Source organism: Pseudomonas sp. A2 (genome assembly GCF_023100865.1).
Lineage (GTDB): Bacteria > Pseudomonadota > Gammaproteobacteria > Pseudomonadales > Pseudomonadaceae > Aquipseudomonas > Aquipseudomonas asiatica.
Window position 1 is genome coordinate 5,300,462 of sequence record NZ_CP039127.1, and the last position, 114,417, is coordinate 5,414,878.

107 protein-coding genes, 2 tRNA genes and 1 other RNA gene (2 of these 110 only partly in view) are annotated in these 114,417 nt (G+C 63.0%); 44 read left to right on the forward strand and 66 right to left on the reverse strand.

Going from position 1 to position 114,417, the window contains the following annotated elements; translation table 11 throughout:
- The 15 genes from pnp to rlmE form a co-directional block, all read right to left on the reverse strand.
- Window positions 1–981 carry the start of a polyribonucleotide nucleotidyltransferase gene (gene pnp / locus E5221_RS24530; protein ID WP_013974283.1) on the reverse strand. Its footprint begins 1,125 nt before the window's first position, so 981 of the gene's 2,106 nt are visible here — the first part of the coding sequence; the start codon lies at window positions 979–981; the stop codon falls past the left edge of the window.
- Between the two features lie 250 nt (window positions 982–1,231).
- Window positions 1,232–1,501, reverse strand: a complete 270-nt coding sequence (gene rpsO, locus E5221_RS24535) for a 30S ribosomal protein S15 (protein WP_003249971.1) — start codon at window positions 1,499–1,501, stop codon at window positions 1,232–1,234.
- A gap of 147 nt (window positions 1,502–1,648) precedes the next feature.
- Window positions 1,649–2,566, reverse strand: a complete 918-nt coding sequence (gene truB, locus E5221_RS24540) for a tRNA pseudouridine(55) synthase TruB (protein ID WP_013974284.1) — start codon at window positions 2,564–2,566, stop codon at window positions 1,649–1,651.
- Between the two features lie 3 nt (window positions 2,567–2,569).
- Window positions 2,570–2,968 carry a 30S ribosome-binding factor RbfA gene (rbfA, locus tag E5221_RS24545; RefSeq protein WP_003258061.1) on the reverse strand — a complete coding sequence of 133 codons (399 nt, stop codon included), beginning with the start codon at window positions 2,966–2,968 and terminating at the stop codon, window positions 2,570–2,572.
- A gap of 115 nt (window positions 2,969–3,083) precedes the next feature.
- Window positions 3,084–5,624, reverse strand: a complete 2,541-nt coding sequence (gene infB / locus E5221_RS24550) for a translation initiation factor IF-2 (protein WP_024087764.1) — start codon at window positions 5,622–5,624, stop codon at window positions 3,084–3,086.
- Window positions 5,625–5,651: 27 nt separating this feature from the next.
- The gene (gene nusA / locus E5221_RS24555; RefSeq protein WP_003258062.1) at window positions 5,652–7,133 is read right to left on the reverse strand and encodes a transcription termination factor NusA; all 1,482 of its coding nucleotides are present in this window, start codon (window positions 7,131–7,133) and stop codon (window positions 5,652–5,654) included.
- Between the two features lie 59 nt (window positions 7,134–7,192).
- Complete coding sequence (rimP, locus tag E5221_RS24560) at window positions 7,193–7,651, reverse strand: ribosome maturation factor RimP (RefSeq protein WP_003249960.1); 459 nt, start codon at window positions 7,649–7,651, stop codon at window positions 7,193–7,195.
- Between the two features lie 129 nt (window positions 7,652–7,780).
- Window positions 7,781–7,857, reverse strand: a tRNA-Met gene (locus E5221_RS24565).
- 100 nt (window positions 7,858–7,957) lie between these two features.
- Window positions 7,958–8,043, reverse strand: a tRNA-Leu gene (locus E5221_RS24570).
- Window positions 8,044–8,064: 21 nt separating this feature from the next.
- Window positions 8,065–8,463, reverse strand: coding sequence for a preprotein translocase subunit SecG (secG, locus tag E5221_RS24575; protein ID WP_015271857.1), 399 nt, complete (start codon window positions 8,461–8,463; stop codon window positions 8,065–8,067).
- A 4-nt stretch (window positions 8,464–8,467) separates the two neighbouring features.
- The gene (tpiA, locus tag E5221_RS24580) at window positions 8,468–9,223 is read right to left on the reverse strand and encodes a triose-phosphate isomerase (RefSeq protein WP_015271858.1); all 756 of its coding nucleotides are present in this window, start codon (window positions 9,221–9,223) and stop codon (window positions 8,468–8,470) included.
- A gap of 65 nt (window positions 9,224–9,288) precedes the next feature.
- Complete coding sequence (glmM, locus tag E5221_RS24585) at window positions 9,289–10,629, reverse strand: phosphoglucosamine mutase (protein WP_061551381.1); 1,341 nt, start codon at window positions 10,627–10,629, stop codon at window positions 9,289–9,291.
- A gap of 16 nt (window positions 10,630–10,645) precedes the next feature.
- A complete protein-coding gene (folP, locus tag E5221_RS24590) occupies window positions 10,646–11,497 on the reverse strand; it encodes a dihydropteroate synthase (RefSeq protein ID WP_247846576.1) in 852 nt (283 codons plus the stop codon).
- A gap of 8 nt (window positions 11,498–11,505) precedes the next feature.
- Window positions 11,506–13,410 (reverse strand): ATP-dependent zinc metalloprotease FtsH, encoded by a 1,905-nt coding sequence (ftsH, locus tag E5221_RS24595; protein WP_015271861.1) that lies wholly within the window; start codon window positions 13,408–13,410, stop codon window positions 11,506–11,508.
- A 203-nt stretch (window positions 13,411–13,613) separates the two neighbouring features.
- Window positions 13,614–14,240 carry a 23S rRNA (uridine(2552)-2'-O)-methyltransferase RlmE gene (rlmE, locus tag E5221_RS24600; protein WP_024087766.1) on the reverse strand — a complete coding sequence of 209 codons (627 nt, stop codon included), beginning with the start codon at window positions 14,238–14,240 and terminating at the stop codon, window positions 13,614–13,616.
- 102 nt (window positions 14,241–14,342) lie between these two features.
- Here rlmE and yhbY point away from each other — a divergent pair, with 102 nt between their 5' ends.
- On the forward strand, window positions 14,343–14,651 hold the full coding sequence (yhbY, locus tag E5221_RS24605) for a ribosome assembly RNA-binding protein YhbY (protein ID WP_003249945.1): 309 nt from the start codon (window positions 14,343–14,345) through the stop codon (window positions 14,649–14,651).
- 141 nt (window positions 14,652–14,792) lie between these two features.
- Here the strand turns inward: yhbY and E5221_RS24610 are convergent, their stop codons facing one another.
- From E5221_RS24610 to grpE, 8 genes are all read right to left on the reverse strand, one after another.
- Window positions 14,793–15,233 carry a hypothetical protein gene (locus E5221_RS24610; protein WP_052261053.1) on the reverse strand — a complete coding sequence of 147 codons (441 nt, stop codon included), beginning with the start codon at window positions 15,231–15,233 and terminating at the stop codon, window positions 14,793–14,795.
- Window positions 15,211–15,693 (reverse strand): transcription elongation factor GreA, encoded by a 483-nt coding sequence (gene greA, locus E5221_RS24615; protein WP_003258067.1) that lies wholly within the window; start codon window positions 15,691–15,693, stop codon window positions 15,211–15,213. The genes E5221_RS24610 and greA overlap by 23 nt, the downstream gene beginning before the upstream one ends.
- The gene (gene carB / locus E5221_RS24620) at window positions 15,690–18,911 is read right to left on the reverse strand and encodes a carbamoyl-phosphate synthase large subunit (protein WP_061551379.1); all 3,222 of its coding nucleotides are present in this window, start codon (window positions 18,909–18,911) and stop codon (window positions 15,690–15,692) included. Before carB ends, greA begins: the two co-directional genes overlap by 4 nt.
- A gap of 105 nt (window positions 18,912–19,016) precedes the next feature.
- Window positions 19,017–20,153: a glutamine-hydrolyzing carbamoyl-phosphate synthase small subunit gene (gene carA, locus E5221_RS24625; protein ID WP_013974294.1), complete on the reverse strand. Its 1,137-nt coding sequence runs from the start codon at window positions 20,151–20,153 to the stop codon at window positions 19,017–19,019.
- A 327-nt stretch (window positions 20,154–20,480) separates the two neighbouring features.
- Entirely contained in the window at window positions 20,481–21,287 is an 807-nt protein-coding gene (gene dapB, locus E5221_RS24630; RefSeq protein WP_015271866.1) for a 4-hydroxy-tetrahydrodipicolinate reductase, read from the reverse strand.
- 13 nt (window positions 21,288–21,300) lie between these two features.
- Complete coding sequence (dnaJ, locus tag E5221_RS24635) at window positions 21,301–22,422, reverse strand: molecular chaperone DnaJ (protein ID WP_061551378.1); 1,122 nt, start codon at window positions 22,420–22,422, stop codon at window positions 21,301–21,303.
- 197 nt (window positions 22,423–22,619) lie between these two features.
- Complete coding sequence (gene dnaK, locus E5221_RS24640; RefSeq protein ID WP_182328936.1) at window positions 22,620–24,545, reverse strand: molecular chaperone DnaK; 1,926 nt, start codon at window positions 24,543–24,545, stop codon at window positions 22,620–22,622.
- Window positions 24,546–24,646: 101 nt separating this feature from the next.
- The gene (gene grpE / locus E5221_RS24645) at window positions 24,647–25,204 is read right to left on the reverse strand and encodes a nucleotide exchange factor GrpE (protein ID WP_003258073.1); all 558 of its coding nucleotides are present in this window, start codon (window positions 25,202–25,204) and stop codon (window positions 24,647–24,649) included.
- Window positions 25,205–25,395: 191 nt separating this feature from the next.
- On the opposite strand from grpE, the gene recN reads away from it, so the two are divergent.
- On the forward strand, window positions 25,396–27,069 hold the full coding sequence (recN, locus tag E5221_RS24650; protein ID WP_061551376.1) for a DNA repair protein RecN: 1,674 nt from the start codon (window positions 25,396–25,398) through the stop codon (window positions 27,067–27,069).
- 191 nt (window positions 27,070–27,260) lie between these two features.
- Here the strand turns inward: recN and fur are convergent, their stop codons facing one another.
- Window positions 27,261–27,665 (reverse strand): ferric iron uptake transcriptional regulator, encoded by a 405-nt coding sequence (gene fur, locus E5221_RS24655; RefSeq protein ID WP_015271870.1) that lies wholly within the window; start codon window positions 27,663–27,665, stop codon window positions 27,261–27,263.
- Between the two features lie 97 nt (window positions 27,666–27,762).
- On the opposite strand from fur, the gene bamE reads away from it, so the two are divergent.
- Window positions 27,763–28,296, forward strand: a complete 534-nt coding sequence (bamE, locus tag E5221_RS24660; protein ID WP_025340711.1) for an outer membrane protein assembly factor BamE — start codon at window positions 27,763–27,765, stop codon at window positions 28,294–28,296.
- Between the two features lie 61 nt (window positions 28,297–28,357).
- Here bamE and E5221_RS24665 read toward each other — a convergent pair whose 3' ends face one another.
- The gene (locus E5221_RS24665) at window positions 28,358–28,792 is read right to left on the reverse strand and encodes a type II toxin-antitoxin system RatA family toxin (RefSeq protein ID WP_003258078.1); all 435 of its coding nucleotides are present in this window, start codon (window positions 28,790–28,792) and stop codon (window positions 28,358–28,360) included.
- A 162-nt stretch (window positions 28,793–28,954) separates the two neighbouring features.
- Between E5221_RS24665 and smpB the strand changes: the two genes are divergently transcribed.
- Window positions 28,955–29,437: an SsrA-binding protein SmpB gene (gene smpB, locus E5221_RS24670; RefSeq protein ID WP_013974300.1), complete on the forward strand. Its 483-nt coding sequence runs from the start codon at window positions 28,955–28,957 to the stop codon at window positions 29,435–29,437.
- 135 nt (window positions 29,438–29,572) lie between these two features.
- Here smpB and E5221_RS24675 read toward each other — a convergent pair whose 3' ends face one another.
- Window positions 29,573–30,340: an FCD domain-containing protein gene (locus tag E5221_RS24675; protein ID WP_013974301.1), complete on the reverse strand. Its 768-nt coding sequence runs from the start codon at window positions 30,338–30,340 to the stop codon at window positions 29,573–29,575.
- Window positions 30,341–30,596: 256 nt separating this feature from the next.
- Between E5221_RS24675 and E5221_RS24680 the strand changes: the two genes are divergently transcribed.
- The 5 genes from E5221_RS24680 (at window position 30,597) to ssrA (ending at window position 37,440) form a co-directional block, all read left to right on the forward strand.
- On the forward strand, window positions 30,597–32,267 hold the full coding sequence (locus tag E5221_RS24680; protein ID WP_015271872.1) for a lactate permease LctP family transporter: 1,671 nt from the start codon (window positions 30,597–30,599) through the stop codon (window positions 32,265–32,267).
- A 63-nt stretch (window positions 32,268–32,330) separates the two neighbouring features.
- Complete coding sequence (gene lldD / locus E5221_RS24685; protein ID WP_025340713.1) at window positions 32,331–33,476, forward strand: FMN-dependent L-lactate dehydrogenase LldD; 1,146 nt, start codon at window positions 32,331–32,333, stop codon at window positions 33,474–33,476.
- Window positions 33,477–33,551: 75 nt separating this feature from the next.
- Entirely contained in the window at window positions 33,552–36,362 is a 2,811-nt protein-coding gene (locus E5221_RS24690) for an FAD-binding and (Fe-S)-binding domain-containing protein (protein WP_247846577.1), read from the forward strand.
- Between the two features lie 287 nt (window positions 36,363–36,649).
- A complete protein-coding gene (locus E5221_RS24695) occupies window positions 36,650–36,946 on the forward strand; it encodes a hypothetical protein (RefSeq protein WP_013974305.1) in 297 nt (98 codons plus the stop codon).
- A gap of 99 nt (window positions 36,947–37,045) precedes the next feature.
- Window positions 37,046–37,440, forward strand: a transfer-messenger RNA (tmRNA) gene (gene ssrA / locus E5221_RS24700).
- Window positions 37,441–37,670: 230 nt separating this feature from the next.
- Here ssrA and E5221_RS24705 read toward each other — a convergent pair.
- Window positions 37,671–39,209 (reverse strand): MFS transporter, encoded by a 1,539-nt coding sequence (locus tag E5221_RS24705; protein WP_182328931.1) that lies wholly within the window; start codon window positions 39,207–39,209, stop codon window positions 37,671–37,673.
- A gap of 271 nt (window positions 39,210–39,480) precedes the next feature.
- Between E5221_RS24705 and E5221_RS24710 the strand changes: the two genes are divergently transcribed.
- Window positions 39,481–40,344: a LysR family transcriptional regulator gene (locus E5221_RS24710; protein WP_061551847.1), complete on the forward strand. Its 864-nt coding sequence runs from the start codon at window positions 39,481–39,483 to the stop codon at window positions 40,342–40,344.
- 57 nt (window positions 40,345–40,401) lie between these two features.
- Here the strand turns inward: E5221_RS24710 and gabP are convergent, their stop codons facing one another.
- The 3 genes from gabP to E5221_RS24725 all read right to left on the reverse strand — a co-directional run bounded on the left by gabP (window position 40,402) and on the right by E5221_RS24725 (window position 44,929).
- Entirely contained in the window at window positions 40,402–41,793 is a 1,392-nt protein-coding gene (gabP, locus tag E5221_RS24715; protein ID WP_003258117.1) for a GABA permease, read from the reverse strand.
- Window positions 41,794–42,210: 417 nt separating this feature from the next.
- Window positions 42,211–43,557 carry a glucarate dehydratase gene (gene gudD, locus E5221_RS24720; protein WP_247846578.1) on the reverse strand — a complete coding sequence of 449 codons (1,347 nt, stop codon included), beginning with the start codon at window positions 43,555–43,557 and terminating at the stop codon, window positions 42,211–42,213.
- 19 nt (window positions 43,558–43,576) lie between these two features.
- Window positions 43,577–44,929: an MFS transporter gene (locus E5221_RS24725; protein ID WP_247846579.1), complete on the reverse strand. Its 1,353-nt coding sequence runs from the start codon at window positions 44,927–44,929 to the stop codon at window positions 43,577–43,579.
- Window positions 44,930–45,190: 261 nt separating this feature from the next.
- Here E5221_RS24725 and E5221_RS24730 point away from each other — a divergent pair, with 261 nt between their 5' ends.
- Complete coding sequence (locus E5221_RS24730) at window positions 45,191–45,892, forward strand: FadR/GntR family transcriptional regulator (protein WP_061551844.1); 702 nt, start codon at window positions 45,191–45,193, stop codon at window positions 45,890–45,892.
- A gap of 24 nt (window positions 45,893–45,916) precedes the next feature.
- Here the strand turns inward: E5221_RS24730 and E5221_RS24735 are convergent, their stop codons facing one another.
- From E5221_RS24735 to E5221_RS24750, 4 genes are all read right to left on the reverse strand, one after another.
- A complete protein-coding gene (locus E5221_RS24735) occupies window positions 45,917–46,927 on the reverse strand; it encodes an NAD(P)-dependent alcohol dehydrogenase (RefSeq protein ID WP_247846580.1) in 1,011 nt (336 codons plus the stop codon).
- 158 nt (window positions 46,928–47,085) lie between these two features.
- Window positions 47,086–47,676, reverse strand: a complete 591-nt coding sequence (locus E5221_RS24740) for an HAD family hydrolase (RefSeq protein WP_013974314.1) — start codon at window positions 47,674–47,676, stop codon at window positions 47,086–47,088.
- Window positions 47,673–48,542, reverse strand: coding sequence for an acyl-CoA thioesterase II (tesB, locus tag E5221_RS24745; RefSeq protein WP_015271912.1), 870 nt, complete (start codon window positions 48,540–48,542; stop codon window positions 47,673–47,675). The genes E5221_RS24740 and tesB overlap by 4 nt, the downstream gene beginning before the upstream one ends.
- A 147-nt stretch (window positions 48,543–48,689) precedes the next feature.
- The gene (locus E5221_RS24750) at window positions 48,690–49,259 is read right to left on the reverse strand and encodes a GNAT family N-acetyltransferase (protein ID WP_013974316.1); all 570 of its coding nucleotides are present in this window, start codon (window positions 49,257–49,259) and stop codon (window positions 48,690–48,692) included.
- Between the two features lie 179 nt (window positions 49,260–49,438).
- Between E5221_RS24750 and E5221_RS24755 the strand changes: the two genes are divergently transcribed.
- The 3 genes from E5221_RS24755 to E5221_RS24765 all read left to right on the forward strand — a co-directional run bounded on the left by E5221_RS24755 (window position 49,439) and on the right by E5221_RS24765 (window position 52,613).
- A complete protein-coding gene (locus E5221_RS24755; RefSeq protein ID WP_247847764.1) occupies window positions 49,439–50,125 on the forward strand; it encodes a histidine phosphatase family protein in 687 nt (228 codons plus the stop codon).
- A 183-nt stretch (window positions 50,126–50,308) separates the two neighbouring features.
- The gene (locus E5221_RS24760; RefSeq protein WP_015271914.1) at window positions 50,309–51,223 is read left to right on the forward strand and encodes a histone deacetylase; all 915 of its coding nucleotides are present in this window, start codon (window positions 50,309–50,311) and stop codon (window positions 51,221–51,223) included.
- Between the two features lie 148 nt (window positions 51,224–51,371).
- Window positions 51,372–52,613, forward strand: coding sequence for a TIGR03862 family flavoprotein (locus tag E5221_RS24765; protein ID WP_247846581.1), 1,242 nt, complete (start codon window positions 51,372–51,374; stop codon window positions 52,611–52,613).
- Between the two features lie 116 nt (window positions 52,614–52,729).
- Here the strand turns inward: E5221_RS24765 and E5221_RS24770 are convergent, their stop codons facing one another.
- The 5 genes from E5221_RS24770 to E5221_RS28855 form a co-directional block, all read right to left on the reverse strand.
- The gene (locus tag E5221_RS24770; protein WP_013974320.1) at window positions 52,730–54,061 is read right to left on the reverse strand and encodes a DEAD/DEAH box helicase; all 1,332 of its coding nucleotides are present in this window, start codon (window positions 54,059–54,061) and stop codon (window positions 52,730–52,732) included.
- Window positions 54,062–54,116: 55 nt separating this feature from the next.
- A complete protein-coding gene (yedA, locus tag E5221_RS24775) occupies window positions 54,117–55,037 on the reverse strand; it encodes a drug/metabolite exporter YedA (RefSeq protein ID WP_247846582.1) in 921 nt (306 codons plus the stop codon).
- Between the two features lie 391 nt (window positions 55,038–55,428).
- A complete protein-coding gene (locus E5221_RS24780) occupies window positions 55,429–56,034 on the reverse strand; it encodes a 3'-5' exonuclease (RefSeq protein WP_247846583.1) in 606 nt (201 codons plus the stop codon).
- Window positions 56,035–56,042: 8 nt separating this feature from the next.
- Window positions 56,043–56,522 carry an NYN domain-containing protein gene (locus tag E5221_RS24785; protein WP_004576858.1) on the reverse strand — a complete coding sequence of 160 codons (480 nt, stop codon included), beginning with the start codon at window positions 56,520–56,522 and terminating at the stop codon, window positions 56,043–56,045.
- A 162-nt stretch (window positions 56,523–56,684) separates the two neighbouring features.
- The gene (locus tag E5221_RS28855; protein ID WP_256207045.1) at window positions 56,685–56,813 is read right to left on the reverse strand and encodes a hypothetical protein; all 129 of its coding nucleotides are present in this window, start codon (window positions 56,811–56,813) and stop codon (window positions 56,685–56,687) included.
- Between the two features lie 73 nt (window positions 56,814–56,886).
- Here E5221_RS28855 and E5221_RS24790 point away from each other — a divergent pair, with 73 nt between their 5' ends.
- Entirely contained in the window at window positions 56,887–57,417 is a 531-nt protein-coding gene (locus E5221_RS24790; RefSeq protein WP_247846584.1) for a hypothetical protein, read from the forward strand.
- 186 nt (window positions 57,418–57,603) lie between these two features.
- Here E5221_RS24790 and E5221_RS24795 read toward each other — a convergent pair whose 3' ends face one another.
- Entirely contained in the window at window positions 57,604–58,359 is a 756-nt protein-coding gene (locus E5221_RS24795; protein ID WP_247846585.1) for a DUF2076 domain-containing protein, read from the reverse strand.
- A gap of 166 nt (window positions 58,360–58,525) precedes the next feature.
- On the opposite strand from E5221_RS24795, the gene E5221_RS24800 reads away from it, so the two are divergent.
- Complete coding sequence (locus E5221_RS24800) at window positions 58,526–59,182, forward strand: YciC family protein (RefSeq protein ID WP_247846586.1); 657 nt, start codon at window positions 58,526–58,528, stop codon at window positions 59,180–59,182.
- Between the two features lie 87 nt (window positions 59,183–59,269).
- Window positions 59,270–59,764, forward strand: a complete 495-nt coding sequence (locus E5221_RS24805; protein ID WP_247846587.1) for a hypothetical protein — start codon at window positions 59,270–59,272, stop codon at window positions 59,762–59,764.
- 151 nt (window positions 59,765–59,915) lie between these two features.
- On the opposite strand, the gene hrpB is transcribed toward E5221_RS24805, so the two are convergent.
- Window positions 59,916–62,444 carry an ATP-dependent helicase HrpB gene (hrpB, locus tag E5221_RS24810; RefSeq protein WP_247846588.1) on the reverse strand — a complete coding sequence of 843 codons (2,529 nt, stop codon included), beginning with the start codon at window positions 62,442–62,444 and terminating at the stop codon, window positions 59,916–59,918.
- A gap of 116 nt (window positions 62,445–62,560) precedes the next feature.
- Here hrpB and E5221_RS24815 point away from each other — a divergent pair, with 116 nt between their 5' ends.
- Window positions 62,561–62,980 (forward strand): hypothetical protein, encoded by a 420-nt coding sequence (locus E5221_RS24815; RefSeq protein WP_013974328.1) that lies wholly within the window; start codon window positions 62,561–62,563, stop codon window positions 62,978–62,980.
- A 22-nt stretch (window positions 62,981–63,002) separates the two neighbouring features.
- Window positions 63,003–63,875, forward strand: coding sequence for a cation diffusion facilitator family transporter (locus E5221_RS24820; protein WP_282189718.1), 873 nt, complete (start codon window positions 63,003–63,005; stop codon window positions 63,873–63,875).
- A 77-nt stretch (window positions 63,876–63,952) separates the two neighbouring features.
- Here the strand turns inward: E5221_RS24820 and E5221_RS24825 are convergent, their stop codons facing one another.
- Entirely contained in the window at window positions 63,953–64,738 is a 786-nt protein-coding gene (locus E5221_RS24825) for a DUF6515 family protein (protein WP_061550653.1), read from the reverse strand.
- A 394-nt stretch (window positions 64,739–65,132) separates the two neighbouring features.
- Between E5221_RS24825 and E5221_RS24830 the strand changes: the two genes are divergently transcribed.
- Both E5221_RS24830 and E5221_RS24835 read left to right on the forward strand, forming a co-directional pair.
- Window positions 65,133–65,609 (forward strand): Lrp/AsnC family transcriptional regulator, encoded by a 477-nt coding sequence (locus tag E5221_RS24830; RefSeq protein ID WP_003249795.1) that lies wholly within the window; start codon window positions 65,133–65,135, stop codon window positions 65,607–65,609.
- Window positions 65,610–65,663: 54 nt separating this feature from the next.
- Window positions 65,664–65,867, forward strand: coding sequence for a DUF2788 domain-containing protein (locus tag E5221_RS24835; RefSeq protein WP_013974331.1), 204 nt, complete (start codon window positions 65,664–65,666; stop codon window positions 65,865–65,867).
- Between the two features lie 112 nt (window positions 65,868–65,979).
- Here the strand turns inward: E5221_RS24835 and E5221_RS24840 are convergent, their stop codons facing one another.
- The 3 genes from E5221_RS24840 to E5221_RS24850 all read right to left on the reverse strand — a co-directional run bounded on the left by E5221_RS24840 (window position 65,980) and on the right by E5221_RS24850 (window position 69,950).
- Window positions 65,980–66,612 (reverse strand): pseudouridine synthase, encoded by a 633-nt coding sequence (locus tag E5221_RS24840; RefSeq protein ID WP_247846589.1) that lies wholly within the window; start codon window positions 66,610–66,612, stop codon window positions 65,980–65,982.
- A gap of 6 nt (window positions 66,613–66,618) precedes the next feature.
- Entirely contained in the window at window positions 66,619–68,082 is a 1,464-nt protein-coding gene (gene amn / locus E5221_RS24845; protein WP_015271928.1) for an AMP nucleosidase, read from the reverse strand.
- Window positions 68,083–68,297: 215 nt separating this feature from the next.
- The gene (locus E5221_RS24850) at window positions 68,298–69,950 is read right to left on the reverse strand and encodes an acyl-CoA dehydrogenase family protein (protein ID WP_054573600.1); all 1,653 of its coding nucleotides are present in this window, start codon (window positions 69,948–69,950) and stop codon (window positions 68,298–68,300) included.
- Between the two features lie 254 nt (window positions 69,951–70,204).
- Here E5221_RS24850 and E5221_RS24855 point away from each other — a divergent pair, with 254 nt between their 5' ends.
- Window positions 70,205–71,611: a PAAR domain-containing protein gene (locus E5221_RS24855; protein WP_247846590.1), complete on the forward strand. Its 1,407-nt coding sequence runs from the start codon at window positions 70,205–70,207 to the stop codon at window positions 71,609–71,611.
- A gap of 591 nt (window positions 71,612–72,202) precedes the next feature.
- Here the strand turns inward: E5221_RS24855 and E5221_RS24860 are convergent.
- Window positions 72,203–72,463 (reverse strand): DUF3077 domain-containing protein, encoded by a 261-nt coding sequence (locus E5221_RS24860; RefSeq protein ID WP_003257593.1) that lies wholly within the window; start codon window positions 72,461–72,463, stop codon window positions 72,203–72,205.
- A gap of 488 nt (window positions 72,464–72,951) precedes the next feature.
- Window positions 72,952–74,940, reverse strand: coding sequence for a hybrid sensor histidine kinase/response regulator (locus tag E5221_RS24865; protein ID WP_247846591.1), 1,989 nt, complete (start codon window positions 74,938–74,940; stop codon window positions 72,952–72,954).
- A gap of 265 nt (window positions 74,941–75,205) precedes the next feature.
- On the opposite strand from E5221_RS24865, the gene E5221_RS24870 reads away from it, so the two are divergent.
- The 4 genes from E5221_RS24870 (at window position 75,206) to E5221_RS24885 (ending at window position 78,742) form a co-directional block, all read left to right on the forward strand.
- A complete protein-coding gene (locus E5221_RS24870) occupies window positions 75,206–76,003 on the forward strand; it encodes a hydroxymethylpyrimidine/phosphomethylpyrimidine kinase (RefSeq protein ID WP_061550648.1) in 798 nt (265 codons plus the stop codon).
- A 13-nt stretch (window positions 76,004–76,016) separates the two neighbouring features.
- Window positions 76,017–76,640, forward strand: a complete 624-nt coding sequence (gene thiE, locus E5221_RS24875; protein ID WP_247846592.1) for a thiamine phosphate synthase — start codon at window positions 76,017–76,019, stop codon at window positions 76,638–76,640.
- A gap of 16 nt (window positions 76,641–76,656) precedes the next feature.
- Window positions 76,657–77,940, forward strand: coding sequence for a glutamate-1-semialdehyde 2,1-aminomutase (gene hemL / locus E5221_RS24880; protein ID WP_013974339.1), 1,284 nt, complete (start codon window positions 76,657–76,659; stop codon window positions 77,938–77,940).
- A 256-nt stretch (window positions 77,941–78,196) separates the two neighbouring features.
- Window positions 78,197–78,742 carry a sel1 repeat family protein gene (locus tag E5221_RS24885; protein ID WP_003257587.1) on the forward strand — a complete coding sequence of 182 codons (546 nt, stop codon included), beginning with the start codon at window positions 78,197–78,199 and terminating at the stop codon, window positions 78,740–78,742.
- Between the two features lie 3 nt (window positions 78,743–78,745).
- Here the strand turns inward: E5221_RS24885 and E5221_RS24890 are convergent, their stop codons facing one another.
- Complete coding sequence (locus tag E5221_RS24890; RefSeq protein WP_039613561.1) at window positions 78,746–79,072, reverse strand: DUF1820 family protein; 327 nt, start codon at window positions 79,070–79,072, stop codon at window positions 78,746–78,748.
- Between the two features lie 276 nt (window positions 79,073–79,348).
- On the opposite strand from E5221_RS24890, the gene E5221_RS24895 reads away from it, so the two are divergent.
- From E5221_RS24895 to lnt, 4 genes are read left to right on the forward strand one after another with little or no spacing between them, the layout of a single operon-like run.
- On the forward strand, window positions 79,349–80,347 hold the full coding sequence (locus E5221_RS24895; RefSeq protein WP_039613560.1) for a PhoH family protein: 999 nt from the start codon (window positions 79,349–79,351) through the stop codon (window positions 80,345–80,347).
- Window positions 80,340–80,813: an rRNA maturation RNase YbeY gene (gene ybeY / locus E5221_RS24900; RefSeq protein WP_013974343.1), complete on the forward strand. Its 474-nt coding sequence runs from the start codon at window positions 80,340–80,342 to the stop codon at window positions 80,811–80,813. Before E5221_RS24895 ends, ybeY begins: the two co-directional genes overlap by 8 nt.
- Window positions 80,814–80,838: 25 nt before the next feature.
- Window positions 80,839–81,678, forward strand: coding sequence for an HlyC/CorC family transporter (locus E5221_RS24905; RefSeq protein ID WP_003257584.1), 840 nt, complete (start codon window positions 80,839–80,841; stop codon window positions 81,676–81,678).
- Between the two features lie 8 nt (window positions 81,679–81,686).
- Entirely contained in the window at window positions 81,687–83,204 is a 1,518-nt protein-coding gene (lnt, locus tag E5221_RS24910) for an apolipoprotein N-acyltransferase (protein ID WP_247846593.1), read from the forward strand.
- A gap of 155 nt (window positions 83,205–83,359) precedes the next feature.
- Here the strand turns inward: lnt and E5221_RS24915 are convergent, their stop codons facing one another.
- Window positions 83,360–84,121, reverse strand: coding sequence for a YdcF family protein (locus E5221_RS24915; protein ID WP_247846594.1), 762 nt, complete (start codon window positions 84,119–84,121; stop codon window positions 83,360–83,362).
- A 135-nt stretch (window positions 84,122–84,256) separates the two neighbouring features.
- Window positions 84,257–84,571: a hypothetical protein gene (locus E5221_RS24920; protein ID WP_003257582.1), complete on the reverse strand. Its 315-nt coding sequence runs from the start codon at window positions 84,569–84,571 to the stop codon at window positions 84,257–84,259.
- A 227-nt stretch (window positions 84,572–84,798) separates the two neighbouring features.
- On the opposite strand from E5221_RS24920, the gene leuS reads away from it, so the two are divergent.
- The 5 genes from leuS (at window position 84,799) to E5221_RS24945 (ending at window position 90,924) form a co-directional block, all read left to right on the forward strand.
- Complete coding sequence (leuS, locus tag E5221_RS24925; RefSeq protein WP_182328918.1) at window positions 84,799–87,405, forward strand: leucine--tRNA ligase; 2,607 nt, start codon at window positions 84,799–84,801, stop codon at window positions 87,403–87,405.
- Window positions 87,406–87,465: 60 nt separating this feature from the next.
- Window positions 87,466–88,071 carry an LPS assembly lipoprotein LptE gene (gene lptE / locus E5221_RS24930; protein WP_189121383.1) on the forward strand — a complete coding sequence of 202 codons (606 nt, stop codon included), beginning with the start codon at window positions 87,466–87,468 and terminating at the stop codon, window positions 88,069–88,071.
- Window positions 88,072–88,110: 39 nt separating this feature from the next.
- Window positions 88,111–89,148, forward strand: coding sequence for a DNA polymerase III subunit delta (holA, locus tag E5221_RS24935; protein ID WP_039613557.1), 1,038 nt, complete (start codon window positions 88,111–88,113; stop codon window positions 89,146–89,148).
- Between the two features lie 237 nt (window positions 89,149–89,385).
- Complete coding sequence (gene arfA / locus E5221_RS24940; RefSeq protein WP_247846595.1) at window positions 89,386–89,550, forward strand: alternative ribosome rescue factor ArfA; 165 nt, start codon at window positions 89,386–89,388, stop codon at window positions 89,548–89,550.
- A gap of 60 nt (window positions 89,551–89,610) precedes the next feature.
- Window positions 89,611–90,924, forward strand: coding sequence for a lytic murein transglycosylase (locus tag E5221_RS24945; RefSeq protein WP_013974349.1), 1,314 nt, complete (start codon window positions 89,611–89,613; stop codon window positions 90,922–90,924).
- A 121-nt stretch (window positions 90,925–91,045) separates the two neighbouring features.
- Here E5221_RS24945 and E5221_RS24950 read toward each other — a convergent pair whose 3' ends face one another.
- The 13 genes from E5221_RS24950 to E5221_RS25010 form a co-directional block, all read right to left on the reverse strand.
- Window positions 91,046–91,984: an LD-carboxypeptidase gene (locus tag E5221_RS24950; protein ID WP_247846596.1), complete on the reverse strand. Its 939-nt coding sequence runs from the start codon at window positions 91,982–91,984 to the stop codon at window positions 91,046–91,048.
- Between the two features lie 87 nt (window positions 91,985–92,071).
- Entirely contained in the window at window positions 92,072–93,088 is a 1,017-nt protein-coding gene (gene lipA / locus E5221_RS24955; RefSeq protein WP_003257574.1) for a lipoyl synthase, read from the reverse strand.
- Between the two features lie 2 nt (window positions 93,089–93,090).
- Window positions 93,091–93,738 (reverse strand): lipoyl(octanoyl) transferase LipB, encoded by a 648-nt coding sequence (gene lipB / locus E5221_RS24960; RefSeq protein WP_013974352.1) that lies wholly within the window; start codon window positions 93,736–93,738, stop codon window positions 93,091–93,093.
- Window positions 93,738–94,013, reverse strand: a complete 276-nt coding sequence (locus E5221_RS24965; protein WP_003249736.1) for a DUF493 domain-containing protein — start codon at window positions 94,011–94,013, stop codon at window positions 93,738–93,740. Before E5221_RS24965 ends, lipB begins: the two co-directional genes overlap by 1 nt.
- Before the next feature lie 73 nt (window positions 94,014–94,086).
- The gene (locus E5221_RS24970; protein ID WP_013974353.1) at window positions 94,087–95,247 is read right to left on the reverse strand and encodes a D-alanyl-D-alanine carboxypeptidase family protein; all 1,161 of its coding nucleotides are present in this window, start codon (window positions 95,245–95,247) and stop codon (window positions 94,087–94,089) included.
- A gap of 269 nt (window positions 95,248–95,516) precedes the next feature.
- Window positions 95,517–96,518, reverse strand: coding sequence for a septal ring lytic transglycosylase RlpA family protein (locus E5221_RS24975; RefSeq protein WP_013974354.1), 1,002 nt, complete (start codon window positions 96,516–96,518; stop codon window positions 95,517–95,519).
- Entirely contained in the window at window positions 96,518–97,528 is a 1,011-nt protein-coding gene (gene mltB, locus E5221_RS24980; protein WP_039613594.1) for a lytic murein transglycosylase B, read from the reverse strand. The genes E5221_RS24975 and mltB overlap by 1 nt, the downstream gene beginning before the upstream one ends.
- Before the next feature lie 17 nt (window positions 97,529–97,545).
- Window positions 97,546–98,649, reverse strand: coding sequence for a rod shape-determining protein RodA (gene rodA, locus E5221_RS24985; RefSeq protein ID WP_015271941.1), 1,104 nt, complete (start codon window positions 98,647–98,649; stop codon window positions 97,546–97,548).
- Between the two features lie 38 nt (window positions 98,650–98,687).
- On the reverse strand, window positions 98,688–100,577 hold the full coding sequence (gene mrdA / locus E5221_RS24990) for a penicillin-binding protein 2 (protein WP_015271942.1): 1,890 nt from the start codon (window positions 100,575–100,577) through the stop codon (window positions 98,688–98,690).
- A 16-nt stretch (window positions 100,578–100,593) separates the two neighbouring features.
- Complete coding sequence (gene rlmH, locus E5221_RS24995; protein WP_003249722.1) at window positions 100,594–101,061, reverse strand: 23S rRNA (pseudouridine(1915)-N(3))-methyltransferase RlmH; 468 nt, start codon at window positions 101,059–101,061, stop codon at window positions 100,594–100,596.
- A gap of 10 nt (window positions 101,062–101,071) precedes the next feature.
- Window positions 101,072–101,491: a ribosome silencing factor gene (rsfS, locus tag E5221_RS25000; protein WP_013974359.1), complete on the reverse strand. Its 420-nt coding sequence runs from the start codon at window positions 101,489–101,491 to the stop codon at window positions 101,072–101,074.
- Window positions 101,492–101,534: 43 nt separating this feature from the next.
- Window positions 101,535–102,194 (reverse strand): nicotinate-nucleotide adenylyltransferase, encoded by a 660-nt coding sequence (gene nadD, locus E5221_RS25005; RefSeq protein WP_039613553.1) that lies wholly within the window; start codon window positions 102,192–102,194, stop codon window positions 101,535–101,537.
- A 1-nt stretch (window position 102,195) separates the two neighbouring features.
- A complete protein-coding gene (locus tag E5221_RS25010) occupies window positions 102,196–103,467 on the reverse strand; it encodes a glutamate-5-semialdehyde dehydrogenase (protein ID WP_247846597.1) in 1,272 nt (423 codons plus the stop codon).
- A 330-nt stretch (window positions 103,468–103,797) separates the two neighbouring features.
- Between E5221_RS25010 and E5221_RS25015 the strand changes: the two genes are divergently transcribed.
- Both E5221_RS25015 and E5221_RS25020 read left to right on the forward strand, forming a co-directional pair.
- Window positions 103,798–104,466, forward strand: a complete 669-nt coding sequence (locus tag E5221_RS25015) for a DNA-3-methyladenine glycosylase (RefSeq protein WP_015271945.1) — start codon at window positions 103,798–103,800, stop codon at window positions 104,464–104,466.
- A 3-nt stretch (window positions 104,467–104,469) separates the two neighbouring features.
- Window positions 104,470–105,786, forward strand: coding sequence for a bifunctional DedA family/phosphatase PAP2 family protein (locus E5221_RS25020; RefSeq protein WP_182328912.1), 1,317 nt, complete (start codon window positions 104,470–104,472; stop codon window positions 105,784–105,786).
- 111 nt (window positions 105,787–105,897) lie between these two features.
- Here E5221_RS25020 and E5221_RS25025 read toward each other — a convergent pair whose 3' ends face one another.
- Genes E5221_RS25025 through E5221_RS25035 form a run of 3 tightly spaced genes read right to left on the reverse strand, consistent with a single transcriptional unit; the run spans window position 105,898 to window position 107,573 of the window.
- Complete coding sequence (locus E5221_RS25025) at window positions 105,898–106,488, reverse strand: LON peptidase substrate-binding domain-containing protein (RefSeq protein WP_039613550.1); 591 nt, start codon at window positions 106,486–106,488, stop codon at window positions 105,898–105,900.
- Window positions 106,489–106,497: 9 nt separating this feature from the next.
- Window positions 106,498–107,214 (reverse strand): LrgB family protein, encoded by a 717-nt coding sequence (locus E5221_RS25030; protein ID WP_247846598.1) that lies wholly within the window; start codon window positions 107,212–107,214, stop codon window positions 106,498–106,500.
- On the reverse strand, window positions 107,211–107,573 hold the full coding sequence (locus E5221_RS25035) for a CidA/LrgA family protein (RefSeq protein ID WP_247846599.1): 363 nt from the start codon (window positions 107,571–107,573) through the stop codon (window positions 107,211–107,213). Before E5221_RS25035 ends, E5221_RS25030 begins: the two co-directional genes overlap by 4 nt.
- 143 nt (window positions 107,574–107,716) lie before the next feature.
- Between E5221_RS25035 and E5221_RS25040 the strand changes: the two genes are divergently transcribed.
- The 7 genes from E5221_RS25040 to purD all read left to right on the forward strand — a co-directional run.
- Window positions 107,717–108,172 carry a MaoC family dehydratase gene (locus E5221_RS25040; RefSeq protein WP_039613549.1) on the forward strand — a complete coding sequence of 152 codons (456 nt, stop codon included), beginning with the start codon at window positions 107,717–107,719 and terminating at the stop codon, window positions 108,170–108,172.
- Window positions 108,173–108,370: 198 nt separating this feature from the next.
- On the forward strand, window positions 108,371–109,249 hold the full coding sequence (gene prmA / locus E5221_RS25045) for a 50S ribosomal protein L11 methyltransferase (protein ID WP_112253633.1): 879 nt from the start codon (window positions 108,371–108,373) through the stop codon (window positions 109,247–109,249).
- A gap of 42 nt (window positions 109,250–109,291) precedes the next feature.
- Window positions 109,292–110,647: a DUF3426 domain-containing protein gene (locus E5221_RS25050; RefSeq protein ID WP_061550641.1), complete on the forward strand. Its 1,356-nt coding sequence runs from the start codon at window positions 109,292–109,294 to the stop codon at window positions 110,645–110,647.
- 254 nt (window positions 110,648–110,901) lie between these two features.
- Complete coding sequence (gene dusB, locus E5221_RS25055; protein ID WP_247846600.1) at window positions 110,902–111,915, forward strand: tRNA dihydrouridine synthase DusB; 1,014 nt, start codon at window positions 110,902–110,904, stop codon at window positions 111,913–111,915.
- Window positions 111,912–112,232 (forward strand): DNA-binding transcriptional regulator Fis, encoded by a 321-nt coding sequence (gene fis, locus E5221_RS25060; protein ID WP_012274390.1) that lies wholly within the window; start codon window positions 111,912–111,914, stop codon window positions 112,230–112,232. The genes dusB and fis overlap by 4 nt, the downstream gene beginning before the upstream one ends.
- 81 nt (window positions 112,233–112,313) lie before the next feature.
- The gene (purH, locus tag E5221_RS25065) at window positions 112,314–113,921 is read left to right on the forward strand and encodes a bifunctional phosphoribosylaminoimidazolecarboxamide formyltransferase/IMP cyclohydrolase (protein WP_061550639.1); all 1,608 of its coding nucleotides are present in this window, start codon (window positions 112,314–112,316) and stop codon (window positions 113,919–113,921) included.
- A 135-nt stretch (window positions 113,922–114,056) separates the two neighbouring features.
- A protein-coding gene (purD, locus tag E5221_RS25070) for a phosphoribosylamine--glycine ligase (protein ID WP_075046492.1) crosses the window boundary here: on the forward strand, window positions 114,057–114,417 show its beginning. The gene runs 935 nt beyond the window's last position; the window shows 361 of its 1,296 coding nt (coding positions 1–361); the start codon lies at window positions 114,057–114,059; its stop codon lies off the right edge, out of view.

Consider the following 114,417-nt stretch of genomic DNA (forward strand, 5'->3'; position numbering starts at 1 on the left):
CGGGCGCACGGTGCGGGTGTCACGACCGTCGATACGCGGTTTGCCGTTGACGATGTTCTCACGGACGGTGCGGTATTCCAGCTCGCCGAAGATTTCCTTGATGGCGCCGGCGGACGGGCCGGTCTCTTCGTTGCTCAGACGGGCAACAGCCTCGTCGCGCAGCTGGCCCAGGCGATTGTAGCGGTCAGCCTTCTGGGTGATGGTGTAGGCCTGCGAAACGGCTTCGCCGAACTCGGCGCGTACCAGGTTCATCAGCTCGACGTTGGCCGGGGCTGGCTGCCAGTCCCAGGTCGGCTTGCCGGCTTCGGCAGCCAGTTCCTTGACGGCCTGGATCACGGCCTGGAATTCGTCGTGGGCGAACAGCACGGCGCCCAGCATCTGGTCTTCGGTCAGCTCTTTGGCTTCCGACTCAACCATCAGTACAGCCGATTCGGTACCGGCAACGACCATGTCCAGGCTCGAGGCAGCCAGTTGCTCGTAGGTCGGGTTCAGCAGGTAGCCGGTGCTTTCGTGGAAGGCAACGCGAGCGGCGCCGATCGGGCCTTCGAAAGGAATGCCGGAGATGGCCAGGGCGGCCGAGGTACCGATCATCGCAGCGATGTCCGGGTCGGTCTTCTTGCTGGTGGAAACCACGGTGCAGACAACCTGCACTTCGTTCATGAAGCCTTCCGGGAACAGCGGACGGATCGGACGGTCGATCAGGCGCGAGGTCAGGGTCTCTTTCTCGGAAGGACGGCCTTCACGCTTGAAGAAGCCACCCGGGATCTTGCCGGCGGCGTAGGTCTTTTCCTGGTAGTGGACCGACAGCGGGAAGAAGCCCTTGCCTGGATCGGCCTGTTTGGCACCGACCACGGTCACCAGCACGGTGACGTCGTTGTCGACGGTAACCAGCACGGCGCCGGTTGCCTGACGGGCAATACGGCCCGTTTCGAGAGTAACGGTCGACTGACCGAACTGGAATGTCTTGATTACCGGGTTCACGGTTTCCTACCTTTTTTCAGTGGCTCTGGGGGAACTGGTTTCTTGCGAATTCTTGGGCAGAACGGGGAATCGGCCCCATTGACCGTCCAGATACAACACGAGGCTGGGAGCCTGGCACCAAGCGGAAAATCCGCTCAGCATTGCCAGGCTGCCAACCTCGGAGATACGCGTGGCGTGTCCAACGGCAGCACTGCAAAACAGCCCTGCCGAAGCCTGCGACACGCCATGCACACCACTGGCCAGGCCGCTATTAGCGACGCAGACCCAGGCGACCGATCAGGGCGCTGTAACGAGTGGTGTCTTTGCCCTTCAGGTAGTCCAGCAGCTTACGACGCTGGTTGACCATACGGATCAGACCACGACGGGAGTGGTGGTCTTTATCGTTGGCCTTGAAGTGGCCTTGCAGCTTGTTGATGTTGGCGGTCAGCAGAGCAACCTGCACTTCCGGGCTACCGGTATCGCCGGCGGCTTGCTGGTATTCGGCAACGATCTGAGCTTTTTCTTCAACGCTGAGGGCCATTTGGCTTCTCCTGATAACGGATCCCGCATGCGGGGTCCAATAGGCCAGGGACAAATCCCTGTATTAATAAAAAAGGTGTGACCGTGCCTACTGACAGCCACCCTTGGTGCCGTGGGGCCTGGCAATTGCCCGACCCCGCGGTTTCGGTCATTCCGACCGAATCAGCCGACGCGGCGCAATGCGCCCGTCTTCGCTCACTTCACCGATACCGATGAAGCGCGCATTGTGATCCTGTACCCGGACCATGCCAAATTGCGGCGCGTCCGGCGCGCGTACCGCCTGCCCATGCAGCCAGTAAAACGCACTGTGCTCGGACAGGCACACCAGTGGCCAGTCCTGCAGGCCGCTGTCCGAAGGCATCAGGAAGCGGTCGAGCGCTTCGTTGCCACCTTCGGCGTGGGCCTGTTCGAGTTCCTCGAGGGTGACCGTCTGTGCCAGCGCGAAAGGCCCGGCCTGGGTCCTGCGCAGCTCGGCGACATAGGCGCCACAGCCAAGGGCCTCACCGATATCCTCCACCAGGGTGCGGATATAGGTGCCTTTGCTGCATCCTACGCTCAGCCGTGCACGGGTGCCTTCGCACTCGAGCAACTCCAAGCGGCCAATAGTAACAGAACGCGCCTCGCGCTCCACTACCTCTCCTGCACGTGCCAGCTTGTAAAGCGGCTGGCCATCACGCTTGAGCGCCGAGTACATCGGCGGTATCTGGCTGATCTGGCCACGAAAACGCGGCAGCAGGGCCTCGATGTCGGCGCGACCAACGGTCACCTCACGGGTCTGCAGCACTTCACCTTCGGCATCGCCGGTGTTGGTAGTCTGCCCCATCTGCATGACCGTTTCGTAGCCCTTGTCGGAATCGAGCAGGTACTGCGAAAACTTGGTCGCTTCGCCAAAGCACAGCGGCAGCACGCCGGTTGCCAGCGGATCGAGGCTGCCGGTGTGACCGGCCTTTTCCGCGTTGAGCAGCCAGCGCACCTTTTGCAGGGCGGCGTTGGAGGTGAAGCCCAGCGGCTTGTCGAGCAGGATGATGCCGCTGACGTTGCGGCGGATACGTTTGACCTGGGCCACCGCTTACTCCTCGGCGTCCAGCTTGTCGGCATCCTTGTGCAGACGGTCTTCGGCGACCGCGCGCTCGATCAGTGCCGACAGGTGGGCACCTCGGCTGACGCTTTCGTCGAAGTGGAAGTGCAGTTGCGGCACGCTGCGCAGTTGCATCACACGGCCCAGGTGCAGGCGCAGGAAGCTCGCGGCGCTGGTCAGGGCCTTGAGGGTCTGCGGTACGGCGTCGGCGCCGTCCTGGCCCATCACGGTGATGAACACCTTGGCGTGGCCAAGATCACGGCTGACATCGACGGCAGTGATGGTCACCAGGCCGACGCGCGGGTCTTTGACTTCACGGCGGATCAGCTCCGACAGCTCGCGCTGCATCTGGTCGCCGATGCGTTGGGTACGGCTATATTCTTTTGCCATTCTTGCTACCTGTAACTTAAAGCGGCAAACGCCCGGTCAGGCTGAAGCCTGACCGGGCGCTACCTACTGAGGCACTGCCCACCGCCCTGCGGCGGGGCTGGCGCCCTGCTCACCCTTAAAGGGTACGAGCAACCTGGACTTTCTCGAAGACTTCGATCTTGTCGCCGACCTTGACGTCGTTGTAGCTCTTCACGCCAATACCGCACTCCATGCCGTTACGTACTTCGGAGGCGTCGTCCTTGAAGCGACGCAGCGACTCCAGTTCGCCTTCGAAGATCACAACGTCTTCGCGCAGTACGCGGATCGGACGGTTGCGGTACACGGTACCCTCGATGACCATACAGCCAGCGATGGCGCCGAACTTCGGCGAACGGAACACGTCACGTACTTCGGCGACACCCAGGATGTTCTCGCGAACATCGCTGCCGAGCATGCCGGTCAGGGCCTTCTTGACGTCTTCGATGATGTCGTAGATCACGTTGTAGTAACGCATATCCAGACCTTCCTGCTCGACGATCTTGCGCGCGCCGGCATCGGCACGCACGTTGAAGCCGAACAGTACTGCATTCGAAGCCAGCGCCAGGTTGGCGTCGCTTTCGGTGATACCACCGACGCCGCCACCGATCACGCGCACCTGAACTTCGTCGTTGCCCAGGCCCGACAGCGAACCCTGCAGTGCTTCCAGGGAACCACGCACGTCGGTCTTGAGGACGATGTTGAGGGTCTTCTTCTCTTCCTGACCCATGGTCTCGAAGATGTTTTCCAGCTTGCCGGCGTGAGCACGGGCCAGCTTGACCTCGCGGTACTTGCCTTGACGGAACAGGGCAACTTCACGAGCCTTCTTCTCGTCGGCAACCACGGACAGCTCGTCACCGGCTTCCGGGGTACCGTCCAGGCCGAGGATTTCGACCGGGATCGAAGGGCCGGCTTCCTTAACAGGCTTGCCGTTCTCGTCGAGCATGGCGCGCACGCGGCCATAGTTGGAACCGCACAGGACCATGTCGCCCTGACGCAGGGTACCGTCCTGAACCAGGATGGTCGCCACCGGGCCACGGCCCTTGTCCAGGCGAGATTCGACAACCACACCACGACCTGGAGCGGTCGGGGTAGCGGTCAGTTCCAGGATCTCGGCCTGCAGCAGTACAGCCTCGAGCAGTTCGTCGACGCCGGTACCCATCTTGGCCGAAACCTTGACGAACGGAGTATCACCACCCCAGTCCTCGGAGGTCACGCCTTCGACAGCAAGCTCGTTGCGGATGCGATCGATATCGGCACCCGGCTTGTCGATCTTGTTCACTGCAACCACCAGCGGAACGCCAGCTGCCTTGGCATGCTGAACGGCTTCGCGGGTTTGCGGCATCACGCCGTCGTCCGCCGCCACCACCAGGATGACGATGTCGGTAGCCTTGGCACCACGGGCACGCATCGCGGTGAACGCAGCGTGGCCTGGGGTATCGAGGAAGGTGACCATGCCGCGGTCGGTTTCCACGTGGTAGGCACCGATGTGCTGGGTAATACCACCGGCTTCGCCAGCGGCAACCTTGGCACGACGGATGTAGTCGAGCAGCGAGGTCTTACCGTGGTCAACGTGACCCATGACGGTAACGACCGGCGCACGCGATTCGACTTCACCTTCGAACTTCAGCGATTCGGCCAGGGAGTCTTCCAGGGCGGTATCGCTGACCAGGGTCACTTTGTGGCCCAGTTCTTCGGCGACCAGCTGAGCGGTTTCCTGGTCGAGCACCTGGTTGATGGTGACCGGGGTACCCAGCTTGAACATGAACTTGACCACTTCAGCGGCCTTGACCGACATCTGTTGGGCCAGTTCCGAGACGGTGATGGTCTCGCCGATGGTCACGTCACGGATGACTGGACCGGTCGGGTTCTGGAAGCCGTGCTGGTTGCGCTTCTTCAGCTTGCTCTTGCCACCGCGGCCACGGCGTACGCCATCGCTCTCTTCATCGGTGGTGCGCGGTGCGGCACGAGGAGTCGGAGCCTTTTCCTTCTCCTTGACCTTGACCTTGATCGACACGCGCGGGGCCTCGCCACGACGCTCGCCACCACGACGGTCTTCGTCACGGGTGCGGCCTTCGTTGCGACGGGCTTCGTCCTTCTTGCGCTCGGCAGCACGGGCTGCGGCGTCTTCGGACGCCGGGGCGTCGGCAACTACCGGGGCCGGGGCAGCGGCAGGTGCCGCCTCCGGCTTGGCGGCAGGCGCAGGGGCTGCAGCAGCGGTTTCGGCGGCCTGACGGCGAGCCTGCTCTTCGTTGCGCTGGCGAACTTCGGCCTCGACCTTCTCGCGAGCGGCGTTTTCAGCCGCGCGGCGCTCTTCCAGCTCACGCTTCTGCTCAGCCTGGATTTCTTCCGGGCTGCGCTGCACGAATACTTTCTTCTTGCGTACTTCTACGCTGATGCTCTTGCTACCGGCGACACGCAGGGTGCTGGTGGTTTTGCGCTGCAAGGTAATCTTGCGCGGCTCTTCCGCCTTGCTCTTGTGGCTGCTCTTCAAATGAGTCAGCAATGTCTGCTTCTCATTGTCGGTCACTACCTGACCGGCGTCGGTGTGCGGCAGACCTGCCTCACGCATCTGCTGCAGCAGGCGCTCTACCGGTGCCTCGACCTCTTGGGCCAGTTCTTTCACCGTGACTTGCGTCATGCACTTCTCTCCTCAGGCCGCGCCTAATTACTCGAACCAGTGGGCTCGGGCGGCCATGATCAACTTGCCGGCACGCTCTTCGTCGATGCCGTCGATGTCGAGCAGATCGTCGATCGACTGCTCGGCCAGGTCTTCGCGGTTAACCACGCCGCGCACCGCCAGTTCCGCCGCCAGGTCCTTGTCCATACCCTCGAGGGAGAGCAGGTCGTCAGCCGGATGGGCGTCTGCCAGTTTTTCTTCGGTAGCGATGGCCTTGGTCAACAAACGGTCCTTGGCTCGAGCGCGGAGCTCGTTGACGATATCTTCGTCAAAGCCATCGATGTTGAGCATTTCTTCCAACGGTACGTAGGCAATTTCTTCGAGGCTGGTGAAGCCTTCGTCGACCAGCACTTGGGCCAGCTCCTCGTCAACTTCCAGTTCATCGATGAAATTGCGCAGGATGTCACCGGTTTCGGCCTGCTGCTTGGCCTGGATGTCCTTCTCGGTCATCACGTTCAGGGTCCAGCCGGTCAACTGACTGGCCAGGCGAACGTTCTGACCGCCACGACCAATGGCCTGGGCCAGGTTGTCCTCGGCAACGGCGATGTCCATGGCATGGGCATCTTCATCAACGATGATCGCCGCGACTTCAGCCGGCGACATGGCGTTGATGACGAACTGCGCCGGGTTATCGTCCCACAGGACGATATCCACACGCTCACCACCCAACTCCCCGGATACGGCCTGGACGCGCGAACCACGCATGCCGATACAGGCGCCTTGCGGGTCGATGCGCTTGTCCTTGGAGCGGACGGCGATCTTGGCTCGCGAACCCGGATCACGGGATGCAGCCATGACTTCGATGAGGCCCTCGGCAATTTCCGGCACTTCGATGCGGAAAAGCTCGATCAGCATCTGTGGCGCGGTGCGCGACAGGATCAGCTGTGGGCCACGGTTCTCGGTGCGAATTTCCTTGAGCAGCGCACGCAGGCGCACGCCAACACGGAAGGTCTCGCGCGGAATGATGTCTTCGCGGGCCAGCAGGGCCTCGGCGTTGTTGCCCAGGTCAACGATGACGTTGTCGCGGGTAACCTTTTTGACGGTACCGGAGATGATCTCGCCAACGCGCTCGCGGTAGGCATCGACCACCTGGGCACGCTCGGCCTCACGGACCTTCTGCACGATGACCTGCTTGGCGGTCTGGGCGGCAATACGACCGAATTCGATGGACTCGATCTTCTCTTCGATCACGTCACCAACCTTGGCTTCAGGGTGGGTTTCGTGAATCTTGCTCAACCAGGTCTCGATCGCCGGATCATCAAGATCGGCTTCGTCGACCACGGTCCAGCGACGGAAGGTCTCGTAGCTACCGGTGTGGCGGTTGATTTCCACACGCAGGTCGACTTCGTCTTCAAAACGTTTTTTGGTTGCAGTGGCCAGTGCCACTTCCAGCGCTTCGAAAATGACGCCGGGCGGTACACCTTTTTCGTTGGATACCGATTCAACAACCAGCAGTACTTCTTTGCTCATCGTACGCCTCGCCTTGCGCAAGCCATTGGGCCCGGATAGTCCGCCGGGCCCGGCACGTCTCAGTCAAAACTGGGAATAATATTGGCCTTGTCGATCGAGTCGATCGGCAACAGGAATTCTTGATTGTCCACCTGGACCACCACATCCTGCTCCTCCACACCGCGGAGAAGGCCCTGGAAGTTACGACGACCCTCGAAGGGTGAGCGCAGCTTGATCTTCACTTGTTCGCCGGCATGCGAGGCAAACTGTTCCAGAGTGAACAGTGGGCGATCCATGCCTGGAGAAGACACCTCGAGGGTGTATTCACTGCTGATCGGATCTTCCACATCGAGAATTGCGCTGGCCTGACGGCTGACCGCTTCGCAGTCGTCCACCAGGATGCCGCCTTCCTTGTCGATGTAGATGCGCAGTACCGAATGCTTACCCTGGGAAACGTATTCGATCCCCCAGCATTGATAGCCCAGACCCTCGACAACCGGGGCCAACAAGGCCTGCAACTGTTCTAGCTTGCTCGACACCTGAACCCCCTCGTGCATGCTGTGCAAATAAAAAATGGGCGAAGCGCCCATCCCTGAAAGCGCCGTTGGACAACGACGCCGAAACTGTTCGGTTAGCAAAAAGCCCCTGAAAAGGGGCTCCGCTGAAGCTGGTTGCGGGGGCTGGATTTGAACCAACGACCTTCGGGTTATGAGCCCGACGAGCTACCAAGCTGCTCCACCCCGCGACAAAGCTGGGGCAAAAGTATAAGACCGAACCCTCTTGAGGGTCAAATCCGAACCTTCACCTGCAAGAAAGCCCGCTAAAGCGGGCTCTCAAGCTTTAATTGGTACCGAGAAGGGGACTCGAACCCCTACACCCTATGGGCACAACCACCTCAAGGTTGCGTGTCTACCAATTCCACCACCTCGGCAATACTACTACTTGAAACCCGTTACTTCTGCTCTTGTGCCGGAGGAGGTACATCACCCGTGTTAGGAGTGGTTTCGCTCTTCTGCTGCTGGAGCACCGGTACATCATCATTAACTGCCGGTTTCTGCGGCTCTTTCACTTCTAGCACTGCTGGATCTGGAAGACCTGCTTGGCTAAGCTGGTGAGCTTGTTGCTTCGCGAAGTATCCTAACCCAAGTGCTGTCAAAAAGAAAGTGGCAGCGAGTATAGCAGTTAATTTACTCAGAAACGTTGCAGAACCCTGGCTCCCGAACACGGTATTTGAAGCACCCGCGCCGAAAGATGCACCTGCTTCCGCACCTTTACCCTGTTGCAACAGAACCAGCACTACAAGCGACAGCGCTGCCAACAGATGAAAAACAACGATGACTGTTTCCAGCATTTGTTCAGTTTCCTGCGGCGCGACAAATTGCACCGAATTCGTCTGCGTTCAGGGAAGCTCCACCAATGAGCCCCCCATCGATATCCGGCATGCCGAACAGTTCGGCCGCATTGGCCGCCTTCACGCTGCCGCCGTAGAGCAACTGCACCTTCGCAGCCACTTCAGCATCTTTTGCCGCCAACTGGCTACGGATGGCTGCGTGCACATCCTGGGCCTGCTGTGGCGTGGCCGTAAGGCCGGTACCGATGGCCCATACAGGCTCATAGGCAATTACTGCATTGGCAAAAGCCTTAACACCGAATGCCTCGATGATACTGCTTAGTTGACGCCCGACAACTTCGAGCGTTTTGCCAGCCTCGCGCTCTTCAAGGGTTTCCCCGATACAAAGCACTGGCTTCAAACCTTTGGCCTGGGCCGCTGCAAACTTGCGATTGAGCACTTCGTCGGTTTCACCAATGACCTGGCGACGCTCCGAATGACCAATCAACACCAACTTGCAGCCTGCTTCAACCAGCTGTTCCGGAGCAACTTCTCCGGTCAGCGCACCCTGTTCGGGTTGTACTGCAGAATTCTGTGCGCCGACAGTAATTTCCTTACCTGCCAGGCCATCGATCACTTGATTGATGAACAAGGCCGGTGGAAACACAACGACTTCCACTCCGCTCGGCAAGGCCAGATTTCTCAAGCCTTCGGTCAGCTCAGCGACGCTAGCGCGGGTACCGTGCATCTTCCAGTTACCAGCTACCATAGGGCGACGCATGCTTTACCTCGTCGGTCAAAGTGGGCGCAGATAGTACCCAACCCTATCTGCGCTGGCAAGCGCCTTCAGACACAAACTTCGCCGACCAGTTTGGCCAACGCTTCTGCGTGCGCACGCACCTGGCTTTCGTCCTCGCCCTCGACCATCACCCGCACCAACGGCTCGGTACCGGATTTTCGCAGCAGCACGCGGCCGCGACCTGCCAAGGCCTCGGTCACCTTGGCACTGGCCTCCTTGACCGCCGGGTGCTCCAGCGGGTCGACCTTGCTGGCGCCATAGCGCACGTTGATAAGCACCTGCGGGCACTTGCGCAGGGCCTGACGAGCCTGCGCCAGGGTTTCGCCACGACGCTTGAGTGCCATCAATACCTGCAGCGCTGCGATGATCGCATCACCGGTGGTGGTGTGGTTGCAGCACACGACGTGCCCGGAGTTTTCGCCACCGACCAGCCACTCACGCTCCAGCAGCTCTGCCATGACGTAACGGTCACCGACCTTCGCCCGCACGAACGGAATATCCAGTTCCTTCAGCGCAAGCTCCAGGCCCAGGTTGCTCATCAGCGTGCCCACCACCCCGCCCTGCAGCTTGCCACGCTCCTGCAGGTCGCGGGCGATGATGAACAGCAGTTCGTCACCATCAACGATGGCACCGGTGTGGTCGACCATCAGCACGCGGTCGCCATCACCGTCGAAGGCGATGCCCAGGTCGGCATGACCGACCAGCACGGCAGCCTGCAGCGATTCGATGTGAGTCGAGCCACAGCCTTCGTTGATGTTCAGGCCGTCTGGCTGGGCATGCAGCACGGTCACTTCGGCACCCAGCTCGCGGAAAACGCTTGGCGCGACCTTGTAGGTGGCACCGTGGGCGCAATCGACAACCAGCTTGAGGCCGTCGAAGCTGGTGCTGGTCGGCACACTGCTCTTGCAGAACTCGATGTAGCGGCCGGCTGCATCGTTGATGCGCGACACCTTGCCCAGCTTGCCCGACTCGACAACGGTCATCGGCTGGTCGAGCAATTCCTCGATCATCAACTCGACTTCGTCCGGCAGCTTGGTCCCTTGGCCCGAGAAGAACTTGATGCCATTGTCATCGTGCGGGTTGTGCGAGGCGCTGATGACGATGCCGGCTTCGGCGTGGAAGGTACGCGTCAGGTAGGCGATGGCCGGCGTAGGCATCGGCCCGAGCAGCATCACATCGGCACCTGCCGCGGACAGGCCGGCTTCGAGTGCGGACTCGAACATGTAGCCGGAGATACGCGTGTCCTTGCCAACCAGCACTCGGCAGTGGCCTTGCTTGCGGAAGGCCATGCCGGCCGCCCAGCCAAGCTTCAGCATGAAGTCAGGCGTGATCGGGTATTCGCCGACGCGGCCACGAATGCCGTCGGTACCAAAGTATTTTCTGCTCATAGGGACTCCAATGTTCTTATTCGGCGTTTTGCACCGCAGCGATCATGCGCACCACATCAACGGTTTCGGCCACGTCATGGACACGAAGGATGCTCGCCCCCTTGGTCATGGCCAACGCCGCCAGCGCAAGGCTGCCATACAACCGCTCGCCGACCGGACGTTCCAGCGTCAGGCCGATCATGCTCTTGCGCGAAACACCCACCAGCAGCGGGCGCCCAAGGCGATAGAGCGCTTCCATGTGCTTGAACAGGCTCAGATTGTGCGCCAGTGTCTTGGCGAAACCGAAGCCCGGATCAAGGATGATTCTGTTTGCGTCGATGCCCGCCGCGACGCAGGCGACCATTCGCTGTTCAAGGTAGCGCGTAACGTCGGCGGTCACATCTTCGTAATGCGGGTCGTCCTGCATGTTACCCGGCTCGCCACGCATGTGCATGAGGCATACCGGCAGGCCGGTATCCGCAGCAGCATCCAGGGCGCCATCGCGCTCCAGGGCTCGCACGTCGTTGATCAGCCCAGCACCGAGGCGCGCCGATTCACGCATCACCGCTGGGGTGGAGGTATCGACCGAGATGACCACATCGAGGCGGCTGTTGATCGCCTCGACCATGGGGGCTACCCGCTCCAGCTCCTCGGTTACCGATACCGCGCGCGCGCCCGGCCGCGTGGACTCGCCGCCGATGTCGATCAGCGTGGCGCCTGCGGCAACCATAGCTTCGGCATGACGCAACGCCTCGTCGCGCTGGTTGAAGCGCCCGCCATCGGAGAAGGAATCAGGGGTGATATTGAGAATACCCATGACATGGGTACGCGACAAATCAAGAACCCGGTTGCCGCAAGGCAACCGGGTCGGGTACTGCACTGAGCTCATAGATGCCCTTAGTGTTGAGCCGCTGGACCGCCGATCGGCGATTCCGGGCGATCACCTTGGGCAGCTGGTTTGCCCGAAGCCGAGTCATCATCCCAGTCGCGCGGTTCGCGGGGGGTACGGCCAGCCATGATATCGTCAATCTGCTCGGCGTCGATGGTCTCGTACTTCATCAGCGCTTCGGCCATGGCATCGAGCTTGTCACGGTTGTCGGTGAGCAGCTGCTTGGCCGTGGCGTAGCACTGGTCGATGATGCTGCGCACTTCCGAGTCGATCAGCTTGGCGGTTTCGCCGGAAACGCTGGCGTGCTGGCTCGCAGCACTGCGCCCCAGGAACACCTCGCCTTCTTCCTCGGCGTACATCAGCGGCCCGAGTTTTTCGGAAAGGCCCCACTTGGTCACCATGTTGCGGGCGATCTGGCTGGCACGCATGATGTCGTTGGACGCACCGGTAGTGACGCCGTCGAAGCCCAAGGTCATTTCCTCGGCGATACGGCCGCCGTACAGCGAGCAGATCTGGCTGATCAGTGCGCGCTTGGACAGGCTGTAGCGGTCTTCTTCCGGCAGGAACATGGTCACGCCCAGGGCACGGCCACGCGGAATGATCGAAACCTTGTAGACCGGATCGTGCTCAGGCACCAGGCGACCGACAATGGCGTGGCCAGCCTCGTGGTAGGCGGTGTTCTGCTTTTCTTTCTCGGACATGACCATGGTCTTGCGCTCGGCGCCCATCATGATCTTGTCCTTGGCCAGTTCGAACTCTTTCATTTCGACCAGGCGCTTGTTGGCGCGCGCGGCAAACAGCGAGGCCTCGTTGACCAGGTTGGCCAGGTCCGCACCGGAGAAGCCAGGGGTACCACGGGCAATGACCGCCGGGTTGACGTTCTCGCCGACCGGCACCTTGCGCATGTGCACCTTGAGGATCTGTTCACGACCACGAATGTCCGGCAGGCCCACCACCACCTGACGGTCGAAGCGGCCGGGGCGCAGCAGCGCCGGGTCGAGCACGTCCGGACGGTTGGTAGCGGCGATGACGATGATGCCATCGTTCATCTCGAAGCCGTCCATCTCCACCAGCAACTGGTTGAGGGTTTGCTCACGTTCGTCGTGACCGCCACCCATGCCAGCGCCACGGTGGCGACCAACGGCGTCGATCTCGTCGATGAAGATGATGCAGGGGGCGTGCTTCTTGGCCTGTTCGAACATGTCGCGCACACGGCTGGCACCGACACCGACGAACATTTCCACGAAGTCCGAACCGGAAATGGTGAAGAAAGGCACCTTCGCCTCGCCGGCGATGGCCTTGGCTAGCAAGGTCTTACCGGTACCGGGCGGGCCGACCATCAGCACGCCACGCGGGATACGGCCGCCCAGGCGCTGGAACTTGCCCGGGTCGCGCAGGAACTCGACCAGCTCGCCGACTTCTTCCTTGGCTTCGTCGCAACCTGCAACGTCGGCCAGGGTGGTCTTGACCTGGTCTTCGGACAGCAGGCGCGCCTTGCTCTTGCCGAAGCTCATCGGCCCGCCCTTGCCCCCCGCTCCGCCCTGCATCTGGCGCATGAAGAACATGAACACGGCGATGATCACCAGGATCGGGAAGCTCGCTACCAGCAGTTGTGTCCAGATGCTCTGCTGCTCAGGCTGCTTGCCTTCGATGATGACGTGATTGTCGACCAGGTCGCCAATCAGGCCGTTGTCGGTAATGGCCGGACGCACGGTCTTGAAATTGTCGCCATCAGCGCGCTTGCCGGTGATGATGTAGCCGTCGACGGTCACACGCTCGACCTTGCCATCCTTGACCTGCTGGATGAAGTCGGAATAGTTGAGGGTCTGCGGCTCGTTAGGGCTGGAGAAGTTGTTCATCACTGTCACCAGGACAGCTGCGATGATCAACCACAGGATCAGATTCTTTGCCATGTCGTTCAATTCGCTACCCTCTGAGGTCGGCGCACGACGCAGCCGTTCCTCGCATGATATTCATCGCCCTAACTTACTACATTACCTACGCAGCCGCAGGCACCGTCTGTAACCCTTTGTGAAAGCTAGACTACACGAAGTTCGGACGATCCTGACGCGGCGGCCGATTGGAAATAACTATCGGCCACCACGCTTCACGCCTTTCATGCCCCTTTGAAACCCCTGGCCAGCAGGTACTGCTCGCGGGAACGGTCACGCGACGACGACGGCTTGCGCATCTGTACCTTGTCGAACTTGCTGCGCACGTCCTTGAGGTACACGTCAAAACCTTCGCCCTGGAAAATCTTGATCAGGAAATCGCCGCCGGGCTTTAGCACGCGGGTTGCCAGATCGAGGGCCAGCTCGCAGAGGAACATGGCACGCGGCATGTCCACCGCAGGCGTACCACTCATATTGGGGGCCATGTCTGAAATCACAAGGTCTACGTGCGAATCGCCGACGGCCTCGAGAATGCGCTGCAGCACTTCATCCTGGGTGAAATCGCCCTGGATGAAGGTCACATCGGGGATCGAGTCCATCTCCAGGATGTCGGACGCGATCAGGCGGCCCTGGCCACCAATCAGACGACTGGTCACCTGCGACCAGCCACCAGGAGCAGCGCCGAGATCGATCACGCTCATACCCGGGCGGATCAGCCGGTCCTTTTCCTGGATCTCCAGCAGTTTGTAGCTCGCACGCGAGCGGTAGCCGTCCTTTTGTGCCTGTTTCACAAAAGGATCGTTGAAATGCTCTCGCAGCCAGTTTGCGCTGCTTTTGGAACGTTGTACCACGGGGCACCTCGATGATATGCGTCGTGATTGACTGGGCGGAGCCGGTGGCCCTCGGGTAAAATGCCGGTCAATTTTACAGAATCAGACGGAAAGGGTCAGATTATGCCGCTCAATAACGAGCAGAAGAAGCAATACAAGTCCATTGGTCATGACCTGAAGCCGGTCCTGATCGTCGCTGGCAACGGTTTGAATGAAGGCGTCATCGCCGAACTGGAGCGCGCCTTGGTCGACCATGAGCTGATCAAGGTCGAAATTCGCTCGGAAGACCGCGAAGAGCGCGCCGAGACCATTGCCGAACTGTGCAAGGCCGGTCGTGCCGAACTGGTGCAGACCATCGGCAAGAAAGCGCTGATCTACCGCAAGAACCCACAGCCGAACAAGCAACTGTCCAATATCCACCGTTACAAGTAACGGCAAAGGGGCTGCTGCGCAGCCCATCGCCGGCAAGCCAGCTCCCACAGGTACGGCGCATGGCCTGAATTCGATGCGGTCGGTGTGGGCGCCGGCTTGCCGGCGATGGGCCGCTAAGCGGCTCCAGCGATCTCGAGCCGCTTAGCGGCGCACTTTGACCGGAACCGGCTGGGCCACCAGCACGATGCCGGAAAAGCCCAGCACCAGGAAACAGAGCAGCTGCCAACGCTCGCCAACGGAAATACCGTAGCGCAAGGTGTAATACCCCACGCAGGCACCGAAGCCGAGCAGCAGCATCTGGCCGCGGAACTGCCGCCACCAGGCCGACAGGCCGTCCACCCTTGCCAGCACCGCCAGCTGGGTCAACAAGCCAAGCAGCGCCACGCCGATCAACCAGCGGTCGATCTGCCCGGCGACATCCTGCACCAGCAGCGGCGCCAGGCCACTGACCTTGAGCGCGGGCACCAACCCCACGTGAAACACCCACAAGCCGCCGACCCAGAAAACCTGGGCCAGTTGCCAGAGGATCCCCTCGAGGGATGGCGCCCGCAGGCGCCGGTCAGATGTGCTTGACTTCGACAATCTCGTACTCGACCGTACCGTTCGGCGTCTTGACGACAACGGTATCCCCTTCTTCCTTGCCAATGATGGCGCGGGCGATCGGCGCACTGTTCGACAGTTTGCCCTTCTTCACGTCGGCCTCATCCTCGCCAACGATCTGGTAGGTCACCTGGTCACCGGTTTCGGTGTTTTCCAGGTCCACGGTGGTGCCGAAGATGACCTTGCCGGTGTGGGCAATGGTAGTCACATCGATCACCACCGAGTTCTGCAGACGACCTTCGATATCGCGGATACGCGCCTCGACCATGCCCTGCTCTTCACGAGCAGCGTGGTATTCGGCATTTTCCTTCAGGTCACCCAGTTCGCGCGCTTCACCAATGGCCTGGCTCAGGCGCGGGCGCTCGGTCTTGCTCAGGAAGAGCAGCTCCTCTTCCAGGGCGCGAGCGCCCTGGACGGTCATCGGGTATTTGGTAATGCTCATGCTTTCAGTCCTGCATGCAGATCCTGCAGGCGGCGAACGGTCTTTTCCGGACCAAATTTCAGCGCCTCGCAGATGGCTTCACCGGCCGCAATGGTGGTGGTGCAGTAAATTTTGTGCTGCAGCGCATTGCGACGAATCGAGTAGGAATCGGCGATCGACTGACGGCCTTCGGTGGTGTTGATGATCAGCGACACTTCGTCGTTCTTGATCATGTCGACCACGTGCGGGCGACCTTCGGTCACCTTGTTCACACGGCGCACTTTCAGGCCAGCCGCTTCGATAACCTTGGCAGTACCGGCAGTTGCAACCACTTCGAAGCCCAGGGCGATCAGGTCGCGGGCAACGCCAGCCACTTGCGGCTTGTCGTCGTCGCGCACGCTGATGAATGCGGTACCGCCGGTCGGCAGTACTTCGCTGGCACCCATCTGGGCCTTGGCGAAGGCTTCACCGAAGCTGTCACCGACACCCATGACTTCACCGGTCGATTTCATCTCAGGGCCGAGGATCGGGTCAACCCCCGGGAACTTGGCGAACGGGAAGACGGCTTCCTTGACGCTGTAGAAGTTCGGGATGATTTCCTGGGTGAAGCCCAGCTCTTTCAGGGTTTTGCCGGCCATGACGCGGGCCGCGATCATCGCCAGGGAGGTGCCGATGCACTTGGAGACGAACGGCACGGTACGCGAAGCGCGCGGGTTGACTTCGATCACGTAGATCTTGTCGCCCTGCAGGGCCAGCTGCACGTTCATCAGGCCGACCACGCCCAGCTCCAGGGCCATTTTCTTGACCTGTACGCGGACTTCGTCCTGCACTTCCTTGCTCAGCGAGTACGGTGGCAGGGAGCATGCCGAGTCGCCGGAGTGAACGCCGGCCTGCTCGATGTGCTGCATGATGGCGCCGATCACCACATCGGTGCCGTCGCACACCGCATCCACGTCCATCTCGATGGCGCAGTTGAGGAAGTGGTCGAGCAGTACCGGGCTGTCGTTGGACACCTGCACAGCTTCGCGCAGGTAGCGCTTGAGCTCGTCCAGCTCGTAGACGATTTCCATGGCACGGCCGCCCAGTACGTAGGACGGGCGCACTACCAGCGGATAGCCGATGCCACCAGCAGCGCTGATGGCTTCTTCTTCGCTGCGCACGGTGGCGTTTGGCGGCTGCAGCAGGTTCAGGCGCTGAACCATCTGCTGGAAGCGCTCGCGGTCTTCAGCGCGGTCGATGGCATCCGGGCTGGTACCGATGATCGGTACGCCAGCTTCTTCCAGGGCGCGGGCCAGTTTCAGCGGGGTCTGGCCACCGTAGTGGACGATCACGCCTTTCGGCTTCTCGACGCGGCACACTTCCAGCACGTCTTCCAGGGTCAGCGGCTCGAAGTACAGGCGGTCGGAAGTGTCGTAGTCGGTGGAGACGGTTTCCGGGTTGCAGTTGACCATGATGGTCTCGTAACCGTCTTCACGCAGCGCCAGTGCGGCGTGTACGCAGCAGTAGTCGAACTCGATACCCTGGCCGATACGGTTAGGGCCGCCACCCAGGATCATGATCTTGTCGCGGGTCGACGGGTTGGCCTCGCACTCTTCCTCATAGGTGGAGTACAGGTAGGCGGTGTCGGTAGCGAATTCGGCAGCGCAGGTGTCGACGCGCTTGTACACCGGGAACACTTCCAGCTTGTGGCGGTGACGGCGCAGGTTCTTGTCGGTAATACCCAACAGCTTGGCCAAGCGCTGGTCAGAGAAGCCCTTGCGCTTGAGGCGCAGCATGTAGTCCTTGTCGATCGACGACAGGGCCAGGGTCTTGACCTTCTCTTCTTCCTTGATCAGGTCTTCCATCTGCACCAGGAACCACATGTCGATGCCGGTCAGGTCGAAGATCTGCTCGCAGGTCATGCCGGCACGCATGGCGTCGGCCACGTACCAGATACGCTCGGCGCCCGGTACGGTCAGCTCGCGCTTGAGGATGCTGCTGGCTTCAGGGTTGGCCAGGTCGATTTTCGGGTCGAGGCCGCAGGCGCCGACTTCCAGGCCGCGCAGGGCTTTCTGCAGAGACTCCTGGAAGGTACGACCGATGGCCATGACTTCACCCACGGACTTCATCTGGGTGGTCAGGCGGGCGTCGGCTTTCGGGAATTTCTCGAAGGCGAAACGCGGCAGCTTGGTGACGACGTAGTCGATCGACGGCTCGAAGGACGCCGGGGTGCGGCCGCCGGTGATGTCGTTCTGCAGTTCGTCGAGGGTGTAGCCGACAGCCAGCTTGGCAGCGATCTTGGCGATCGGGAAGCCGGTGGCCTTGGAGGCCAGCGCCGAGGAACGTGAAACGCGCGGGTTCATCTCGATCACGACCATGCGGCCTGTGTTCGGGCAGATACCGAACTGAACGTTGGAACCGCCGGTTTCAACACCGATTTCACGCAGCACCGCCAGGGAGGCGTTGCGCATGATCTGGTATTCCTTGTCGGTCAGGGTCTGTGCCGGGGCGACAGTGATCGAGTCACCGGTGTGCACGCCCATCGGGTCGAAGTTCTCGATCGAGCAGACGATGATGCAGTTGTCCTTCTTGTCGCGGACAACCTCCATCTCGTATTCCTTCCAGCCGATCAGCGATTCGTCGATCAGCAGTTCCTTGGTCGGCGACAGGTCCAGGCCACGGGCGCAGATTTCTTCGAATTCTTCACGGTTGTAGGCGATACCGCCACCGGTGCCGCCCATGGTGAACGACGGACGGATGATGCACGGGAAGCCCAGGCGCTCGAGGACGGCGTTGGCTTCTTCCATGCTGTGGGCGATACCGGAGCGCGGGCACTCCAGGCCGATGTCTTTCATGGCCTTGTCGAAGCGCGAGCGGTCTTCGGCCTTGTCGATGGTGTCGGCATTGGCACCGATCATTTCCACGCCGAACTTTTCCAGAACGCCGTGGCGCTCCAGGTCCAGGGCGCAGTTCAGTGCAGTCTGGCCACCCATGGTCGGCAGCAGTGCGTCCGGGCGCTCTTTCTCGATGATCTTGGCCACCGACTGCCACTTGATCGGCTCGATGTAGGTGGCGTCGGCCATGGCCGGGTCGGTCATGATGGTGGCTGGGTTGGAGTTCACCAGGATGACGCGGAAACCTTCCTCGCGCAGGGCTTTACAGGCCTGGGCGCCGGAGTAGTCGAATTCGCAGGCCTGGCCGATCACGATCGGGCCAGCGCCGAGAATCAGGATGCTTTTGATGTCTGTACGTTTTGGCATGGTTGTCACTCAAATCCGGAGTCAGTCGGCAAGCCGCTTTGAACAATCTGGGTCAGGCGCTTCCGGGCGCGGCGCAAGCCGGCCCGGGGCCTTGAAGCAGGATGCTCAGCGGCGCTTGGCCATGGCATCGATGAAACGATCGAACAGTGGCGCGACGTCGGTCGGGCCTGGGCTCGCTTCAGGGTGGCCCTGGAAGCTGAACGCGCTCTTGTCGGTACGCTCGATACCCTGCAGGGTGCCGTCGAACAGCGACTTGTGGATGGCGCGGACGTTACCCGGCAGGGTGGCCTCGTCAACGGCAAAGCCGTGGTTCTGGCTGGTGATCATGACCACACCGGTGTCCAGATCCTGGACCGGGTGGTTGGCACCGTGGTGGCCATGGCCCATTTTCACGGTCTTGGCGCCAGAAGCCAGGGCCAGCAGCTGGTGGCCCAGGCAGATACCGAATACCGGGATCTCGGTCTCGAGGATTTCCTTGATCGCCTGGATGGCGTAGTCGCAAGGCTCGGGGTCACCAGGGCCGTTGGACAGGAAAACGCCGTCCGGGTTGAGTGCCAGCACTTCGCTGGCCGGAGTCTGGGCCGGCACCACGGTCACGCGGCAGCCACGGGCAACCAGCATGCGCAGGATGTTCAGCTTGACGCCGTAGTCGAAGGCGACCACGTGGTAAGGCAGGTCAGCGGCTTCGATGGTCGGATGGCTGTCGGTCTTCAGTTCCCACACGCTGGAGCGCCACTCGTAGCGTTCCTTGGTGGAAACGACCTTGGCCAAGTCCATGCCCTTCAGGCCCGGGAAGGCGCGGGCAGCGGCGATGGCGGCTTCTTCGCTGATGTTGTCACCGGCGAGGATGCAACCGTTCTGAGCGCCCTTTTCACGCAGGATTCGGGTCAGGCGACGGGTGTCGATGCCGGCGATGGCGACGACGTTGTTGGCCTTGAGGTACTCAGGCAGCGACTGGGTGTTACGCCAGTTGCTGGCCAGCAGCGGCAGGTCACGAATGACCAGGCCAGCGGACCAGACGCGGTTCGACTCGGCGTCTTCCGGGGTAGTACCGGTATTGCCGATGTGCGGGTAGGTCAGGGTAACGATTTGCTGCGCATAGGAAGGGTCTGTAAGGATTTCCTGGTAGCCGGTCATAGCGGTGTTGAATACCACCTCACCAACGGTCTGACCGTCGGCACCGATAGCTTCACCGCGGAAAATACTGCCGTCGGCAAGGGCGAGTATGGCTGGCTTTGTCAAGAAGACCTCCCGTAAATCAAGCATGAAAGGGCGATCGCAGGTTGCAAAAAAGCGGAGTGACGTATGGACACGTCACCCCGCTTTCATGTGCTGAATTCAATTCGCTGCGCGCTTTTAGTGGACACACTAAAGCTGTAGCTTACAGAAAAGTGCGTTTTCGGTCTACCGTGGATGTGTCTCTAAAACACATCAATGCGACAGGCTGACATCTGTGCCAGCTTCTTCGCGGGTAAACCCGCTCCTACAGGGATAGCGCCATGCCTGAGGGCAACGCTGTACCTGTAGGAGCGGGTTTACCCGCGAAGAAGCCAACACAGTTCAAACTGCTTAACGCAGCTCGAGCACATCCTGCATGTCGTACAGGCCAGGCTCGCGCCCGTCCAGCCACAGCGCCGCACGCACGGCGCCCTTGGCAAAGGTCATGCGGCTGGAAGCCTTGTGGGTAATCTCGACGCGCTCGCCTTCAGCGGCGAACAGCACTGTATGGTCACCCACCACATCACCGGCACGCACGGTGGCGAAGCCGATGGTCTGACGCTCACGTGCACCGGTCTGCCCTTCACGGCCATACACGGCCACTTCCTGCAGGTTGCGACCCAGCGCCTGGGCAACGACTTCACCCATGCGCAGCGCGGTGCCCGACGGCGCATCGACCTTGTGCCGGTGGTGCGCCTCGAGGATTTCGATATCCACATCGTCACCCAGCACGCGCGCTGCGGTATCCAGCAGCTTAAGGCACAGGTTGACGCCGACACTGAAGTTGGCGGCAAAAACGATCGGGATTTCCTTGCCGGCCTCGGCCAGCAGCTGCTTCTCTTCCGGCGTGAAGCCAGTAGTACCAATGACCATGGCCTTGCCCGCCTTGCGGCAGAACGCCAGGTTCTTCAGGGTCACCGAAGGGTGAGTGAAATCGATCAGCACGTCGAACTCGTCGACCACCTTGGACAGGTCGTCGGAAATCGGCACACCAATACGGCCCAGGGCCGCCAGCTCACCAGCATCAGCCCCTACCAGCGAGCTGTCCGGGCGGTCGATCGCCGCCGTCAGGCCCGCCTGGGGAGCCTGTTGCTGCACGGCTTCGACGAGGGTCTTGCCCATCCGCCCTGCCGCGCCCATCACTGCAATACGTCGCATAGCCATTTCCTTGTCAGAGATCGCCGAAGAAGCGCTTCACGCCATCGAACCAGCCACTGGCCTTGGGCGAGTGGGAGCTATCGCCTTCCAGCGAATCACGCAGCTCTTCGAGCAACTCGCGCTGGCGGCGGCTGAGGTTGACCGGGGTTTCCACCGCCACGCGGCACAGCAGGTCACCCGCACCACCACCGCGCACCGGGGCAACACCCTTGCCGCGCAGGCGGAACTGCTTGCCGGTCTGGGTACCTTCCGGGATCTTCAGCTTCACCCGCCCATCGAGGGTCGGCACTTCCAGCTCGCCACCCAAGGCGGCATCGGTGTAGCTGATCGGTACTTCGCAGTACAGATGCTTGCCATCTCGCTGGAAGATCTCGTGCTCACGCACGTTGATCACCACATACAGGTCGCCGGTCGGGCCACCATGGGTACCGGCCTCGCCCTCGCCCGACAGACGGATGCGGTCGCCGGTATCGACACCTGCCGGCACCTTGACCGACAGCGTCTTGTATTCCTCGACACGGCCTTCGCCGTGGCACGAGGTGCAGGGGTCGGTAATGATCTTGCCCTGACCATGGCAGCGCGGGCAGGTCTGCTGTACCGAGAAGAAGCCCTGCTGCATGCGAACCTGGCCGATACCGCCACAAGTCGGGCAGGTAGATGGGGTCGAGCCCTTCTTGGCACCGGAGCCGTCGCACGGCTGGCAGTTGACCAGGGTGGGCACACGGATGCTGACCGTGGTGCCACGTACCGCTTCTTCCAGGTTCAGTTCCAGGGTGTAGCGCAGGTCGCTGCCGCGCTGGGCGCCGCCACGCGAGCCGCCACGGCCGCCCCCGAAGAAGTCGCTGAACACATCACCGAAGATGTCGGAGAAGTTGGCACCACCGAACCCGGCGCCACCACCCATGCTCGGGTCGACACCCGCATGACCGTACTGGTCGAACGCAGCACGCTTGCTGGCGTCAGACAGCACTTCGTAGGCCTCGTTGGCCTCCTTGAACTTGTCTTCCGACTCTTTGTCGCCCGGGTTGCGGTCCGGATGGTACTTCATCGCCAGGCGACGGTAAGCCTTCTTGAGGTCTGATTCGCTGGCGCCGCGCTCGACACCCAATACCTCATAATAATCACGCTTGGACATAGGTCATTTGCACCTTGTTGGGCGTCTGGCATCTACGCCGCGCCATCAGCACCCGCCCTTTGCCCACCAGGGCCACCGACAGATGCTGTAAAAATTCTCGAATTCCAGATACGCCAACGCGGGAGCAAGCCCCCGCGCGGCGACATCCTACCAGCTCACCACCAAACGGCGGCGAACTGGCCGACAACATGCAGGGATTACTGCTTGTTGTTGTCTTTCACTTCTTCGAACTCAGCGTCAACCACGTCATCGTGCTTGGCTTCCGGCTCGGCCTGCTGCGCGCCGCCCTGAGGCTGTTCGGCCGACTGCTCGGCGTACATCTTCTGGGCAACCGGCGCCGAAACCTTCGACAGCTCTTCGACCTTGGCGTCGATGGCAGCCTTGTCGTCGCCTTTGACAGCGGCTTCCAGGGCAACAACGGCAGCCTCGATGGCGGCTTTCTCTTCAGCGGTAACCTTGTCACCAGCGTCAGCGACCATCTTGCGGGTCGAGTGAACCAGCGCGTCACCCTGGTTACGGGCAGCAGCCAATTCTTCGAACTTGCGGTCCTCCTCGGCGTTGGCCTCGGCGTCACGCACCATGCGCTCGATTTCTTCGTCCGACAGGCCGGAGTTGGCCTTGATCACGATCGACTGCGACTTGCCGGTAGCCTTGTCCTTGGCACTGACGTGCAGGATGCCGTTGGCGTCGATGTCGAAGGTTACTTCGATCTGTGGAACGCCACGTGGAGCCGGCGGAATGTCAGCCAGGTCGAACTTGCCCAGCGACTTGTTCTGTGCAGCCTGCTTGCGCTCACCCTGCAGCACGTGAATGGTCACGGCACCCTGGTTGTCGTCGGCAGTCGAGAACACCTGCGACTTCTTGGTCGGGATGGTGGTGTTCTTCTCGATCAGCGAAGTCATCACGCCACCCATGGTTTCGATACCAAGGGTCAGCGGGCTGACGTCCAGCAGCAGTACGTCTTTGACGTCACCAGCCAGCACCGCGCCCTGGATGGCAGCACCCATGGCCACGGCTTCGTCCGGGTTGACGTCCTTGCGCGCTTCTTTGCCGAAGAAGTCGGCAACGGCTTTCTGTACCAGTGGCATACGGGTCTGGCCACCGACCAGGATCACATCATCGATCTTGCTGGCATCGATGCCGGCGTCTTTCAGAGCGATGCGGCAAGGCTCGATGGTACGGGTGACCAGGTCTTCGACCAGCGACTCCAGCTTGGCGCGGGAGATTTTCACGTTCAGGTGCTTCGGACCGGTAGCGTCTGCAGTGATGTACGGCAGGTTGACGTCGGTCGACTGAGCGGAGGACAGCTCGATCTTGGCCTTTTCAGCGGCTTCTTTCAGACGCTGCAGCGCCAGCGGATCGTTCTTCAGGTCCATGCCGGACTCTTTCTTGAACTCATCGACGAGGTAGTCGATCAGGCGCATGTCGAAGTCTTCGCCACCCAGGAAGGTGTCACCGTTGGTAGCCAGTACTTCGAACTGGTGCTCACCATCGACTTCGGCAATCTCGATGACCGAAACGTCGAAGGTACCACCACCCAGGTCATAAACGATGACGGTGTGGTCGCCCTTGGCCTTGTCCATGCCGTAAGCCAGTGCAGCGGCAGTCGGCTCGTTGATGATGCGTTTTACATCCAGGCCAGCGATGCGACCGGCATCCTTGGTGGCCTGACGCTGACTGTCATTGAAGTAGGCCGGAACGGTGATGACCGCTTCGGTAACTGGCTCGCCGAGGTAGTCTTCGGCGGTTTTCTTCATTTTCTTCAGGACTTCGGCGCTGATCTGCGGCGGAGCCATGTCCTTGCCACTGGCCTGCACCCAGGCGTCACCATTGCTGGCCTTGACGATCTTGTAAGGCACCAGCTTGATGTCTTTCTGTACAACATCTTCTTCGAAGCGGCGGCCGATCAGGCGCTTCACTGCGAACAGAGTGTTGTGCGGGTTGGTGACCGCCTGACGCTTGGCCGACTGACCAACCAGGATTTCGCCATCATTGGCGTAGGCCACGATCGAAGGGGTGGTACGCGCACCTTCGGCGTTTTCGATGACCTTGACGTTACCGTTTTCCAGAACAGAGACGCACGAGTTGGTGGTCCCCAGGTCGATACCGATGATTTTACCCATGTTAACTCTCCCGAAACTTGAATTTGGTAGCAGCGACTACTTTGGCCAACTGCGGTAATACTTGAAGGCTTGACACCTAGATGGGGATGCCCGGATGGATTTCAAGCCTTTTCATTGATCGAGGGTTGCGCCGCGCTTGGCGCCTTGCTGACCACCACCATGGCGGGGCGCAGCAGGCGACCGTTGAGCAGATAGCCCTTCTGGAACACGTTCAGCACGCTGTTCGGCTCTACTTCGGCGTTTTCCTGCATGGCCATGGCCTGGTGGTGCTCTGGGTTGAACGGCTGGCCGTGCGGGTCGACTGCTTCGAGGTTGTAGCGCTTGAGAGTGTCCTGGAACATCTTCAGGGTCAGCTCGACACCCTCGCGGATCTGCTTGACGTGCTCATCGTCGGCACTGGAGTGCGCCAGGGCCAGCTCCAGGCTGTCGATCACCGGCAGCAGGTCGCCCGAGAACTTCTCGAGGGCAAACTTGTGTGCTTTCTCGACATCCTGCTCGGCACGACGACGAGCGTTCTGCACGTCGGCAACGGCGCGCAGCGCCTGGTCCTTGGCGGCGGCCAGCTGCTCCTCGAGTTCCAGGACGCGGGCATCGGCAGCATTACCTGCACCGGTCTCTTCGACGTTAAGGTCTTTCTCGTTCAGCTGTTCGTCAGCCATGGGGTCTCTCCTGCGCAATTTTGTGGACTGCGAGCCAGGCTCGCCATTGATGTCGGCTATATGGGGCCGGAAAAACCAGCTTCAAGGGGCAAGGTCGTTTTCCCGGCTGCAACAGAATCTGCCAAGGGGCATTGGCAGGCCTGAAAAAAGTACTGTATAAATAACCAGACCTGACTTTCGGGAGCCGCCCCATGCTGGTGCACCTGTCCATTCACAACTACGCCATCGTCGAGCACCTCGACCTCGAGATCGCCCGAGGCATGTCCGTCATCACCGGTGAGACCGGTGCAGGCAAATCGATCATGCTCGATGCCCTCGGTCTGGCCCTGGGCGACCGGGCCGACAGTGGCGTGGTGCGCCCCGGCACGGACAAGGCAGACATCCTCGCCACCTTCGACCTGGTGGACATCCCCGAGGCGCATGCCTGGCTGGCCGAGCGTGACCTGGACAACGACGGCCTGTGCATCCTGCGCCGGGTGATCACCGCCGAAGGCCGCAGCCGCGGCTACATCAATGGCACCCCCTGCCCGCTCGGCGACCTCAAGGCACTGGGCGAGCTGCTGATCGATATCCACAGCCAGCACGAGCACCAGTCACTACTCAAGACCGACACCCATCGCCGCCTGCTCGACGAGTACGCCGGCGCCGTCGACCTGGCCCGTCAGGTACAGCTGGCGGCCAAGCGCTGGAACCAGACCCGCCTGGAGCTGGAGCGCCTGTCCAACTCCGGCGATGAGCAGCGCGCCCGCCATCAGCTGCTGAGCTACCAGCTGGAGGAACTGGACAACCTCGGCCTGGGTGAATACGAACTGGAGCAGTTGGAGCAGGAACACAAGAACCTGACCAGCGCCGAAGCCTTGTTCGGCATCTGCCGCCAAGTCATCGACCAGTGCAGCGAAAGCGATTCGGGCAACGTGCTCAGCGCCCTCACCTCCAGCCTCAACCGCCTGGGTGCCGCCCCCAACTCGCCAAAGGCACTGGGCGAAGCGGCCAACCTGATCGCCAGCGCGCAGATTCAGGTCGAGGAAGCCGTGGGCGAGCTCAATCGTTTCCTCGACAACTTCGACGCCGACCCCATGCGCCTGCAGGCATTGGAAGAACGCCTCGACACTATCTATACGCTGGCACGCAAACACCGAGTGCACCCAACCGAACTGCCCCACCTGCAGCAGCAACTGATGGAAGAGCTGGAGGGCCTGAACGCCAGTGACGAGTCGATCGAGCGATTGGGTGAAGAACTGGCCGCTTTCGCCCAGCATTATAAAGAGAAGGCGCTGGAGCTCAGCGCGCTGCGCCAGCAGGCCGCCCAGCAGTTGGCGGTGGCCGTCGAGCAGGAGATCCAGCGCCTGGGCATGCCTGGCGGGCGCTTCTGTATCGCACTTACACCCAATGAAGGAGCAGACCTTTCGCCCCATGGCCTGGAGCAGATCGAGCTACTGGTCAGCGCCAACCCTGGCCAACCGCTCAAGGGCCTGGCCAAGGTGGCCTCAGGCGGTGAACTGTCCCGCATCAGCCTGGCGATCCAGGTGATTACCGCGCAGACCTCGCGCATTCCCACCCTGGTGTTCGACGAAGTCGACGTCGGTATCGGCGGGCCTACTGCCGAAATCGTCGGCCAATTGCTGCGCCGCTTGGGCGAGCGAGGCCAGGTGCTGACCGTAACCCACCTGCCGCAAGTAGCAGCACAAGGTCATCACCACCTGTTCGTACACAAGGTGCGCAATAGCGACACTACCCACACCGCCGTGGCCAATCTGGGCAAGCGCGAGCGGGTCGAGGAAGTGGCGAGGATGCTGGGCGGCATAGACCTGACCAAGGAATCCCTGGCGCATGCGCGCAAGATGGTTGTAAGCGGCAAGGCCTGAACCCTTCTTTTTCAGGCCCATTCGCGGGTAAACCCGCTCCCACAGGATATTCACCGGGCCTGAGCCTGCGCAGTACCTGTGGGAGCGGGTTTACCCGCGAAGAGGCCGGCACAAACGACACCGCTCTCTACCTCAGAAAGCACAAAGGCGACCCGAAGGTCGCCTTTGCCATTCATAACGATAAGAAATCGTTACTTCTTTTTACGTACGTACAGGACCAGATTGTGATCCACCAGCTCGTAGCCATGCTCGGCCACGATTTCGCGCTGGCGTTTCTCGATCTCGGCATCCATGAACTCGATGACTTCACTGGTCTCCACGTTGACCATATGGTCGTGATGACCGCCATCGGCCAGTTCGAACACCGCATGACCGCCGTCGAAGTTGTGGCGAACCACCAGACCCGCCGCTTCGAACTGGGTCAGTACGCGGTAGACGGTGGCCAGGCCCACGTCCTCGCCAGCCTCCATCAGCGCCTTGTAGACATCCTCGGCGCTCATGTGACGCTGCTCGGTGGAGTCGAGCATCTGAAGGATCTTGACTCGAGGCAGGGTCACCTTGAGACCGGCTTTGCGCAATTCGCTATTTTCAACCATGGTCAGCTTTCTCGCCGATGCTGCTTCGCAGCTTCTCTTAATACGGGTATGATCGGGGTTTACGTTGTCCAGCCAAGATAGTGGAAGTCGCCCACCGATGCAAAACACCAAGCTCTTGCTAACCAGCCTCACCCTAGTGGGACTGCTCGCACTCGCCGGTTGCTCGTTTCCCGGGGTTTACAAAATCGACATCCAGCAGGGCAATGTCGTTACGCAAGACATGATAGACCAATTGCGCCCCGGAATGACCCGCCGGCAAGTAAGGTTTATCATGGGTAACCCGCTAATCCAGGACACCTTCAACACCAACCGTTGGGATTACCTGTACAGCCTGCAGCCAGGCGGCGGCAAACGCCAGCAGGAACGCATGAGCGTGTTCTTCAACGAAAGCGACCAGTTGGTGAGCCTGTCCGGCGACTTCATGCCAGGCGTCAGCCGCGACCAGGAAATCCTCGGTGGCAGCAGCGACACCACGGTCAGCCCGGCCAACCAGCCAGAGCAGCCAACCGTGCAGCCTGAAGAAAAACCGGCCAAGCCAGGTTCGGTGGAAGAATCCATCCAGCGCGAAATCGACACCATCGAGACCACCCCGGTCCCGACTCCAGCGCCGCTGGAAACCTCGCCTCAATAAGCGGCGAGCAGATACAAAAAAGCCCGGACTTGGTCCGGGCTTTTTGTTGCCGCTGTTTCAGTCAGGCATTCAGTTGCTTGGCACGCTGGCAAAAGGCATCCACCAGCGTATTTGCCGCCTGGTTGAACAGCGGCCCCAAAGTCGCGCGCACCAGCGGGCCAGCATAGTCGAACGAAAGGTCCAGGCTGATCTTGCAGGCCTTTTCACCCAGCGGCTTGAACACCCAAAGGCCATGTAACTGGGTGAACGGCCCTTCCTCCAGGTTCATCTCGATAGACTGCCCCGGCACCAGTACATTGCGCGTGACGAAGTGCTGGCTCATGCCGCCCTTGGCCACTTCGAGCTTGGCACGCATGTGCGTGTCGCTGGCTTCGATCACCGTCGAGGCCGAGCACCAAGGCAGAAACTGCGGGTAGCTGGCCACATCGTTGACCAGATCGTAGAGCGCCTGGGCGGGATACGGCAGCAGGGCGGAGCGTTGAATATGGGTAGTCATCCAGGCATCACTTCCAAGGCTGGGTGGCGGCGCTTCGCAGCGTGCCGAAAACAGGTTCTGTCGCAAAGACAGGGGCTGTATTGTCCGGTATTCATTGCAGTGGCTCAAGCACACCGAAATCCCATAGCCGACGACGCGGCGACTGCCTATAATGCCGCCCCTATGGCTAAACAAAAGAAACATCCGACCGGGACCATCGCGCAGAACAAGAAGGCGCGACACGATTACTTCATCGAACACAAGTTCGAGGCCGGGCTGGTCCTGTCCGGCTGGGAAGTAAAAAGCCTGCGAGCCGGCAAGGCGCACCTGACTGACAGCTACGTGCTGCTGAAGGACGGTGAGGCCTGGCTGTTCGGCAGCCACATCACCCCGCTGACCACGGCCAGCACCCACGTCATAGCCGACCCCATCCGCACTCGCAAGCTGCTGCTGAACAAGCGCGAGCTCGAGCGCCTGGAAGCGGCCGTGGCGCAAAAAGGCTACACCTGCGTGGCCCTGGCGCTGTACTGGAGCAAGCACCTGATCAAGTGCGAAATCGCACTGGGCAAGGGCAAGAAGGAATTCGACAAGCGCGACACCATGCGCGAGCGCGATTCCAACCGCGAGCTGCAGCGGGCTGTGCGGAACAAGGGCAAGGAAGAGTAATACCTCTTCTTCAGCCTGCTCCGGCCTCTTCGCGGGTAAACCCGCTCCCACAGGATTAACACTGAGTTCAGATTCGGTGCGGTCTCTGTGGGAGCGGGTTTACCCGCGAAGAGGCCAGCACTGCCAGTACAAATCTCAACGCCCGCTACGCCGCTCCGCCCGCGCCACTCGCTGCGCTTCTTCATGCGCCTCTTCCAGCACCTCCTGCACATACAGAATGTGCCGGCTGGACACTTCCCGCGCATCCTCCGCCCTGCCCTCGACTATCGCCAGGTACAGCTCCCGGTGCTGGCTGATCAGCATGTCCCGGGTCTCGGTCCGTTGCTGGTACATGCCGCCGATGTTGGTCACCACGTTGCGCTTGAGCAGGTCGAACAAGCCCCGAATGGTGTGCAGCAACACGGCATTATGGCTGGCCTCGGCAATCGCCAGGTGGAAGCGCGCATCGGCCGCGCCTTCCTCCGCCCGGGTCACTTCGTCGGCCCTGGCATAGCAGTCCTGCAGCGCATCGAAGGCCGCCTTGAGGCGCGCCCGGTCGGGCTGGGTGGCGCGCTGGGCCGCGTAGTAGGCGCAGGACGCCTCCAGGGTATGGCGGAATTCGAGCAGGTCACGCTGCGCCTCGGCACTGTGCTCAAGCAGTTGCAGCAATGGGTCGCTGAAAGTGGACCCCAGAGACTCGGCGACAAAATTGCCCCCACCCTGGCGGCTGACCAGCAGCCCCTTGGCCACCAGCTTCTGGATCGCCTCACGCAGTGATGGGCGGGACACGCCGAACTGCTCGGCAAGGACGCGCTCGGCCGGCAGCCGCTGACCAGACGTCAGCGTACCTTCCAGAATCATCCCTTCCAACCGATCGACGATGTCGTCGGACAGGCGCCGTTGGCGGACCTGATCAAAAACCATCACATGCTCTCCACAAACCCCCGGCAGATTTCAGGGGGCGCCTATTCTCGCCGATCCGGGCCTTGCAAACACCCACCAGGCGACGATTTTCCCCGCCCATCAGATGCCCACTCATCGGCACACGACCAAAGTTTTGCACGGGACAAATTGACACACCCACGAAGACGCTTTTAACCTAGCGCCCAGCCATTGTAAATTGGTCTTACCAATTATCCAATGCCAGTGCCTGACCAACAACAATTAGGGGCCACCCCATATGCAAACCTGGCAACAAATCTATAGTCCGCTTGGTAGTCTTGGCCTGTCCGCACTGGCGGCGGTCATTCCCATCGTCTTCTTCTTCCTCGCCCTCGCCGTATTCCGCCTCAAAGGCCACGTGGCCGGCAGCATCACCCTCGCATTGTCGATCCTGGTGGCGATCTTCGCCTTCCAGATGCCTGTCGACATGGCATTCGCCGCTGCGGGTTATGGCTTCCTCTACGGCCTCTGGCCGATTGCCTGGATCATCGTTGCCGCGGTGTTCCTGTACAAACTCACGGTCAAGAGCGGCCAGTTCGAAGTGATCCGCAGCTCGGTGCTGTCGATTACCGATGACCAGCGCCTGCAAGTGCTGCTGATCGGCTTCTGCTTCGGTGCCTTCCTGGAAGGAGCGGCAGGCTTTGGCGCACCGGTGGCAATCACTGCCGCGCTGCTGGTGGGCCTGGGCTTCAACCCGCTGTACGCCGCCGGCCTGTGCCTGATCGCCAACACCGCGCCAGTGGCCTTCGGCGCCCTGGGCATCCCGATCATCGTGGCCGGCCAGGTCACCGGCATCGACGCCTTCCACATCGGCGCCATGACCGGTCGCCAGCTGCCGCTGCTGTCGCTGTTCGTGCCGTTCTGGCTGGTATTCATGATGGACGGCCTGCGTGGCGTGAAGGAAACCTGGCCTGCCGCCCTGGTCGCCGGCCTGAGCTTCGCCGTCACCCAGTACTTCACCTCGAACTTCATCGGCCCGGAGCTGCCGGACATCACCTCGGCCCTTGCCAGCCTGATCGCCCTGACCCTGTTCCTGAAAGTCTGGCAGCCCAAGCGTTCGTTCGCCGAAGCCAAAGGCAGCGTCGGCGCCGCCGTGGTTCAGCCAAGCGGCAGCCAGCCAAGCCCCTACAGCTTTGGCGAGATCTTCAAAGCCTGGTCGCCGTTCCTGATCCTCACCGTGCTGGTCACCATCTGGACCCTGAAACCGTTCAAGGCGGCCTTCGCCCCGGGCGGCGCGATGTACAACTTCGTGTTCAACTTCGCCATCCCGCACCTCGACCAACTGGTGATCAAGACCGCACCGATCGTCGCTGCGCCAACCGCCATGCCAGCGGTGTTCAAGCTCGACCCAATCTCTGCCACCGGCACCGCGATCTTCCTCTCGGCGCTGATCTCCATGGCCGTGCTGAAGATCAACTTCAAAACTGGTCTGACCACTTTCAAGGAAACCTTCTGGGAGCTGCGCTGGCCAATCCTGTCGATCGGCATGGTGCTGGCCTTCGCCTTCGTCACCAACTACTCGGGCATGTCCTCGACCATGGCCCTGGTGCTGGCCGGTACCGGTGCCGCGTTCCCGTTCTTCTCGCCGTTCCTCGGCTGGCTGGGGGTGTTCCTGACCGGTTCCGACACCTCGTCCAACGCCCTGTTCAGCTCGCTGCAGGCCACCACTGCGCACCAGATCGGGGTCAACGACACTCTGCTGGTAGCGGCCAACACCAGCGGCGGCGTGACCGGCAAGATGATCTCGCCGCAGTCGATCGCCGTGGCCTGCGCCGCCACCGGCCTGGTTGGCAAGGAGTCCGACCTGTTCCGCTTCACCGTCAAGCACAGCCTGTTCTTCGCCACCATCGTCGGCCTGATCACCCTGATCCAGGCCTACTGGCTGACCGGCATGCTGGTTCATCACTAAAGTGAAAGGGGCCGGGCGCCATCGCGCGCCCGGCAATCCCCACACGCAACGCTGCGAGAATCCATGATCATTTCCGCCTCTACCGACTATCGCGCCGCGGCCCAACGCAAGCTGCCTCCCTTCCTGTTCCACTATGCCGACGGCGGCGCCTACGCCGAGCACACCCTGCGCCACAACGTCTCGGACCTGGCCAGCATTGCCCTGCGTCAGCGCGTGCTGAAGAACATGTCCGAGCTCAGCCTTCAGACCAGACTGTTCGACGAAACCCTGAGCATGCCGGTGGCCCTGGCCCCGGTCGGCCTCACCGGCATGTACGCCCGCCGTGGTGAAGTGCAGGCGGCGCGCGCGGCGGCTGCCCACGGTATTCCGTTCACCATGTCCACCGTGTCGGTGTGCCCGATCGAAGAAGTGGCCCCGGCCATCGACCGGCCGATGTGGTTCCAGCTGTACGTGCTCAAGGACCGCGGCTTCATGCGCAACGCCCTGGAGCGGGCCAAGGCCGCCGGGGTAAAGACCCTGGTGTTCACCGTCGACATGCCGACACCCGGCGCCCGTTACCGCGACGCCCACTCTGGCATGAGCGGCAAGAACGGTCCGCTGCGCCGTGTGCTGCAGGCCATGACCCACCCCGAGTGGGCATGGGATGTCGGCGTGATGGGGCGCCCGCACGACCTGGGCAACATTTCCACCTACCGTGGCAACCCCACCGGCCTTGCCGACTACATTGGCTGGCTGGCCAACAACTTCGACCCTTCGATCTCCTGGAAAGACCTGGAGTGGATCCGCGAGTTCTGGGACGGCCCGATGATCATCAAGGGCATCCTCGATGCCGATGACGCCCGCGATGCGGTCAGGTTCGGTGCCGACGGCATCGTCGTGTCCAACCACGGCGGCCGCCAGCTCGACGGCGTGCTGTCCAGCGCCCGTGCCCTGCCGGCAATTGCCGATGCGGTCAAAGGTGACCTGAAGATCCTCGCCGACTCCGGCATCCGTAGCGGCCTCGACGTGGTGCGCATGATCGCTCTGGGCGCCGATACCGTACTGATCGGCCGCGCCTTCCTCTACGCCCTTGCCGTGCACGGCCAGGCCGGGGTGAAGAACCTGCTGGAGCTGTTCGAGAAGGAAATGCGCGTAGCGATGGTGCTGACCGGCGCCAAGTCGATCAGCGAAATCACCCGCGACTCGCTGGTACGCGAACTGGGCGCCTGAACGCCCGCAAGAACGACCGCCTGATTGACCCGGGGCATGTGGCGCACAGACGCCACAGCCCCGCGAGGAGACTGCATGAGCCTGCCCGCCGCGTTCCTGCGTGATGCCGAGCGCCTGATCCCCGCCGAACGCCGCTTCGACGACCCCACCTCCACCCTGGCCTTCGGCACCGACGCCAGCTTCTACCGGCTGATCCCCAAGCTGGTGGTGCGCGTCGAGTCCGAAGACGAAGTGGTCGGCCTGATCAAACTGGCCCAGCGCGAGCGGGTACCGGTCACCTTCCGCGCCGCCGGCACCAGCCTGTCCGGCCAGGCCATCAGCGACTCGGTGCTGATCGTGCTGGGCGATAACTGGAACGGCCGTGAAATCCGCGGCCAAGGCGAGCAGATCCGCCTGCAACCCGGCGTCATCGGCGCCCAGGCCAATGCCTGGCTGGCCCCCTTCGGGCGCAAGATCGGCCCCGACCCGGCCTCGATCAACGCTTGCAAGATCGGCGGCATCGTCGCCAACAACGCCAGCGGCATGTGCTGCGGCACCGCGCAGAACACCTACCACACCCTGGCCGGCCTGCGCCTGGTGCTGGCCGACGGCACGCGCCTGGACAGCGAAGACCCGGCCAGCGTCGCCGCGTTCGAGGCCAGCCACGCCGACCTGCTGGAAGCACTGGCCCGCCTGGGCCGCGAGACCCGCGCCAACACTGCACTCGCCGAGCGCATCCGGCACAAATACCGGCTGAAGAACACCACCGGCCTGTCGCTGAACGCACTGGTGGACTACGACCAACCGCTGGATATCCTGCAGCACCTGCTGGTCGGTTCCGAAGGCACCTTGGGCTTCATCAGTGCCGTCACCTACGACACCGTGCCCGACCACCCGCACAAGGCCAGCGCGCTGCTGGTGTTCCCCAGCGTGGAAAGCTGCTGCCGCGCGGTGACCATACTCAAGCGCCAGCCGGTCTCGGCCGTGGAGCTGCTCGACCGCCGCAGCCTGCGCTCGGTGCAGAACATGCCCGGCATGCCGCTGTGGGTAAAAGGCCTGTCGGACAATGCCTGCGCCCTGCTGATCGAGTCCCGCGCCGCCAGCCAGAGCCTGCTGCATGAACAGCTGCAACAGGTGATGGCCTCGATCGCCGACTTCCCGCTGGAACAGCAGGTGGACTTCAGCGAAGACCCGGCCGTGTACAACCAGCTGTGGAAAATCCGCAAGGACACCTTCCCCGCCGTCGGCGCCGTGCGCCAGACCGGCACCACAGTCATCATCGAAGACGTCACCTTCCCCATCGAGCAACTGGCCGAAGGCGTCAACCGCCTGATCCAGCTGTTCGACAAGCACCGCTACGACGAAGCGATCATTTTCGGCCATGCCCTGGAAGGCAACCTGCACTTCGTCTTCACACAGGGCTTCAACAGTGCCGAGGAAGTCGCCCGCTACCAGGCCTTCATGGACGATGTGGCGCAACTGGTGGCGGTGGAGTTCGGCGGCTCGCTCAAGGCCGAGCACGGCACCGGGCGCAACATGGCACCGTTCGTGGAGCTGGAATGGGGCCATGACGCCTACCAACTGATGTGGAAGCTGAAGCGCCTGCTCGACCCCAATGGCATTCTCAACCCCGACGTGGTGCTGAGCGAAGACCCAGACATCCACCTGAAAAACCTCAAGCCGCTGCCCGCTGCCGACGAGATCGTCGACAAGTGCATCGAGTGCGGCTTCTGCGAACCGGTGTGCCCGTCCAAAGGCCTGACCCTCAGCCCGCGCCAGCGCATCGTCATGTGGCGTGACATCCAGGCCAAACAGCGCGCCGGCATCGACACCCGCGAACTGCGCCAGACCTACCAGTACCAGGGCATCGACACCTGCGCCGCCACCGGCCTGTGCGCCCAGCGCTGCCCGGTCGGCATCAACACCGGCGAACTGGTGAAGAAACTGCGCAGCCAGGCCGCCGAGCACGAAAAAACCGCCGACTGGCTGGCCGAACACTTCCACACCGCGCTGGGCGGCGCGCGCCTGACCCTGACCGCCGCCAACACCGCACGCAAGCTGCTCGGCGCCCCACGCCTGGGCCGCCTGAGCGCCTCGCTGAACAAAGCCAGCAAAGGCCGCCTGCCACAGTGGACCCCGGCGATGCCACAACCCCTGCGCCCACTGGACTTCGGCCAGGCCAGCAACGACGCCCGCCCTCGCGTGGTGTACCTGGCCGCCTGCGTCTCGCGGGTGATGGGCCCGGCCTATGCCGACCGCGAGCAAAGCTCGCTGCTGGACAAGACCCGCGCCCTGCTGGAAAAGGCCGGTTACCAGGTGGTGTTCCCCGACAACGCCGACAGCCTGTGCTGCGGCCAGCCGTTCGCCTCCAAGGGCTACCCCGAGCAGGCCGAACACAAACGCCAGGAACTGATTGCCGCCCTGCTGCACGCAAGCCGCGGCGGCCTCGACCCGATCTACTGTGACACCAGCCCCTGCACCCTGCGCCTGGTGCAAGACCTGAGCGACACCCGGCTGGACCTGTACGACCCGGTGCGCTTCATCCGCACCCACCTGCTCGAGCGCCTGGAGTTCACCCCCCAGGACGAACCAGTGGCTGTGCATGTGACCTGCAGCACCCAACACCTGGGCGAAAGCCAGGCGCTGATCGATTTGGCGCGGCGTTGCAGCAAACAGGTGGTGATCCCGGAGGGCATACACTGCTGCGGCTTTGCCGGTGACAAAGGCTTCACCACCCCCGAGCTCAACGCCCACTCGCTGCGCAGCCTGAAGGATGCGGTGCAATATTGCAGCGAAGGCATCTCCACCAGCCGCACCTGCGAGATCGGCCTGTCCAGCCATAGTGGCATCGATTACCACGGGCTGGTCTACCTTGTAGACCGCGTCACCCGGCCGCGTAGCATATGACCGTTTAACGCAAAACCTGATAGCTGCCGCAATCCCTGTGGGAGCGGGCAAGCCCGCGAACACCGGCGCAGCCGGTGCCATACACCGCGCAGCCTGCTTCGCGGGCATGCCCGCTCCCACAGGGACCGCGCCGGCTTTGAGCGCACGCCGTACCTGTAGGAGCGGCTTCAGCCGCGAACACCGGCAAAGCCGGTGCCATCCCCCGCCAGCATCCGATTGAACCCCCGCCAATCCTCTACAGTCCATCCTTACAGGCCCACCTTCCAGAGGCCCAGAAGGAGACTCCCATGAAAGGTACCGCGCTTTCGGCCCTGTTCGCGGCCGCCACCCTGCTGGCTTCGCCGGTATTCGCCGCCGAAGACCTCTGCACCGCCAACCTGCAAAAGATCGACGACAGCATGGCCACCGCCGGCGCTACCTCCGAAGGCCTGGACAAGGCCATCACCGAGCACGTCGACAAAGCCAAGGCTGCCCAGGCATCGGGGGACACCAAGGAATGCATCGCCATCACCAGCAAAGTCCTGGAGCGGTTGGAAAAAACGGAGAAAGGCAGCGGCACCAGCGGCGGCGGTAGCGGCGCGTGAGCCCAAAAGCGGGCGACCGGACCGGCTGTCGACGTCGCCCGCGCAATGGCGTATACTCAGCCTCACGTACCGTAAGGTGCGTTAGCTTAGAGCTAGTGTGGGGCCGATCAGGATTCGACGCCGGTAGCGAAACTCTAGGTGCATGCCGAGTTGGTAACAGAACTCGTAAATCCACTGTTGCAACTTTCTATAGTTGCCAATGACGAAAACTTCGAGGCGGAGTACGCTCTCGCTGCGTAAGCAGCCGAGCCCGACCTTCTGGTAGCTTCGGCTCCAGCAATCATCAGGGGATGCCTGTAAACCCGAAATGATTGTCATACAGAACAGGATCGTCGTGTAGCACGTTGGGGGCAAAGCGACTAAAACTTACCCAACTCGTCCAAAGCACCCTGCCCGTCGGGCGGCTGCGGATTAACTCAGTAGACACGGCTAAGCATGTAGTACCGACAGCGGAGTACTGGCGGACGGGGGTTCAAATCCCCCCGGCTCCACCAAATTCCAAAGAAGAAGACGCCCTCGGGCGTCTTTTTTTTTTGCCTGGATTTTGGGTTGTGCGAGCCCACAAAGTCAGAATCAGGCTTTTCCGCATAGGGCGTTTCCCAAAGATACTCCCTGCGCCGGTTTGCTCTTCACCGGTCTCTCAACCCAAACACGGCTTCCACCACGTGAGTGACAGCAAGCGCTGGTCGCCCCAGTCGCCAAGTCGTGATGCCCGCCGCCAGCTTCATGATTGCCTCTCAGCCAGCAACACTTCCGGCATGGCCGGCAGCGGCCGGCTCAGCAACACGCCGACCAGCACCGCAAACAGCAGCGCCGCCACACCGGCGACCTGCAACACGGCATCGAAGCCCCCGATGAACGCCTGGCGGGCCAAGGGTGCCACCGTTTCCCGCAACCCGGGCTCAAGCAACGCCAACGCCGCCTGCAAATCACCCGCGGCAACCCGGGTAGCCATCGCCGCAACCTGGCCCGATTGCCCAGGCGCCACGGCAGCCATGGCCTCATACAGCAACTGCCCACTACGTGCAGCCAGCACACCACCCAACCCACCGATGGCCAGCACGATCGCCCCGAATCGCGTGGTTGTACTCAACCCCGAAGCCATGCCGGTACGCTCACGCGGCACGCAAGCCATGATGTTCTTCTGCGTATCGCCATTCAGCAGCCCGGCGCCAGCACCCAGCACCAGGCTGGCCAGGGCGAATGCACCGTAACCGCCCTGCTGCGTGGCCCAGGCACACAGCAGGTTACCCGCCCCGACCAATACCAGGCCTAGCGCGAACACCTGCGCCGGGCTCAAGTGTGCAGCCAGACGCATGCCCAGGCGTGGCGTCAGCAGCATGGCCACGGCAAACGGCAGCATGCCCGCCCCTGCGGCCAGGGCCGACAGCTGCAGGCCGTTCTGCAAGTAAAGCGGTAGCAGGGTCATCATCACCTGGGCGCAGGCAGCATAGGCAAACATCCCCAGCAAGGCGCCAACGAAGCGCCCGCTGCGCATCAGCCGCAGGTCGATCATCGGCCGTTCCTGGCTGCGCTCGACCATGACGAACAGGCCGAACAGGAAGGCGCTGATCACCAGCCGTCCCAGGGTTTGCGCACTGCCCCAGCCCACCTGGTTGGCATCGATCATTGCCCAGATCAGGTAACCCAGGCTGCCGGCGAAAGTCAGGCTGCCCCATGGGTCGAGCCGGGCCGCAGCGCTGTCACGGGACTCTTCGACACTGCGCAGCACCATCACTGCGAGCACTGCCACCAACGGCAGGTTGATGTAGAAGATCCAGCGCCAGCCAAGGGTGCTGGCGATCAACCCGCCCAGCAGCGGCGCAAAGGTGATGGTGGCGCCCATGCAGGCGCCCCAGAAGGCCCAGGCACGCATGCGTTCCTGGGGTTGGTGGAAGCGATTGCCGATCGCGGCCAGGGCCGAGGTCAGCAGCAATGCTGCGCCAACGCCCTTGGCTGCCCTGGCCAGGTCGAGGACCAGCAGGTTGGGCGCCGCGCCACAGGCCAGCGAGGCGAGGCCGAACAGGGCCAGGCCGAGCAGCAGCATGCGGCGACGGCCAAAGCGGTCGGCCAGGCTGCCAGCGGGCAGCAGGCAGGCGGCAAAGGCCAGCAGGTAGGCGCTGACCACCCATTCGATGTCGGCAAACGAGCCGGACAGGTCGCGGGCGATGCTGGGCAGGCTGACCGCGACGATGTTGGTGTCGAGGATGATCAGGGCACAGACCAGGGAGGCGGTGAGCAGGGTGAAACGCGCAGAGGGCATGGTGAGGCTCCGGATGCAGGGCTGGTTGGTCAAATCGCCGGGGCTGCCCTGCAGCCCATCGCAGGCAAGCCAGCTCCTACAGGGACCGCACCGCCTTCGAGGATTGCGCAATACCTGTACCTGCGATGGACTGCAAAGCGGTCCCCTGCAATTCCCAGGCAGCCTTTGCCGCCAAGCCACCAGCCTTGTAGTGTTGGCCTCACCATAACGCCACCAGCCCCCAGGCTTGTTAGCCACGGCGGCTCGCGTCATTACCCTGCAGGTAACACCCATGGAAATCCGCCATTTCCGCTACTTCCTCTGCGTCGCCCGCCACGGTCATTTCACCCGTGCCGCCGAACAGCTGGGCATCGCCCCGCCCACGCTCAGCCGGCAGATCCAGGACATGGAGCGCGAACTGGGCGTGCGCCTGTTCGAGCGCAACCAGCGCGAGGTCAACCTCACCGCAGCGGGCCAGGCGCTTTTGATCGAGGCCGAACATGCCGTGCGCCAGTTCGATGCTGCACAACTGGGCGCGCAACGGGCCGCCCGAGGCGAAAGCGGGCGCATCGAACTGGGCTATGTGGCTTCGGCCGCGTACTCGGGCATGCTCCAGCAGCAAGTCGGCCGCTACAGCGAAACCTGCCCCGGCGTACGTCTGAACATTCGCGAACTGCCCATGGCCGAACTGCCCGGTATGGTCCGCGACGGCCTGCTTGACCTTGCCTATGTGCGCTCGCCGATGGAGCTGCCCGAGGAACTCGAAGCCATCGCCTTGCACCAGGAAGGTTTCGTCCTCGCCCTGCCCGCCAGCTCACGGATAAATGAAGTGCCGCAGATCCCGGCCTCGCGCCTGGCCAATGAAACCTTCATCCTGCCCGAACAGATCTCCGGCACGCTGGAAGTGGCAGCACAAGGTGGTTTCGTCCCGAGGCTCGGCCCTCAGCCGGGCAGCCTGGTGGCGGTGATCACCCTGGTGTCACTCGGCCAAGGCATCGCAGTGGTGCCGGAATCGGTGGTGCAGCGCATCAGCCTGCCGCAGGTGAACTACCGCCGTATTGTCGACTGCCAGGCCAGCTCGTGGCTTAGCCTGATCCACCGGCGCTTCGAGAAAGCGCCAGCGGCAATCAGATACATCAAGATGATGAAAGGCTGAAAAAACAAAGGGCACCCATCCACTGGTGCCCTTTGCCCTACCGCCAGGTGAACTCAATCACCCCATCGAACGCACCCCCACAGGTTGCGCATTGCCCCGCGTGGTCACGATCCCCAGGAAGGAAATCACGATCGCCAGGCCCAATGTCGAGCTCACTTCCGCCCGGTGTTCAGGCGTGAACATCATGACCGCCAGTGCCCCGCCAATGAACAGGATCACCGCCCAGGTCAGGTACGGGAACAGCCACATGCGGAACTTCAGCTCGGTGTTTTCCCGCTCCAGGCGACGACGCATGCGCAGCTGCGAAATCGCGATGACCATGTACACCAGCAAGGCAATAGCACCGGAGCTGGCCAGCAGGAACTCGAACACACCCTTCGGCGCGAAGTAATTGAGGATGGCAATGGCCGCGCCGATCAGCGTGCTGCCGAATACCGCAGCGCGTGGCACACCGACCTTGGAGGTCTTGTTGAGCATGGCCGGTGCGTCACCGCGCTTGGCCAGCGAGTACATCATCCGCGAGGCAATGTAGATTGAAGAGTTCATGCAGCTGGTCACTGCCACCAGCACCACCAGGTCGACCATGAAGGCCGCGTTGGGGATGTTCATGATCTCCAGCGCACGCTGGTAGGAGCCCACCACCGCCAGCTGCGGGTCGTTCCACGGCACCACCGAAATGATCACGAAGATCGACAGGATATAGAAGGTACTGATGCGCCAGATCACCGAGCGAGTGGCCTTGGCGATGTTGCGCGACGGGTCGCTCGATTCGGACGCGGCGATGGTCACCGCTTCGGTGCCGATGAAGCTGAACATCACGGTGATGAACGCACCAACCACGGCCGACCAGCCCTTCGGCGCGAAGCCGCCGTGCTCGGCCATCAAGCTGCTCAGGCCACTGACCTCGCGGTTGGGCAGCCAGCCCATCAGTGCGGCGAAACCCAGGCCGATGAAACCGAGAATGGCCGTGACTTTGAGAATGGCGAACCAGAACTCGAACTCACCGTACTTGGCCACGCTGAACAGGTTGGTACCAGCCAGCAGCAGCACCGAAGCCAGGGCGAATATCCAGCTGTCCACCTGCGGGAACCAGGCGTTCAGCACATGCCCGGCGGCCAGCGCTTCGATCGGGATTACCAGTACCCAGAACCACCAGTACAGCCAACCGATGGTGTAGCCGGCCCAGCGGCCGATGGCCTGCTCGGCGTAGGTGGAAAACGATCCGGTGTCCGGGTGTGCCACGGCCATTTCGCCGAGCATGCGCATGACCAGTACCACCAAGGTCCCGGCCACGAAATAGGAAATTATGGTAGCTGGCCCGGCTGCCGCGATGGCGTGGCCAGAGCCGACGAAAAGTCCGGCGCCGATGATGCCGGCGATGGACAGCATCGTTACGTGACGTGGCTTGAAACCTTGTGCAAGGTTGCCATCAGATCCCACGGTGTTCATTGATGTTGTTCTCTTTTTACTGACACAAGGATGGACGGGCAGGTGTAGGCGAAAATATCTCCTTTGAAATCAATAAGTCGACACGTTACTCGCGCTCTGTTGTTGATATTTGGCACGCGTCACAGAGCAACGTGTCAGTGCAGGTCGGGCTTCATTTAAGCCCCGCAGGGCTGTGGGAAATTACACCAGAACGCCCCGGAACTGTTCGATCACGACAGGCATCCCCATTAACGTCAGAAGTCGCGAATGGCATACCCGATCCCGTCACCAGGCCGTCTGGAGCTTTTGTTTTTCATTTGGGTGTGTTGTGGCTGTACTGGCCCTTTCGCGGGCTCGCCCGCTCCCACAGGTACTCCACCCCCTCAAACCTGTGGTGTACCTGTGGAAGCGGGCAAGCCCGCGAAGAGGCCAGCAGCCTCAACGCACCAGGCAAGGCCGCTTGTTATCGAAGCTCCACCCCGGAATCAGGAACTGCATTGCCACGCTGTCATCCCGCGCGCCCAACCCCATGTTGCGGTAGCACTCATGCGCCTTGGCCAACTGGTCTTCATCCAGCTCCACCCCAAGCCCCGGCCGCGCCGGCACGTGCACATGCCCGTCGACGATGCGCAGTGGTTCGCGGGTGAGGCGCTGGCCGTCCTGCCAGATCCAGTGGGTGTCGATCGCAGTGATTTCCCCCGGCGCCGCAGCCGCCACCTGGGTGAACATTGCCAGCGAGATATCGAAGTGGTTGTTGGAATGCGAACCCCAGGTCAGTCCCCAGTCGTTGCACATCTGCGCCACCCGTACCGAACCCTGCAAGGTCCAGAAGTGCGGGTCGGCCAGCGGAATGTCCACCGACTGCAACTGGATCGCATGGCCCATCTGCCGCCAGTCGGTAGCGATCATGTTGGTGGCGGTGGGCAGGCCGGTGGCGCGGCGGAACTCGGCCATCACCTCACGGCCCGAGTAGCCGTTCTCGGCACCGCATGGGTCTTCGGCGTAGGCCAGCACATCGTGCTTGTCGCGGCACAGGGCAATGGCCTCCTTCAATGACCAGGCACCATTCGGGTCGAGGGTGATGCGGGCTTCGGGGAAACGTTCGGCCAGCGCCGTTACCGCTTCCATCTCCTCCTCGCCGCGCAACACCCCGCCCTTGAGCTTGAAGTCGCTGAAGCCATAGCGCGCCTTGGCGGCCTCGGCCAGGCGCACCACCGCGTCCGGGGTCAGGGCCTTTTCGTGGCGCAGGTGGAACCAGTCGTCCTCGGCCTCGGCTTCGTTGCGGTAGGCAAGGTTGGTCTGCTGGCGGTCGCCGATGTAGAACAGGTAACCGAGCATCTTCACCGCCTCGCGCTGCTGCCCCTCGCCCAGCAGTGCCGCCATCGGCACGTTCAGGTGCTGGCCGAGCAGGTCGAGCAGCGCCGACTCGATGGCCGTCACCGCATGCACGGTGATGCGCAGGTCGAAGGTCTGCAGGCCGCGACCAGCCGAGTCACGGTTGGCGAAGGTCTGGCGCATGGCATTGAGCACGCGCTGATAATGGCCGATCGACTGACCGACCACCAGGCTGCGGGCGTCGTCCAGTGTCTGGCGGATCTTCTCGCCGCCCGGCACCTCGCCCAACCCGGTATTGCCGGCGCTGTCACGCAGCACCACAACGTTACGGGTGAAGAACGGGCCATGAGCACCACTGAGGTTGAGCAGCATGCTGTCGTGCCCGGCGACGGGGATCACGCGCAGATCAGTGACCACGGGGGTGCTGGTGTGAAGGGTCTGCATGTTCATGGTTGTTGTCTCGCAGTCATCAATGGCTCTGACCCAGGGCCGAAGGGGCCTTGAGGTCATCGGAAGGGGCGCCCTTTGGGCGAGTGCGTACGAAGAAGATGGCAATGGCCGCCAGCACCGAAGTCACCGCCAGGCCGTACAGGCCGCCCTGGATCGAACCGGTCTGCTGCTCCAGCAGGCCGAAGGTGGTGGGGGCGACGAAGCCGCCGAGGTTGCCGACCGAGTTGATCAACGCGATCACCGCTGCGGCGATGCGGGCATCCAGATAACCCTGCGGGATCGGCCAGAACAGCGACGATGCCGACTTGAAACCGATCGCCGCGAAGCACACCGCGACAAAGGCGAACACCGGCCCACCCGTGGTGGACATGAACATGCCGATGGCAGCGATCACCAGCGCACCTGCGACCCAGGCCTGCTGGAACTTCCAGCGCGCCGAGCCGGCGGCGAAGGCATACATGGCCAGGATCGATATCAACCACGGGATCGAGTTGAAGAAGCCGACCTGCAGGTCGCTGAGGTCACCCATGCGCTTGATGATGCTCGGCAGCCAGAAGGTGGCGGCGTAGATGGTCAGCTGGATGCAGAAGTAGATCAGGCAGAACAGCAGGATCTGGCGGTCCTTGAGCAGGCTCCAGGCCGATGGCCTGACCACGCCGACCGCTTCGCGCTCAAGTTGCTCGCGATCGATGGCGGCCACCAGTGCTTCCTGCTCGGCCTGGCTCAGCCACTTGGCGTCCTGCGGCCTGGAGTCGAGCCAGAAGAACACGAAGAAGCACAGCGTCACCGAGGCCATGCCTTCGATGAACAGCATCCACTGCCAGCCATGCATGCCCAGGCCCTGGATCTGCATCAGCGCGCCGGCCAGCGGCCCGGAAATCAGCGACGCCAATGCCGAGCCGCTGAGGAAGATGGCAATCGCCTTGCCACGCTCGGCGGCCGGCAACCAGCGGGTGAAGTAGTAGATCACCCCGGGGAAGAAGCCCGCTTCGGCAACGCCCAGCAGAAAGCGCAGCACGTAGAACTGGGTTTCGTTCTGCACGAAGGCCATGGCCGTGGCCACCAGCCCCCAGGTGAACATGATGCGGGTCAGCCACAACCGTGCGCCGACCTTCTGCAGCAGCATGTTCGAGGGCACCTCGAACAGCGCGTAGCCGATGAAGAACAGGCCGGCGCCAAAGCCATAGGCGGCGGCGCTGATGCCCAGGTCGCTTTCCAGATGGGGGCGGACGAAGCCGATGTTGACGCGGTCCAGGTAGTTGACGATGAACATGATGACGAACAGCGGCAGGACGTGGCGCTTGACCTTGGCCACGGCGCTGGCCAGGGCGTCGCCTTCATTCCGGGCAGACGGAGCGAGGGTATCGTTCACTTGCGGATCTCCCACTAATTGTTTTTGTGCGGGTCGAGGTTGTCTGACATGGCAGTGGGGAGGAGCATATGCGCAGCGCAGTTGTACGACAAGATCAGCAACGTCGGTAAAATCACAAAATACAAGCTACCGCAAAGCCTATATGCGTCGATCTTGCAAAAATAGACAAACTACTCGCTGACTTGACCACAGGAAAAATCGGCAAAAAATATTTATATCGATTAACTTGTCGTACAAGTACAACAACAATCGGATCACACCATGGCCACCGAACAAGCCCACAAACGCGGCCACAGCCGTGCCCATGACCTGGTCTCCAGCTTGACTCAACAGATCTTGCTGGGCACCTTCAAGCCAGGCGACAAGTTGCCCTCGGAGAACAGCCTGGTGCGCGAGCATGGGGTCAGCCGCACCGTGGTCCGCGAGGCCCTGTCGAAATTGCAGGCCTCGGGGCTGGTTGAGCCACGCCACGGTATCGGTACGTTCGTGATGGAGCGCCAGGCCCAGGCCGGCCTGCGCATCGCTGCGGAAAGCGCGGCGAATGTGCGCGACCTGCTGGAGCTGCGCATCGGCCTGGAAGGCCAGGCTGCCGCCTTGGCCGCGCTACGCCGTGACGAGGGGCATCTGAGGCGCATGCGCCAGGCGCTGGATGACTACCAGGACCTGGCCGCCGCTGGCGACAGCTGCATCGAGGCCGACCGGCGCTTTCACCTGTTGATTGCCGAGGCCACTGGCAACCTGTACTTCACTGAAATGCTGTTGCAGCTAGGCAACGGCCTGATCCCGCGCAACCGCATGGCCCTGGCCGAACGCAGCGGGGCGAAGCTGGCGCGGCAGGCGTACCTGGCCAACCTTGAGCATGAGGCGATCCTCAATGCCATCCGCCGGCAGGACCCGGACGCGGCGCGGGCAGCGGTGTGCCTGCACCTGTCCAATAGCCGCGACCGATTGTTGCCGGACTAGGGGCCGCTACGCGGCCCCCAGCCATTACCAGGTCAGGCAGATTTTGCCGAAATGCCGGTTGCTCTCCTGATAACGGAACGCCTCGACGATCTGCTCCAGCTCGAAATGCTTGTCCACCACCGGCCGCAGGCCGTTGGCATCGATCGCCCGCACCATCGCCTGCTGTTGGGCGCGGCTGCCCACCAGCACGCCTTGCAGGCGTATCTGCCGCACCAGCGCCTGCACCAGCGGCAATTGCCCGGCCACGCCGGTGAGGATGCCGATCAACGACACATGCCCACCAATGCGCGCGGCGATCATCGATTGCTCCAATGTCGCCGGGCCACCCACTTCGATCACATGATCGACGCCGCGGTTGCCGGTCAGCTCGCGCACTTTCTCACCCCACGCCGGGATGCTCTTGTAGTTGATCAGGTGGTCTGCACCCAGGGCCTTCAGGCGCTCCAGCTTGGCGTCGCTGGATGAGGTAGCGATCACCGTCGCGCCGGCCAGCTTGGCAAACTGCAGGGCGAAGATCGATACACCGCCGGTGCCCTGCACCAGCACCGTATCGCCGGGCTTGAGGTGGTCGTCGCACATCAGCGCGCGCCAGGCCGTGAGACCGGCCGTGGTCAGAGTGGAAGCTTCGGCATGGCTGAAGCCCTTGGGCGCCAGGGTGAAGGCGGTGGCGCGAGCGGTGACCTGTTCACGGGCGTAACCATCGATACCGTCGCCGGGCACCCTGGCGAAGCCGTCCACATTGGCCTGGCCGTCGAGCCAGTCGGGGAAGAAGGTACTGACCACATTGTCGCCGACCTGGAACTCGGTGACGCCGCTCCCCACCGCGACCACTTCGCCAGCGCCATCGGCCATAGGGATGCGCCGCTCGCTCGGGCCCCACATGCCGCTGACAACGGCGAAATCGTGGTAGTTGAGAGAGCTGGCGTGCAGGCGCACGGTGATTTCATCGGCCTGGGGTGCGAGAGCCTCGCTGGTACCGACCTCGACCTTGTCGTAACCGCCGCCGGGTTTTACGTAGATGGCCTTGCTGGTCATGGGTAGGTCTCCGTTCAGGGAATAGATTGGGGTTCAGCATAGACAGGTCCGGCCTCTTCGCGGGTGAACCCACAGGTTGAGTGCTGGACTTGAGCTCGGCGCGGTCCCTGTGGGAGCGGGTTTACCCGCGAAGAGGCCCGCACAGGCGACACAAAAACTCAGCCCAGCATCACCTTCAATGCCCGGCAATCGGCCGCATGCCAATCCACCAGCTCCGGCCACGGATTGTCCGGCAGGTTCACCAGCACCGTGCGCGCTCCCGCAGCCCGCCCACAGTCCAAATCAAACCGGTAATCCCCCACCATCACCAACTCACCCGGTGTCACACCCCAGGCATTGGCAATCTTCAGCAGCCCATCCGGGCTTGGCTTGGGCGCTGCTTCGTCACGCCCCAGAATGTGCTCCACCGGGAAGCAGTCCGCCAGGCCGATGGCCTCCAGCGTCACATGCGCCAACTCACGGGCATTGCGGGTCAGAATGCCCAGCCGGCAACCACGCTGGGCCAGCTCGCGCACCAGTTCCACCGCCCCGGTGGCCGCCGTGGAGGCAATCGCCAGGTCACGCTCGTGCTCCAGCAGCCAGGCATGCTTGGCCGCCGCCTCGTCCGCCGGCAAGGCTGCCAGGTGGGTGAGGATGTCGTGCTCGGCCGGGATATCCAGCGCTACGCGGATGGCGGCAAAATCGTGCACGGCCACGGTCAGGGTGCCGTCCATGTCGAACACCCAGTTGCGCACCTCGCCCAGGCTCATGCCCAGTCCTTGCGATGGCGAATCAGGCCTTCCTGGCACGACGACGCCACCAGTTGCCCGGCCTGGTTGAAGATGCTGCCGCGGCAGAAGCCACGGGCATTGCCCGCCCAGGGGCTGTCGGTGGCGTACAGCAGCCACTCGTCGGCACGCAGGTTGCCATGGAACCACAGCGAATGGTCGAGGCTGGCGATCTGCATGTCACGCTGCCACACCGATTTGCCATGGGGCAGCAACGAAGTGGTCAGCAGGCCGAAGTCCGAGGCGTAGGCCAGCAGGTATTTGTGCAGGGCGGGGATATCGGGCAGGTTGCCGTCGGCGCGGAACCAGGCGTACTTCACCGGGTCGCCAGCCTGGGGGTTGAATGGGTCGCGCTCGGTGACCGGGCGAATCTCGATCGGCTTGGCGCACAGCACCTTGTCGCGAATGCGCTCGGGCAACTGGTCAGCCATGGCCCGGGCCAGCTCGACTTCAGTGGGCAGGTTCTCCGGGCCGACCACATCGGGCATCTGCGCCTGGTGCTCGAAGCCTTCCTCGTCGTACTGGAACGAGGCGCTGCAGGTGAAGATTGGCTGGCCCTTCTGAATAGCCGTCACCCGCCGGGTGCTGAAGCTGCCACCATCGCGCACGCGGTCCACCGAATACACCACCGGCAGGCTGGCATCGCCAGGGCGCAGGAAGTAGCCGTGCAACGAATGCACATGGCGTGCATCCTCGACCGTCTGGCTGGCCGCCGACAACGATTGGCCCAGTACCTGCCCGCCGTACAGCTGGCGAAAGCCCAGGTCCTGGCTGCGTCCACGGAACAGGTTCTCCTCTATGGACTCGAGGCTCAACAGGTCGACCAGGTCGTCCAACACATGACTCATCGGGGGTTCTCCGTAGGAGCGAGTCTTGCTCGCGATGCGCCGCCCAGGCGGCGCTCGATCTCATAGGCGCTGAACATCTTGCGGCAAGCGCCCTCCATTAGGGAAATGATACAGGGTTTGTCATTCGCGCCGGGCATGGCCATGCATTCAGGCGCGCAGGGTACGCTCCCAGTGAGCGCGGTCGATGCGGTACAGCACATGCGGGCGCAGCGGATGGCCCACGGGCAGGCGGGGGTGTTCGAAACTGCCATTCAGGTCCTGCTGCATACCGATGGCCTGCATGACCTTCTGCGAGGGCAGGTTGCTCTCGCTAGTGAACGACACCACTTCCTCCAGGCGCAATTGGGCGAAAGCACAGCGCAGGCATGTCCACGCCGCCTCGCTGGCGAAACCCAGGCCCCAGTGGCGGCGTGCCAGGCGCCAGCCGATCTCCACCGCCGGCGCAAAATCGGCATCGAAGCCCACGTGCAACAACCCGGTCATGCCGATGAAGGCACCACTGTCCTTGCGCTCCAGAGCCCACAGACCAAAGCCGTACTCATTGAAATGCCCACGCACGCGGCCGATCAGCGCGGCTGCCTCCAGGCGTGTCAGCGGCGCCGGGAAGTAGCGCATCACCTGCGGGTCGGCACACAGGGCGGCGAACTCGCGCAGGTCGTCGTCGTGCCATTGGCGCAGTACCAGCCGCGCGCTTTCCAGTTGCAGGATAGGGGTCATCGGGCGTGCTCCGGTTTTACCGTCTTGCAGTTTATAGCGTAGGCGCGGGTACAGGTTTCACCCAACCGGCGCGCCCGAATGCAATTTTCACACGCCCTTCACCGCCGCCCGACAGGCCAGTTGACAGGATGCCAGCCAACACCGCCGCGCCAGCCGCGACCATGCCAACGGAGCAACGCATGCTATCGAGCAACACCCTTGGACACCCTGCCATCCACGCCCGGCGCAAGCGACGCCTGACCCGCAAAGCCCTCGGCGCCGCCCTTGGCCTGTGCATGGTCGTGGCGGCGTTGAGCACCTGGCTGGCGACGAGGACGCATATCGTGGACCTTGGCAACGAACGGCAATTGAGTGACAGCGGCCTGCTGCAGGACTGGGCCGACGGTGCGGTGATCGTGATGATCCGCCACGCCGAGCGCTGCGACAGCGCCCCCGGCCCGTGCCTGGACGACCCCACCGGCATAACCGTGGCCGGCAGCCAGGCTGCCGGGCGTGTTGGCCAAGGGATGCACCAGCTGGGCCTTAACAACGCCGATATGCTCAGCAGCCCGAAACTGCGCACACGGCAAACCGCGCATTTCATCCTTGGCCAGGCGGTGGCCAGTGAGGACTGGCTGGAAAGCTGTGACAGCCAGTTCGCCAGCGAAGCGCTGGCACACAAACGACCGGGGCATAACCTGGTGCTGGTGACCCACAACGGCTGCATCGACCATTTTGCCCGCCAGCAGAAAGTTGCGGGGGGCGAGCGTGAGAGCGGCTATGCCAGTGCGCTGTTCGTTTCGGTGGATGGCAATGGCAAGACGCGCATCCTCGGCCGCCTGAACGAGCCGGACTGGCAGCGGGTGCTGGCCAGTACCACGAAATAACACGCCAATCGTCCAGGTTGTCGCTACTCCGTGTAGGAGCAGCCTTGTGCTGCGAAGAGGCCATAGCCGCCACAGAACATTGTCCTGCATGCCGGCCCTTTCGCAGCACAAGGCTGCTCCTACACGTGATCGGCCAGCAAGCTCATGGCAAGATCAGCACTGGCCCCGATTGCGACCCCACCCATGCCGTTGCCGCTGATCTACCACGAAGACTACAGCCCGGAGTTCCCTGCCGAACACCGCTTCCCCATGGACAAGTTCCGCCTGCTGCACGACCACTTGATCGACAGCGGGCTGACCACCGACCAAGCCCTGCTGCGCCCGGACATCTGCCCCAACGACATCCTCGCCCTGGCCCACGACCGCAGCTACATCGAGCGCTACATGAACGGTGACCTGTCACGCGAGGACCAGCGCCGCCTCGGCCTGCCCTGGAGCGAGGCCCTGGCCCGGCGTACCGTGCGCGCCGTAGGCGGCTCGCTGCTGAGCGCCGAGATGGCGCTGCAGCACGGCATCGCCTGCCACCTTGCCGGCGGCACCCACCACGCCCATTACGACCATCCTGCCGGCTTCTGCATCTTCAACGACCTGGCCGTGATCAGCCGCTACCTGCTGGAGGCTGGCCGGGTACACCGGGTGCTGATCTTCGACTGCGATGTGCATCAGGGTGACGGCACCGCGCGCATCCTGCACGACACACCAGACGCCATCACCGTGTCGCTGCACTGCGAACAGAACTTCCCGGCGCGCAAGGCGCAAAGCGATTGGGACATCCCCCTGCCCCGCGGCATGGGCGACATGGCCTACCTGAAGGTGGTGGACGACGCCCTCAACTACCTGCTGCCACTCTATCGACCCGACCTGGTGCTGTACGACGCCGGGGTCGATGTGCACAAGGACGACGCCCTGGGCTATCTGCAACTGACCGATGCAGGCGTTGCCGCCCGTGACGAAGCGGTGCTGCGCCACTGCCTGGGCCGCGACATCCCGGTGGTGGGCGTGATCGGCGGTGGCTACAGCAAGGACCGCGCTGCCCTGGCCAGGCGCCATGGCATCCTTCATCACAGTGCGGCACGCGTAATCGGTTGTTCACAATGACTGTGGAACCGCTTGTGGATAACCTGCGGGAAAGGCGCTGCAGCCCTTTACAGGCAAGGCCTGCAAAGCTCTGATCATTTTTTGAGCAGTGCTTCCACAGGCCGCGCTGCGCTAGAATGCGCCTCTTTTCCACAGCCTGCTGCCCACCATGCCTGATCTGAGCCCCGCCTCCCCTCCCCCCGCAGTCGTCATCGGCGGCGGCCCAGCCGGCCTGATGGCCGCCGAAGCACTGGCCCAGGCGGGCCTGGCGGTCGAGGTGTTCGATGCCATGCCTTCGGTGGGTCGCAAGTTCCTGCTGGCGGGTGTCGGTGGCATGAACATCACCCATTCCGAGCCCTACCCGGCGTTCGTCAGCCGGTATGCCGAGCGCCAGGGCGAAATCGCCGCGCTGCTGCACGACTTCGATGCCGACGCCTTGCGCCAGTGGATTCACGGCCTGGGCATCGAAACCTTCGTCGGCACCTCGGGCCGGGTGTTCCCCACCGACATGAAAGCCGCGCCACTGCTGCGCGCCTGGCTCAAGCGCCTGCGCGACAGCGGAGTAGTTATCCACACCCGTCACCGCTGGCTGGGCTGGAATGCCGAAGGTGCATTGCGGATTGCTTATCCACAAGGCGAGCGCTTGGTGAAGGCCGCCGTGGTGGTCCTGGCGCTGGGTGGTGGCAGCTGGGCGCGACTGGGCTCGGACGGCAGCTGGCAGCCGCTGCTGGCCGAACGGGCTGTGGATATCTCGCCCTTGCAGCCCAGCAACTGCGGTTTTGAAGTGGCAGGCTGGAGCGCGCTGCTCAAGGACAAGTTCGCCGGTGCGCCGTTGAAGAATATTGCCCTTAGCGTTCCTGGCAGCGTGCCGCGCAAGGGCGAGTTCATCCTCACCGCGCAGGGTGTGGAAGGCAGCCTGGTGTATGCATGGTCAGCGCCGGTGCGCGAGGCCATCAACCGTGAGGGCCACGGGGTGTTGCTGCTCGACCTGTTGCCGGACAAGCCTGTGGACAAGATTGCCCAGGCGCTGGCCAAACCACGGGGTTCGCGCTCCATGGCCAAGCACCTGCACAGCCAGCTGGGTATCGATGGGGTCAAGGCTGCGCTGCTGCGCGAGCTGACCGATCAGGCGACCTTTGCCGACCCTGGGGCCTTGGCGAAAGCGATCAAGGCCTTGCCGATAACACTGGTAGGCACGCGGCCGCTGGATGAAGCGATCAGCAGCGCGGGCGGGGTGCGTTTCGAGGGGCTGGATGAAGGCTTGATGGTCAAGGGCATGCCGGGGGTGTTCTGTGCCGGCGAGATGCTGGACTGGGAGGCGCCGACTGGGGGGTATCTGCTGACAGCGTGCTTTGCCAGCGGCTTGCGCGCCGGGCGGGCGGCGGCGGATTGGCTTAAATCCAAAGGTTGACACTGTCCCCTGTGGGAGCGGGTTTACCCGCGAACACGGGCGAAGCCCGTGCCATGCACCGAGTCGCATTCTTCGCGGGTAAACCCGCTCCCACAGAGTCCGCGTACACTGCAAATCTACGGCTTACGCTTGCGCGCCCCACCATTGAAGCTCGGCACCTTGCGCACTGCCTTCACCGCCGGCTCCGCACTGCCTGATTCAGCGCTGTCCATCCAGCGCCCCAACCCGCGCTTGGCGCTGTTTTCCTTCGGCTTCTTGGGCTTCTTCGGCTTCTTGATCACCTGGCCACTGGCGTCGGTCATCGGCACCCGGTGGTCAGGGATGAAGTCCGGCTCTTCATGACGCGGCAGGGTCTGCCGCGTCAGCACTTCGATCGCCGCCAGCAGCTGCACTTCATCGGCACACACCAGCGAGATAGCCTCGCCCTTGTTGCCCGCCCGCCCGGTACGCCCGATGCGGTGCACGTAATCCTCGGCAACGATCGGCAGGTCAAGGTTGACCACCAGCGGCAAGTCATCGATATCCAGGCCGCGGGCCGCCACATCGGTCGCCACAAGCACCTGGATTTCGCGGGCCTTGAAGCTGTCCAGCGCGCGCTGGCGAGTGGCCTGCGGGCGGTCACCGTGGATACCGTCGGCATTCACACCCTCGGCCAGCAAGCGCTCCACCAGTTGATCGACGCCATTACGGGTCTTGGCGAACACCAGCACCTGCTTCCAGCGCTGCTTGCGCAGCAGGTGGCAGAACAGGTCGACCTTGCGTTTTTTATCCACAGGCACCAGCCACTGCTTGACGCTGGTGGCCGTGGCATTGCGCGGGCTGACTTCGATGCTCAGCGGGTCGTTCAGGGCCAGCCCAGCCAGCATGCGGATCTGATCGGAAAAAGTGGCGGAGAACAGCAACGTCTGGCGCTTGCGTGGCAGCGCGGCGTACACCGACTGCAGCTCTTCGGCAAAGCCCAGGTCGAGCATGCGGTCGGCTTCGTCCAGCACCAGGGTCTGCACCTGGTTGAACTTCACGGCGTTCTGCCGGAACAGGTCGAGCAAGCGCCCCGGGGTGGCCACCAGCAGGTCGACGCCACGGCGCAGGCGCATCATCTGCGGGTTGATGCTGACCCCGCCATACACCGCGTAGGTGCTCAGCGGCAGGTTCTCGGCGTACTCGCGCACGTTGTTGTGCACCTGCTCGGCCAGCTCACGAGTGGGCACCAGCACCAGCGCGCGGATCGAGTTGCTGGCCACCTTTTCGCCTTCCAGCGCCAGGCGCTGCAGCACAGGCAGGGCAAAGCCCGCGGTCTTGCCGGTGCCGGTCTGGGCCGCGGCCATCAGGTCGCGGCCGGCCAGCACGGCGGGGATGGCCTTGGCCTGCACCGGGGTCGGGGTGGTGTAGTCCAGTTGCTGCAGGGTGCGCAGCAGCGGTTCGATCAGGCCGAGTTTGGCGAAATTCATGGCAATACCGTCAGGGGGTTCAGCGAAGGCGGCAAGTTTACCGCATCACCCCTGCCTACTTGCAGATTTCGCCTTTCAACGGCTGCGCCGGCTCAGGTGCCTTGCGCCACTGCGGCAGGCCGATCAGCACCACCGCGCCGATGATCACCGCCATGGCCACACATTCTTCGGCACCAATCTGCTCACCGGCAAAGACGATGCCCAGCAGCACGGCCACCGCCGGGTTGACGTAGGCATAGCTGGTGGCAGCTGCGGGGCGCACGTGCTTGAGCAAGTACATGTAGGCACTGAACGCCAGGATCGAACCGAAGAACACCAGGTAGGCCAGTGCCCCCCAGCCGGCAGCGGTCGGCATCTGCGTCATGCGCTCGCCAGACAGCGCGCTGCCGAGCAGCAACACAGCGCCACCAACGAGCATTTCCGCGGCGCTGGCCATGGGCCCCTGGGGCAGCGGCAAGGTCTTGCTCCACACCGAGCCGAACGCCCACGACGCCGCCGCAAAGATGATTAGCGCCGCGCCAATCGGGCTTGCCTGAAGGTTGGAGCCCAGGTTCAGCAGGCCGATCCCCACCAACCCGAGGGCGATCCCCGCCCACTCCAGCTTCGAATTGCGGTGCCCGAACAGCAGGCCGAACAGCAGCGTGAACAGCGGCACCGTCGCCACCGCCAGCGCAGCGACGCCCGAGGCCACACCAGCATGCTCGGCCACGGTCACGCCACCGTTGCCACAGCTGAGCAGCAGGAAACCGATCGCCCCCGCAGCCCGCCACTGCGGCCAGGTCGGTGCCGGCACACCGCGCCAGCGCAAGAAGCCATACAGCAGGCCCCCGGCAATCAGGAAGCGCACCCCGGCCATGAGCATCGGTGGCCAGCTCTCGACGCCTATGCGAATGAACAGGTAGGTGGAGCCCCAGACCAGGTACAAGGCCAGGAAAGCGCCAATGAGCAACAACGGGAAGTGACGGGAGGCAGGCATGGGAAACACTCGAAATCCGTTTACGGGTGATTCAGTTTAAGGGCGTGCCTGGGTAAAGATAAGTTACAAAATTGGCTCAAATGAGCGGCACACTTTTAGGGCGTTCGGTTTGAGAGTTGTGTTGTCTGGGAGATCGAGCGCCGCCCGCGCGGCGCTTCGCAGCACAAGGCTGCTCCTACATTTGTTTCGGGCCAATTATTCCTGAGACGCAGGCGCGGCCCCTTGGTGTCCACCTCGAAATTGTGTCGGACAAACAAGGCGGTCGCGCACATTGGTACAGGCGTTACTGGCCCGAAACAGATGTAGGAGCAGCCTTGTGCTGCGAAGCGCCGCGCGGGCGGCGCTCGATCTCCCAGACAACACAACACCCAAGCCGATCACCTGGTAGCCGTCAACAGTACTTCGCCAGGGTTTCACGAACCTTGGCGGCCGGGGTTTTCTGCAGGCGGCAGAGCAGGTCGTGCGAGAGTTGCTGTACACCATGGCCCTGGCGCAGCACGCCAGCCAGGTGTTGCAGCAGGTTGGCGGCCATTTCGGCATCGGCCATGGCCCGGTGCGCGGTACCGGTATCCGGCAGCCCGGCCCAGCGGGTCAGGGTACCCAGCTTGTGGTTCGGTGCCGCTGGCAGCAGGCGCCGTGACAGCAGCAAGGAACAGGCGAAGGCCTGGCTGCGGCTACGGCCGATGCGGCCCAGTTCGTAGTCCCAGAACTTCTGGTCGAAAGCGGCATTGTGTGCCAGCAGCGGGGTGCCACCAACGAACTCGGCCACTTCGTTCATCACCTTGTCCACCGGCGGCGCACTGCGCAGCATGGCGGTGGTGATGCCAGTGAGCCCGGCGACGAATGCCGGTACCGGCACACCCGCGTTCATCAGGCTCTGGTAGCGCTCGACGATGCGCCCGCCCTCCAGCATCACCACCGCCACCTCAGTGGCGCGGCAGCCGGCGCCGGGGCTGATGCCGGTGGTTTCAAAGTCGATGACAGCGATACGTTCCATGAAAAATCTCAGTGTTTGAGCAACAGCGCACCCTCGATGGGCACATAACGGGTGGCGGCACGGATCAGCGACAGTGCGGTAAGCCCGGGCACACCATACACCACTGCCTCGGTGCCATGGCGCTGTATCACCCGCTCCAGCAGCAGGTCGAAATCGCCATCGCCGGAGGCCAGTACCACTTGGTCGACGCGGCTGGCAGCGTCGATCACATCCAGGGTAATACCCACATCCCAGTCACCTTTGGCCGAGCCATCGCTGCGCTGGATGAAGGGCTTGAGGCGCACATCGAAACCGAGATTGCGCAGGATCTGCTGGAACTGCTGCTGCTTGCTGTCGCCACGGTCGATGGCATAGGCCACGGCCTCGACGATCTGGCCTTCGCGGCTGACATCGGCCCACAGGGCGGTGTAGTTGAAATGGCAGCCGTGGGCCTGGCGCACGGTGTAGTAGAGGTTCTGCACATCGGCGAACAGCGCGATCTTTTTCACCTTGGAACCCCTTGGTCGGCCTGGAATGCTGGGGGCTGCCTTGCAGCCCTTTCGCGACACAAGGCCGCTCCTACAGGGGGTCGCGTACCGTTGTAGGAGCGGCCTTGCGTCGCGAAAGGGGCGCAAAGCGCCCCCAAAATTGCCAGCAGTATGCCAGACCTGTCAGACGCACGAATCGTCGTCCGAGAAGAACCCGCCATCATCACTGCCATAACCGCTGTCGGCATTCCACGTGGTCGCCTCCCAGCCTTGCTCGCCCATGCAATGCCAATGAACAAGGAAGTACTTCAAGCTTCGGCCCGGTCCCGCGCCTTACTACTGTACCCACGCGGAGAGAGCTCAACTCCCTCATTGGAGAACAGTCATGAGTAACAGCATTACCAACTGGATCGCAGAAGCAAAATCTTTCAAGGCGCACATACATTGTCAGTCGGTCTGGAAATACTGGGACGGCACACAAGACAGGTACAAAGCCATAATGAGGTTCAACTCACCGGGGATAGATTTACCAGTCCGGCTGAGCGACGCTTCGGGGCTCGGCCTGGAGGAGGGCTGGCTGATCCCCGACGGCAAAGCAGCCCCCATCACCTTCAACATCGAATACCACTCCGAGACTACGGATCGGATCTATGTCTACATCAACGGCACGGGCACCGACAGCGACAGAAAGGTCGAGATCAGCCGCAACGGCTATCTTGGTTTGTACCGAACCAACTCACCGGTCGACCTGATCAAACTCGAACCGCTGGAATGGGGCCCTGACACGCTGCGCTGCCGCCTGCGCGACCATACGGGCCGTACCGTGAAAACGCTGTATCACACGCCTCCGGACAGTAATGTCTATCTGAATACGAACGATGGCGACATTGCGACATTTCTTATCACGCGCCGATAGCTGCCAGGCGGCGCCTGCCCCCTGACAGGTTGCCCCTGGAAAACCCGAGGTACACGGCCATGCGTTGTCATGTACCTCTGGGTTTGGCCCGCTTGGCTTTTCACCTTTCGAAAACCGGACTGGTCAAGTTGCGTCGCGAAAGGGGCGCAAAGCGCCCCTAAAATTGCCAGCAGTATGCCAGGCCTGTCAGACGTACGAATCGTCGTCCGAGAAGAACCCGCCATCATCGCTGCTATAATCGCTGTCGGCATAACCACCCTGGTCGCTGCCCCAACCACTGTTGTCAGCCACCTGCTGCTGCGCCCCCGAGTCGTTCCAGCCACCGCTGTCGCTGGCCGGCGCCGGCTCTTCCTTGATCACCTCTACCACCTCCTCCGGCTGCGAGTTGTGGTTGAACAGGCTGCTGATGCCCTGCGCCAGCAACACACCACCCGCCACACCGGCCGCAGTCTGCATCGCGCCGCCGAGGAAGCTGCTGGCACTACTGCGGGCCGGCGCAGCGCCAAAGCCAGGCTGCTGCGCTTGTGGCTGAGAGAAGCCAGGCGCCGATGGCTCACGCCAGCCACCGCCAGATGCCACGGGGGCTGCAGCGGGACGCTGAGGTTGCACGGCCGGGGCCGCATTGCGCCCAGACGAACCAAAGATGCTGGACAGGAAACCACCACCGCCATTGCTCGGCGCGCTGCCGGCACGGGCGGCCTCGGCCTGGGCACGGGCCTGCTTAAGTTCGGCTTCCAGTTGCTTGTTCTGCTCGTCGAGGTGCTTGATCGCAGCCTCCTGCACCAGGATCGCCTGGGCCATGTAATAAGGCGCCGCCGGCTGCTGACGCACATGTTCCTCGATACATGCCTGGGCCTGCGCATCACGTGGCTGGCTCGGGTCCTCGGCTTGCTTGAGGCGGCCGAACAGGCCGTCGATCAGGGTTTGTTCTTCAGTATTCATGGGGCGACCTCGTGGGGTAGCGGACAACGGACAGCGTCAAAGATGGGGCGTACAGGCGGGGGATTCAATCACCAGCGACGTGAAACTTTTTTCAGCAAATGACAGCCCCAGGCCTGCTTTGGGCTAAAGTTAGGCCCCTGTTTTTACTGCCATGCGATGTAAACTGATGAATCCGCTGAGCGTCCTGCGCGACTCCCTGTACTTCTTCCGCCGCCACCTGCCGAACATCCTCCAACTGTGCCTGCCGCTGGTAGTGCTGGAAGCCTTGCTCACCCAGCTGCTGTACCGGCAGATGGGCGACCAGGCATCGCCGGTCTACGGCATGCTGGTCAGCCTGCTGTTCTACCCGCTGTACAGCGCCGCGCTTATCCTGTACCTCGACACCCGCAGCAACGGCCAGGAAATCGCCAAGCGCGACCTGTTCGCCCGCGCCCTGCAACTGTGGCCACAGCTGGCCCTGCTGATCCTGATCAGCTCGCTGCTGATCATGGCCGGCCTGGCGCTGTTCATCTTTCCGGGCGTGTGGATCATGATCAACCTGGTGTTCGCCGAGTACCTGCTGGTACTGCGCGGCCTGCCGGTGGTGCAGTCGATGCGCGAGAGCGCACGCATGACCACCGGCCACTTCATGCGCATCATGATCTGCGTGCTGGGGGTGCTGGCACCGATCTGGCTGATCGACGGGCTATTGCTGATGGCTTTTCCCGAACCCTCAGCGGGTGCCCAACTGGCCATGGACAGCCTGAGCGGCTTCCTGCAGCTGTTCAGTACCGTGGTGCTGTATCGCCTGTTCATGCTGCTGGAAGGTGAAGTCGGGGCTTGAGGCATCTGGGAAAATCTTCATTCTGCTCGCACGCCCGACGGTGGCATTAGTGTAAACACACCTTCAATGCCATTAGAGGAAAACGTCATGGAGCAAACAATCAGCACTCAATATGCCGAATCGTTTCGAGGCCGGCTTTTAATGCGCCTCGACGATGGTTATGCCAATACTCGGCTTAGTCGTAGTGGCGACAAAACCGATGATAGTTTCTTTGATTTCTCCCCTGGGAATGACTGGTTAATATTGGGCGGACGCACGCTGCCGCCACTGTTGGAGTTCCACTATATCTCCAAAACCGAAGATCGCCTGCATTATCACATCAACCTTTGGGAACAACCGGACAAGAAGTTGGGTGTCAGCCGTAATGGCTACCTCGGCTTCTACAAGTATGCCGAAGTCACCGATTACTGGGTGATCGAGCCACTGCACCTGCTCCATGGATCTCTCATCTGTCATCTGCGTGACCAAAGCGGGCAGAGCGTGGGCGCCATTGACTACAAACGAGACGACGACCGAGAAACGTTAGCCCCGCTGAACGTCAAGAAAGGTCAGATCGTCACCTTCAAGCTGACGAAATATTAGTTCATAGGTAGCACTTCGATGAAGGCACATCTATTGGTGCTTCTTAGCCTTCACAAATTTTTTTTTGGCCGAATTACATGATTCATGAGGATAGCCAGATCTCGATCCCTCTGAACAAGGCAACCGATCTGGCTACCGCTCTGCGTCACATTCAAGTGCCGCGCGGCTTCGCCCGCGCGGTCGCATCAGCCACCAAGGGGTCATCCGGCCAATAGTGCTTGGGATAACGCCCTTTCAAATCCTTCTTCACCTCGGCATACGTCGTGCGCCAGAAGTTGGCCAGATCCTGGGTCACTTGTACCGGCCGCCGTGCCGGTGACAACAAATGCAACTTCACCTGCTGACGGCCTTGGGCAATGCGCGGAGTATCGGCGAGGCCGAAGAGTTCCTGCAGACGCACGGCGAGAATCGGTGGGTTTTCACTGTAGTCCAGGCGAATGTTCGAGCCGGAGGGCACCGCCAGATGCGCCGGTGCCCATTCGTCCAGGCGCTGTGGCAATGGCCAAGGCAGCAGATTGCGCAAGATCGAGGACACATCCAGGGCAGCGAAATGGCTCAGCCGCGAGACCTTGCCCAAGTATGGCTGCAGCCAGTCTTCCAGGGTCGCCAGCAGCGCTTCGTCCCCCAGGTCAGGCCATTCGCTTTGCCCCTCTTTGTCCAGATCAAGCTGACGTAACAGCGCCACCCGTGCTTGCCATTGGCGAAGTTCCGGGGTCCAGGTAAACACGTTCAGGCCCTTGCGCCGCACCAGGCCAAGCAACGCTTTGGCGCGGGCATCGTCATCCAGGTTGGGTAACGGTTCACGCCCCAGCACCAGCTCGCCGACCTTGGTCTGGCGTTCGGCACGCAGCACCTGCTCGCGTTCGTCCCAGTCGAGGATATCGACGCGCTCGACCTGCTCGGCCAGCACGCCCTCAAGCAGCGCCGGATCGAATTCGGCAGCCAGATAGATGCGCTCTTCGCGCTGGCCCTGGCGGCTGCCCAGGTCGGCGATCACCAGCCACGGGCACTTCATCAGTGCATCGACTTCGGCAAACAGGGCCGCACGGCCGTTGGCCAGCCGGTATTCCGCACCGCCCTCGCGGCGCTGCTGGGCGACGCGGTCGGGGTAGGCCAGCGCCAGCAGCGCGCCCAGCCAGCGCGGGTGATCGGGGTCCGCAACCGGCGCGCCTGGTTTGCCACGCAGCAGGCCACGGTACTGGCGAGCCAGTTGGCGCGCACGCTGCACACCGCCGTGGCTGCCACGAGCAGCTTTGCTTTCGCCACTGACCAGCGCCAGCCGGCTGTGCAAATCGGCACCACCGCCGCGCTGGATATCCCGCTCGCCCAGCAGCGCAGCCACATCGCAGGCCATCTGTGCCAGGCCCAGGTCCTGGCCGCGCAACAGCAGATGCGCGATACGCGGATGCGCCGGCAACTCGGCCATGGCCTGGCCGTGTTCGCTGAGGTTGTCGCGGCTGCCGGGCTTGAAGGCGTTGAGCCGCGCCAGCAGGTCCTGGGCCTGGGCGAAGGCGGCCGTGGGAGGCTGGTCGAGCCAACGCAACTGCTCGGGTGTAACACCCCAGCGCGCCAGTTGCAGGGCCAGGCCGGCCAGGTCGGCCTGCATGATCTCGGCGCTGCCGTGGGCGGCCAGCTGGTCATGCTGGGCCTCGGACCACAGGCGATAGCACACGCCGGGCTCCAGGCGGCCGGCACGGCCAGCGCGCTGAGTGGCACTGGCGCGAGAGATGCGTTGGGTGTCCAGACGAGTCATGCCGCTGCCGGGGTCAAAACGCGGTACCCGGGCCAGGCCTGCGTCGATCACCACGCGCACGCCGTCGATGGTCAGGCTGGTCTCGGCGATGTTGGTGGCCAGCACCACCTTGCGCAGGCCCTTGGGCGCCGGGTCAATGGCCGCACGCTGGGCGTCGAGATCGAGCTCGCCATGCAACGGGCAAAGCAGGACCTCGGGGCGCTCGCCCAGCGCTTCCTGCAGGCTCTGGTGCACCCGACGGATCTCGGCTTGACCTGGCAGGAATACCAGCACACTGCCGGTCTGGTCGGCCAGTGCCTGCAACACGCTGTCCACTACCCGTGGCTCGATGAACTCACCCGGCTGGAAAGGCCGCCCCCAATGGATGTCGACGGGGTGCATGCGGCCTTCGCTGCTGACCACCGGGGCATCATCCAGCAGCCGCGAAAGGCGCTCGCCCTCCAGGGTCGCGGACATCAGCAAAACCTTCAGTGGAGGATCGTCCCGCAGCAACTCCCGGCCGTTCAGGCTCAATGCCAGGGCCAGGTCGGCATCAAGGCTGCGCTCGTGAAATTCGTCGAAGATCACCAGCCCCACACCCTCCAGCGCCGGGTCGGCCTGCAGGCGGCGGGTGAGGATGCCTTCGGTCACCACCTCGATGCGGGTTTTCGGCCCGACCTTGCTGTCCAGGCGGATGCGATAGCCCACGGTTTCGCCGACCTTTTCGCCCAGCTCGCTGGCCAGGCGCTCGGCCGCAGCCCGCGCTGCCAGGCGGCGGGGCTCGAGCATGAGAATGCTCTGCCCGGCCAGCCACGGCTCGTTGAGCAGCGCCAGCGGCACGCGGGTGGTCTTGCCCGCGCCAGGTGGCGCTTCGAGCACCGCTTCGTCACGGTTTTCCAGGGCCTGGCGCAGGGCGGGCAAGACAGCATCGATCGGTAATGAAATCATGGTGGTCCTCGAACAGTCCCGCGAGTATAACGGCGAACCCAGCCTGCTCTATCATGGTCTTAGCTTCAGGTGCAGGCGCTTCGCTTGCCCTGCTGGATACCTTTTCGGAGATTTACATGCGCATCCCAACCCGCGTCATCGGTGGCGCCCTCATCGTCACCTTGCTGACCCAACTGACCGCCTGCGGCACCATTCTCTACCCGGAACGGCGCGGCCAGATCGGCGGCAAGATCGACCCAGTGGTTGCCGCAATGGATGCCATCGGCATCCTGTTCTACGTGATCCCGGGGCTGATCGCCTTCGGTATCGACTTTGCCACGGGCGCCATCTATTACTCAGGCGGGCGATCCGCCCAGGTTGACCCGGTCAAGCTGCGTGAGGCCGTGAGCCCCGATGGCAAGGTCGACAACCTGAAGTTGCAGGCCATTCTGGAAAGCGAACTGGGCCAGCGCCTGCCGCTGAACGACCCACGGCTGATCCAGCATCGCGGCAGCATCGAGCAGTTGGCCAGCCTGGGCCTGGTGCCGGCGGCCTGAAGCACAAGGACACTGCCCACGGATGATGACCACCCCGGCTGAACACCAGCGCCTGTTACGTCTAGCCACGCGCGCATCGCTGGCGGTGGCCAGTATCCTGGTCCTGAGCAAGGCGCTGGCCTGGTGGCTGAGCGGCTCGGTCAGCCTGCTGGCCGGGCTGACCGACTCGGCACTGGATGCCGTTGCCTCGTTCCTCAACCTGCTCGCCGTGCACTATGCCCTGCGCCCGGCCGACGACGACCACCGATTCGGCCATGGCAAGGCCGAAGCCCTGGCCGGTATGGCGCAGGCGCTGTTCATCGGGGTCAGTGCGGTGCTGATCGGAGTGCAGGCGGTTGAACGCCTGCACACCCCGCAACCCTTGGGCGATACCGCCGTCGGTATCGCGGTAATGCTGCTGTCGCTGGTGCTGACCCTTGCCCTGCTGGCACTGCAACACAAGGTCATCCGCCTGACCGGCTCCACGGCGGTGCGGGCCGACTCCCTGCACTACCGCTCGGACCTGCTGCTCAACGGAAGCATCCTGCTGGCCCTGCTGCTGGCACGCTTTGGCTGGCCGCAACTGGATGCGCTGTTCGGCCTGGGCATCGCTGTCTATATCCTTTGGAGCGCGCTGCAGATCGCTCGGGAAAGCACGGCCATCCTGATGGATCAGGAACTGCCCGGCGATGTCGGCGAGGCCATGGCTGCGCTGGTGCTGGCCATTCCCGGGGTCAAAGGCGTACACGACCTGCGTACACGGGTGTCGGGCAACCAGTGGTTCGTGCAGTTGCATCTGGAGATGCCGGGGCAGTTGCCGCTGCATGAGGCGCATGCCTTGTGCGTGGAGGCCTCGAAGGTGATCCGCCAGCGTTATCCACAGGCGGATGTGATGGTGCATGCGGATCCGGTGTGAATCAGTGAGCGTAACTGTAGGAGCGGGTTTACCCGCGAACACCGGCACAGCCGGTGCCATGCACCGCATGTCCCGCTTTAGTTGATGCTGTAGCCTCGGCCACTGAAGCACGCGCCCAGCGCCCGCCGGTAGTTGTCCGCCACATTGGCCGGCGGCGCATAAGTCGCCGTCGCCGGGTCGAACCCTGACTGGCTCACCGCCCAACGGTGGCACTGGTAACGGTCCTGGTCCTGCTGTTCCTGCCCTTGCCCATACATCGGATAGGCCACCACGTCATACCCACCGCCTACAGGTGCCGGCGCCACAACCGGCGGGTTGACCACCACGTACTCGCGGCTGTCGGCCAGGTACTGGTAATAGGTATCGGCCACCAGGAAGAACAGCGCCCCGCCCAACCAGACTTCCCGCGCATAAGGCGGCAGGTAGTCGACCCGCACGCCGTAGGGCGGGCTCACCACGACATAACGGCCACCATGGGGGCGATACCAGTAACCACCGGAGTAGAAGTAGTCATCGCCACGGTAGGGCACTTTCCAGTAGCGGTCCGGGAAATGATCGATGGTGTGCCCAGGGCGATACTGCGGCCCCGGCCCCCAGCCATTGCCATGACCATCCGGGCGCCCTTGCCAGTCACCACCGGGCCGTTGCCCCGGGCCACCGGCTTCCCAGTGGCGGTTATCGCCATGACGGCGGGGAATATCCTGGTAATAGCCCTGTCGTGGCGGCTGGGTCTGCTGCACTTCGTCACGCGAATTGAGCGAGCGGCCCGGCGCCCCCTCGCCCGGCCCTTCGGCCATGGCCCCGAGGCTGATGCTCAACCCCAACACACCAACACCTGCCAACTGCCAGATGCGCGACTTCATGCTGTTCCTCTCGGTAGAAAATACGGCAACCACAGCCAGTCTACCGCGCCTGTCACGCACGCCAATTAAATTCCGGACATGAAAAAAGGGAGGCCGCTGGGCCTCCCTTCAGGAATTGTCGTCCGTGCTCGGCACTTGTGGCGCCGGCTCACCTCACACCGTCTTCTGGAAGGTGTGTAGCCCGGGGGCCTGCAGATCCTGTTGGATGGCTGGCCGCGACCGCCCGCCTAGGGCGCGTCGCCGTGGACTGATGTCCGGGCAGTGATTCTGTGGATAAAGATACCGGACAGGTTGCGGCAGATGATTGCGAAGATTGCTCGGATAAATAGCACTTGCGCAATTTTTCACCCTGGATTGATAATTCGCCGCAATCCGAACAGAAAAGGCATAACCCATGAGCAAACTTGACCGCTACGACCTGAGTATCCTCGCCGAATTGCAGCGCGATGCGCGCATTTCCAACCAGGAACTGGCCGAACGCATCGGCCTGTCGCCTTCGCCATGCTCTCGTCGGGTCAAGCAACTGGAGGACGATGGCTACATCTCGCGCCAGGTAGCCCTGCTCGACCGCAAGAAGCTGGGCCTGAGCCTGACTGCCTACGTGCTGATCGGCATGGACCGCCACACCCCGGAACGTTTCGAAACCTTCGAGGCGGCCATCCGCAACCTGCCACAGGTGCTCGAGTGCAGCCTGGTCACCGGCATGGATGCCGACTACCAGCTGAAGGTGGTGGTGCCCGACATGGACCACTACCAGAAACTGCTGCTAGGCAGCCTGACCCGCATTGAAGGCGTCACCAGCGTGCGTTCGAGCTTCGTGCTGAACCAGGTGCTGGCCAGCACCGAGCTGCCCTTGACCCACCTGCGTTAATTGCTTGCGCCAGCAGGCGTATAATCGGACGCTCAAAACGCCTGGAGAACACTGATGGATCCCGCCGTATTCGAAGAGTGGATGATGATCATCCTGGTCACCGTGTTGATCGGTTTCATGGGTTTCATCGTCTGGGACCTGGCGAAAAAGTCCAAGGCCGGGCGGTTCGGGACGCTGATCCTGTTCTTCGTGCTGGGGCTGGGGGTGTTGGCCTTTATCATCAAGAGCGTGGTGGTGGGGTTTCTCGAAGGGGTGTAGAAAATTCAGGGCCATTCGCGGGCACGCCCGCTCCCACAGGTCTGGCGCTGCACTTGAGGGCTGCACTATACCTGTGGGAGCGGGCGTGCCCGCGAATGGCCCTTGAACTGGACTAAAGCTTGGCGGCCACTTCGCGCCAGCCCCCCTGCTCCAACCCATCCAGCGCCCAGTCGCCAATCCGCACCCGCACCAGGCGCAAGGTCGGCAACCCCACCGCCGCCGTCATCCGCCGCACCTGGCGGTTACGCCCTTCGCGAATCACCAGCTCCAGCCAGCTGGTCGGCACGCTCTTGCGAAAACGCACCGGCGGGTTACGCGGCCACAGCGCCGGCTCGTCCAGGCGCCGCGCCTCGGCCGGCAAGGTCGGCCCATCGTTCAGTTCCACGCCATCGCGCAAGCGCCGCAACTGCTCCTCGCTCGGCTCCCCCTCCACCTGAACCCAGTAAGTCTTGGCCAGCTTGTGCTTCGGGTCGGCAATGCGCGCCTGCAGGCCGCCATCGTTGGTCAGCAGCAACAGGCCTTCACTGTCGCGGTCCAGCCGCCCGGCCGGGTACACACCGGGGATGTCGATGTAGTCCTTGAGCGTCGCGCGCCCGTCGCCGTCGCTGAACTGGGTCAGCACGTCGAACGGTTTGTTGAACAGGATCAGGCGCGGCTCGGCCGGTGGCGCCTTGGGCTGGCGACGCGGGCCGGTGGCAGGCCGCGCCTGGGGGCGGCGCGGCTTGGAACGGGGTGGCAGTGACATGGATCCTCAGCGGAACGGCGGCTCATCAAAGCTGCGCAGTTTACGCGAGTGCAGCGAGTTGAGCTCGGTGCGCAGCAGGTCGAGGGCGGCAATGCCGATCTTCAGATGCTGGCTGACCGCCCGGTTATAGAAGGCGTTGGCCGAACCAGGCAGTTTGATCTCGCTGTGCAGCGGCTTGTCGGACACACACAGCAAGGTGCCGTACGGCACGCGCAAGCGGTAACCCTGGGCGGCAATCGTACCGCTTTCCATGTCCACCGCCACGGCACGCGAGAGGTTGATCAGCGGCCGCTCCTGGGCCCAGCGCAGCTCCCAGTTGCGGTCGTCGTAGGTCAGCACAGTGCCGGTGCGCAGGCGCTTCTTCAGCTGTTCACCACGCTCGCCGGTGACCTGCGCAGCGGCTTCCTGCAAGGCCAACTGCACCTCGGCCAGGGCCGGAATCGGAATGTTCGGCGGCACTACCCGGTCGAGAATACCGTCACGGCGCATGTAGGCGTGTGCCAGCACATAATCGCCGATGGTCTGCGACTGCCGCAGGCCGCCGCAGTGGCCGATCATCAGCCAGCAGTGCGGGCGCAGCACGGCCAGGTGGTCGGTGATGTTCTTGGCATTGGACGGGCCGACGCCGATGTTGACCAGCGTGACGCCGTCGCCGTCGGCGGCGATCAGGTGATAAGCCGGCATCTGATAGCGGTGCCAGACCACGCTGGCCACCAGGGCCTGGGTTTCACCATGGTCCATGCCCTTTTCGATCACCACATTGCCTGGCAGGACCATGCGCACGAAGCGAGGGTCGTCACGCAATTGGTCGAGGCCGTGGCTGATGAACTGGTCGACATAGCGGTGATAGTTGGTCAGCAGGATCCACGGCTGTACATGGCGCCAGTCGCTGCCGGTGTAGTGCACCAGACGGCGCAGCGAGAAGTCGACCCGCGCGGCATCGAACAGCGCCAGCGGCAGAGTCTCGGCACTGCCCCAGTCATACAGGCCGTCGGCGATGTTGTCGGTCGCAGCCGACAGGTCGGTGCTGGGGAACACCCGCGCCAGCTGCGCGGCGGTGATGCCGCTGCCGGCCAGTTCGTCGCCCTGGTCGACCACGTAGGGGTAAGGGATGTTCTGTTCACTGACGCCGACCTCTACCGTGACGGTGTAGTCGTGCATCAGCGGGCGCAGTTGCTCCAGCAGGTAGCCACGAAAAGCAGCAGGCTGGGTGATGGTGACGCTGTAGGTACCTGCTACCTGAACCTTGGCGTAGGCCCGCGTGGTGGCGGCGACTTCACCATGGCTGTAATAGGTCAGGCGCAGCGCCGGGTAGCGGAACAGGTCGCGCTCTTCGGCGCCCGGCTCGGTACGGTCCTTCAGGTAACGCTTGAGGGCCTGGCTAAGGGCCCCGGTGGCCTGGTCATGCAGGGCCGCCAGACGGTCGACGGCCTGTTCGGGAGTATCAACGACTACAAAAGCTTGGCTCACACTGTGCTTCCTGTCTGGACATGCATGTGAACCATCTTGCCTGCCTTCTTGGCTAAATACACCCCCATTGATCGGTGTTAATCAGCAGACTAGCGCTGGTCCCTGTAGGAGCGGCCTTGTGTCGCGATAGGGCTGCGAAGCAGCCCCGGCAATTTGTGCATCTGCGCTGATCCCCTGGGGCTGCTTCGCAGCCCTATCGCGACACAAGGCCGCTCCTACAGGTCCTGTGTTGGCGTAGCCCTGGCCACCAATGCCTCCACATCCACACCCCGCGGCAACGCCCCGTACACGCGCCCGCCCCCCGTCAAGCGGCTGTCGATAAACGCATCACTGACCACCGCATTGCCCGCCTCCAGCAGCAGCTTGGCCTGCAGCGCCAGGGCAATATCCTCGGTCAGCTGCCGCGCGCGGTACTGCATGTCGCCAGTGTCGGCAAACGCCCCCTTGAGGTTGCCGATGTGCGCCGCCAGACGCGGGTCCCCGTGCCCATCGCCCAGCTCGGCAAAAAGCGCATCGAGCACCCCCGGCTCCTTGGACAAGGCCCGCAGCACGTCCAGGCACTGCACATTGCCCGAGCCTTCCCAGGTGGAGTTGACCGGCGCTTCGCGGTACAGCCGTGGCAGGATGCTGTCTTCCACATAACCCGCCCCGCCCAGGCACTCGGCGGCCTCGTTGATCATGGCCGGGGCGCGCTTGCAGATCCAGTACTTGCCCACCGCCGTAACCAGCCGGGCGAAATGCGCCTGCTGCGGGTCTTCCAGCTGCTCCAGCGCCTGCCCCATGCGCAGGCTCAGGGCCAGCGCGGCCTCGCTTTCCAACGCCAGGTCGGCCAGCACGTTCTGCATCAACGGCTGCTCGCTCAGCAGCCGCCCGCCGACCTTGCGGTGCGCGCAATGGTGGGTCGCCTGGGTCAGCGCCTGGCGCATCAGGGCGCTGGAGCCGACCATGCAGTCGAAGCGGGTCATGGCCACCATTTCGATGATGGTCGGCACGCCCCGCCCTTCTTCCCCGACCATCCAAGCCAGGGCACCGCGGAATTCCACCTCGCTGGAGGCGTTGGAACTGTTGCCCAGCTTGTTCTTCAGGCGCTGGATATAGAACTGGTTGCGGCTGTCATCCGGGCGGTGACGCGGCAGCAGGAAGCAGCTCAGGCCTTTTTCGGTCTGGGCCAGGGTCAGGAAGGCATCGCACATCGGCGCCGAGCAGAACCACTTGTGCCCAACCAGTTCGTAGGCCTGGCCCGGGCCTGCGGCGCCGACTGGATAAGCCCGGGTGGTGTTGGCGCGTACATCGGTGCCGCCCTGCTTCTCGGTCATGGCCATGCCCAGGGTGACTCCGGCCTTGTGACGGTCGCCGACGTTACGCGGGTCGTACTCGCAGGCGAGGATTTTCGGCAGCCAGTATTCGGCCAGTTCGGGTTGCAGCCGCAGCGCTGGCACGGCGGCGAAGGTCATGGTCAGCGGGCAGCCGGTACCGGCCTCGGCCTGGCTGTGCAGGTAGGTCATCGAAGCCCGCGCCACATGGGCGCCTGGGCGGGGTTCGGCCCATGGCAGCGACGGCAGGCCGTGCTCGACGGCGGTGCGCATCAGTTCGTGGTAGGCGGGGTGGAACTCGACCAGGTCGATGCGATGGCCGTAGCGGTCGTGGCTGCTGAACTCCGGCTTGTGCGCATTGGCCAGGAAGCCCGCCTGCATCAGCGGGCCGCCGGCCAGGGCACCGTAGGCATCGATCCGCGATTCGGCCCAACCCGCACCGAAACGCCGCGACCATTCCTGTAGCGGCAGGTCGAGGCGGTAAAGGTTGGCACCGTCGAGGGGCGGTGGCTGGTTGGTGACTTCGTGGGTTTCAGCGTACTGGTGCAGGTTCATCGGGGGCTCCTGGATCCGGGTAGCTTGAGAGCCCCAGTGAAGCACTCCCCGCGGGTCAGTCAAAGTGACATTAATGACTAAACATGTGGTGGGGGGCGCATGTCAGCCCTAACCCGATTCCCGCACCGTCATCAAAAAGCGCTGTAGTCCAAATCCCTATCCATTGTAGGACCCTTCCTAAAACCTGCCCTACCTGAAAATACCCGCCTACAGGCTGCTAGGTTCCTGGCTCCCACTTTAAAAAGAGGCGAGCCATGAGCATGCGCATGAACATCTTCGGCCGAGGCCAGGGCCTGGACGGGGACGAAACCACCACTGGCGCCATCTGCATTGCCGGCCAGGCCAGGGGCCGTGTACACGGCAGCGACTGGCTGCTCAAAGGCGACAAGACCACCCCCTGCCCTCTCTGCGGCCAAGAAGGCACCCTTATCGAAGGCGAGTCCCGCTGGCAGCAGGACGGCATACCTACAGCTTTGGATGGAGCGCTGGTGCAATGCGGGTGCCCATTGGGCAGCAATCGCCTGATTGCGCGTGGGCATTCAGCTCCAGCGCCGCGCAGGGCGCCTGTACCTGAGGCCGTTCATGAGGCACCGCCACAGGCTCAAGCGAGTAATCAGGTAAGAAACAGCTATCAACTTGGGGCATTCCAGCCCTCGACCGCTGCGCAAGGCATGGAACCTGGCTTCTACATCGTTCCGCGTTGCATGACGTACCAGGAAGTCTTGGCAGAGCTCGGCGCGCCGCAGGCCAATTTGCCGAGTTCGATTCTGGAGAGACTGAACCCGACGTATGAACGTGGGTTCAAGGCAGGTGAGATCTTTGTCATTGGTGACGGTTTGCGGCGGCCGATGTGCACGCGTGAAGAACTGACTGCAATGAGTGCGGCGAAACAGGCGCGGGAAGCGTTGGCAGAACTGACGCCGGAGGAAGCCGAATTCATGATGCGCCATCAGGCCGAGATCGCCGGGCTGCTCAGCGATGTGAGTCTGACGATGGGTGTGAGCGAGGCGATGATTGGCAAGTCGCTGGATGAGCTCAGCGACATACTGCGAAAAATTGAAGACTTGCATAAAGATCAATTCATTAAGCATGGACATCTTAGACACCCGGAGTTCTTTGCGGAACGTCAAAAACTGTTCAAGCAATTAAGTACAAACCTGAAAGCGACTCTCCTGAACAAGCGCCTCAATCTAGGGAACTATGAAAGCTTGCGCCGGGACTTAGGAATATCGTCAAGAAGCTTGGTGCACCACTGGAGTAAAGCGGGGGGAGCGACACACATCCCTGGTTACTCGACACATTTGGACAAGCTGGCCAAGATGGCAAAATATTTAAAAAACGGAGGACGTATTGGCATTGCTATTGGTGGAGGCGGATCTGCTCTGAAAATTTCAGAGGTGTGCAAAGAGGGCAATACAAATGCTTGTAAAAAAGTAAGCGTTACTGAGGCCGGCAATTTCTCCGGTGGCTTAGCTGGTGGCTGGTTGGCAGGAAAATTTGCGGGCAAAATCTCTGCAAAGGTTTGCTGGAGAGTTGGGCCCTACGCCGTGGCATGCGGAATAGTCATCACTGGCGGAGGCGCTTTGGCCGGCAGCATCGGTGGTATGGAAGCGGGTGAGGAGTTCGGCGAATTAGTCTTCGAGGTCTTTGGAGATGATTGATCATCTTGACGTCAAACTAAGGCTATTCCTGTTAGCCACTCCTATCTGTCTCGCCTTAATCGGGCTTGCATCTGATCTTCACATTGCATGCTCTCGCCAGTATAAAGAAATGACCTCAGCACTCCAACGGAGCGCGTGCCTCCCATTTGCGACCGGCATGTGGGGAGAGAAAAGAATAGGCTCCAGAGTTCTAGTTATTTCTGTAATCGCGGGTGCCATTGGATCCCCCGCCTCAAGCATTCGGAGCGGACTATTGGATGAGCAAGACCACTTACAATTCCCTAGGCATTTAAGAAGAAAAATACTTATTGCATCCTCGCTAAACACCATTGGTATTGCCTGGGTAGCGACATATTTCCTAATGAAACTGATTAAATGAGAGCTCCCGTATCTGCTGAATGCCCATCGCCGCTCTTTTAGGCTTTTTGTCGGCTTACGCACCATTAATGCAGTAACCCGCGATGCCTGGTCTTGCCTGAGGACTCACCGCGGGGGACCCGCTTCCACGGAGATAGCGCATCTTTCAGTCTATGCACAACTCCTGTGGGAGCGGGTTCACCCGCGAAAGGGCCGGTACAGCCAGTACAAGAATCAGCGCATCAAGCCCAGCTCGGCATCATCCAGCAGCGCCTTGGCCATGGCTGCGAAGTAGTGCGAAGCCCACATCATTTGCTGGTCGCCATCCATCAAACCGGTAAGCGACAAGTCCCGCGCATAGCCCATCAGTTCCGAGGCCTGCTCGCGGGCGCTGCGACAGGGGATGCCCTCGGCAATGCGGAACAGTGGATGGGTTTGGCCTTCGCCTTGGTAGAAGTAGGTAACGCCAGGGGTGGTTTTGGTTTCGTCGTTCATGAGTTCGGCACCATGGAGATATGTGCCACCCGTCTGTTTCCACACATAGGGGTGACAGCTGCACACGGGGTGGAAAACCAGGCATGGTGCGAACCCGGTAGGCCCAAAGGCCTCCCGCGTACAGCTGTCGTAACGACACGCACCATAGGTCTTGCCAGGTTTCCACACCCGATCGCTGAACCGTCAGCGACTGGAAAAGCCTAGAGCGCGGGATTTGCAGGAACAATCAGACGCGTGTCGACAGCGGTTGTAGGGTATTTCGCAGGGGATGGAGTTGCCAGTGCTGAAGCGTAGGAAGAGTCTGGCGTTGTTGTAGGAGTGCAGGCGCGGTCAGGGCATGTCCTGGGGGCCGCTTGCGGCCCTTCGCGGGCATGCCCGCTCCCACAGCGATCGCGCATTGCCTGAATTCAGCGCCAAACCTGTGGGAGCGGGCGCGCCCGCGAAGGGCTGCAAAGCAGCCCCAACAAAGCCTGCGAAAACGAAAACGCCTAAAGCGACCGTCGCGTCTGCAGAACATTCGATGCCATCTGCACCTGCGCAATAGCCATGTTCAAACTCAACTCGAACCGGCTCCCCAACCCCCGCGTCGACTCATGCGACAACCGTGCCCCCAGCAATTCCCCCATCTGCCGGCAGATCGACAGACCAATCCCCAGCCCGCCATAACGCCGGGTCATCGAGCCATCGACCTGGAAGAAGCGCTGGTACAGGGTCGCCTGATCGAGATCATCGAAGCCGATACCGCTGTCGCTGACCATGAAGGTCAGCGCCAAGTCGTCAGGCCCCACCCGGCGCCCGCGCACCTGGATCATCACCCCGCCCTGGTGGGTGAACTTCAAACCGTTGTCCACCAGGCACCCCAGGCAGCGGGCCAGCTTCTGAGCATCACCCTGCAACCCGTCCGGCACATCGGCCGGGATGTCCAGGCTCAGGTACAAGCCTTTGCCCAAAGCCTGCCCAGCATAACCGGCACGTACGCCCTGCAGCAGGTCACGCAGGCTGAATGGCGCCGTCTGCGCGCGCAGGCGGCCGGCCTGTAGTTCGGAGAGGGTAAGAATGGCATCGACCATGTCCATCATGCCCTGGGCCGAGCCCACCGCCGTGCGGTGGTACTGGGCCATCTCGGCCTCCATCGGCAGGGTATGCATCAGCTCCAGCGAGCCGATCACACCATTCATCGGCGTGCGCAGTTCATGGGTCACGCTGGCCAGGAATTCGTCTTTCAGCCGGTTGCTTCTGGCCAGTTGCAGGTTCAGTTGCTCCAGCGTGCGCCCGGTGTCTCGCAAGGTCTGCGCCTGCTGCTCGCGCAGGCTGTTGATGCGGTCGGCCAGCGCCAGCGACAGCAAGGCCACCTCCAGCGCCGACCCCAGCTGGCTGGCATACATGGTGATGAACACGTTCGGCAGGTAGCCCAGCACCATCAGGGTGTTGACCAAGCCTCCGAGCAGGAACGCCGTCCAGGCGATGATGAACCAGCGTGCCACGCGCAAGCCACGCCACCAGGCGTACAGCCCTGCAGCGAAGATGCTCACGGTAAACAGCAACGCCAGCACCGTGGCCATGCGCAGGGCGACGCCGTAGGGCATGCTCACCGCCAGCATCATCACCAGCGCGCCACCCAGCATCAGCAGCTGCAGCAGCCGGTCGAAACCACGGCTGATGCTGCCCAGTTGCAGGAAATGCCGGGCGAACTGGCAGCCGAACAGGCCAGCGGCACCGATGAACAACGGCGTCGAAGCATTCGCCCACCACGGGCTGTCCGGCCAGAAGTAGGCCACACCGGCGCCATTCACCGACACCTGGTAAAAGCCGAACGAGGCGATATAGAGGATGTAATAGAGGTAGCTGACGTCGCGCACGCTGAGGTAGATGAACAGGTTGTACACCAGCATCACCAGCAACACGCCGTAGATCATCCCCAGCACATACAGGCGCGTGGGCTGCTCCTCCATGTAGGCCTGGGCGGACCACAGCGCCAGCGGCGCCTGCACCGAGCCCTGGCTGTGCAGGCGCAGGTAGGCGGTGGTCACCTGGCCAGGCGGCAGCAGCAGTTCGAACAGGTAGTTGTTCTGCAGGATCTGCCGGCTTTGGTAGGGCAAGGCGTCGCCGGTGCGCCGGGCCAGGCGGTAACTGCCACTGCTGTCGGGCAGGTACAGCTCGAGGTGGTCCAGCGGCGGATAGGCCAGTTCCAGCAGCCATTGCCGTGGGGCGGCGCCGGGCGCGGCGACAGGGCGCAGTTCGACCTTGAGCCAGAACACCGAGGTGGAGTAACCGGCGTTCAGCACGTCTTCATGGTGGGGGCGAAAATGCTTGGCGAACCCAGGGGCACTGACCTGGGCGATGCTGGCGCTGCCATCGAGGTCTTCATAAACCTGCATGGCCTTGCCCAGCGGAAGATGCTGCGTAGCGTCGTCGAAATCGACTGCCCCGGCCAGCACGGGCAGCAAGCCCAGAAGCACAATCAGCAAATAGCGCATACAGCTCCAGCATGGCCTGTCCAGTCGAGTCGCGGTTGCCTCCCATCCGTTTGAGACGACACGATCCGGCAGAACCCGTTTGTAGAGTTATCCGAGCACTCTAGCATAGCTTCGCAAGCTGGCAATCGACCATATCCAATCACAAAGAAAAGGCTCTAAATCAATACTTTCAGAAATTAAACCGGTAAAAATCTGACCTTATGATCAACAAAACTCGTTTGTAGGACGATCCGCCCAAACAGGATTGGTGGTAAGCTCGCCGACCATGAATACCTACAGCTCCCGCCCCGTTGTCCTCTGTCTCTCCGGCCACGACCCCAGTGGCGGCGCCGGCCTGCAGGCAGATATCGAAGCCCTGATCGCCCAAGGCTGTCACGCCGCACCCGCAGTGACCGCCCTGACCGTGCAGGATACCGTCAACGTTTCCGACTTCCGCGTGCTCGACCGCGAGTGGGTGCTGGCCCAGGCCAACGCCGTGCTGGCCGACTCTACGGTGGCCGCCGTCAAGCTCGGCATGCTCGGTTCGATCGAAATGGTCGACACCGTCGCCGAACTGCTGGCCGCCCACCCGCACCTGCCACTGGTCTGCGACCCAGTGCTGCGTGCCGGTGGTGGTGGCCGCCTGGGCAAGGACGAAGTGGGCTACGCCCTGCGCGAACGCCTGCTGCCGCTGGCGACCATCGCCACGCCGAACCTGCCCGAAGCCCGCATCCTTGCCGAACTGCCCGAAGGCACTGCCGACGAGTGTGCCGAGAAACTGTTGCCGTTCTGTAGACACCTGCTGATTACCGGCGGTCACGGCGACGAAGACGAAATTCACAACCGCCTGTACAGCCGCGACGGCCAGCACCACACCTGGACCTGCCAGCGCCTGCCGGGCAGCTACCACGGTTCGGGCTGCACCCTGGCCAGTGCCCTGGCCGGCCGCCTGGCCCTTGGCGAGCAGCTGGAAAGCGCCGTCCGCAGCGCCCTGGACTACACCTGGCGCACCCTGCGTGACGCCGAACAGCTGGGCAAGGGCCAGTTCGTGCCGCGCCGCCTGCCGCTGGATTTCTGCTCCTGACACGAGGCCTCCAATGAAGCTACGCGGTCTGTACGCCATCACCGACAGCCAGCTGCTCGCTGGCCGTTTCCTGTCCCATGTCGAGGCAGCACTGGAAGGCGGCGTATGCCTGCTGCAGTACCGCGACAAAAGTGACGACGCGGCACGCCGCCTGCGCGAAGCTGAAGGGCTGATGCAGCTCTGCGAGCGCTACGGCACTCAGCTGATCATCAACGACGACGCCGAACTGGCCGCGCGCCTGGGCGTCGGCGTGCACCTGGGCCAGACCGACGGCCCGCTGACCCCGGCCCGCGCATTGCTCGGACGCCAGGCAATCATCGGCTCCACCTGCCACGCCAGCCTCGAGCTGGCCGCGCAGGCTGCCAGCGAAGGCGCCAGCTACGTGGCCTTTGGCCGCTTCTTCAATTCTGTCACCAAGCCGGGTGCACCCGCTGCCAACATCGAATTGCTGGAGCAGGCCTGCGCCCAGGTGAAACTGCCGATCGCGGTGATCGGCGGCATTACCCTCGACAACGCCGCCCCGCTGGTCGCCCATGGCGCCGACCTGCTGGCGGTGATCCACGGCCTGTTCGGTGCCGACAGCGCTCAGGAAGTCACCCGCCGCGCCCGCGCCTTCAACGCCTTGTTCGCATCCTGATTCGAGAGAACCCCCCATGTCCCGTTCCGAAGCCCTGTTCGCCCAAGCCCAGAAGCACATCCCCGGTGGCGTCAACTCGCCGGTCCGCGCTTTCAAGAGCGTTGGCGGCACGCCGCTGTTCTTCAAGCATGCCGAAGGCGCCTACGTCGTTGACGAGGATGACAAGCGCTACGTCGACTACGTCGGCTCCTGGGGCCCGATGATCCTCGGCCACGGCCACCCGGAGGTACTGGACTCGGTACGCAGGCAGCTGGAGCACGGCCTGTCCTATGGCGCCCCGACCGCCATGGAAACCGAGATGGCCGACCTGGTCTGCTCGCTGGTGCCATCCATGGAGATGGTGCGCATGGTCAGCTCGGGCACCGAAGCCACCATGAGCGCCATCCGCCTGGCCCGTGGCTACACCGGCCGTGACGCCATCATCAAGTTCGAAGGCTGCTACCACGGCCACTCCGACAGCCTGCTGGTAAAAGCAGGCTCCGGCCTGCTGACCCAGGGTGTGCCGAGCTCGGCGGGCGTGCCGGCGGACTTCGCCAAACACACCCTGACCCTGCCGTTCAACGACATCGCCGCCGTCGAGAAGACCCTGGCCGAAGTCGGCCAGACCGTAGCCTGCATCATCGTCGAGCCGGTAGCCGGCAACATGAACTGCGTACCGCCGGCGCCAGGCTTCCTCGAAGGCCTGCGCGAGCAGTGCGACAAGCACGGCGTGGTGTTGATCTTCGACGAAGTGATGACCGGTTTCCGCGTTTCGCTCGGCGGCGCCCAGGGCCACTATGGCATCAAGCCGGACCTGTCGACCTTCGGCAAGATCGTCGGCGGCGGCATGCCGGTCGGCTGCTTCGGCGGCAAGCGTGAAATCATGGGCTGCATTGCCCCGCTCGGCCCGGTCTACCAGGCCGGTACCCTGTCGGGTAACCCGCTGGCCATGGCCGCCGGCCTGACCACCCTGAAGCTGATCAGCCGTCCGGGCTTCCACGCCGAGCTGACCGACTACACCAGCCGCATGCTCGACGGCCTGCAACAGCGCGCCGATGCCGCTGGCGTGCCGTTCGTCACCACCCAGGCCGGTGCCATGTTCGGCCTGTACTTTAGCGGCGCCGACGACATCGTCACCTTCGAAGACGTGATGGCCAGCGATGCCGAGCGCTTCAAGCGCTTCTTCCACCTGATGCTCGATGGTGGCGTATACCTGGCGCCGAGCGCGTTCGAGGCCGGCTTTACCTCCATCGCCCATGGCGACAAGGAGCTGCAGATCACCCTGGATGCGGCTGAAAAGGCTTTTGCAGCCCTGAAGTAATGCAGTGTCTGTACCGGCCCTTTCGCGGGTAAACCCGCTCCTACAGGGACTGCGCACCCGGGAAAGCGGTGCGGTCCCTGTGGGAGCGGGTTCACCCGCGAAGAGGCCGGTACAGGCAACAAATACCCATGCACAATCAGCTGACTTCCCCAACCAAGCAGAAATTCGAGTAAAACTTTGTAAGGTTGGCGCTGCTTATCCCATAATGTGCCACCAGAGACATTGGCCGCAGCTTTGCAGAGGTAAGTCGATCCCCATGAACCGCACCGGCCGCGCCCTGACCCTGGGCTGCCTGTTGCTTCTTCAGCCCCTGCTGGCCCTGGCGGAGGGCGGTAACTCGTTGCTCATTCCGGCGACGGGCCGCTGCACCTTGAATGTCCAGCCTGAAGACCTGGCAAACGCCCTCAAGGCTTGTGAGCAGACGGCAACGGCGGGGGATGCCCAGGCGCAATTCGAACTGGGCGAGTACTACTACACGCAAACGCCGAAAAACCTGGGCAAAGCCCTGAACTGGTTCGAAAAGGCCTCGCTGCAAGGCCATGCCGAGGCCCAGTACCGCCTGGGCGCCATGTTCTTCCGTGGCGAAGGGGTCAAGGCCAACAATGTGCAGGCCTACATACTGCTGAAGATGGCCGCGGTCAACGGCGCCGAGGATGCGCTGGACATGGCCGACGAAGTGACCGAGCAAATGCCCCGCGACGAGCTGGAGCATGCCACCCAGGTGCTCGGCCAGATCTTCCGCAAATACCTGCTGGAACTGCAGAACGCCGAAGGGCGCACGCCGTTCTCGCCACTCCCCTGAGGGTTACTTTTCCGGCATCGGCATGGGGAACGGCATCACGTTGCCGCCGCCCTTGGCTTCGCTGATCTTCGCCGTGCCCAGGCGCTCCACCTCGTCTATGCGCACGATCGAGTGCATCGGCACGAAGCTGCGGATCACCCCCTCGAACTGGCTCTTGAGCTTTTCCTCGCCAGGGTCAACTACCAGCTGCGAACGCTCGCCGAACACGAACTCCTCGATTTCCAGGAAACCCCACAGGTCGCTCTGGTAGATCTGCTTGGCATACATCTCGAAGACCTGCCCCTGGTTGAGGAAGATCACTTTATAGATGGCAGGTTCACGTTTGCTCATGTTCGTCGGGATAACACATGCGTAAGAAAAGGCGGGCATCATAACAGACAGGTTTGCTGAACTGTGTTGCCTGTCCCGGCCTCATCGCCGGCAAGCCAGCGCCCACAGGTACTGCGCAAGCTTCAGGCCTGTGCAGTATCTGTGGGAGCCCGGCTTGCCGGCGATAGGGCCGGAACAGGCCATACATACCGTTGAACGTTTCAGTGCTTTCGCCACTGCCATTCAAGGGTTATTCTTGAGTTCACATTCATTGCCGTCGAGCGGCTAAAAACGACCTTGAACGCACCCATACAACCCCATCGCTTCATCCTCGAACCTTTCGAGGCCCACCGTTTCGCCAACTTGTGCGGCCAGTTCGACGAGCACCTGCGCCTGATCGAACAGCGCCTGGCCATCGAGATCCGCAACCGCGGCAATCAGTTCGAACTGATCGGCGAACCCAAGACCACCTCCGCTGCCGAACAACTGCTGCGCCGTCTCTACCGCGAGACAAAGGCCAGCGACCTGTCACCGGAAACCGTGCACCTGTACCTGCAGGAATCGACCGTCGAGAACATCGACAACCCGGCCGTCAACGAGGTCAGCGTGTCGCTGCGCACGCGCAAGGGCAACATCCGCCCGCGCGGGGTCAACCAGCAACGCTACGTCAAGGAAATCCTGGCCAACGACATCAACTTCGGCATCGGCCCGGCCGGTACCGGCAAGACCTACCTGGCCGTGGCCTGCGCCGTGGACGCGCTGGAACGCGAACAGGTGCGCCGGATCCTGCTGGTGCGACCTGCGGTAGAGGCGGGCGAAAAGCTCGGCTTCCTGCCCGGCGACCTGGCCCAGAAGATCGACCCGTACCTGCGCCCGCTGTACGACGCCCTGTACGAAATGCTCGGCTTCGAACACGTGGCCAAGCTGATCGAGCGCCAGGTGATCGAGATCGCCCCGCTGGCCTACATGCGTGGCCGCACCCTGAACAACAGCTTCATCATCCTCGACGAGAGCCAGAACACCACGCTGGAACAGATGAAGATGTTCCTCACCCGTATCGGCTTCGGCTCCACCGCGGTCATCACCGGTGACATCACCCAGGTCGACCTGCCCCGTGGCACCAAGTCAGGCCTGGCGCACGTCATCGAGGTGCTGAGGGACGTTCCGGGGATCAGTTTCACCCACTTCCAACCCAAAGATGTGGTTCGTCACCCACTGGTGCAGCGCATTGTCGAGGCCTACGACCGCTTCGATGCCCGCCAGGCCAAGCCCGAGGCGCCCGGCAAAGATGCTTGAACTCGATATTCAACGGGCCACGGATGCTGCCGCCCCGGATGACACCGCCTTTCGCCGCTGGTGCGAACTGGCCCTGCGCCAGCGCAGCGCCGATTCGGAAATGACCATTCGCCTGGTCGACGAAGCCGAAGGCCGCGAGCTGAACCACACCTACCGGCACAAGGACTACGCGACCAATGTGCTGTCGTTCCCGGCCGACGTCCCCGACGACCTGCTCGATATCCCGTTGCTGGGCGACCTGGTGATCTGCGTGCCAGTGGTCGAGCGCGAAGCCGCCGATCAAGGCAAGTCGCTGGAAGCGCACTGGGCACACCTGGTCATACACGGTTGCCTGCACCTGCTCGGCTACGACCACATCGAAGATGAGGAAGCCGAGGAAATGGAAGGCCTGGAACGGGAATTGCTGGCAGAACTGGGTCATCCCGACCCGTACGCCGACGATGAAACCGACACCATCACACACTGAAACACGAAGGATCACGAGAACCGCCATGAGCGAAGATCGATCGAGCAACGGGCAGAAGTCCTGGCTGGGTAAACTGACCCAGGCTTTTGCCCATGAGCCGAAAAACCGCCAGCAACTCCTTGAACTGCTGCGCGAAGCCCATCAGAACAAACTGCTGGACAGCGAAGCGCTGACCATCGTCGAAGGCGCCATCCAGGTGGCCGACCTGCAGGTTCGCGACATCATGGTGCCGCGTTCCCAGATGATCAGCATCAAGGCCAGCCAGTCGCCCCGCGAGTTCCTGCCGGCGGTGATCGACGCCGCGCACTCGCGCTACCCAGTGATCGGCGAAAGCCACGACGATGTGCTCGGGATCCTGCTCGCCAAGGACCTACTGCCGCTGATCCTCAAGGAGAATGGCGACAGCTTCAACATCAAGGACCTGCTGCGCCCGGCCACTTTCGTGCCCGAGTCCAAGCGCCTGAACGTGCTACTGCGCGAGTTCCGCGCCAACCATAACCACATGGCCATCGTCATCGACGAGTACGGCGGCGTGGCCGGCCTGGTCACCATCGAGGACGTGCTGGAGCAGATCGTCGGCGACATCGAGGACGAGCACGACGTCGAGGAAGACAGCTACATCAAACCGCTGCCCAGCGGCGACTTCCTGGTCAAGGCGCTTACCCCGATCGAAAACTTCAACGAGTTCTTCGACAGCGAATTCTCCGATGACGAGTTCGACACCGTCGGCGGCCTGGTAATGAGCGCCTTCGGTCACCTGCCCAAGCGCAACGAAACCACCGAGATCGGCCCTTACAAGTTCCGTATTCTCAATGCCGACAGCCGGCGGATACACTTGCTGCGCCTGACACCGATCACCCGTTAAGGACAAACATGCGTTGGATCACCCGCCCCGGCTGGCCCGGTAACCTGCTGGCCCTGGCGGCCGGTGCCTCCACCCTCCTGGCCCTGGCGCCTTTCGACATCTGGCCCTTGGCCGTGTTGTCCATCGCCCTGCTCTACCTCGGCCTGCGCGAGCTCAGCCCGCGCCAGGCCATGTGGCGCGGCTGGTGGTTCGGCTTCGGCCTGTACGGTGCCGGTACCTGGTGGATCTACGTCAGCATGAACACCTACGGCGGCGCCTCGCCGCTGCTGGCGATCCTGCTGCTGCTGGCGTTCTTCGCCGCCCTGGCCTGGTTCTTCGCCCTGCCCACCTGGCTGTGGGCACGCTGGCTGCGCCGCACCGAAGCACCACTGGCCGACGCCTTGTGCTTTGCCGCCCTGTGGCTGCTGCAAGAGGCCTTCCGCGGCTGGTTCCTGACCGGCTTCCCCTGGCTCTACGCCGGCTACAGCCAGCTGGACGGCCCGCTGGCCGGCCTGGCACCGCTGGGTGGCGTGTGGCTGATTTCCTTCGCACTGGCCCTGACCGCTGCCCTGTTGTGCAATGTGCACCGCCTGCGCGCCCGCCCCTCGTTCCTCGCGGTGGGCTGCCTGCTGTTGCTGGCCCCGTGGGTGCTGGGCCTGGCGCTCAAGGGCCATGCCTGGACCAAGCCGGCGGGCGACCCACTGAAAGTGGCGGCGATCCAGGGCAACGTCGAGCAGGACCTGAAATGGGACCCGGCGCACATCGATGCGCAACTGGCGCTGTACCGTGACCTGAGCTTCAGTTCCAGGCCGGTAGACCTGCTGGTGTGGCCGGAAACCGCGGTCCCGGTGCTCAAGGACCAGGCCCAAGGCTATATCGACGTGATGGGCCGGTTTGCCGCCGAGCGGCATTCGGCGCTGATTACCGGCGTGCCAGTGCGTGAAGTGGTGCATCACCAGCGCCGCTACTACAACGGCATCACCGTCGCTGGTGAAGGCGATGGCACCTACCTCAAGCAGAAGCTGGTGCCTTTTGGCGAGTATGTGCCGCTGCAGGACATGCTGCGTGGCCTGATCGAGTTCTTCAACCTGCCCATGTCGGACTTCGCCCGCGGGCCGGAAGACCAGCCGCTGCTGCAGGCAAAGGGCTACCAGATTGCGCCTTACATCTGCTACGAAGTGGTCTACCCCGAATTCGCCGCAGGCCTGGCGGCCCGCAGCGACCTGCTGCTGACCATCAGCAACGACACCTGGTTCGGTACCTCGATCGGCCCGTTGCAGCACCTGCAGATGGCACAGATGCGCGCGCTGGAAGCCGGGCGCTGGATGATCCGCGCCACCAACAATGGCGTGACCGCGCTGATCGACCCGTTTGGCCGCATTACCACGCAGGTACCGCAGTTCCAGCAGGCGGTGCTGTATGGCGAGGTGGTGCCGATGCAGAAGCTGACGCCGTACCTGCAATGGCGGTCGTGGCCGCTGGCGATTGTCTGTGCATTGCTGCTGGGTTGGGCGTTGCTGGCAGGCCGTATAGCCAAGACTGTTTAACCAGGCGACGCAGATCACTGTAGGAGCGGCCTTGTGTCGCGATAGGGCCGCAAAGCGGCCCCGGCATTCCCGGCATAGAAGCTGAAATCTGGGGCTGCCATGCAGCCCATCGCGACACAAGGCCGCTCCTACAAGGGATCGCGTAAGCCGGTAAATCAGTAGAACAGCCGATACCCCACCAACCCGGCCACTTCATTGAGCAACTGCCCGCTCTGCCACATCGCCCGGCTCTCCGGCAGCAACCCGCCGAACGGCCGCGCATGATCGCGCCCGAGGAACCCGACTGGCGCCGGCACCACCTCGAACCCCGCCTGCTCGAAGCTCCAGCGCGAGCGCTGCATGTGCCAGGCCTGGGTCACCACGACCACCCGGCGAATCCCCAACGGCTGCAGCACCTTGGCCGTCAGCCGGGCATTTTCCCAGGTCGTGCGGCTGCCCTCCTCTCGCCATTTCACCTCGACACCGAAATCTTCACGCAGGCGATCAGCCATCAACTGCGCCTCGCTCGGCGGCGAGCCATAGTGCAACCCGCCACTGGTCAACACCGGCAAGCCCGAAGCCTTGGCCAGCCGTGCGGCAAAGCGCATGCGCTCCAGCGCCGTGGCTGTGGGCTGGTCGCCACCACCCCAGGCCGGGTCACCCCGCTCACGCCCCGCGCCCAGCACCACGATGGCATCTGCCCGGCTTGCCAGGCCTGTCCAATCGCTTACCGCCAGTGGCGCTTCTGTCTCGAGCACACGAGCGGTTTCCTGCACCACCAGCGGCAGGCTCATCAGCCACAGGCCACCAAGGCCCACGGCAAAACACAGCGCTGCCAGCCGGGGCCGACGGCGGCGCAGCCACCACGCCACAAGCAGCAGCAGGAACAGGACGCCTGGCGGCATCAGCCATTGTTTGACGAAGAATCGGATCGGCATTGGCCACACCTCCTTGGCAGGCGTGCAGCCTAGAAGGATCGACGCCGGTCAACAAGGGTGTGGCCGGCGCCGATCGTGAGCTGTGCAAAATTTAAGAACCGGCGCGCGATAGCCTGCGCCTGGCGTCCTGAACGGCTAGCGATGCGGCAGCGTCCTGGATCTCGCCGTGCTGGCGGGGCGTTTCTTGTCCTTGAGCCAGATGATCTTGGCCGATGTCGGCTCCGCTTGTGGGTAACTGCCGACACAGGCATTGTGGCGCTCCGGGAGGGAATCCAGGTAGGCCTTGATCAGTTCGAACTCTGCGTGGCTCAGGCCACGCAACTCCAGCTCGGCTGGCATTTCGTCGCGCAATCGCACCGAGGTCCTGGCCACTTCCAGCGCCAGGCCAAGCCGGTCGATCAGGCGTTCGTATAGCTCCGGTCTGATTGCGGGTAGCTGCGTCTCTCCCATCCGTTCACCTCATTGAAGATAAGAATATCTCCCCCCACACCTGAGCTTAGCGTCGTTGAAAAAAGCAGCCGTGTGCCGCGACCAGCGGGCATTCGCAACGAAGGTTTCCCACGATGCGCGGCGCTGCTGTATGCTACGGCGTTCACTCTAAACGACACCGGAGTGCCGGACGCAGCGAGGTTCCGCTGCCTGGAACAAGGTCTCTTCCCTCTCAGCAAAAAGTAGCCATGCACGAACAATACACGCCCCGTGATATCGAAGCCGCCGCCCAGAAGTTCTGGGACGAGCAACAATCGTTCGCTGTTACCGAACAGCCAGGCAAGGACACCTACTACTGCCTGTCGATGTTCCCGTACCCGAGCGGCAAGCTACACATGGGCCACGTGCGCAACTACACCATCGGTGACGTGATTGCCCGCTACCAGCGCATGCTGGGCAAGAACGTCCTGCAGCCGATGGGCTGGGACGCATTCGGTATGCCCGCGGAAAACGCGGCGATGAAGAACAACGTCGCCCCGGCCAAGTGGACGTACGAAAACATCGACTACATGAAGACCCAGCTCAAGAGCCTGGGCCTGGCCATCGACTGGGCACGTGAAGTCACCACCTGCAAGCCCGACTACTACCGCTGGGAGCAGTGGCTGTTCACCCGCCTGTTCGAGAAAGGCATCATCTACCGCAAGAACGGTACCGTGAACTGGGACCCGGCGGACCAGACCGTACTGGCCAACGAGCAGGTCATCGACGGCCGTGGCTGGCGTTCGGGCGCGCTGATCGAGAAGCGCGAAATCCCGATGTACTACTTCCGCATCACCGACTACGCTGACGAGCTGCTGGAAAGCCTCGACGAGCTGCCGGGCTGGCCTGAGCAGGTCAAGACCATGCAGCGCAACTGGATCGGCAAGTCGCGCGGCATGGAAGTGCAGTTCCCGTACGACCTGGCCAGCATCGGCCACGAAGGCACCCTCAAGGTCTTCACCACCCGCCCCGATACGTTGATGGGCGCCACCTACGTCGCCGTCGCCGCCGAACACCCGCTGGCCACCCAGGCCGCCCAGGGCAACCCGGCGCTGCAGGCGTTCATCGACGAGTGCAAGAGCGGCAGCGTTGCCGAAGCCGACATGGCCACCCAGGAGAAGAAGGGCATGGCCACTTCCCTGCTGGTCGAGCACCCGCTGACCGGCGAGAAGCTGCCGGTATGGGTCGCCAACTACGTGCTGATGCACTACGGCGATGGCGCCGTCATGGCCGTGCCGGCCCACGATGAGCGCGACTTCGAGTTCGCCCACAAGTACAACCTGCCAGTCAAGGCCGTGGTGCGCACCAGCGCTGGCGACGAAGTCGGCAGCGAGTGGCTGGCCGCCTATGGCGAGCACGGCCAACTGATCAACTCCGGCGAATTCGACGGCCTGGACTTCGCCGGTGCCTTCGACGCCATCGAAGCCGCCCTGATCCGCAAGGAGCTGGGCAAATCGCGTACCCAGTTCCGCCTGCGTGACTGGGGTATCAGCCGCCAGCGCTACTGGGGCTGCCCGATCCCGATCATCCACTGCCCATCCTGCGGCGACGTACCGGTGCCGGAAGACCAGCTGCCGGTCACCCTGCCGGAGAACGTGGTGCCGGATGGGGCCGGTTCGCCACTGGCGCGCATGCCTGAATTCTACGAGTGCAGCTGCCCGAAATGCGGCACCGCGGCCAAGCGCGAAACCGACACCATGGACACCTTCGTCGAGTCGTCCTGGTACTTCGCCCGCTACGCCTCGCCGAACTACGAAGGTGGCATGGTCGACCCGAAAGCGGCCAACCACTGGCTGCCGGTCGACCAGTACATCGGCGGTATCGAGCACGCCATCCTGCACCTCCTGTACGCGCGCTTCTTCCACAAGCTGATGCGTGACGAAGGCCTGGTCACCTCGAACGAGCCGTTCAAGAACCTGCTGACCCAGGGCATGGTGGTGGCCGAAACCTATTACCGTGTGGCCAGCAACGGCGGCAAGGACTGGTTCAACCCGGCCGATGTCGAAGTCGAGCGTGATGCCAAGGCCAAGATCATTGGCGCTCGCCTGAAGACCGACGGCCTGCCGGTGGAAATCGGTGGCACCGAGAAGATGTCGAAGTCGAAGAACAACGGCGTCGACCCGCAATCGATGATCGACCAGTACGGCGCCGATACCTGCCGCCTGTTCATGATGTTCGCCTCGCCGCCCGACATGAGCCTGGAATGGTCCGACTCCGGCGTCGAAGGCGCCAGCCGCTTCCTGCGCCGCGTCTGGCGCCTGGCCCAGGCTCATGTAGCCCAAGGCCTGCCGGGCAAGCTGGATGTCGCCGCCCTGGACGACGCGCAAAAGGTCATCCGCCGCGCTATCCACACCGCCATCAAGCAAGCCAGCACCGACGTGGGCCAGTTCCACAAATTCAACACCGCCATCGCCCAGGTGATGACCGTGATGAACGTGCTGGAAAAAGCCCCGCAAGCCACTGAGCAGGACCGTGCCCTGCTGCAGGAAGGCCTCGAGGCCGTTACCCTGCTGCTGGCGCCGATCACCCCGCACATCTCCCACGAGCTGTGGCAACAGCTGGGCCACCAGCAGGCCGTCATCGACGCCAGCTGGCCAGCCGTCGACGAGGCAGCCCTGGTACAGGACACCGTCACCCTGGTGGTGCAGGTCAACGGCAAGCTGCGTGGCCAGGTCGAAATGCCGGCCGCCGCCAGCCGCGAAGAAATCGAAGCCGCCGCGCGCAGCAACGAGAACGTCCTGCGCTTCATCGATGGCCTGACCATCCGCAAGGTCATCGTGGTACCGGGCAAGCTGGTCAACATCGTCGCCAACTGATGGCAACGCCCGCCCGCAGGCACTGCGGGCGGGCGAACAGGCCCACAAGGGAGCAACAACATGATCAAACGCAATTTGCTGGTAATTGGCCTGGCGGTCATGCTCAGCGCCTGCGGTTTCCAGCTGCGCGGCACCGGCTCTACCGAACTGAGCGTGAAGGAAATGGACGTAAGCGCACGCAACGCCTACGGCCCGACCGTGGTCCAGCTGCGTGAAGTACTGCAGCGTAGCGGCGTTAACGTGCACGCTGGCGCACCATACCGCCTTGTGCTGACCAACGAGCAGGAGCGCGAGCGCTCGGCGACCTACAACAGCGGTAACCGTACCGCCGAGTACGAGCTGACCACGGTGCTGAACTACAGCGTCCAGGGCCTGAACAACCTTGAGCTGATGAGCGACAAGGTGGAAGTACGCAAGATCTACTTGCGGGACGGCTCGAACATCACCGGCTCCGAACAGGAAGCCAACCGCGCCCGCGAAGAAATGCGTCGCGACCTGGTCAATGCCATGGTTGTTCGCCTGCAGATGCTGACTCCGTCCCAACTGGACGAACTGCAGCGTCAAGCCGACGAACGCGCCAAGGCCGAAGCCGCTGCGCTGGAGGCCGCTCGCCGCCAGCAGGCCGAGACGCCTCAGCAGTCGCCACTGGAAGTACCGGGCAACTAAGCCCGAGCGGGGTACCTTCGGGTACCCCGCCTGTTTCCCATGAAGCTCGCTCCCGCCCAACTCAACAAGCACCTGCAAGGCGCCCTGGCACCGGTCTACGTGGTCAGCGGCGACGACCCGCTGCTGTGCCAGGAAGCCGCCGACGCCATCCGCAACGCCGCGCGCCAGCAGGGCTTCGACGAACGCCAGGTATTCAGTGCCGACGCCAACTTCGACTGGGGCACCCTGCTCCAGGCTGGCGCCAGCCTGTCCCTGTTCGCCCAGCGCCGCCTGCTGGAATTGCGCCTGCCCTCAGGCAAGCCTGGTGACAAGGGCGCTGCTGCGCTGATGGAATACTGCGCCAACCCTGCCGAAGACACCTTGCTGCTGGTCAGCCTGCCCAAGCTCGACGGCAGCGCGCAGAAGACCAAGTGGGGCAAGGCGCTGATCGAAGGTGCCCACTGCCAGTTCATCCAGATCTGGCCGGTGGATGTGCACCAGCTGCCGCAGTGGATCAACCAGCGCCTGCAGCAGGCCGGCCTGTCGGCACAGCGTGACGCTGTCGACCTGATTGCCGCGCGCGTGGAAGGCAACCTGCTGGCGGCCGCACAGGAAATCGAAAAGCTCAAGCTGCTTGCCGAGGGCAACCAGATCACCGTGGAGACCGTGCAGGCCGCCGTCGCCGACAGCGCCCGCTTCGATGTCTTCGGCCTGGTCGATGCCATTCTCAACGGCGAAGCTGCGCATGCCTTGCGTATGCTCGAAGGCTTGCGCGGTGAAGGCGTGGAGCCACCAGTGATTCTCTGGGCCCTGGCCCGAGAGCTGCGCCAACTGGCGGGGCTGGCCCAGCAGTTCAGTCAGGGTGTACCGCTGGACAAGGCTTTCAGCCAGGCCCGCCCACCGGTCTGGGACAAACGCCGGCCACTGGTCAGCAAGGCCCTGCAGCGCCTGTCGGCGCAGCGTTGGGCGCAGTTGCTGCAGGATGCCCAGCGTATCGATGCACAGATCAAGGGGCAGGCCGAGGGCTCGCCGTGGACCGGCCTGGCGCGCTTGTCGTTGCTGATGGCCGGCCAGCGTCTGACACTCCCGCCCGAGTAAATCGTCCTCCAGACTGCCTCAGTGCACTGTAGGAGCAGCCTTGTGCTGCGAAGAGGCCATAAGTGCCGAAGAAAGTCTTCTGCCTTACAGACCTCTTCGCAGCACAAGGCTGCTCCTACAAGGGTCCTGCCAAATCCATAAGAACCAGGTATTCGGCCATATACACAATCAATTGGCCCCACCCTGCCCCAAGCCCTACAGTGCGCTGCGAAACCCACCCAACCGGGGAACCCCGCCATGAGCAAAAAACTGAAAAAGCACGGCCCCAACAAGGCCAAGTCGATCATCGCCCAACCGCTGTTCCGCTGCCGCCAGGAACAGCCGAACAAGGGCAAAGGCAGCTACCGCCGCGAAGCCTTCCAATCGAGAGATTGGGAGGCTTCCTACTTTTTGGCTGCATGAAAGCATCGAGAGCGCAGGCATGATATGGTCGTCACCTGACCTGCAATTCTGGATCTGTGAATGCTCCTCAGTCTTCTCCCCCGCTGGAAAACCCGCCAGCTGATCGCGGCCTCCAGTTTCATCCTGCTCGTGGCCTGCGCAGAAAAGCCCACCGCCGCCGACGCCCTGCCGCTGGCCCCCGCCCAGCCCACCCCTGTGGTGACCCTGCCCGGCACGACGCCCGACACCAGCACTGAAATCCAGCCTCTGCAAACCTTCGCGCAATGGCAAGCAGGCTTTCGCCAGCAAGCCCTGCAAGCCGGCATTTCGCAGGATACGTTCGACCGCGCCTTCCTCGGCGTCACCCCCGACATGGACGTGATCAAGGCCGATCGCAGCCAGCCGGAGTTCACCCGCCCCGTATGGGAATACCTCGAAGGCGCCCTGTCGCCTCTGCGCGTGCGCAACGGCAAGAAGCTGCTGGAGCAGAACGCCGAACTGCTGACCCGCATCGAGCAAAGCTATGGTGTCGATCGCCAGGTGTTGGTCGCGGTATGGGGCATGGAAAGCAACTTCGGCCAGTTTCAGGGCAACAAGTCGGTGATCCGCTCGCTGGCTACCCTGGCCTATGAGGGCCGACGCCCGCAGTTCGCCCAGGACCAGCTGATCGCCGCGCTGCAGATCATTCAGCACGGCGACATCCAGCCTGAGGCCATGCGTGGTTCGTGGGCCGGTGCCATGGGCCAGACCCAGTTCATCCCGACCACCTACAACACCCATGCCGTGGACTTCGACGGCGATGGTCGCCGCGACATCTGGAACAGCACGGCAGACGCCCTGGCCTCGACCGCGCACTATCTGCAGAGTTCGGGCTGGAAGCGTGGCCAGCCGTGGGGCTTCGAGGTACAGGTGCCGCCTGGCTTCGATTACTGGCAGGCCGATGGCGCCCTGCGCAAGCCGGTGAGCGAGTGGCTGGCGATGGGCGTGAAACTGCCTGCCGGTACCCAGCTGCCGGTGGGTAGCAACCAGCTGTCTGCCGCACTGCTGCTGCCCGCAGGCGCGCGTGGCCCGGCGTTCCTGGTGCTGGACAACTTCCGCGCCATCCTCAAGTACAACAATTCGTCGTCCTACGCGCTGGCAGTAAGCCTGCTGGGTGATCGCTTCACGGGCTGGGGCTTCATTGCCGGCAGCTGGCCGAAAGAAGACCTGCCCCTCAGCCGCAGCGAGCGCATGGAGCTGCAGAACCTGCTGAACAGCAACGGGCACGAAGCCGGCAATGCCGATGGCATCATTGGCGCCAATACCCGCAAAGCGATCCGCAATGCCCAACAGGGGCTGGGGTGGCCGGCGGATGGGTATCCGACCCACAAGCTGCTCGAGAGCCTGCGCAAATAGTGAGATTGCTGGGGGCGCGTTGCGCCCCTTTCGCGACACAAGGCCGCTCCCACAAGCGATAGCACTTCTCCTGTGGGAGCGGCCTTGTGTCGCGATGGGCTGCAAAGCAGCCCCGACAATCTCAAGCCTTGAACAAATCCTGCTCCAACACCAATGTCTGCCTCCCGCTATCCAGCATTACCCGAGCCCCCAACGGCAAGCACACATTCGGGTCACAATGCCCACTGCGCCACCCGGCCAGCACCGGCACACCCAGCGGCGCGAAGATATCCTCCAGCAGGGGCGTCAACGCCGTAGTGGTAATCCCGGCAAAGTCCCCCACCAGCACACCCTTCACCCCCTCCAGCTTGCCTGCCAGGCGCAGCTGGGTCAGCAAGCGATCCACCCGGTAAAGCGGCTCGTTGACGTCCTCGATGAACAGGATGCAGCCCTGCGTATCCAGCTCGGCAATCGTTCCCAGGGTCGCGCCCAGCATCGACAGGTTGCCGCCCAGCAGCGGCCCGCTGGCCACCCCATGCAGCACGCTGCTCAATGCAAAGTCAGCAGGGTGCACGATCTGCTCCCCTGCCCGCACATGCCCACCCAGCTGCGCCAGCAACGAAGTCTCGGTTGGCGGCAACTTGGCCCCCAGCAGGTCGGCATTGAGCATCCCGCCATGGAAGGTGAGCAGCCCGGTATGCCGGTAGATCGCCGTGTGCAGCGCGGTTATGTCGCTGTAACCGATCAGCGGTTTGGGGTTGCGCCGGATCAGTTCGAAATCGAGCTGGTCGAGCAGGCGCATGCTGCCGTACCCCCCACGCATGCACAGAATGGCGTCGATGGCCGGGTCGGCAAAGGCATCATGCAGGTCCTGTAACCGCTGCCGGTCCGGCCCCGCCAGATAGCCCTGGGCCTGAAGGGCTCCCGGATAGATGCGGCAGCTGTAGCCTCTATCAACGAACCACTGGTTGACCTTGTGCGTATCCAGCCGCGCCGCGCCCGCCGGGGCGACAATGGCAAAACAGGCATCACGCGGCAGCGCGGCTGGCAGGCTGGGTTGGAAGGTTTCGGCGCAATTCATCGCGGCTCCTTGCAGCGCGTGTGGCACAAACAAAAATGCCGATGCGGCCCTTCGGCGCGCATCGGCATGCGTGGCTCTGTGCTTGGCTCAGAGCTTGATCTTGGCTTCGTGAGCCTGCTGGTCAGCGTGGTACGAAGAACGCACCAACGGGCCGGATGCGACGTTCTTGAAGCCCATCTTGTAACCTTCCTCGGCGAACCAGGCGAAGGTGTCCGGGTGAACGAAACGCTGCACCGGCAGGTGGCTGCGCGACGGCTGCAGATACTGGCCGAGGGTGAGCATGTCGATGTCATGCTCGCGCATGCGGTGCATCACTTCGATCACTTCCTCGTCGGTCTCGCCCAGGCCGAGCATCAGGCCCGACTTGGTCGGTACGTGCGGCACCAACTGCTTGAACTTCTGCAGCAGGTCCAGCGACCAGTCGTAGTCCGAACCCGGGCGCGCGGCCTTGTACAGGCGCGGTACGGTCTCGAGGTTGTGGTTGAACACATCCGGCGGCTCTTGCGCGGTGATCTCCAGGGCAATATCCATGCGCCCACGGTAGTCCGGCACCAGGGTTTCCAGCTGTACGCCCGGCGACAGCGCACGGATTTCGCGGATGCAGTCGGCAAAGTGCTGGGCACCACCGTCACGCAGGTCGTCGCGGTCCACCGAGGTGATCACCACGTACTTCAGGCGCAGGTCGGCGATGGCGATGGCCAGGTTCTTCGGCTCGTCCAGGTCCAGCGGTTTCGGCCGGCCGTGGCCAACGTCGCAGAACGGGCAACGACGGGTGCAGATGTCACCCATGATCATGAAGGTGGCGGTACCACCGGAGAAGCACTCGCCCAGGTTCGGGCAGGATGCCTCTTCGCATACGCTGTGCAGCTTGTGCTTGCGCAGCAGCTGCTTGATGCGGTCTACCTCGGGCGACACCGGGATACGCACGCGGATCCAGTCGGGCTTCTTCGGCAGCTCTTCGGTGGGGATGATCTTCACCGGGATGCGCGCCACCTTTTCGGCACCACGCAGCTTGACCCCGGCTTCCACCTTCTTCGGCGCTGGGCGCGGGGTGGCATCCTGGGTAGGTATCAGGTTCGGCACGGCTTCTTGCACAGTTGTCATATTCAGTCGATTCCGCCCGTGAGGGTCGTCTGCTCAGCGTAGTCGAGGTGCTTGACCAGCTGTCCGCGCAGCCTTGTCCTGACCTCGTCGAGTTCGATCGGACCTGCCAGGTCGCGCAGCTGGGTCATCGCCAGCCCCGCATAGCCGCAGGGGTTGATTCGGCGGAATGGCGCGAGGTCCATGTCCACGTTCAGGGCAAGGCCGTGGAACGAACGGCCGTTGCGGATTCGCAGGCCGAGGGAGGCGATTTTCGCTCCGTCGACATAGACGCCCGGGGCATCGGGCTTGGCCGCGGCCTGGACATCGTAACTGGCGAGCAGGTCGATGAGGGTCTGCTCGATACGGCTGACCAGCTCACGCACGCCAAAGCCCAGCCGGCGCACATCCAGCAGCAGGTAGGCCACCAGCTGCCCGGGGCCATGGTAGGTCACCTGGCCACCGCGATCGGTCTGCACTACCGGGATGTCGCCCGGCACCAGCAGGTGCTCGGCCTTGCCGGCCTGGCCCTGGGTGAAGACCGCGGGGTGCTCGACCAGCCAGACTTCATCCTGGCTGTCCGGGCTGCGCTGCTCGGTGAAGCGACGCATGGCCTCCAGCACCGGTTCGTAGGGCTGCAGGCCAAGCTCGCGAAAACCGAGGCAGGCGGACATCAGAGCACCATTTTCACGATGCCGGTAGCGCGCAGGGCGCTGTTGATATCGTGCAGCTGGTTCTCGCTTTCGGCAACGATGTGCAATTGCACGGTGGTGTACTTGCCTTCCTTGCTCTGGCGCTCGGCCAGGGTGGAAAGGTCGACCTTCGCGTGCTTGCTCAGGATCTCGATCACCGTGTCCTTGAAGCCGACAACGGTGTCACCGATGACCTTGATCGGGTAATCGTCGCAGGGGAATTCGATCTTGTGCGACTTGACGTCTGGTTCGCTCATGGCGGAAACGGCCTCGTAAGCCGTGGCAACAACAACGCCCCCGCAGGATACGCGGGGGCATGCAGGTCACGTATCAGTTGAACAACCCGTAGAAGAATAGACGGATGCTATCCCACATACGGCGGAAGAAACCACCTTCCTCGACGCCATCGAGGGCGATCAGGTCGGCGCTGTGAACCACTTTCTCGTCCAGTTTGACTTCCACTTTGCCGATCACGTCACCTTTGGCGATTGGCGCGGTGAGCTGCGGGTTCATGGTCATCGAAGCCTGCAGGCGCTTCAATTGGCCTTTAGGCATAGTCAGGGTCAGGTCGTTGGCCAGGCCAGCTTTCACTTCGCCAGTCGCGCCCTTCCAGACCGGCGACTTGGTCAGCTCGGTACCCTTCTGGTAGAAGGTCTGGGTTTCGAAGAAGCGGAAGCCATAGGTCAGCAGCTTCTGGGTCTCGGCAGCACGCGACTGCTCGCTGTTGGTGCCGAAGACCACGGCGATCAGGCGCTGGCCATCGCGAACGGCCGAAGCCACCATGCAGTAGCCGGCTTCGTCGGTGTGGCCGGTCTTCAGGCCGTCGACAGTCTTGTCACGCCACAGCAGCAGGTTGCGGTTTGGCTGCTTGATGTTGTTCCAGAAGAACTCTTTCTGCGAGTAGATGGCGTAGTGGGCCGGGTCGACATTGATGATCGCACGGGCCAGGGTAGCCATGTCGTGGGCCGACGAGTAATGGTCCGGGTGCGGCAGGCCGGTCGGGTTCATGAAGTGGCTGTTGGCCATGCCCAGGTCGGCAGCGGTCTTGTTCATCATGTCGGCGAAGGCGTCTTCGCTGCCGGCGATGTGCTCGGCCAGGGCAACCGAGGCGTCGTTGCCGGACTGGATGATGATGCCATGCAGCAGGTCGCTGACGGTCACCTGGCTGCCCACCTTGATGAACATGCGCGAACCGCCGGTCCGCCAGGCGTTTTCGCTGACGGTAACCGGGTCGTTTTCACCGATCTGGCCGCGACGGATGTCCAGGGTGGCGATGTAGGCCGTCATCAGCTTGGTCAGGCTGGCAGGCGGCAGGCGCTCGTCACCGTTGTTCTCGACCAGCACGTTGCCGCTGGACGCATCCATGAGTACGTAGGACTTGGCTGCCAGTTGCGGTGGCGCCGGCGTCATCTGCTCAGCCGCGAAGGCGGCAGGCGTGATCATCAGCAGTACGGGCAGGCAAAGTCGTTTGGCAAGGTTGGTGATGTTCATCCGTCTCTCGAAAATCGCTAATGGTCTGATGTTCCCTGGGCAAGATCATGTGCCCAGCGCCAGTCAGTCTAGTTTTTGCGGCCGTAGGCCTGGCTCGCAATGTGCGGCTTTATGTCGCTGCGGGCAAAAGCCGACATTGTACATGCCCGCGCCCGTCAATTCATGACAAAACCGACAGTTTGGTGTTGCCTTCTTCGCGGGCGCGCCCGCTCCCACAGGGTTTCGCATGCCCTGCGGGAGCGGGCGTGCCCGCGAAGAAGGCAACGCGGTCAGTCAGCTGTGACCAGCTTGGCCTGCCCAAGGTTCGCCAGGCGGATGCTGTCCTGCGCTTGCTGGATCTCGCCCTGGCTGTTGATCGGCCCGAGGCGCACGCGGTGCAGGGTCTGCTGGTTACGCACGATCGAGCTGATGAACACTGGCGCGCTGACCATGCTGCTGAGCTTGGAGCGCAGCAGTTCGGCGGCGTCCGGGTTGGCGAAGGCCCCCACCTGCAGGAAGCTGCCGCCACTGCCGGCCGGCACGTTGTTGCCGGCCACCTGCACCGGCACCACCGGCGCCGCATGCTGCTGGGGCGGCGGGGTCCATTGCTCGACGCGCCCGGTACTGGCCGGGATCGCCTGGGTCTGGGCCACCTGGGGCTCCTTGAGCACCATCGGTGGTGTCTGGCCACGCTGGGCCCACCACTGCTGCGGGTCGATACCTTCGACGCGCACGTGCGCGGTGCCAATCTCGGCATAACCGAGCTTTTTCGCCGCGGCATAGGACAAGTCGATGATGCGGTCCGAATAGAACGGCCCACGGTCGTTCACCCGCAGGATCACGCTACGGCCGTTGGCCAGGTTGGTCACCCGCACGTAGGCCGGCAGCGGCAGGGTCTTGTGCGCCGCGCTCATGCCGTACAGGTCGTACAGCTCGCCGTTGGCGGTGTTCTGGCCGTGGAACTTGGTGCCATACCACGACGCGGTACCTTCCGCGCGATAATTGCGCGAGTCCTGCATCGGGTAGTAGGTCTTGCCCAGTACCGTGTACGGGTTGGCCTTGTAGTTGCCGGTGTGCACGGTTGGCGTGGCGTCGGGGATCTTGTTCACATCCACGTCCCACCACGGCGCGCCGTCCTTGTGCGCGCGGTTGATGTCCAGGCCCGGCTGGGTGCGCACCACGTTGCCACTGCTTTGCTGGGGCGGGCGGTTGGACGAACAGCTGGCCAGCACCACGCCCACGGCGAGGCAGGTGAGCAGCTTGAAAGACTTGCCAGAGATGATTGCGCGCATTACTTGACGCCCCGTGCTTGAACCAGCTGTTCCGATAGCTGATGCACCGCCATGGCATACATCACGCTGCGGTTGTAGCGAGTGATCGCGTAGAAGTTCTTCAGGCCCATCCAGTACTCGGGGCCATTGTCGCCCTCGAGACGGAAGGCGGTAACCGGCAGATCATCGCGCAACGAATCATGGACCGACCAGCCAAGCGTGCGCAACTCCCCAACGGTTTTTACCGGCTCGATGCCGGTGGTCAGGCCTTCGTCGGCGCGCCCACCGTCCACCCAGGCGCGGCTGACCACACCTTCGCCGGCCACCCAGCCGTGGCGCTTGAAGTAGCTGGCCACGCTGCCAATGGCATCGTCCGGGTTGTTCCAGATATTGATGTGGCCGTCGCCGTCGAAGTCTACCGCGAAGTTGCGGAAGCTGCTCGGCATGAACTGCGGCAGGCCCATTGCACCAGCGTAGGAGCCTTTGAGCGTCAGCGGGTCGAGCTGTTCCTCACGGGCCAGCAGCAGGAATTCGCGCAGCTCCTTGCGGAAGAACTCCGCCCGTGGCGGGTAGTCGAAGCCCAGGGTCGACAAGGCATCGATCACCCGGTAGTTACCGGTGTTGCGGCCAAAGAAGGTTTCCACGCCGATGATGGCAACGATGTACTGCGCCGGCACGCCATACTCCTGCTCGGCACGGGCCAGCACCGCCTCGTGCTGGCGCCAGAAGTCCACACCGCGGGCAATACGCGCGTCAGTGATGAACATCGGCCGGTAGTCCTTCCACGGCTTTACCCGTTCGGCCGGGCGCGAAATGGCGTCGAGGATCGACTGTTTGCGCTGCACCTCCGCGAACACACCCATCAGCTGCTCAGGGGCAAAGCCATGGTCGCGGCTCATTTCGCCAACGAACTGGGCCACTTGCGGCGAGCCCTGATAATCGCCGGCATGGGCCAGCTGTACAGCGCCGAACAGGCCCACCGCGCCGATCCACGGCGCACAACGGGCAGCCCAGTTACGCACTGCTTGCATGAAATTCTTCACCTTATTCAAACCTGAGCGATCCATTTGCGGTGCGTGTGGATCGACATCAGAACGCCAAACGCTGACAGCAGCGTCACCAACGAAGTTCCGCCATAGCTGATGAAGGGCAGCGGCACGCCCACCACGGGCAGAAGGCCGCTGACCATACCGATATTGACGAACACGTACACAAAGAAGGTCATGGTCAGGCTGCCCGCCAGCAGCTTGCCGAACAGGGTCTGCGCCTGGGCGGTGATCATCAGGCCACGGCCGATCAGCAGCAGGTAGACGATCAACAGCAGGCAGATGCCGACCAGGCCGAATTCCTCGCCGAGCACGGCAATGATGAAGTCGGTGTGGCTTTCCGGCAGGAAGTCCAGGTGCGACTGGGTGCCGAGCAGCCAGCCCTTGCCGAACACACCGCCCGAGCCGATCGCCGCCTTCGACTGGATGATGTTCCAGCCAGTGCCCAACGGGTCGCTTTCCGGGTCGAGGAAGGTCAGTACCCGCTGCTTCTGGTAGTCGTGCATGACGAAGAACCACATCGCCACCGCCACTGGCACCGCAGCCGCCAGCACGCTGAGGATCCAGCGCCAGCGCAGGCCGCCCATGAACAGCACGAAAGCCCCGGAGGCGAGGATCAGCAGCGCCGTACCCAGGTCGGGCTGGCGCACGATCAGGATGAACGGCACGCCGATCAGCACCAGGCTGATCGCCACATGCTTCAGATGCGGCGGCAATGTGCGCTTGGACAGGTACCAGGCGATGGTCGCCGGCATGATGATCTTCATGAACTCCGAGGGCTGGAAGCGGATCACCCCGGGGATGTTGATCCAGCGCGTGGCGCCCATGGCGTTGTGGCCCATCACGTCCACGACCACCAGCAACAGCACCCCGGCCAGGTAGGCCAGCGGCACCCAGCGAGCCATGAAGCGCGGCTCCAGCTGGGCGATGATGAACATCGACACCAGGCCGATGCCGAACGAGGTGGCCTGCTTGAGCAGCAGGTCCCAGTTCTTGCCACTGGCCGAATACAGGACGAACAGGCTGCCGGCCGCGAGGGTCAGCAGAATGATCAGCAAAGGGCCGTCGACGTGGATGCGCTGCAGAAAGCTGGCGCGCCGACGCATCACATCCTCGCTGGAGAGCATGCGATCGAAATTGTTCATCACAGGGCTGATTCCTGGGTAACGGTGGCAGGCGCGAACTCGGGCTTGAGCCGGCCGTTTTCGTCGAGCAACCAGGCGTCCATCACCTGGCGCACCACCGGGGCGGCAACGCCCGAGCCGGACTCACCGTTCTCGACCATCACCGAAACCACGATCTTCGGGTCCTCGGCCGGGGCGAAGGCGACGAACAGGGCGTGGTCGCGGTGGCGCTCCTGAAGCTTGTTGCGGTCGTACTTCTCGCCCTGCTTGATTGCCACCACCTGGGCGGTACCACTCTTGCCGGCAATGCGGTACTGGGAGCCAATGGCCGCCTTGCGTGCGGTACCGCGGGCGTTGTGCATCACCTGCTCCATGCCATGGGTGACCTTGGCCCAGTCGGACTTGTCACGCAGCACGATGTTTTCCATGGGGTTGTCGTCCACCGGCGGCTGGCCTTCGATGGTCTTGGCCAGGTGCGGGCGGTTCCACACGCCCTTGTTGGCGATCAGCGCAGTGGCCTGGGCCAGTTGCAGCGGCGTGGCCTGCATGTAGCCCTGACCGATGCCGAGGATCAGGGTTTCGCCGGGGAACCAGGCCTGGCGGCGGGTGGCGCGCTTCCATTCACGCGATGGCATCAGCCCGGCGGATTCCTCGAACATGTCGAGGGAAACCCGCTGGCCGATGCCGAACTTGTTCATGTAGCTAGACAGCCGATCGATGCCCATCTTGTGGGCAAGGTCGTAGAAGTAGGTGTCGTTGGAGCGCATGATCGCGGTGTCCAGGTCGACCCAGCCATCGCCCGAGCGGTTCCAGTTACGGTATTTGTGGTCGTAGTTGGGCAACTGGTAGTAGCCCGGGTCGAACACCCGGCTGCCGGCATTGACCACGCCGCTGTCCAGGCCGGCGATGGCCACCGCCGGTTTGATGGTCGAACCTGGCGGGTACAGGCCGCGCAGCACGCGGTTGAACAGCGGTCGGTCGATCGAGTCGCGCAGTTCGGCATAGGCTTTGAAGCCGATACCGGTGACGAACAGGTTGGGGTCGAAGCTGGGCTGGCTGACCATCGCCAGCACCTCGCCGGTACGCGGGTCGAGCGCCACCACCGCACCACGCCGGCCACCCAGGGCAGCCTCGGCGGCCTCCTGCAGCTTGATGTCCAGGCTCAGCACGATGTCCTTGCCCGGTTTCGGGTCGGTGCGCTTGAGCACCCGCAGCACGCGGCCGCGGGCGTTGGTCTCGACTTCCTCGTAGCCCACCTGGCCATGCAGGTCGGCTTCGTAGAAGCGCTCGATGCCGGTCTTGCCGATGTGGTGGGTGCCGCTGTAGTTCACCGGGTCGAGGGTTTTCAGCTCTTTCTCGTTGATCCGCCCCACATACCCCACCGAATGGGCGAAATGCGCGCCCTGCGGGTAATGGCGCACCAACTGGGCTACCACCTCCACGCCCGGCAGGCGGAACTGGTTCACCGCCACACGGGCGATCTGCTCTTCGTTGAGTTCGAACAGGATCGGCACCGGCTCGAACGGCCGGCGGCCCTGGCGCATGCGCTTCTCGAACAGGGCGCGGTCGTCGGGCGTCAACTCCAGCACTTCGACGATGGTATCCAGCACTTCCTGCCAGTTACCCGCACGTTCGCGGGTCATCGACAGGCTGAAGCTGGGCCGGTTGTCGGCGACGATCACCCCGTTTCGGTCGAAGATCAACCCGCGGGTCGGCGGGATCGGCTGCACATGCACCCGGTTGTTCTCCGACAGCGTCGAGTGATAGTCGTGCTGGATGACCTGCAGGTAGTACAGACGCGCAATCAGCACGCAGATAAGCAGCATGATCGCGACTGCGCCGACCACGACGCGGTTGCGCACCAGGCGGGCGTCTTTCTCGTGGTCCTTGAGACGGATCGGCTGCGACATCGGACTGCTTACAGGCTCATTTATGGTAAGGATGCCCGGACAGCACGGTCCAGGCGCGGTAAATCTGCTCGCCGATGAGTATCCTTACCAATGGGTGCGGCAAGGTCAGCGGCGACAGCGACCAACGTTGCTCGGCGCGCGCACAGACCTCGGGCGCCAGGCCTTCCGGGCCGCCCACCATCAAATTCACCGTGCGCGCATCCAGGCGCCAGCGGTCCAGCTCGGTCGCCAGCTGCTCGGTACTCCAGGGCTTGCCATGGACCTCGAGGGTGACGATGCGTTCCCCTGGCTGAACCTTGCTCAGCATGGCTTCGCCCTCCTGACGGATCAGGCGGGCGACGTCGGCATTCTTGCCACGAGTGTTCAGCGGGATTTCCACCAGCTCCAGCGACAGCTCGGCGGGCAGGCGCTTGGCATATTCATGCCAGCCTTCCTCGACCCACTTCGGCATGCGCGAGCCGACCGCGATCAGGCGCAGACGCACAGCGCTTTCCTTATTCCCGGTCCTTGAGCTTGTCGGAGTACTCGTGGGCATGGTCCGGGCTGTGGTGCTTGCCATCGGCAGCACGGCTTTGCTCGGCACCCTGCCACAGGCGCTCCAGGTCGTAGAACTGGCGGGCAGCGGCGGTCATCATGTGCACGATGACGTCGTTCAGGTCCAGCAGGACCCAGTCGCTGTCGCCCTTGCCTTCTTCACCCAGTGGCTGGGCACCCTTGGCCTTGACCGCTTCGCGGACCTTTTCCAGCATCGCGTTGATCTGGCGGTTGGAGGTACCGGTGGCAATGATCATGTAGTCGGTCAGGCTGTGCTTTTCGCGCACGTCGATGACCTGGATGTCCTGGGCCTTGACGTCTTCCAGCGCTGCCTTGGTCAGGGCGACCAGTTCTTCGCCGTGGATTTTCTGCTTGGTCATATAAAACTCGTTCAACTCGTTGGATGAGGCGCCAGAGGCACCGTCAGTTAGGTGCACGATACAGTTCGTGCGCCTCGATGTAGGCCAGTACGGCGTCCGGCACCAGGAACCTCACCGATTTGCCGCTGGCCAGCAGCTGTCGGATCTGTGTAGCCGACACCGCAAGCGGCGTCTGCCAGACGAACGAAATGTTTCCCGCCGGGCCGGACAAGGCGGTGGGATCGCTCTCCGAGCGCGCAGCCAGCAGGTTGCGCAGCTCGTCAGGGGGTTCTACGTCGGCATCCGGGCGTTGCAGCACCAGGATGTGACAGTGTTGCAGCAATTCTTCCCAGCGGTGCCAGCCGGGCAGCCCACAGAAGGCATCCCAGCCCAGCACCAGGAACAACTGGTCGTCAGCGGCCAGTTCGGCGCGGATCGATTCCAGCGTGTCGATGGTGTACGACGGTTTGTCGCGCGCCAGTTCGCGGGCATCCACGCTCAGGCAGGGCACGCCCTGTACAGCGCCTTGCACCATGGCCAGGCGGTCCTGCGCGGCCACCTGCGGGGTGTCGCGGTGCGGCGGCCGGGCGTTGGGCAGCAGGCGCAGCTCGTCCAGCCCCATGAACTCGGCCACTTCCAGCGCGCTGCGCAGGTGGCCGATGTGCACGGGGTCGAAGGTGCCGCCAAGAATGCCGATGCGCCGGACTGCCTGGGCCTTGCTCAACTCAGCAGGACTCCTGGCCGCGCAGCTGGCCGTCACCGATCACCACGTACTTCTCGCAGGTCAGGCCTTCCAGGCCGACCGGCCCGCGGGCATGCAGCTTGTCGGTGGAAATGCCGATTTCCGCACCCAGGCCGTACTCGAAGCCGTCGGCGAAGCAGGTCGGGGTATTGAGCATGACCGACGCCGAGTCGACCTCGGCCATGAACTGGCGGGCTTCACCCTGGTGTTCGCTGATGATCGAGTCGGTATGGTGCGAGCCATAGTGGTTGATGTGCTCGATGGCCTGGTCCAGCCCATCGACCACGCGAATCGACAGGATTGCGTCCAGGTATTCGGTGTGCCAGTCGGCCTCGGTGGCGGGCTTGGCGTCGATGATCGCCCGGGTGCGCTCGCAGCCACGCAACTCGACGCCCTTCTCCTGGAAGCGACTGGCCATTTCCGGCAGGAAGCGCTCGGCCACCTGCTGGTCGACCAGCAGCGTTTCCATGGCACCACAGATGCCATAGCGGTAAGTCTTGGCGTTGAACGCCACGCGCCAGGCCTTGTCCAGGTCGGCGTGCTGGCTGACATAGACGTGGCAGATACCGTCCAGGTGCTTGATCACTGGCACGCGGGCATCGCGGCTGATGCGTTCGATCAGGCCACGGCCACCGCGCGGCACGATGACGTCGACGAATTCCGGCATGCTGATCAGCGCGCCCACGGCTTCGCGGTCGGTAGTCTCGACCACCTGCACCACGGCTGCCGGCAGGCCGGCGGCGGCCAGGCCACGCTGGATGCAGGTGGCGATGGCGCGGTTGGAGTGGATGGCTTCGGAGCCGCCACGCAGGATGGTCGCGTTACCCGACTTCAGGCACAGGCTGGCGGCATCGATGGTCACGTTCGGGCGCGATTCGTAGATGATCCCGATCACCCCCAGCGACGTGCGCATCTTGCCGACCTGGATACCGGATGGGCGGTAGCTCATGTCGCGGATGGCACCGACCGGGTCCGGCAGGGCAGCCACCTGGCGAAGGCCGGTGATCATGCCGTCGATACGCGCCGGGGTCAGCGCCAGGCGGTCGAGCAGCGCGGGCTCCAGGCCGTTGGCACGGCCGGCGGCCAGGTCCAGCTCGTTGGCTGCGGTCAGCTCGGCACGAGCGGCGTCCAGTGCGTCGGCGGCAGCTTGCAGGGCGCGGTTCTTCTGCGCGGTGCTGGCACGGCCGATCACCCGGGAAGCCTCACGGGCAGCGCGACCCAGGCGGGTCATATAGTCAAGAACGGACTCAGTCATGGGTTCGGTGTCTTGGCGAAGGGGAAATCGGCTGATTATAACTGGCGCGCAGGTGTACGCCCAGCGGCGGGTGGCGGATGGTAGAAAATGGCTGGGGGCATTGTGTAGGAAAGATGTAACCGGGGTTATCGAAATTTCTATCTCCTGTCAGGGCCTTTTCGCGGGTAAACCCGCTCCCACAGGGATTGCACAAGGCCTGGGACCTCCGAGGTACCTGTGGGAGCGGGCGAGCCCGCGAAAGGGCCGGCACTGCCAACATCCCACTCGATTCAGCCTCGATTAAGCTATTCATTGCTATCATCCCCGCCGTCCCAGCCACGAACCGCCCGCATGCCAGCCTTGCCCGACAGCTTTTTCGATCGCGACGCCCAGACCCTGGCCAAGGCCCTGCTGGGCAAAGTCATCCGCCATCGCCACGGCGACCTGTGGCTGGCCGCGCGCATCATCGAGACCGAGGCCTACTACCTCACCGACAAAGGCAGCCACGCCTCGCTCGGCTACACCGAAAAGCGCAAGGCGCTGTTCCTCGATGGCGGGCACATCTATATGTACTACGCCCGCGGCGGCGACTCGCTGAACTTCAGCGCCCACGGGCCAGGCAACGCGGTGCTCATCAAGTCGGCCTATCCTTGGCAGGACGCCCGCTCGGGGCCGAACAGCCTGGCACAGATGCAACTGAACAACCCCGATGCGAGCGGCAACCTCCGCCCGCCCGAGCGCCTGTGCGCGGGCCAGACCTTGCTGTGCCGGGCCCTGGGCCTGAAGGTGCCGCACTGGGACGCCCAGCGTTTTGACGCCGAGCGCCTGTACGTGGAGGATTGCGGCAACATCGTGCCACGGGTGATCCAGGCCGCCCGCCTGGGCATCCCTCATGGCCGCGACGAGCACCTGCCCTACCGTTTCGTCGATGCCGAATACGCCCGTTTCTGCACGCGGAACCCGTTACGTCGCGGCCAAGTCGAAGGCCGCGACTTCTTCATTCTGGAACAAGGAAGCTGAACCATGGGCCAATGGCTCGACAGCCTGACTGGCTGGCTCAGCGCCAACCCGCAGTGGCTTGGCCTGGCGATATTCCTGGTGGCCTGCATCGAGTGCCTGGCCATTGCCGGCATCATCGTGCCAGGCACCGTGCTGCTGTTCGCGGTCGCGGTACTGGCCGGCAGCGGCGCCTTCAGCCTGGGCGAAACGCTGCTGCTGGGCTTTCTCGGTGGCCTGGTGGGCGATGCGTTGTCGTACACGGTGGGCAAGTACTTCCACCAGAACATTCGCAGGCTGCCCCTGCTGCGCCACCATCCGGAATGGATCGGCAGCGCCGAGGCCTACTTCCAGCGCTACGGCATCGCCAGCCTGCTGGTAGGGCGCTTCATCGGGCCGCTGCGGCCTATGCTGCCAATGGTCGCCGGCATGTTCGACATGCCGCTGCCGCGGTTCATCGCCGTCAGCCTGGTGGCCGGTGCCGGCTGGGCAGTGGCCTACCTGCTGCCCGGCTGGGCTACCGGCGCAGCCATGCGCCTGCCCTTGCCGGAAGGCTTCTGGCTGGATGCCGGGATCATCGCCGGCACCCTGGCAGTCATCATCGGGCTGAGCCTGAACACCAGCATTCGTGATCAACGCCACGGCACCCGACTGATCGCCGGCCTGAGTTTCCTGGCCTTGGCCGGGGTCTTCCTCGGCTGGCCCTACCTGCACGAGTTCGACCAGGGCGTGATGACACTGGTGCAGGAGCACCGCAGCCAGGCCATCGATGGCACAGTGGTGCTGGTGACCCGGCTGGGCGATTTCCGCACTCAGTTATTCCTCGGCGGGCTGCTGACGGGCCTGCTGCTGCTTGCCCGGCAGTGGCGGCATGCCATGTTCGCTGCGGGCGCACTGATGGGTACGGCGTTTGCCAACGGCACGCTGAAGTGGCTGTTCGCCCGGGCCCGCCCGGAAGTGCTGAGCGACCCGCTGACCAGCTACAGCATGCCCAGTGGGCACAGTTCGGCGTCGTTTGCGTTCTTCCTGGTAATGGCAGTGCTGGCCGGTCGCGGTCAGCCGCCGCGGATGCGCCTGACCTGGGTGTTGCTGGGCTGCATTCCGGCGCTGGCGATTGCCCTGTCACGGGTGTACCTCGGGGCGCACTGGCCGACCGACATCCTCGCCGGGGCCTTGCTGGCGTGCTGTGTGTGCGCGCTCAGCCTGACACTGGCGCAGCGTCACCAGACGCTCCCAGCCTTGCCACTGCGGGTTTGGTGGCTGGTGTTGCCGGCGTGTGTCGCGTTGCTGGCGTTCTTTGCCATGCATGCGCTGCCGCAGGCTTTGCTGCGGTATCAATATTGATGTCGCGTTTACCGGCCTCTTCGCAGCACAAGGCTGCTCCTACAGGGCTCTCGTCAGCCTGTAGGAGCAGCCTTGTGCTGCGAAGAGGCCGGCACTGGCAACACAGCAGTATCAGGCAAACAATTCACCCTGAATCCGCTCCAGCAGCTTCTGGATTTCCCCCAACCGCTCCTGTGGCGAATCGAGGGTCAGCAGATCCAGCTTGTCCTCTTCCATGAAGGGCAGCAGGTACGCCAACTGGTTGGCCAACGTCTGCCGCCCGTCCACAGGCCGCGGCATGTCCAGGGCTTCGACCATCGGGTGTTCACCCAGGGCCACCAGCAACGCCAGCAGGTCTTCGTCCGCCTCCAGCAACGGGCTGTCCGCCTGCTCCGGCAGCCATTGCACCTGCCCCACCAGCAACTGGTCCTTCTGCACCTCGGTGCTTTCCAGGTTGAAGCGCCGCACGCCTTCGACGCGGATACCCAGCAAGCCGTTATCCTGCTGCACGAAGTCACGGATCACCGCCTCGCAGCCGATCGAGGCGACCACCGGCGGCGCCTTGCCGACCTGCTCGCCTTCGAGGATGCACACCACACCAAAACCTTCGCCCCGCTTCATGCAGCGCCCGATCATGTCCAGATAGCGTGCCTCGAAAATCTGCAAATCGAGGAAACAACCAGGAAACAGCACGGTATTGAGAGGAAACAGCGGTAGCGTCATCACAAGTCCTCAAGCCACCAGGCTGACCGCCAGCGGCAGGAACACCGCCGTGGCCACCCCCATCAGGCTCATCGCCAGCGCGGCAAAGGCGCCGCATTCGTCACTTTCCTGCAGGGCCACCGAAGTGCCCACTGCGTGCGCGGTCACGCCCAAAGACATGCCACGGGCCTCGGGGCTATGCACGCCAAAACGGCTCAGCAACGCCGGGCCGAAGATTGCCCCGATAACCCCGGTAATCAGCACGAACACCGCCGCCAAGGCAGCCACGCCGCCAATCTGCTCAGCCACCAGCATGGCGATCGGCGACGTGACCGACTTCGGCGCCATGGTCATCAGGATCATGTGCTCGGCACCGAACCACCAGCCCAGCAACAGGCAGCACAGCGTGGCGAACAGGCCTCCGACTACCAGCGTAGTAAATGTGGGCCAGAACAGCTGTCGGATACGCCGCAGGTTGAGGTAGAGCGGCACAGCCAGGGCTACGGTGGCAGGCCCCAGCAGGATGTTCATGATTTCGGTGCTCTTGCGATATTCGCTGTAGTCGATGCCACACACCAGCAACATGCCGATCACCAGCAGCATCGAGACCAGTACCGGCTGCAGGAAGATCCAGCGGGTCTTCTCGTAGGCCGCCAGCACCACCTGGTAGGCCCCAAGCGTGATGCCGATACCGAACAAGGGATGATGAACGACCGCATCCAGTGCGCCTTGCCAGTCGAGCATCATGGCTGCTCCTCGCTCCGGACCTGACGGTGGATGAGCTTTTGCATCAACACGCCGACGAACACCAGGGTCACCAGGCAGGAGATCAGCAAGGCACCGGCAATGGCCCAGAAGTCGGCGGCGATATCCCTGGCATACACCATCACCCCCACCGCTGGTGGCACCAGCAACAGCGGCAGGTAACGCAGCAGGCTGCTGGCGGCCTCGTTCAGCGGCTTGCTCACCTCACCACGGGCCATGAGGAAGAACAAAAGCAGCAACAGGCCGATGATCGGCCCCGGCAGAAACGGCACCAACAGATGGTTGATTGCCGTCCCCAGCAGCTGGAATAGCACCAGCCAGGTCAAACCACGCAACAGCATAAGCATCTCCCTCGGGCATGGCCGCCATTATAAGCATGTGCCGTCATATACCGATATTCGTCGAAAAACGTGCAACTTGACTGAAACGGTTCGCCGTGCTGATCTTGCACTTTCGTACCAACTGACAACCCGGAGAGTCCGCGATGCCCCATGTACCGGTTACAGAGCTTTCGCAGTACGTTGGTAAGGAACTGGGCCGCTCGGCCTGGCTGAAGATCGACCAGCAACGCATCAACCTGTTCGCCGAAGCCACGGGCGATTTCCAGTTCATCCATGTTGACCCGGAAAAGGCGGCAAAAACCCCGTTCGGCTGCACCATCGCCCACGGTTTCCTGACATTGTCGCTGATTCCCAAGCTGATCGAGGACATCCTGGTTCTGCCGGAAGGGCTGAAGATGGTGGTGAACTATGGGCTGGACAGCGTGCGGTTCATCCAGCCGGTCAAGGTCGACAGCCAGGTACGGCTGAAGGTGGACCTGGCCGAAGTGACGGAAAAGAGACCGGGGCAATGGCTGCTAAAGGCGATTGCCACGCTGGAGATCGACGGTGAGGAGAAGCCTGCTTATATAGCTGAGTCGCTTTCCCTCTGTTTTGTCTGATGCATTCCGGGGGCGCTTCGCGCCCTATTCGCAGCACAAGGCTGCTCCTACAGGGGTATGTGATCTCTTGTAGGAGCAGCCTTGTGCTGCGAATGGGCTGCACAGCAGCCCAGATCCACAAATCCCCCGCACTCGCGTAAACTGCCAGCCTTCGCGCAGCCTAGGGCTGCCCCTGTCGATTTACCAAAGGTGCCCGCCATGCCCTGGCTGCAAGTACGCCTGGCCATCAGCCCGGAACAAGCCGAAACCTACGAAGATGCCCTGCTCGAAGTGGGTGCCGTCTCGGTCACGTTCATGGATGCCGAGGATCAACCGATCTTCGAGCCAGACCTCAACACCACTCCGCTGTGGTCGCACACCCACCTGCTGGCCCTGTTCGAGGCCGATGCCGATCCTGAGCAGGTATTCGCCCACCTGCGCCTGCTGACCGGCGCCGAGCTGCCCGAGCACCAGGCCGAGGTGATCGAGGACCAGGACTGGGAACGCAGCTGGATGGACAACTTCCAGCCGATGCGCTTTGGCCGCCGCCTGTGGATCGTGCCAAGCTGGCACGAGGCCCCGGAACAGGACGCGGTGAACCTGCTGCTCGACCCGGGCCTGGCGTTCGGCACCGGCACCCACCCGACCACCGCCCTGTGCCTGGAATGGCTCGACGGCCAGCAACTCGAAGGCACCCAAGTACTGGACTTCGGCTGCGGCTCGGGCATTCTGGCCATCGCCGCGTTGCTGCTGGGCGCCCGTGAGGCGGTCGGTACCGACATCGACGTACAGGCCATCGAGGCTTCGCGCGACAACGCCCAGCGCAACGGCATCGCCGACGAGAAGCTGGCGCTGTACCTGCCAGAGAACATGCCGGCCATGCAGGCCGATGTGCTGGTCGCCAACATCCTCGCCGGCCCGCTGGTGTCGCTGGCACCGCAACTGTCCGGCCTGGTCCGCCCAGGTGGCCTGCTGGCGCTGTCGGGCATCCTCGCCGAGCAAGGTGAGGAAGTGGCCGCAGCCTATGCCGCCGACTTCGAACTGGACCCGATCGTCGTTCGCGATGGCTGGGTGCGCATCAGTGGTCGCCGCCGTTAAGCGGGCCTAGAATACTTTTCTGCACAGCTCCCGGATTGCCGCATGACCGACAGTTTCGTCACCCAGTGCCCGCATTGCCAGACCAGCTTTCGCGTCACCCACCACCAGTTGAGCGTGGCCCGCGGTGTAGTGCGCTGTGGCCACTGCCTGCAGGTGTTCAACGCCGCCAGGCAGCTGCTGGAGCAGAACCGCGCCAGCGGAGCCAGCGCACCTGCGGTGCCGATACCAGCTGCACCTGCCGAACCGCTGGTCGAACCGGCGATCGCACCCCAGCCAGTCGCCAGCGAGCCCAGCGCCCCCTCGGACGAGGACTGGGCGCTCACCACCCAGGCGCTGGAATCGCTCGACCTCGACATGGAACTGGAGCGCCTGGAGCGCCGCGGCCAACCGGCCTCGGCTCGCCCGGCAAGCCAGGATGACGGCCTGCAGGCGCGGCGTGACGAACTGCACCCGGACGAACATGCCGACGACCTGTTCGGTACGGCAACCGATGAGCCGTTCGAGCCGCAACAGGCGGTAGAACCCACGCCCGTGCTGCGGGAGCCGGAGCCCCTGGAGCTGGACCTGGAACCCGCCCCAGGCGAGCGTACCGAGCCGACGTTAGGTGGCAATCTTGATCTGGACATCGACGACGAACCACCGGTACACCGTACCGCCGCAATCGATGACCACCCCGAATTCAACGAACCGCTGCGGGCCAGCGATGATGAGGCCCCTGTACGGGGCCTGAGCGCCCGGAACGACGAGCCGCTGGAGCTGCGCCTGTCAGCGCGCGACGACGAACCTGTCGAGCCGCTTCCCGACGAACGCCTGGAACCAGGCCTTGCCGGCAAAGCCGAGCGCCCGGCGCGCAAGGAGCCGCTGGTAGATGTGGTCGACGACCCACTGCAACTGGGCTGGGAACAGCCCGCGCCCAACTGGGGCAAGCGCTTGTTGTGGGGTTTCCTGACACTGCTGGCCGCTGGCTTGCTTGCGTTCCAGTATGTCTGGTTCCATTTCGACGAAATGGCCCGCCAGGACCAGTACCGGCCGCTCTTCCAGCAAGTCTGCCCGCTGGTCGGCTGCGAAGTGCCGACCCGCGTCGATATCGCTCGAATCAAGAGCAGCAACCTGGTAGTACGCAGCCACCCGGACTTCAAGGGCGCACTGATCGTCGATGCGATCATCTACAACCGCGCGCCGTTCGCCCAGCCGTTCCCGCTGCTGGAGCTGCGCTTCGCCGACCTCAACGGCCAGCTGATCGCCAGCCGTCGCTTCAAGCCCAGCGAATACCTGTCCGGCGAACTGGCCGGGCGCGGCGAAATGCCAAGCCAGACCCCGATCCATATCGCCCTGGACATCCTCGACCCAGGGCCGAAGGCCGTTAATTACAGCCTGAGCTTCCGTTCGCCGGAATAACCAGCAGCCCTGTGGGAGCGGGCGCGCCCGCGAACACGGGCGAAGCCCGTGCCATCCATTGCGCCGCCTGCTTCGCGGGCAGGCCCGCTCCCACAGGGGCCGCGCAAGGTCCTGGATCCTCACCCATACCAAAAGTCATAAGCCGACAACTGTTCAGATTTTATCCAAATCCATCTTTATCCGGTCACCGAGAGCGGGTATCATGCCAACCCTTTTTCGAACTCCAAGATTCGGCCCCACAACAGGGATCACCTATGTCGGCGGTACGCATCGGCCCATACACACTACGTAACAACCTGATCCTCGCGCCCATGGCCGGGGTCACGGACCAGCCTTTCCGTACACTTTGCCAGCGCCTGGGCGCCGGCATGGTGGTGTCGGAAATGGTCTCCAGTGACATGAGCCTTTGGAACAGCCGCAAGTCGAGCCTGCGCCGCATCCATGAAGGTGATCCCGAGCCACGCTCGGTACAGATCGCCGGTGGTGATGCGCAGATGATGGCAGCGGCGGCAAAGGCCAACGTCGATGCAGGCGCCCAGATCATTGATATCAACATGGGCTGTCCGGCAAAAAAAGTCTGCAACAAAGCCGCAGGCTCTGCTTTATTGAGAGATGAAGCCTTGGTCAGCGAGATTCTCCACGCCGTGGTCGGCGCCGTGGAAGTCCCGGTGACCCTGAAGATCCGCACCGGCTGGGACCGGGCGAACAAGAACGGCCTGAACGTGGCGAAGATTGCCGAGCAGGCCGGCATCCAGGCGCTGGCGGTGCATGGCCGCACACGCGCCGACCTGTACACCGGCGAAGCCGAATACGACACCATCGCTGCCATCAAGCAGGCGGTGTCGATCCCGGTTTTTGCCAACGGCGATATCACCTCGCCAGAAAAGGCCCGGGCGGTGCTGGACGCCACCGGGGTCGATGGCCTGTTGATCGGCCGGGCCGCCCAGGGGCGACCATGGATCTTTCGCGAGATCGAGCATTACCTGCGCACTGGCGAACACCTGCCAGCGCCGCAGCTGGAGGAAGTGGAACGCATCCTGCTGGAGCACCTGGCCGCGCTGCATGCCTTCTATGGCGATGTGATGGGCGTACGTATTGCCCGCAAGCACGTTGGCTGGTACCTGGCAACACGACCCGGCGGCAAGGAGTTTCGCTCCCGGTTCAACGCTTTGGAAGACACACAAGCGCAGTGCGCCAACGTTCGCGCGTTTTTCAGCGAACGTCGACAGAGCCTTGAGACAGAGGACGGACAAGGGGTGGCCGCATGACGATGATGACCGAGACATTTGTGAGTGGAACAACGCCCGTGAGCGACAACGCCAACCTGAAACAGCACCTCAACACGCCGAGCGAAGAGGGCCAGACCCTTCGCGACAGCGTCGAGAAGGCGCTGCACAACTACTTCGCCCACCTGGAAGGCGCGACCGTGACGGACGTGTACAACCTGGTGCTCTCCGAAGTCGAGGCGCCCCTGCTCGAAAGCGTGATGAACTACGTGAAGGGCAACCAGACCAAGGCCAGCGAGATGCTCGGACTGAACCGAGGCACCCTGCGCAAGAAGCTCAAGCAGTACGACTTGTTGTAAGCCAGAATCCCAACCAGAAAAGGCGGCTCCCTGAACAGAGGCGCCTTTTTTGCTGACTCCACCGCGTTATTGGAACCCGAAATGACCGACCAGACTACCCGCCTGCCAGTCCGCCGCGCCCTGATCAGCGTCTCCGACAAGACCGGTATCCTCGAATTCGCCCGTGAGCTGCAGCAGCTCGGTGTCGAGATCCTGTCCACCGGCGGCACCTACAAGCTGCTCAAGGACAACGGCGTCAATGCGGTGGAAGTGGCCGACTACACCGGCTTCGCCGAAATGATGGATGGCCGGGTCAAGACCCTGCACCCGAAAATCCACGGTGGCATCCTCGGCCGTCGCGGCACCGACGACGCCATCATGAACGAGCACGGCATCAAGCCGATCGACCTGGTAGCAGTCAACCTGTACCCGTTCGAAGCCACCATCTCCAAGCCTGGCTGTGACCTGCCGACCGCCATCGAGAACATCGATATCGGCGGCCCGACCATGGTCCGCTCGGCTGCCAAGAACCACAAGGACGTGGCCATCGTGGTCAATGCCAGCGACTACGCCGGCATCGTCGAAGGCCTCAAGGCCGGTGGCCTGACCTACGCCCAGCGCTTCGACCTGATGCTCAAGGCGTTCGAGCACACTGCTGCCTACGACGGCATGATCGCCAACTACATGGGCACCATCGACCAGGCCAAAGAAACCCTGAGCACTGAAGGCCGCAGCGAGTTCCCGCGCACCTTCAACAGCCAGTTCGTCAAGGCCCAGGAAATGCGTTACGGCGAAAACCCGCACCAGAGCGCGGCGTTCTACGTAGAAGCGAAGAAAGGCGAAGCCAGCGTTTCCACCGCCGTCCAGCTGCAGGGCAAGGAACTGTCGTTCAACAACGTGGCCGACACCGATGCCGCGCTGGAGTGCGTGAAGAGCTTCGTCAAGCCGGCCTGCGTCATCGTCAAGCACGCCAACCCGTGCGGCGTGGCCGTGGTACCTGAAGACGAAGGCGGCATCCGCAAGGCCTACGACCTGGCCTATGCCACCGACACCGAGTCGGCGTTCGGCGGCATCATCGCCTTCAACCGCGAACTGGACGGCGAAACCGCCAAGGCCATCGTCGACCGCCAGTTCGTCGAAGTGATCATCGCCCCGAAAATTTCCCAGGCTGCCCGCGAAGTGGTTGCCGCCAAGCAGAACGTACGCCTGCTGGAGTGCGGCGAGTGGCCTGCCGAGCGCGCTGCCGGTTGGGACTTCAAGCGCGTCAACGGTGGCCTGCTGGTGCAGAGCCGCGATATCGGCATGATCACTGCCGATGACCTGAAGATCGTCACCAAGCGTGCGCCAACCGAGCAAGAGATCAACGACCTGGTGTTCGCCTGGAAAGTGGCCAAGTTCGTCAAGTCCAACGCCATTGTCTACGCCAAGCAGCGCCAGACCATCGGCGTCGGCGCCGGCCAGATGAGCCGCGTCAACTCCGCGCGCATTGCTGCAATCAAGGCCGAGCATGCCGGCCTGCAGGTGCAGGGTGCAGTCATGGCGTCGGATGCGTTCTTCCCGTTCCGTGATGGCATCGACAATGCGGCTAAAGTGGGTATCAGCGCCGTGATCCAGCCAGGTGGTTCGATGCGTGATGCCGAGGTGATTGCTGCCGCTGACGAAGCCGGCATCGCCATGGTCTTCACCGGTATGCGCCACTTCCGCCACTAATCAAGATGGCCGGCCGATCCTAGGCCGCTGTGGGAGCGGGTTCACCCGCGAATGCGATGTTGGATTCACCGCCGCATTCGCGGGTGAACCCGCTCCCACAGGGTACGAGGATTGCCGCCAAACAGAGGTTTTGACATGAAAGTTTTGATCATCGGCAGCGGCGGCCGTGAGCACGCCCTGGCCTGGAAAGTCGCCCAGGACCCACGCGTGGAGAAAGTCTTCGTTGCCCCGGGCAACGCCGGCACCGCCATTGAAGCCAAGTGCGAGAACGTCGCCATCGACGTGTGCGCCCTGGAGCAACTGGCTGACTTCGCCGAGAAGAACGTCGACCTGACCATCGTCGGTCCGGAAGCACCGCTGGTCATCGGCGTGGTCGACCTGTTCCGCAGCCGCGGCCTGGACTGCTTCGGTCCGACCAAGGGCGCGGCCCAGCTGGAAGGCTCCAAGGCCTTCACCAAGGACTTCCTGGCGCGTCACAAGATCCCGACCGCCGACT

Coding starts and splice junctions, on each gene's coding strand:
- rpsO (WP_003249971.1), bottom strand. CDS start 1,501: ATGGCCCTCAGCGTTGAAGAAAAAGCTCAGATCGTTGCCGAATACCAG.
- rbfA (WP_003258061.1), bottom strand. CDS start 2,968: ATGGCAAAAGAATATAGCCGTACCCAACGCATCGGCGACCAGATGCAG.
- infB (WP_024087764.1), bottom strand. CDS start 5,624: ATGACGCAAGTCACGGTGAAAGAACTGGCCCAAGAGGTCGAGGCACCG.
- nusA (WP_003258062.1), bottom strand. CDS start 7,133: ATGAGCAAAGAAGTACTGCTGGTTGTTGAATCGGTATCCAACGAAAAA.
- secG (WP_015271857.1), bottom strand. CDS start 8,463: ATGCTGGAAACAGTCATCGTTGTTTTTCATCTGTTGGCAGCGCTGTCG.
- tpiA (WP_015271858.1), bottom strand. CDS start 9,223: ATGCGTCGCCCTATGGTAGCTGGTAACTGGAAGATGCACGGTACCCGC.
- glmM (WP_061551381.1), bottom strand. CDS start 10,629: ATGAGCAGAAAATACTTTGGTACCGACGGCATTCGTGGCCGCGTCGGC.
- folP (WP_247846576.1), bottom strand. CDS start 11,497: ATGAGCTCAGTGCAGTACCCGACCCGGTTGCCTTGCGGCAACCGGGTT.
- ftsH (WP_015271861.1), bottom strand. CDS start 13,410: ATGGCAAAGAATCTGATCCTGTGGTTGATCATCGCAGCTGTCCTGGTG.
- yhbY (WP_003249945.1), top strand. CDS start 14,343: ATGCCGCTCAATAACGAGCAGAAGAAGCAATACAAGTCCATTGGTCAT.
- greA (WP_003258067.1), bottom strand. CDS start 15,693: ATGAGCATTACCAAATACCCGATGACCGTCCAGGGCGCTCGCGCCCTG.
- carB (WP_061551379.1), bottom strand. CDS start 18,911: ATGCCAAAACGTACAGACATCAAAAGCATCCTGATTCTCGGCGCTGGC.
- dapB (WP_015271866.1), bottom strand. CDS start 21,287: ATGCGACGTATTGCAGTGATGGGCGCGGCAGGGCGGATGGGCAAGACC.
- dnaJ (WP_061551378.1), bottom strand. CDS start 22,422: ATGTCCAAGCGTGATTATTATGAGGTATTGGGTGTCGAGCGCGGCGCC.
- dnaK (WP_182328936.1), bottom strand. CDS start 24,545: ATGGGTAAAATCATCGGTATCGACCTGGGGACCACCAACTCGTGCGTC.
- grpE (WP_003258073.1), bottom strand. CDS start 25,204: ATGGCTGACGAACAGCTGAACGAGAAAGACCTTAACGTCGAAGAGACC.
- recN (WP_061551376.1), top strand. CDS start 25,396: ATGCTGGTGCACCTGTCCATTCACAACTACGCCATCGTCGAGCACCTC.
- fur (WP_015271870.1), bottom strand. CDS start 27,665: ATGGTTGAAAATAGCGAATTGCGCAAAGCCGGTCTCAAGGTGACCCTG.
- bamE (WP_025340711.1), top strand. CDS start 27,763: ATGCAAAACACCAAGCTCTTGCTAACCAGCCTCACCCTAGTGGGACTG.
- E5221_RS24665 (WP_003258078.1), bottom strand. CDS start 28,792: ATGACTACCCATATTCAACGCTCCGCCCTGCTGCCGTATCCCGCCCAG.
- smpB (WP_013974300.1), top strand. CDS start 28,955: ATGGCTAAACAAAAGAAACATCCGACCGGGACCATCGCGCAGAACAAG.
- E5221_RS24675 (WP_013974301.1), bottom strand. CDS start 30,340: ATGGTTTTTGATCAGGTCCGCCAACGGCGCCTGTCCGACGACATCGTC.
- E5221_RS24680 (WP_015271872.1), top strand. CDS start 30,597: ATGCAAACCTGGCAACAAATCTATAGTCCGCTTGGTAGTCTTGGCCTG.
- lldD (WP_025340713.1), top strand. CDS start 32,331: ATGATCATTTCCGCCTCTACCGACTATCGCGCCGCGGCCCAACGCAAG.
- E5221_RS24690 (WP_247846577.1), top strand. CDS start 33,552: ATGAGCCTGCCCGCCGCGTTCCTGCGTGATGCCGAGCGCCTGATCCCC.
- E5221_RS24695 (WP_013974305.1), top strand. CDS start 36,650: ATGAAAGGTACCGCGCTTTCGGCCCTGTTCGCGGCCGCCACCCTGCTG.
- E5221_RS24705 (WP_182328931.1), bottom strand. CDS start 39,209: ATGCCCTCTGCGCGTTTCACCCTGCTCACCGCCTCCCTGGTCTGTGCC.
- E5221_RS24710 (WP_061551847.1), top strand. CDS start 39,481: ATGGAAATCCGCCATTTCCGCTACTTCCTCTGCGTCGCCCGCCACGGT.
- gabP (WP_003258117.1), bottom strand. CDS start 41,793: ATGAACACCGTGGGATCTGATGGCAACCTTGCACAAGGTTTCAAGCCA.
- gudD (WP_247846578.1), bottom strand. CDS start 43,557: ATGAACATGCAGACCCTTCACACCAGCACCCCCGTGGTCACTGATCTG.
- E5221_RS24730 (WP_061551844.1), top strand. CDS start 45,191: ATGGCCACCGAACAAGCCCACAAACGCGGCCACAGCCGTGCCCATGAC.
- E5221_RS24735 (WP_247846580.1), bottom strand. CDS start 46,927: ATGACCAGCAAGGCCATCTACGTAAAACCCGGCGGCGGTTACGACAAG.
- E5221_RS24740 (WP_013974314.1), bottom strand. CDS start 47,676: ATGAGCCTGGGCGAGGTGCGCAACTGGGTGTTCGACATGGACGGCACC.
- tesB (WP_015271912.1), bottom strand. CDS start 48,542: ATGAGTCATGTGTTGGACGACCTGGTCGACCTGTTGAGCCTCGAGTCC.
- E5221_RS24750 (WP_013974316.1), bottom strand. CDS start 49,259: ATGACCCCTATCCTGCAACTGGAAAGCGCGCGGCTGGTACTGCGCCAA.
- E5221_RS24755 (WP_247847764.1), top strand. CDS start 49,439: ATGCTATCGAGCAACACCCTTGGACACCCTGCCATCCACGCCCGGCGC.
- E5221_RS24760 (WP_015271914.1), top strand. CDS start 50,309: ATGCCGTTGCCGCTGATCTACCACGAAGACTACAGCCCGGAGTTCCCT.
- E5221_RS24765 (WP_247846581.1), top strand. CDS start 51,372: ATGCCTGATCTGAGCCCCGCCTCCCCTCCCCCCGCAGTCGTCATCGGC.
- E5221_RS24770 (WP_013974320.1), bottom strand. CDS start 54,061: ATGAATTTCGCCAAACTCGGCCTGATCGAACCGCTGCTGCGCACCCTG.
- yedA (WP_247846582.1), bottom strand. CDS start 55,037: ATGCCTGCCTCCCGTCACTTCCCGTTGTTGCTCATTGGCGCTTTCCTG.
- E5221_RS24780 (WP_247846583.1), bottom strand. CDS start 56,034: ATGGAACGTATCGCTGTCATCGACTTTGAAACCACCGGCATCAGCCCC.
- E5221_RS24790 (WP_247846584.1), top strand. CDS start 56,887: ATGAGTAACAGCATTACCAACTGGATCGCAGAAGCAAAATCTTTCAAG.
- E5221_RS24795 (WP_247846585.1), bottom strand. CDS start 58,359: ATGAATACTGAAGAACAAACCCTGATCGACGGCCTGTTCGGCCGCCTC.
- E5221_RS24800 (WP_247846586.1), top strand. CDS start 58,526: ATGAATCCGCTGAGCGTCCTGCGCGACTCCCTGTACTTCTTCCGCCGC.
- E5221_RS24805 (WP_247846587.1), top strand. CDS start 59,270: ATGGAGCAAACAATCAGCACTCAATATGCCGAATCGTTTCGAGGCCGG.
- hrpB (WP_247846588.1), bottom strand. CDS start 62,444: ATGATTTCATTACCGATCGATGCTGTCTTGCCCGCCCTGCGCCAGGCC.
- E5221_RS24815 (WP_013974328.1), top strand. CDS start 62,561: ATGCGCATCCCAACCCGCGTCATCGGTGGCGCCCTCATCGTCACCTTG.
- E5221_RS24820 (WP_282189718.1), top strand. CDS start 63,003: ATGATGACCACCCCGGCTGAACACCAGCGCCTGTTACGTCTAGCCACG.
- E5221_RS24825 (WP_061550653.1), bottom strand. CDS start 64,738: ATGAAGTCGCGCATCTGGCAGTTGGCAGGTGTTGGTGTGTTGGGGTTG.
- E5221_RS24830 (WP_003249795.1), top strand. CDS start 65,133: ATGAGCAAACTTGACCGCTACGACCTGAGTATCCTCGCCGAATTGCAG.
- E5221_RS24835 (WP_013974331.1), top strand. CDS start 65,664: ATGGATCCCGCCGTATTCGAAGAGTGGATGATGATCATCCTGGTCACC.
- E5221_RS24840 (WP_247846589.1), bottom strand. CDS start 66,612: ATGTCACTGCCACCCCGTTCCAAGCCGCGCCGCCCCCAGGCGCGGCCT.
- E5221_RS24850 (WP_054573600.1), bottom strand. CDS start 69,950: ATGAACCTGCACCAGTACGCTGAAACCCACGAAGTCACCAACCAGCCA.
- E5221_RS24855 (WP_247846590.1), top strand. CDS start 70,205: ATGAGCATGCGCATGAACATCTTCGGCCGAGGCCAGGGCCTGGACGGG.
- E5221_RS24860 (WP_003257593.1), bottom strand. CDS start 72,463: ATGAACGACGAAACCAAAACCACCCCTGGCGTTACCTACTTCTACCAA.
- E5221_RS24865 (WP_247846591.1), bottom strand. CDS start 74,940: ATGCGCTATTTGCTGATTGTGCTTCTGGGCTTGCTGCCCGTGCTGGCC.
- E5221_RS24870 (WP_061550648.1), top strand. CDS start 75,206: ATGAATACCTACAGCTCCCGCCCCGTTGTCCTCTGTCTCTCCGGCCAC.
- thiE (WP_247846592.1), top strand. CDS start 76,017: ATGAAGCTACGCGGTCTGTACGCCATCACCGACAGCCAGCTGCTCGCT.
- hemL (WP_013974339.1), top strand. CDS start 76,657: ATGTCCCGTTCCGAAGCCCTGTTCGCCCAAGCCCAGAAGCACATCCCC.
- E5221_RS24885 (WP_003257587.1), top strand. CDS start 78,197: ATGAACCGCACCGGCCGCGCCCTGACCCTGGGCTGCCTGTTGCTTCTT.
- E5221_RS24890 (WP_039613561.1), bottom strand. CDS start 79,072: ATGAGCAAACGTGAACCTGCCATCTATAAAGTGATCTTCCTCAACCAG.
- ybeY (WP_013974343.1), top strand. CDS start 80,340: ATGCTTGAACTCGATATTCAACGGGCCACGGATGCTGCCGCCCCGGAT.
- E5221_RS24905 (WP_003257584.1), top strand. CDS start 80,839: ATGAGCGAAGATCGATCGAGCAACGGGCAGAAGTCCTGGCTGGGTAAA.
- lnt (WP_247846593.1), top strand. CDS start 81,687: ATGCGTTGGATCACCCGCCCCGGCTGGCCCGGTAACCTGCTGGCCCTG.
- E5221_RS24915 (WP_247846594.1), bottom strand. CDS start 84,121: ATGCCGATCCGATTCTTCGTCAAACAATGGCTGATGCCGCCAGGCGTC.
- E5221_RS24920 (WP_003257582.1), bottom strand. CDS start 84,571: ATGGGAGAGACGCAGCTACCCGCAATCAGACCGGAGCTATACGAACGC.
- leuS (WP_182328918.1), top strand. CDS start 84,799: ATGCACGAACAATACACGCCCCGTGATATCGAAGCCGCCGCCCAGAAG.
- lptE (WP_189121383.1), top strand. CDS start 87,466: ATGATCAAACGCAATTTGCTGGTAATTGGCCTGGCGGTCATGCTCAGC.
- holA (WP_039613557.1), top strand. CDS start 88,111: ATGAAGCTCGCTCCCGCCCAACTCAACAAGCACCTGCAAGGCGCCCTG.
- arfA (WP_247846595.1), top strand. CDS start 89,386: ATGAGCAAAAAACTGAAAAAGCACGGCCCCAACAAGGCCAAGTCGATC.
- E5221_RS24945 (WP_013974349.1), top strand. CDS start 89,611: ATGCTCCTCAGTCTTCTCCCCCGCTGGAAAACCCGCCAGCTGATCGCG.
- E5221_RS24950 (WP_247846596.1), bottom strand. CDS start 91,984: ATGAATTGCGCCGAAACCTTCCAACCCAGCCTGCCAGCCGCGCTGCCG.
- lipA (WP_003257574.1), bottom strand. CDS start 93,088: ATGACAACTGTGCAAGAAGCCGTGCCGAACCTGATACCTACCCAGGAT.
- lipB (WP_013974352.1), bottom strand. CDS start 93,738: ATGTCCGCCTGCCTCGGTTTTCGCGAGCTTGGCCTGCAGCCCTACGAA.
- E5221_RS24965 (WP_003249736.1), bottom strand. CDS start 94,013: ATGAGCGAACCAGACGTCAAGTCGCACAAGATCGAATTCCCCTGCGAC.
- E5221_RS24970 (WP_013974353.1), bottom strand. CDS start 95,247: ATGAACATCACCAACCTTGCCAAACGACTTTGCCTGCCCGTACTGCTG.
- E5221_RS24975 (WP_013974354.1), bottom strand. CDS start 96,518: ATGCGCGCAATCATCTCTGGCAAGTCTTTCAAGCTGCTCACCTGCCTC.
- mltB (WP_039613594.1), bottom strand. CDS start 97,528: ATGCAAGCAGTGCGTAACTGGGCTGCCCGTTGTGCGCCGTGGATCGGC.
- rodA (WP_015271941.1), bottom strand. CDS start 98,649: ATGCGTCGGCGCGCCAGCTTTCTGCAGCGCATCCACGTCGACGGCCCT.
- mrdA (WP_015271942.1), bottom strand. CDS start 100,577: ATGTCGCAGCCGATCCGTCTCAAGGACCACGAGAAAGACGCCCGCCTG.
- rsfS (WP_013974359.1), bottom strand. CDS start 101,491: ATGACCAAGCAGAAAATCCACGGCGAAGAACTGGTCGCCCTGACCAAG.
- E5221_RS25010 (WP_247846597.1), bottom strand. CDS start 103,467: ATGACTGAGTCCGTTCTTGACTATATGACCCGCCTGGGTCGCGCTGCC.
- E5221_RS25015 (WP_015271945.1), top strand. CDS start 103,798: ATGCCAGCCTTGCCCGACAGCTTTTTCGATCGCGACGCCCAGACCCTG.
- E5221_RS25020 (WP_182328912.1), top strand. CDS start 104,470: ATGGGCCAATGGCTCGACAGCCTGACTGGCTGGCTCAGCGCCAACCCG.
- E5221_RS25025 (WP_039613550.1), bottom strand. CDS start 106,488: ATGACGCTACCGCTGTTTCCTCTCAATACCGTGCTGTTTCCTGGTTGT.
- E5221_RS25030 (WP_247846598.1), bottom strand. CDS start 107,214: ATGATGCTCGACTGGCAAGGCGCACTGGATGCGGTCGTTCATCATCCC.
- E5221_RS25035 (WP_247846599.1), bottom strand. CDS start 107,573: ATGCTGTTGCGTGGTTTGACCTGGCTGGTGCTATTCCAGCTGCTGGGG.
- E5221_RS25040 (WP_039613549.1), top strand. CDS start 107,717: ATGCCCCATGTACCGGTTACAGAGCTTTCGCAGTACGTTGGTAAGGAA.
- prmA (WP_112253633.1), top strand. CDS start 108,371: ATGCCCTGGCTGCAAGTACGCCTGGCCATCAGCCCGGAACAAGCCGAA.
- E5221_RS25050 (WP_061550641.1), top strand. CDS start 109,292: ATGACCGACAGTTTCGTCACCCAGTGCCCGCATTGCCAGACCAGCTTT.
- dusB (WP_247846600.1), top strand. CDS start 110,902: ATGTCGGCGGTACGCATCGGCCCATACACACTACGTAACAACCTGATC.
- fis (WP_012274390.1), top strand. CDS start 111,912: ATGACGATGATGACCGAGACATTTGTGAGTGGAACAACGCCCGTGAGC.
- purH (WP_061550639.1), top strand. CDS start 112,314: ATGACCGACCAGACTACCCGCCTGCCAGTCCGCCGCGCCCTGATCAGC.